Raw genomic sequence first — 115,343 nt, 5'->3', positions numbered from 1 at the left:
GAGGGGTCGGTCCCGCGGCCCGCGGCGGAGCCACTGTCAGATGCAGTCGAGGGCTCGACGACGCAGCGGATCGGCAGTTCGAAGGCGCGGGCGAAGGCGAAGTCGCGGCTGTCGTGCGCCGGGACGGCCATGATCGCGCCGGTGCCGTAGCCCATCAGCACGTAGTCGGCGATGAAGACCGGGATCTGCTCGCCGTTGACCGGGTTGGTCGCGTACGCACCCATGAAGACGCCGGTCTTGTCCTTGGCCTCGGCCTGCCGCTCCACGTCGGACTTGGCGGCGGCCTGCGCACGGTACGCGGCGACGGCGTCGGTCGGGGTCCGGTGGCCGCCGGTCCACATCTGGTGGGTGCCGTCGGGCCACTGGGCCGGGGTGAACTTCTCGACCAGCGGGTGCTCGGGTGCCAGCACCATGTAGGTCGCGCCGAACAGGGTGTCCGGGCGCGTGGTGAAGACCGTGATGTGCTCGCCGTCGATCGGGAAGTCGACGCGGGCGCCCTCGGAGCGGCCGATCCAGTTGCGCTGCTGCAGCTTGATGGCCTCGGGCCAGTCCAGCGCATCCAGGTCGTCCAGCAGCCGGTCGGCGTAGGCGGTGATCCGCATGTTCCACTGGCGCAGCTTGGCCTTGAAGACCGGGAAGTTGCCGCGCTCGGAGCGGCCGTCGGCGGTGACCTCCTCGTTGGCCAGGACGGTGCCCAGGCCGGGGCACCAGTTGACCGGCGCGTCCGAGGCGTACGCCAGGCGGTACTCGCCCAGCACGTCGGCGCGCTCGGCGGCGCTCAGCTCGCTCCAGGAGCGCCCGCCGGGCAGCGCGCGCTCACCGCTGACGAACTGGGCGATCAGGTCCGCGATCGGGCGGGCCTTGCGGGCCTCGTCGTCGTACCAGGAGTTGAAGATCTGCAGGAAGATCCACTGGGTCCACCGGTAGTAGTCCGGGTCGATCGTGGCGAACGACCGGCGCTTGTCGTGGCCCAGGCCCAGCCGGCGCAGCTGGACCTTCATGTTCTCGATGTTGGCCTCGGTGGACACGCGCGGGTGCGTGCCGGTCTGCACGGCGTACTGCTCGGCGGGCAGGCCGAAGGCGTCGAAGCCCAGGGTGTGCAGGACGTTGTGGCCGGTCATCCGGTGGAACCGGGCGTAGACGTCGGTGGCGATGTAGCCCAGGGGGTGGCCGACGTGCAGGCCCGCGCCGGAGGGGTACGGGAACATGTCCATGAAGAACTTCTTGGGCTTGGCGACCATCCCGGGTTCGCCCGCCAGGTCGCCCTTGGGGTTGGGTGCCGCGTAGGTGCCCTCGGCGTCCCAGAAGTCCTGCCAGCGTGCCTCGATCTGGGCTGCCATGGCGGCCGTGTAGCGGTGCGGCGCGGCATCCACCGACATGCCAGTGGCGGCTGCGGGGTTCGTCTCGCTCATGATCCTCAAAGCTCCATCGATCGTCTCTGCCAGCGGCTGTGATTCCTCGGAAACGAAAAATCCCCTCGCACAGGAGGGGACGCCGCGCCGACTCCGGCCACTCGACTCACCCGGTGGCCGGGACTGATCAGCGCGGCCCGCTAAGCAGAAGGCGTACGGCACGCATGGCGTCAGGGTACCGCAGCCGTCGACCGGGCCGCGACGGACTTGAACACCGGTCAACAATTACTTCGCGTAACAGCCACTATGGGGCATCACAGCGAGCACATTGTCGTTTGATAACAGCGCAATAACTCAAACCTCGTACCCATCGGTATGGGGCCACTTAGAGTGCGGCCCGGGACCGCTTTCCCGAACCGCTCGGAGTTGCCCCATGAAGTCTCCCCGCAGTACCCCACCGCTCGCGCAACGCGTCGCGCCGTGGGGAGGTGGGCCGTGCTGACCGCAGACGGCGTCGCGGACACGACCAACGACAGCACCGTGGACACCTCGATCGTGGTGTTCCTCGACTTCGGCGTGGGCGTCCTGGCGCTCGTCTGCCTCAGCTGCTCGGTGATCTGGGGACTGGTCGCCCAGGACCGGATCCTGCTCAACGCCCGCCAACGGATCCTGGCGCAGGCGGTGCACCGGACCACCGCCGTCGCCGCCGTCGTCTTCCTCCTGGTGCACATCGGGGTCAAGCTGGCGCTGGACCACACCACCTGGATCGCCGTGGTGATCCCTTTCGGGCTCCTCCTCACCAACAGTGACGAGCTCATGGGCCGGGGCGTCCTCATCGGCCTCGGCACCCTGGCCGGCCTGCTCATGATCTTCGTCAGCGTCACCGGCGTCCTGCGCAACCGATTCGCGTCCCCGGCACCCGTGGCCGCACGCTGGCGGGCCATGCACATGCTGGCCTACCCGGCCTGGTGTGCGGCCCTGGTCCACGGCCTCTACGCGGGTCGCACGGCGAAGCCGTTCTCCGTGGTCCTGTACGGGTTGTCCCTGGCCGGGGTCGCGGCGGTTCTGGCGCTGCGCGCCGCGCCCCGCCCCGTCAAGCGCCGGGTCGCCGACCGGATCACCGCACTGCTGGGCACCCGGAGGGCGCCGGACCGCGAGCAGCTGGAGGAGAGCCGGGCCCGGGCGGCGGGCGGGTCCGCGCTGCCGGGCTACGAGAACCAGCCGGGCAGCAGGCCGCGTACGGCTTCGCCCTCGGGGCCGCTGTACGAGACCGCCGAGCGTGCTGCCGCACCGGAGCCCGTGAGCGGTTTCTCGGCGGCCTACCGCGCCGTCTCGGCGCCCTCGCGCCCCCGGCAGCAGGCCCTCGCGGCCGAGCAGACCTCGCGCATGGAGCTGCCGGACTTCCAGTCCACGGAGGCCCTCCCGCGCGTGGAGAGCACGTCCGGCTCCTGGCCGATCCCGTCACCGCCGCCGGTCGGCGAGGCGCCCCCGTCGGCCTACGACCCGCTCCAGGACACGGGATACAACATCCCGGTCTATGACAATTCCGGCGCGTCCGGCTATGGGTCGAGTGATGTGTACGACACCGGTGAGATGAACGCCGCCTTCGGTACGTACTACCCGGATGACACGTACAACAACAGCGGTCCCGCCACTGCACCACAGCCCGGTGCGTCCTACGACTTCGACGCGCCGGGTTCGGGCGAACCTTGGAACACGCCTTCCGGAGGCAATAAGTGAACGAGGCCCTGCCCGACGTACCAGAAGTCCGCGTGGTCGGTCTTCCTCAGCTCACGTCGGGCTTCGACCTTGTCGAAAGACTCGACCTGCCCATGCACCTGAAGGTGCACGGGCCACTCGAACCCATGGGCGGCGAGCAGCTCGCGCAGCTCGCCGAACGCATCAACCTCAGGGGCCGCGGCGGCGCGGGTTTCCCCTTCCACAAGAAGCTGCGCTCGGTCGCCGAATCGGCGATCAAGCGCGGCGTCCGGCCGGTCGTCGTCGTCAACGGCAGCGAGGACGAACCGGCCTGCCGCAAGGACACGGTGCTGATCAACCGCGCTCCGCACCTGATCCTGGACGGCGCCCTGCTGTGCGCGGAGGCGCTGGGTGCCCGCACGCTCGTGGTGGGGGTCACCCGTGAGTCGACGCAGCGCTCCATGGAGGCCGCGCTCGCCGAACGCGGCCTCAGCAACGGCCGCCGATCGGCCCTCCGCGCGCGTGTGCAGCGCAACCCGGTCCGCATGGTCACCGGCGCCGCCGCCTCCCTGATCCGCTCGATCGACGGCGGCCCGGCGATCCCGCCCGGCCGCAAGATCAGCGCCTCGCAGAGCGGCGTCGGCGGCGCCCCCACCCTGCTGTCCAACGCCGAGACCTTCGCCCAGCTGGCCATCGCCGCCCGCATCGGCCCGGAGCGCTACGGCAACACCGGCCTGTACGACGAGCCGGGCACCGTCATGCTGACGGTCTCCGGCGCCGTCGCCCGCCCCATGGTCATCGAGGTGCCCACCGGCGTGCCCCTGCGTTACGTCCTCCAGCTCGCCGGCGCCCCGCCGGTCCCCCAGGGCGTGCTGACCGGCGGCTACCACGGCAAGTGGATCGACGCGGCGACGGTCAACGAGGCGATCGTCTCCCGCAACTCGCTGGACGCCGTGGGCGGTTCGCTGGGCGCCGGCGCGATCCTCCCGATCAGCCAGGAGACCTGCCCGCTGGGCGAGGCGTTGCAGGTGGCCAAGTGGCTGGCGGAGGAGAGCGCCGGACAGTGCGGCCCGTGCTACCTCGGCCTGCCGGCCGCCGCGCGCGGCCTGGAGGACATCCTCAACGGCGGTGGCCCGGCCGCCCTGGAGGCGCTCAAGCAGGTCGCCAAGAACGTGAAGCGGCGCGGCGCGTGCTCGCACCCCGACGGCTCCGCGATGTTCCTGGAATCGACCGTCAAGGCGTTCACGGACGACCTGGCGGCCCACGTCCTCGGAAACGGCTGCGGACGGCCCGTGCAGGGCGTGCTGCCGCTCTTCGAGGGCGGCAGGGCCCCCACGGGCATCCCGGGCGGCGGCGAGGCCGGGGAGAACGGCCCCAGCCGTCAGAAGATCTACGTCGACTGGACGCTGTGCCGGGGCCACGGCCTGTGCGCCGACATCCTCCCGGAGGTCTTCGAACTCGGCGCCGACGGCTTCCCGACCGTCGCCCAGGCCCCCGTCCCCCGCTTCGCCGAGGACAAGGCCATGCGCGCGGTGCGCCGCTGCCCGGCCCTCGCCCTGCGCATCGAGGAGCAGGCGGATCGGGCGCCGACCCGCAACAACCTCCCGGTCCTCTCCCAGGGCCGCGGCCGCCGTTCCCTCGGCCGCTGACACGAGAAAACGGGGCCATTCCCCTTGAGGGTGGCCCCGTCAACTCGCGTACACGCGGGTGCGGGTGGCAAGGCCCTCGCCACGCGCGGCGCAGCCGCGCAGAACACGACAAGGGCGACCCGGTCCGCGCTCTCCGCGGAACAGGTCGCCCTCGCACTTGTGGAGCTAAGGAGAATTGAACTCCTGACCTCCTGCATGCCATGCAGGCGCTCTACCAACTGAGCTATAGCCCCTTGTTGTGGTCCGCCGGGCTTCCCCGGCGGCGACGCCAACATTACACGGTCGAGCGGGTGCTCCACCAAATCGTTTCCCTTCTGCCCCGGTACGACCGCTATGGTCGGCCCTCGTGACCGTGATCACGTCCACCGCAGTCCACCGCCGGATGCCCGTCGCCCTGGGCGCGTGCCTGCTCTCCTTCGCGGCGTTCTGGATCGCCCAGCGGGCCGCGCACGTCTCGATGATCGACCTGCTGGTGTACCGGGCCGAGGGCGCCACCGTACGTGCGGGCGGCGACCTGTACGCCCTGCGCGCCACCGCCGCCCAACTGCCCGCGACCTACCCGCCCTTCGCCGCGCTGCTGTTCACCCCCCTCACGCTCCTCGACACGGGATCCCTGCGCACGCTGGCCACGGCCGGGAACCTCGCGCTCCTGGTGGTGTTCGTGCGGCTCTCCCTGCGGATCGTCGGGCACGCGCGCGTGGAGACCGCCTGGTGGGCCTCGGCGGTGGTCGTGTGGTGCGAGCCGGTGTGGACGACCCTGCGCTACGGCCAGGTCAACCTGCTGCTCGCCGTGCTCGTCCTGTGGGACCTCTCCCGGCGTCCGGGCGACCGCTGGGCGGGCGTGGGCATCGGCCTCGCGGCCGCCGTGAAACTGACCCCCGCGCTGTTCGCCGTCTTCCTGCTCGCCACCGGCGTCGTGGCGTACCGAAGGCACCGCAAGGGCCCTTGGCTGCGGCACGCGCGCGTGGCGGCCGGCAGCTTCGTCTGGGCGACGCTGCTCGCGGCGGCCGTCCTGCCGTACGACTCCTGGCGGTTCTGGACCGACGTGGTGTTCCGGACGGACCGCGCCGGGCACGCCGAGGAGACCGCCAACCAGGCGCTGCGCGGCGTCCTGGCCCGCCTGCTGCACACCCCCGACCCGGGCGCCCTCTGGACCGCCGTGGCGGCCCTGGTGACCGCCGTGGGGCTGGCGGTGGCGGTGCGGGCGGAGTTGCGCGGGGAGCGGGCCTGGGCGGTGGTCTGCTGCGCGGTCACGGCACTGCTCGTCAGCCCGGTGTCCTGGTCGCACCACTGGGTGTGGTGCGTGCCGCTCGTCCTGCTCCTGGCGGCGCGCGCCCGTCGCGCGGCCGCCGCCGGCACGCTCCTGGTGTTCTGCTCGTACGCCCTGTGGTGGGTGCCGCACGCCCCCGGCAGGCCCGAACTGCACCAGAACCCGATCGAGTTCGCGCTGTCGGGCCTCTACGCGGCCACCGGCTGCCTCGTCCTGGCGCTCGCCGCGGCCTCCGCGCGGGGGCGTCAGGCGGTCACGAACGAATAGAACCGCTTGAGCGTGCAGTGCTCTTCCAGGAGCCGGCCGTAGATCGGCTCACCCTCCAGCTCACGGTATGTCTCGATCGGGTCGCCCTTTATGATCAGCGCCCGTGCGCATTCCTCGCACCAGTACTGGTAGTCGGGGTTCACCGGTTCCATGTCGCGGACGATCGGCGTACCGCTGCCGCACCAGTCGCACTTCCGCCTGTGTGCACCCATCGATCAGCTCCAGCTGTGGCCGCAGGCCGTGCACACGTAGGAGATCCCGCCGTTGTCGCCGAGCACCTGGGCGACATGCGCGGAGCCGCAGGAAGGGCAGCTGAGCCGGGTGGTCGTGTCCCGTATCAACGCCGCTTCGCCAAGGAGGTGGCCGACCTCCCTGAGGATGCTCGCAGGCATCGCTACTCCCTCCCGTCGGGCCGCGCCCCCTTCCGGCCGTTTGATTCTGCCACGACCGGACCAATACGGTCAGCGACGCCTCGGTACCAGTCCGGACACGGCAGGCCTGGGCGTCTCCACAGAGGTATACGCCTGTCGGGCCACGAGTGCTCAAACGCGTGACGACGAAAAATCCCGCCCCCCTGAAGGGGACGGGATTCGTCCGTGGAGCTAAGGAGAATTGAACTCCTGACCTCCTGCATGCCATGCAGGCGCTCTACCAACTGAGCTATAGCCCCTGGTGCCACGCGGCGGGGCCGCATGGTGTTTCGCCCCGCTCGGCGGGGCGAACAAGAAGAACTTTAGCCTGCGACCTGCCGGAAAGTGAAATCCGGGGTACGGCCCCCGGGGCGGGTCTCAGTCGTCGTCGCCGAGCACCGGCTCCGGCAGGGTGCCGGCGTTGTGCTCCAGCAGCCGCCAGCCGCGGGCGCCCTCGCCGAGGACGGACCAGCAGCAGTTGGAAAGGCCGCCGAGGCTCTCCCAATGGCGGGCCTCCAGGCCGAGGAGGCGACCAATGGTGGTGCGGATGGTGCCGCCGTGACTGACGACGACCAGGGTGCCCTCCTCTGGCAGCTTCTCGGCGTGCCGCAGCACGATCGGGGCGGCGCGGTCGGCGACCTCGGACTCCAGCTCGCCACCGCCACGGCGCACCGGCTCCCCGCGCTTCCACGCGGCGTACTCCTCGCCGTACCGGGTGATGATCTCCTCGTGCGTCAGGCCCTGCCAGACGCCCGCGTACGTCTCCCGCAGGCCTTCGTCGCGGTTGACCTCCAGGCCGGTGAGCGCGGCCAGCTCGGCGGCCGTGTTGGCGGCCCGCCTGAGGTCGGAGGAGATGATCGCGTCGGGCTTGAGGGAGGCGAGCAGGCGGGCGGCGCGGCGGGCCTGGGCGACGCCGGTCTCGGTGAGCTCGACGTCCGTGGTGCCCTGGAAGCGACGCTCCACGTTCCAGGACGTCTGCCCGTGCCGCCACAGGATGACGCGGCGGCCGCGGCCCGCTTTGGCCGCGGTCACCTCACCGGTGGCGCTCACCGCCAGTCACCGCCCGTCTCGGCGGCCTCCTCGGCTGCCTGCAGCTTGGCGTGCTCCTCGGCCTTGCCGCGGGTGGCCTTGGCGTCGGCGGGCAGCTCGATCTCGGGGCAGTCCTTCCACAGCCGCTCCAGGGCGTAGAAGACCCGCTCCTCGCTGTGCTGCACGTGCACGACGATGTCGACGTAGTCGAGCAGGACCCAGCGGGCCTCGCGGTCGCCCTCGCGGCGCACCGGCTTGGCGCCGAACTCCTTCTGGAGCCGTTCCTCGATCTCGTCGACGATCGACTTGACCTGGCGGTCGTTGGGCGCGGACGCCAGCAGGAAGGCATCCGTGATCGACAGCACATCGCTCACGTCGTAGGCGATGACGTCGTGAGCGAGCTTGTCGGCGGCCGCCTGGGCCGCGGTGTTGATGAGCTCAAGAGAACGGTCGGTTGCGGTCACTACATGGCTTTCCGTCGGCGGTCACTTGTCTCCAAGGGTCTCACGGACCGCCGACGGCGCCCCACGCATTACCCGGCGGAGGCCGGCTCGTAGTCCTGGCCGAGGATCACGGAGACGTTGGCGTTGGCGGAGACCTCGCCCTTGGTGACCGCGCTCTCCGGCAGTCCCAGGGTCTTGGCGACCTCGGTGGCGTTCTCCTTGTCGGCGGCGTCCGCGTAGGTGACCTCGGACGCGGACCGGGGGCTGCTCGTGCCGCCCCCCAGGAAGGTGAACCCGCCGTTGAGGAGCACCACGCGTGCCTTCTCCGTGTTGTCCTTCACACCGCTGGCGTTCTGCACCGAGACCCGGACGGCCGCGCCCTGGTCGGGGCTCTTCGCGGTACCGCCGAGGACGTCCTTGACCACGCCGGCGCTCGCCTCGGCGCTGAGGGTGCCGTCGTCCTGGACGGGCAGCATGGCGGTCTTGTAGTCGCCGCTCTTGGCGAGGTCGGACAGCTTGGCGAGGAAGGTGCCGAGGTCCTTGTCGGTGAGCGACGGGTCGAGGATCTGCGCCAGCGTCTGCACGGTGGTGGCGGCGGCCTGCGCGTCGGACGACATCTTGCGCAGCACGCCCTGCATGACCTGCCCGAACCGCTCCAGCTGGGCGTTCTGGGCCTCTCCGGAGGCGCGGTACGTGGCGTAGGCGACCGCCATCTTGCCGCTGAGGGTCTGGCTCTTGCCCTTGTTGACCAGCGGCGCCTCGCCCTTCTTCTTGGTGTCCGGGTCGGGGACGTCGGCGTTGGTGTCGATCTCGATGTTGCCGACGAGGTCGACGAGGTTCTGCAGGTAGGGGGTGTCCAGGCGCCAGGTGCCCTGGATGGATGTGCCGAGGACGGTGTCCAGGGCCTCGCGGGTGCCGGAGGAGCCGTCGTCCTCGACCGACTTGGCCAGCGTCGTCGTACCGTCGTCGCCGGACATCGCGAGCGAGTTGGGCAGCAGGACGGTGGTGCCCTGCTTGGTGGTGGTGTTGTCGACGAGCAGCGCCGTGGAGGTGCCGCCCTTCTTGGTGTCGTGCAGGTGTACGACGATCACCTCCCGCTTCTGCGCGGCCGTGGACGTCGTACCGCCCTTGGTGTCCTCGGAGGAGGACAGACCCGGCAGTTTCCCGGCGTACCAGAGGTAACCCACCCCGCCGGCCGCGACCAGCGCCAGCACCACGACCAGGGCCATCAGGCGGCTGCGGGCGCGGCGCTTGGCCTCCTCGCGGCGCTCGGTGCGGTTCTCGGTGAACTTCAGCCAGTCGATCACGTCCTCGGAGTCCTGGTCGGGCTCCTCGACGAAGGCGAACTGTTCCGTCCGGTAGTCGCGGTCCTGGCGGCCGTCCCCGGCGTCGGGGGCCTGCCGTACGGGCTCCTGGCGCTGCTCGTGCTCGGCCGGGCGCGGCTGCTGCGGGATGTACGCGGTCTGCTCGGCGACACGCGGCTGCTGCCCGCTGGTGGCGGTCTGCCCGTAGGGGTCGTAGGCGTCGTACGAGGTCACCGGTGGCTGCTGACCGGTCCCGTAGGGGTCGTACGGGGGCACCGGCTGCTGCTGGCCGGTGGCGTACGGGTCGTACCCGTAGCCCTGCTGCTGCGCGTAGGGGTCGTACGGCTGCTGGGCCGGGATCTGCCGGTACACCGGCCGGCCGTACTCGTCGTAGCCGACGAGTTCGTACTGGTCGGCGCCGTATCCTGCGGCCTCCGCGTCGTATCGGTCGTTCACCGGTGCCCCTCTCGGCTCACTCGCCGCGGTACAGCTGTCGCTTGGCGATGTAGCGCACGACTCCGTCCGGCACCAGATACCAGACCGGGTCGCCCTTGGCGACTCTCGCACGGCAGTCCGTGGAGGAGATGGCGAGGGCGGGAACCTCGACCAGCGAGACACCGCCCTTCGGAAGCCCGGCGTCGCTGAGGTGGTGGCCGGGCCGGGTGACCCCGATGAAGTGCGCGAGGGAGAACAGTTCCTCGCTGTCCCGCCAGGTCAGGATCTGGGCGAGGGCGTCGGCGCCGGTGATGAAGAACAGGTCCGTGTCGGGGTTGAGGGCGCGCAGGTCACGCAGGGTGTCCACGGTGTAGGTGGGGCCGCCGCGGTCGATGTCGATACGGCTCACGGAGAACTGCGGGTTCTCGGCGGTCGCGATGACCGTCATCAGATACCGGTCCTCGGCCGGGGAGACCTGGCGGTGGGTCTTCTGCCACGGCTGCCCGGTCGGTACGAACACGACCTCGTCGAGGTGGAACTGCGCGGCGACCTCGCTGGCCGCCACCAGGTGCCCGTGATGGATCGGGTCGAACGTCCCGCCCATGACGCCGAGGCGGCGCTTGGCCGGCGTCGACGGGCCGGTAGGCATGTCCTGCTCTCCCATGCGTGCAGACCCTACCGGCCCGGCCTGTGGACCAGGACCTGCCCTAGCGGTCGCGGTTGAAGCGGGTGGTGATCCACAGCAGCAGCATCAGGGCGATGAACGCGCCACCGCCGGTGAGCAGGGGGCTGAGGCTCTCGTGGTTGCCGCCGTGCTCCTGGCCCTCGGCGGCGAGGGTGACCAACTGGGCGGCGCTGTGGAAGCTCATCTTCGGCAGGACCTATCGCGTGTGGGCGGGATAAAGACGTCGGCTCATCGTAAGCGGGCGCCTCGGCCGCGCTCACCCCGACTCCCGCCGTCGAGCAACCTTCCCGGGCCGTCAGTCGTCCTTCCGCCTGTAACCCCGAAGCAGGAACCAGGCGGTCAGCACACAACCCACCACCATCACGATCAGCACGACCCGCAGGAGATTCCCCGCCCCTTGCTGTTGAGCGGCGCTGAGCCAGTCGATCGCGGCGATGTGCTCCATGGCGCGGGACTCCTTCGTCGTACTGCCCGTCCACGGTATCTCCGCCTAGGCTGGGTCTTGCTTCGGGGGCGTACAAGAAAGCGCAAAGAGCACACCAGGGCACACCGACGCACATGGGGGACGACATGTCCGACGACGGCCACCAGCAGAGCGGGCACGAGAACGTGCCGAGCAGGCAGCGCAGGCGCTTCCCGGAGATCTCCTCGCGTGCGTACGAGCACCCGGCCGACCGCTCCGCCCTGGTCGCGCTGCGCAAGCTGAGCGGCTTCGACACGGTCTTCAAGGCCCTCAGCGGCCTGCTGCCCGAGCGCAGCCTGAGGCTGCTGTTCCTGTCCGACTCGGTGCGCGTCTCGGACCGGCAGTTCACCCACCTCAACGACATGCTGCGGGACGCCTGTTACATCCTGGACCTGGAGAAGGTCCCGCCGATGTACGTCAACCAGGACCCGCAGCCCAACGCGATGTGCGTCGGCCTGGACGAGCCGATCATCGTCGTGACCACGGGGCTCGTCGAGCTGCTCGACGAGGAGGAGATGCGGGCGGTGATCGGCCACGAGGTCGGCCACGCCCTGTCCGGCCACTCCGTGTACCGCACGATCCTGCTGTTCCTGACCAACCTGGCCCTGAGGGTCGCCTGGATACCGCTCGGCAATGTCGCGATCATGGCGATCGTGACCGCGCTGCGCGAGTGGTTCCGCAAGTCGGAGCTGTCCGCCGACCGCGCGGGCCTGCTGGTCGGGCAGGACCTCCAGGCCTCGATGCGCGGGCTGATGAAGATCGCCGGCGGCAACCATCTGCACGAGATGAACGTGGACGCGTTCCTGGAGCAGGCCGACGAGTACGAGGCCGGCGGCGATCTGCGCGACTCCGTGCTGAAGATCCTCAACGTGCTGCCCCGCTCCCACCCCTTCGCCACGATCCGCGCGGCCGAGCTGAAGAAGTGGGCGGCGTCGCGCGACTACCAGCGGATCATGGACGGCCACTACCCGCGGCGCGGCGAGGACAAGGAGACCTCGGTCACCGACTCCTTCCGCGAGTCGGCTTCGAGCTATGCGGGGCAGGTGCGCAGCAGCAAGGACCCGCTGATGAAGCTGGTGACGGACATAGCGGGTGGCGCGGGAGACCTGGGCAGCCGGGTGCGGCGGGGGTTCGGCAGCTTCGCGGGGGGTGGGGCGGGGTCCGCCGGTACGTCGGGGTCGGCAGGATCGGCAGGCTCGTCGCCCAAGGACCAGCCGCCGCGCGACGAGGACTGAAGCCGACCGGCGGGGGCCCGGCCCGCACACGACTTCGGCTGGGCGCTCACGCCTTCGGCTGGGCGTTGTCCGCCAGCGTCCCGCACAGTGCCGCCGTGCCCTGGGGTGCGTACGGGTCCGTGCCGGCGGGGCCGCCCGCCTTGGGGGTCTGACCGGCGAGCAGCGGGCGCAGCTGGTCGGTGGTGTCCTCGGCGCAGGACAGCGGTCCGGCCTGGAGGGACGAGGCGACCAGCTCGGCCTGGTGCAGCCGCAGGTCGTCGCGGTCGAAGCGGAAGTGCAGCTCGCGCCGGACGGTGAACAGGGACGCCTCGGCCGTCTCGTCGGCGCCGGCCGGTCGCAGCGCGTATACGAACGTGTGGTCGGTGGTGACCTCAAGAGTGGACGGGTCGGCCTCGGTGGGCTCCAGCGAGCCCTGCACCCGGATCGCGCGGTCGGCCAGCTCGACGCGGCTCGGGTCGAAGCGCACCAGCCAGCCGGTGGGGGCGTGCCGGCCGTCGGCGGTCGGCTGGTCGAAGCTCCGGTCGAACTGGTTGAGTTGCTGCGGGTCGAGCAGCACGCGCACCGGCCTGACCTGCCCGCCGGTGAGCACCTCGGGGTAGAGCGAGGAGCGGACGAGGTAGTCCTTGGCGGTGGTCAGGGCGGTGACGACCTGGGCGTCCGAGAAGTGCGGGGTGCGCCGGGCGGCCGGCAGCGGTATGCCCTCGGCGCCGATGCGGAACTGGGCGGCCGGGCTGCTGGCGTACAGCCGTTCGACGTCGGTGGCGCCAGGCACGTTGCCGTGCGGAGCGAGCGGGATGACGGTCATCCGCAGCGGTTCGACGGACCGGCCGGCCTGCGGGGTCTGGTACGGGTGCCGTACGCCCATGTAGATCGCGGTGCCGAAGGCGACGGCGATCAGCAGGACCAGGATCAGCGCCTGCCGGGGCAGGCCCCGGCGCATGGGCGGGCGGCGGCGTACGGCGGGCGCGTGGTCGGCCAGGCGCTCCTGCGCGGAGAACTCCTGGAGGCGGGCAGCGCGGACGAACGACTCGTCGAACACGACGGATCGGTATTCGTCGTCCGCACCGTTGGGGGCGCCGTCGGGTGTCCCCTCAGGTGGGTCTCCAGGCCCGCCCATATCTTCAGAGTAGGTCGCCGCAAGCTCCGGTAAACGCCCTGCTGCGCGACAACTTCTGACAGGTACTCACCAGGTTCGTGAGCCTCTGCCCGGGGGTGCGGAACCGGCCGTTCAAGGGGTGCGCGGGACCGCCGAGACGGCCGGCTGGGAGTAGTCGGCGGAGGCGGAGGGCGCCGCCGACGTACCGTGCTCCAGGCCGGTCGAGGCGGGCGGCGGGACCTGGTCCTGACGGCTGGACGAGGCGCCCCGGTAGACCGCGGCGAAGGCCAGCGCGACCATGCCGATGCCCATCACCAGGGCGAGCACCCAGGCGACCGGGCGGTGCCAGCGGACCTGTTTTCCGTACGGCCCCGGCCGGTCGCGGTCGTCGAGGACGTCGGAGTCGTCCAGGTCGTCGAGGTCCGGGTCGTGGCCGAAACCGCCCTGATCGTCGGGGCCGTATGCGTCGTCGTACCGCTCGCGCCTGCCGCGCGCCCGGCGGGCCTCCGCCTCGGAGGCCTCGGCTCTGGCCTGCGCGGCGGCCAGGAGGCGTTCGACGGCGGTCGGCTCGTGCACCACGGCCGCCCGTACGAAGGCCTCGTCGAAGACCACGGAGGCGAACTCTTCGTCCGACACCCCGCGGTCGTGGTCGTCGTCGGGCTCCCAGCCGTCAGGGAACGGCGTGCCCCCCACGTCCTCCGGCACCCGTCCAGAGTAGACCTGGGGGGTCAATTTGGGCAGACGGTATGGAAATTCATCCGCCTGCTCGCAACATCTCCCAGCGGCACGCGCCGGGGTCGTGCGCCTCAGCGCCGTACGTGCCCGTCCCCGGTGACGATGTACTTCGTGCTGGTCAGCTCGGGCAGCCCCATCGGGCCGCGGGCGTGCAGCTTCTGCGTGGAGATGCCGATCTCGGCGCCGAAGCCGAACTGGCCGCCGTCCGTGAAACGGGTCGAGGCGTTCACCGCGACCGTCGTGGAGTCCACCAGCTGGGTGAAGCGGCGGGCGGCCTGCTGGGAGGTCGTGACGATGGCCTCGGTGTGGCCGGAGGTCCACAGCCGGATGTGCTCGACGGCCTTGTCCAGCGAGTCCACCACCGCGGCGGCGATGTCGTACGACAGGTACTCCGTCTCCCAGTCCTCGGCGGTCGCCTCGACGACGGTCGCCTTGCTGTCCTTGGCGTACGCCATCACCCGCTCGTCGGCGTGCACGGTCACCCCGGCCTCCGCGAGGGCGTCCAGGGCGCGCGGCAGGAACCGGGCGGCGATGTCCTGGTGGACCAGCAGCGTCTCGGCGGCGTTGCAGACGCTGACCCGCTGGGCCTTGGAGTTGATCAGGATCTCGATCGCCGTGTCGAGGTCGGCGTGGGCGTCGACGTAGACATGGCAGTTGCCGGTGCCGGTCTCGATCACCGGGACCGTGGACTCCTGCACCACCGTCCGGATCAGCGAGGCCCCGCCGCGCGGAATCAGTACGTCGACCAGGCCCCGGGCGCGCATCAGCTCGCGCACGCTCTCGCGGCTCTCGCCGGGCACCAGCTGCACGGCGTCGGCGGGCAGCCCGGCGCCGCCGACGGCGTCGCGGATCACCCGGACGAGGGCGGTGTTCGACTCGTACGCGGAGGCCGAGCCGCGCAGCAGCACGGCGTTGCCGGACTTCAGGCAGAGCGCGGCGGCGTCGACGGTGACGTTCGGGCGGGCCTCGTAGATGATTCCGACGACGCCCAGCGGGACGCGGACCTGGCGCAGGTCGATGCCGTTGGGCAGGGTCGAGCCGCGCACGACCTCGCCGACCGGGTCGGGCAGCGCGACGACGTCACGCACGTCGGAGGCGATGGCCCGGACCCGCTCCGGGGTGAGGGTCAGCCGGTCGACGATGGCCTCGCTGGTGCCGGCCTCCCGCGCCCTGGCCACATCCTTGGCGTTGGCCTCGACGATTTCGCTCGCACGGACCTCCAGCGCGTCCGCGATGGCGAGCAGCGCGTCGTCCTTCACGGCCCGGGGCAGCGGCGCGAGGTCGGCGGCGGCGGCCTTGGCGCGGTAGGCGGCGCGGGTGACCGGGGTCATGGAGTCGTACGGCGAAAGCGTGGTCATGAGGGAAGGGTAGTGCGCCGCACGGGCCGGTCCGTCGGGCATCCCAAACCCCGAGACAAGCGCGCAAGGCCCTCAAAAGGGGTGGACGCCCACGGGGGACGCCGGCGGTGGGCCGTAGCCCTCGGAGATGCGCTGGTGGTAGGTGGCCCGGTCGATGACCTCCAGGCCGACGATCTCCCAGGGCGGGAGTCCGGCACTCTGCCGGTGCTCGCCCCACAGCCGCAGCGCGACGGCGGCCGCGTCGTGCAGGTCGCGGGCCTCCTCCCAGTACCGGATCTCCGCGTGGTCGTCGGCGTATCTGCTGGTCAGCAGGAAGGGGTGGTCGTGGGCGAGCTGTTCCAGGGCGCGCCGGACCTCCTTCAGCGGGGCCGCCTCGCCGGAGACGCTGAGGGTGATGTGCCACAGCCGGGGCAGGTCCTCGGGCTCCTCGCCCGTGTAGCGGTCACCGGCGGCGACGCTCGTGAGGGCGCGCTCGGTACCTGCCGCGCGGGACGCTGCCCCAGGGCGCACTCGTCTCACGGCGGCCTCCTTCATGCAGTGCCAGTGCGTGCCTCTGCACAAAGTTGAGCAGGCCCCCGGGGGATCGCGGGGCGGTTTTGCGGAACGTCCACCTCAGGGCGGGGGCTTTTGCGGGGCGTTCCCCCCGTTTTCGGCCGCCCGCCGGGTTCTCTCAGTGGTGCAGGATCACCAGATCGTCCCGGTGGACGACCTCGCGCTCGTACGCCGGGCCCAGATCCCGCGCCAGCTCCCGGGTGGAGCGGCCGATCAGCTGCGGGATCTCCTTGGCGTCGAAGTTGACCAGCCCGCGCGCCACGGCGTGCCCGCTGCCGTCGCGCAGTTCGACCGGGTCGCCCGCGCTGAACTCGCCCTCGACGGCGGCGATCCCGGCCGGCAGCAGCGACGTGCGGCGCTCCACGACCGCGCGCACGGCACCGTCGTCCAGCGTCAGCGCCCCCTGCGGCGCGGAGGCGTGCTGGAGCCACAGCAGCCGGTCGGCGGAGCGCTTGCCGGTGGCGTGGAAGTACGTGCCGGTGTCCTGGCCGGCGAGCGCGTCGGCGGCGTGGATCGCGCTGGTGAGGACGACGGGGATGCCCGCGGCGGCGGCGATCCGGGCGGCCTCGACCTTGGTGACCATGCCGCCGGTGCCGACGCCCGCCTTCCCGGCGCTGCCGATCTCGACACCGGAGAGATCCGCGGGCCCGCGCACCTCGGTGATCCGCGAGGTGCCGGGCCTGCTGGGGTCGCCGTCGTACACGCCGTCCACGTCGGAGAGCAGGACCAGCAGGTCGGCGCGGACGAGGTGGGCGACGAGCGCGGCGAGCCGGTCGTTGTCGCCGAAGCGGATCTCGTCGGTGGCGACGGTGTCGTTCTCGTTGACGACCGGGAGGGCGCCCATGGCCAGGAGCTTGTCCAGGGTGCGGGAGGCGTTGCGGTGGTGGGCGCGGCGGCTCATGTCGTCGGAGGTGAGCAGCACCTGGCCGACGCGGACGCCGTAGCGGGCGAAGGAGGCGGTGTAGCGGGCGACCAGCAGGCCCTGGCCGACGCTGGCGGCGGCCTGCTGGCGGGCGAGGTCCTTGGGGCGGCGGCGCAGGCCCAGCGGGGCGAGTCCGGCGGCGATGGCGCCCGAGGAGACCAGCACGATCTCCTTCTCTCCCCCGCCCGCCCGTCTCCCACCACCACCCTCAACCGAGGCCCTTCGGGCCGCCTCCATCTTTCGGGACTTGGCGAGTACGTCGACGAGCGCGTCCACCCGGTCCGCGTCCAGCCCGCCGGAGGCGGTGGTCAGCGACGAGGAACCCACCTTGACGACGATCCTGCGGGCCTCGCGCACGGCCTGCCTTGCCCCTGCCATCTTGCTGTCCACGTGCCGAATCTACGCGACGGGGGAGGGTCACCGCGCAGTCGTTCCAGTACGCGGACGAGCGGCGGAGCAGGTCCGGTACAGCGGGGTGGGCCGCACCGCTCCTCTGAACGGAAGCCGAGGACGACGGAAACGGCTTGCGTCCACGACGTAAACAAATGATCAGAACATGCGCACGCTGCATGCGCAACTGATCACTCGGGAGCATTCCGGCGAATGCGGCCATACCGACCGGTGTGGGTTTTCTCATGAGCTCCGTACACGCCTGACGACTGGTCAACTTCTCCTGGTCGTACATAGGTTCACGCAGGCATCGGGCGGATGCGTGCACCCCTGCTGACCGTTCGCACGCGCCCCGGATGCACCACGTTCGACCACAAGGGGGGATTCCTTGGACACCACGTACTGGAGCAGACGTCGCGTCCTCACCGCCGTCGGGGCGGCCACGGCGGCGACCGCGATCCCTCTCTCGGCGCCCTCCCGCGCCCTGGCCGCCACCGCGGCCACGACCACGGCCGGAACGGATCTGCCCAGGCTCCCCGAACTTCCCGACACCGCTCGGGCGAAGGCCGTCACCGCCTGGAAGATCGGCGGACGCACCGTCAAGAGAGTGGCCGCGCAGGCGCTGACCGGCACCGGCACCGACATCGACAGCTTCCTGTCCGGGGGACTGGCGCAGGCCACCGCCGAGGACAACCGCCTCGCCCTGCTCAAGGCACTGCCCGCCAGCGGCAAGGGCACGGCCCGCGACGCCTCCGCCGCGCTCGACGGCGGCGACGAGGCCATCGCCGACTTCCTGGCCGGTGGATACCGGACCGCCGAGCTGGAGGACCTCCGCGTCACCACCCTGGCCATCATGAACAGCGGTGGCAGGGCGATCCGGCGGGAGGCGCAGAAGGCGCTCACCGACGGCACCAGCGACGCCCTGTCGCTGTTCCTGCTGGACACCCAGGTCACCGCGCGCCAGGAGGACGAGCGGGCAGAGGTCTTCCGCATCCTCGCCACCGCCTCCCCCGAGGTGGAGAAGTACGCCGTGCGCGCCCTGGACGACGGTTCGCCGTCCGCGATCAGCTGGTTCCTGAACACCGGTCAGCACATCGCGCGGGCGCGGGACCACGAGAGCGCCACCATCGACCAGTTGGTGGCGATCGTGGAACGCGAGGGCAAGCGGGCCCAGCTGACCTCCGACCGCGCCGTCGCCGCCTCGGACAAGGCGCAGGAAGCAGCCGAGAAGGCGAAGGAAGCGGCAGAGAAGGCCGCCGCCGAGGCGGACGCGGCCCGCGACGACGTCGCCAAGTCCGGCGCGGCCGCCCGCAAGGCCGCCTCCGCCGCCCAGGGCGCCGCCTCCGCCGCCCGCACCGCCATCCAGGCCTCCTCCGCCGCGCACAACGCCGCTCGCCGCGCGGCGCTGGCCGCCACCGCCGCCGCCCAGGCCGCGGCGACCGCCGGACGAGCCGCCTCCGCCGCCTACTCGGCCGCCATCGCGGCAGCCAATGACGCCACCAAGGCCCAGGCCGCACGGAGCGCCGCGGAGGGCGCGCGCAACGCGGCCGCCAAGGCCCGGACGGCGGCCGCGGCGGCCGACGCGGCGGCGACCGCCTCCAGCCAGGCGGCAGCGGCCGGATCCGCCGCGGCGGGCGCGGCGCGCAACGCGGCCGCCGCGGCCAACTCCGCCGCCGTGGCCGCCCAGGCGGCGGGTGCCGCCCAGTCGGAGGCGGCCCGCGCCAAGGCCGCCGCCGCCGAGGCCGACGCGCAGGCGGCCCGCGCCACCAAGGCCGCGAACACCGCTCAGTCCCTGGCCAACACCGCCGCGCAGGCGGCGCGTTCCGCACGGGACGCGGCCAACTCCGCCGCCACGCACGCCGACAACGCGGCGAGGGCGGCCGACGAGGCCGCGGACGCCGCCGGACAGGCGGCCGACTACGCCAAGAAGGCCACCGCTTGGGCCGCCGAGTCGGTGCAGGCCGCCGAAGCGGCGGCGACGGCGGTCGAGGACGCCCAGGCCGTGGAGCAGGCGGCCCGCGACTCCGAGGCCCGGAAGCTGGCGGAGGAAACCGAGCAGTCACTCGCCGAGGCCCGGGAGCTGGCGCAGGCGGAGGCGGCGGACCGGCAGGCGGCCCGCACGGCAGCCACCCAGGCCGACGCCCTGGACGCCGCGACCAAGGACCTCATCGCCACGGCCGAGGCCGCGTACTCCTCCGGCGACACCGCCCAGGCCGTCACCGTCGGCCGCCGGGCCGCGATGAACCTGATCTCCACGACCATCGGCACCTGGAGCCGGAGCGCCGCCGAGTACGCCCTCGCCGGAGTCGACGAGGACGTGCTGGCCTGGGTCTCCACCGACCGGCAGATCGCGCAGACCCAGGACGACCGGGAAACCGTCCTCGCCCTGGCGAAGGTGTCCACCGAAGCCGTCGCCGACGCCGCCGGCACGGCGTTGGCCGCGGACGGCGCGAAGGCCGTGGGCGACTTCCTGACCACCGGCGTCCTGGAAGCCGCGGCGGCGGACAACCGGGTCGCCATCCTCCGCATCCTCGACGACAACCCCGGCAGCGCCGTCAGGGCCGCGGCACAGGCCGCCCTGGACGACGGCTCGGCCAAGGCCCTGCACGGCTTCTTCCTCGGCTACGCCGACAAGGTCGTCGAGGACGACCAGGTCGCCGTCCTGTCCATCCTCGACACCGCCGGTCCGTACACCAAGGCGGCCGCACAGGTGGCGCTGGAGGGGCCGTCGTGGCTGCGCCGTGACTTCGTCACCACCGTGCACCACCGCGCCGCGCAGCTCGACTACGACTGGAGCTCGCACGTCGCCGCCGTCCGCGCGTCCATCGCCCACGCGGCGAAGATCGCCCAGGAGGCGCAGAAGGACGCCTACGAGGCGTCCAAGGCCGCGGCCGAGGCACGCCAGGCGGCCGCCGAGGCGGCGCAGTGGGCGGACAAGGCCCAGGCCTCCGCCGACAGGGCCGCCGACTACGCCACGGAAGCCGACGCGAACGCGGACGCCGCCGAACGGTCCGCGCAGGACGCACAGGCGTCCGCGAACAAGGCGAAGACCGCGGCCGCCGCCGCGCGCGGCGCCGCACGGCGGGCGAACTACTCCGCCAACCAGGCCGTGGCCTCCGCCGCTGCCGCCGTGCAGTCGGCCGGCCAGGCGCAGGCGTCGGCGAACGCCGCACGCCAGTCCGCCTACGAGGCCGGGCAGGACGCGGCAGCCGCCGCACAGGCCGCCTCCGAGGCCCGCAGGACCGCCGCCGCCAAGCGGCAGGAGGAACTGGCCGCGGCCGCGCGCGCGGCCGCACAGGCGGCGAAGGAGAACCAGCAGAACGGGGTCGACCCGTCCGACACCAGCGACAACGACAAAGTCGACAACCCCGAGGGCTGGGGCAGCAAGGACGACTGGCGCGACGTCGCGCAGGCACTCAACGCGATCAGCGCCGTCTCCGGAACCGTCGCCGCGTTCAGCCTGCTCGTTCCGCCGCCCGCCGGTCAGGCCATCGCCGGAGTGGCGGGCACCATCTCGTGGGTGACGGGCATCGGTTCGGCCGTCATCACCGGGTTCACCGACGGATGGACGTCCGACGCGTTCTTCGGCTCCGTCGCCGGGCTCGCGGTCGGCGCTCTCACGGGCGGCTTCGCGCTCGGCAAGATCAAGCTCCCGGGCGTGTCCCAGGCCATCGAGTGGGGCGCCCAGGGCCTGAAGAGCGGCACCGTGATCGCCTCGCGGATCGGGCACGAAATGGTGGGTCCCGCGGTCACTTTCGCGACCACGTCGTGGGACAAGGCCGGTGACGTCGCATCCGGCATCGGAGGCGCCATCTCCGACGGGTGGGACTCCCTCTTCTAGACGCCGCACTCGGGGTCGGAACCGGATATGAAAGAATGACGAGGTTCCGACCGGGAGGCCCTGTATGTTTCTGTCACTGTCCACAGGTGCCTGGATTCTGATTGCGATTGGTGCCACCCTGGTCAATCTCGCCGCCATGCAGTGGATCATCCAGATACCCAAGTACCGCAAAAAGATGTTCTGGCTTCCGGTCATCGGCATCGCCGGTGTCGGAACGCGCGGCCTCGCCGAAAGCCAGATCCCGGCCGCCGCTCTCTTCCTCTACGCGGCGACCATGCTCATGTTCCCGGTCATGCTGGCCCCCGTCCGGGGCCGCATCACGCGCGACTACTACCGGTGGGTCGAGGATCCGGGGACAAAGAGCAGCCGGGTCGTGACCGTCTGGATCTGCAGCTCCATGACGGTCATGCTGGTGGTGATCGGTGCCGTCTGGGCGGTGGGCGTAAAGAACGGCGGCTGATCGGCACTCTTTTTCATCGCGTGACACAATCATTCCGGCTTTGATAAAAAGGAAACAAGGCCTGGGGGGGCAGTTTTATGGCCATGCGCATTTCTGAGAATTCTCATTCCATGCCGACTGCTGCCGTCCCCGGCGTTCATGGAATCGACTCATAGGAGTTCAATGAAGGCGCTCAGCGCAATCGCGGAAAAGCCGCAACGCAGAAGAATCACCGGCACCCTGCTGGCCGCGGCAGTGGCCGGCGTACTGACCTGGCTCGCCGTCCCGGCCGGTACCTCCGCCACCGGGGCCGCGGACGCACCGGCGGTCGCGCCCGTCGCGGGCGAAGCCCCCGGCTACGGCGTGGAGGACTTCAACTACCCGCAGGCGGACAAGATCCTCGCGGAGAAGAACATCGTCCTCAAGCGCGGCGACGGCCACATCACGCTCGCCGACTGCGTGAGCGGTACCGGACAGCTCGAGATCTGGGCGCGGAGCAAGGACAAGATCTGCTTCCAGGTGACCGGCTCTTCCGGCTGGCTGACCCTGGAGATCCCCTCCGTCTACGGCATCAGGGGCAACGACTACACCACGCAGGTGGACATGACCACCGGCACCGAGGAGAAGTCCTTCGACGTCGACAAGAACAGCTGGACCGCGGTCGGCGAGAGCGCCGACGAACAGGGCCGCGAGTTCATGCTCGTGGAGATCAGGACCTCCAAGTAGCGCTGGGCGCAACCCCGTCGGCATTTCCCAGGCTGCCCAGGGCCGCCGGCCCGGCAGACCTTCGAGTCCAAGGAATCACATCATGCGACACACCAGACACGTGCGCCTTGCGGCACTCGTCGCGGCCCTGGCCGTCGGCCCGGTCGCGCTGTGCGCCGCGCCCGCGTCAGCGGTGACCGGCACGCCGGCCACCGACACCTCCTTCAGCTACACCGCGCAGATCATCGTCGGTGACCACGATCGCGGCTGCTCCGGCGTGCTGGTCGCCTCCGACTGGCTGCTGACCGCGGCGAGCTGCTTCGCCGACGACCCGGCGACGAGCCTGTCGGTGCCCGCGGGCAAGCCCGCGAAGCGCACGACCGCCACCATCGGCCGTTCCGACCTGAGCGGTTCCGACGGAGCCGTGCGCGAGGTGGTGCAGCTCGTGCCGCGCGCCGACCGCGACGTCGTCCTGGCCCGTCTGAACCGGCCGGTCACCAACGTCGCCCCCGTCGCCGTGGCCGGCACCGCGCCCGCCGCGGGCGAGGAACTGAAGTTCGCCGGATACGGGCGCACCAAGACCGAGTGGGCGCCGCTGAAGCTGCACACCGGCGCGCTGACGGTGGACGCCGCCGACGCCACCACGGCCACCTTCACCGGCAAGGACGGCGCGGCCGCCTGCATGGGCGACACCGGCGGTCCGGTGGTGCGCACGACCAGCGGCACCCCGCAGCTGGTGGCCCTCAACAGCCGCTCGTACCAGGGCGGTTGCTTCGGCATCGACAGCACTGAGACCCGTACCGGCGGCATCGCCGCCCGCGTCGACGACCTGAGCTCCTGGGTGACGTCCACCGTCGGCGCCCTGCCCATCGCCGACTTCAACTGCGACGGCGTCGAGGACATCGCCATCTCCGACCCGAAGGCGAGCGTCGGCGGCGACGACGGAGCGGGTGTCGTCCGGGTGGTCTACGGCGGCGGGAAGGGCACCGCCGAGTTCCACCAGGACCTCGACTGGGTGCCGGGCGGCTCGGAGGCCGGCGACTGGTTCGGCGAGGCCGTCGACACCGTCGACTACAACGAGGACGGCTGCACCGACCTGGTCGTCGGCACGCCGTCCGAGGACCTGGGCAGCGTCGCCGACGCCGGCATGGTCGACATTCTGTACGGTGCGCGGGGCGGCGTCGGCACCGGGGCGGTCAAGAACACCCACTTCGAGCAGGGCGCCGGCAACGGCTCCTTCAAGAACTCCACTCCCGAGACCGGTGACCGCACCGGCCAGGCCGTCGCCGCGGGCACCACCGCCGCGGGCGCGCCGTTCGTGGTGATCGGCTCGCCGGGCGAGGCGATCGGCTCGACCGCGAAGGCGGGCATGGCCTTCTACGTGCACGGCGACACCAACATCGCCGTAAGCCAGGACAGCACGGGCGTGCCGGGCGGGGTGGAGGCGAACGACGGCTTCGGCGCCGTCGTCGCGGCCGACGCCAACCACATCGCCATCGGCGCCCCGAACGAGGCCATCGGCTCCGACGCGGGCGCCGGCAACCTGGCGGTCTTCAGCCACCGGCTCAACTCGGAGAAGCGGCCCACCCCGCTGTTCGGTCTCGACCAGGACCTGGACACCGTCGCCGGCGCAGCCGAGGCGGGCGACCAGTTCGGCAGGTCCCTGGCCCTGGTCCCCTACCGCCCGTCCGGAGCGGCGGCCGCCACCCACTCGATCCTCGCGGTCGGCGCTCCCGGTGAGGACCTGGACATCGACGGTGTCAACAAGACCGACGCCGGCAACGTCATCACGTTCGAGGTCACCGCTGCGGGGACGTACAAGCAGCTGAGCACGTACTACTCCGGCACCTCTTCCGACGCCGTCCCCGGCACCTCCGAGGCCGGTGACCGCTTCGGCCAGAACCTGGTCGCGGTGAACACGGCACCGCGTGCGGTGAGCACCACCGCGACGATGAAGCTGGCCGTCGGCATCACGGACGAGGCCGTCGGCACGACGGCGAAGGCCGGCGCGATCACCACCTTCTCGCTGCTCGGCTCGCGCGACACGAACAACCGCTGGATCGAGGCCGGCAACTCCGGCATCCCGGGCCCCGCGGGCGCCGACCAGCACCTCGGCCGGAGCATGCACTACACCGGCACCAAGCTGTACGTGGGCATGCCGTACGGTCCGGGCAGCTACGGCACGGTCTACGCCCTGCCGCTGTCCAACGTGACCGCCGGCGGTTCGAACGCCGCGATCACCACCTACCAGCCCGGCCAGGGTGGTCTGCCGGCCACCGGCGGCCGCTTCGGCTACGTGGTCCGCTAGCCGGACCCGACAGCAAAGGGGGGCTTCCCCGGCCTTCGGGCCGGGGAAGCCCCCCTTCGTCTCGTCGTGACGCGTCGTGCTCAGAGCTCGTACGGGCTCTTCACCGGGAAGTAGGCGCGCAGGAAGGCGTCGATGATGCGGGCCTGTTCCTGGTCCGGGACCTCGGCGTTCTGCGATTCGCCGAGGCAGAACACGTCGTGGCCCCGGATCGCCAGCAGACGCGTCAGCTCCGGGTGCCGTGCGTAGGTGCCCACGTCGATGTACGCGCACCGGATGCTGCTGGGCACCGCGCTACCCGTCAGGTAGCCGTAGTGGTGGTGCAGCGAGGAGACCATGGAGACGTCCTGCCAGCCGCGCAGGGGGTTCGCCGCGGTGCGGGCCACGCTCTCGGGGAACTCCGCCTCGATCTGCTCCAGGACGCTCTTGCGCAGCGGATGCGGGGCGTGCGCGAAGCTGTTCGCCACGGTCACCCCGAAGCGGTCCTGAAGCAGCCGGCGGTTGTTCTTCGCCGCGGCGAAGTAGCCCTCGTCCTCCTCGGTGGCTTCCCCGATCGGCACGGTCGTCGGCGTCCAGAAGAAGCGGCTCGTGCCGTTGGGCTGGAAGAACCGCTGCGCGCTGAGCGGCCTGCCGACGAAAACGTCGTCGTTCATGTAGAGGAAGTGCTCCGACAGCCCGTCGATGTGGTGCAGTTGGCTCTCGATGGCGTGGGAGTTGAACGTGGGAAGGCAGCTCGCGTCGGTGAAGATGTCCCGGTGCGAGACCACCTCGATACCCGGGTGCTCGGTGTTCAGCCACTCGGGCGTCTGGTCGTCGGTGACCAGGTAGATCTTCCGGACCCAGGGCGCGAACATCGCGAGCGAGCGCAGGGAGTAGCGCAGCTCGTCCCGGTTGCGGAAGCGCGCCGCCTCGTCCCCGGACGCCTCGGCGTCCAGGCCGAGGGCCGCGCGCCGCTGGGCCCGGCGCTCCTGCCATCGGGGGTCCGAGTCGTCGACCCAGGTGTAGACGGCGTCCACCGGGAACGTGATGTCGCTGACCAGCTTCTTGGTGAACGGCTCCAGCGTGGGGTACTCCCGGTCCCGCACGCGCAGGCGGGCGTCGGCGGTCAGCGACGGCAGCTTGGGGCCGACCGCGCTCGGCCGCAGCGGCGCGACGAACTGGCCGTCGCCGCCCTCCTCCTCCGGCACCAGGCGCCAGAACTCCACGTCGCAGCCGTAGGCGGGGCCGAAGCGCAGGGTACGGCTGGAGGTGACCACGGGGCGGAAGACCCGCAGCCCCGCCACCTCTCCGGCCCCTTCCAGGCGTTCGGCCAGGAGCACGCCCGGGGCGTGCGTGCGGGGCTTGAGCAGTTCGGCGTACACCGCCTTGCCCTCGTACTCGGTGGCCAGGGCCTTGCGCACCCGCGCCTGGTGGGTGCTGTCCACCGCCACCCGCTGCCGCGGGATGTCCTCCCGGTCCCGCAGCAGCACGTAGGGGATGTCGTGCTTGTCGAGTGCGGCGATGACCGTCTCGAAGTTCCGCTGCAGGATGTCCGAGCCCTGCAGGTCGTCGCGGACCTCGGAGAGCCGGCCCGCGGCCCGTACCAGGGAACGGTTGGCCGCGCCGATCACAAGCTCACGGGCCCGCTGGTCGCCCGACGACGGGGCGGTGCGGTCGGCGGCGACCGCGGCGTGGAAGCGGCCCGCGCCGCCGTGCGCCACGCGGTGGGCCATGCGGTCGGCCCGCTCCGCCATCCGCTGCGGGTCGTCGCGCCGCAGCACGAGCTCGGTGAACAGTTCCTCCCACTGCTTGACGATGACGTCCGCGGCGAAGCGCGCGGAGCCGTCGTAGGCGTTCTCCCCGTAGGAACGCAGGAGTTCCTCGTCGCCCATCAGCCGGGAGATCGCCTCGGCGAGACCGTCGATGTCGTTGGGCGGGACGAGCAGTCCGTCCACGCCGTGCCGGATGATCTCGGCAGGTCCGGTGACGATGTCGTACGCCACCGCCGGGACACCGGCGGCGAAGGCCTCCAGCAGCACCAGCGGGAAGGCCTCGCCGTCCTGGGACGGCAGCATGGTCAGGCTGGCCTTGGCCCACTCCTCCGTCATGTGCTGGCTCGGTCCGAGGATCTCCACGGCGTCGTGCAGGCCGAGGCCCTGGACCAGGTTGCGCAGCCGGGACATCTGCGGGCCGTCGCCGAAGATGCGCAGCCGCCAGCCCGGATGGTCGGGCAGGACCTTGGCGAAGGCCTGGATGGCGTGGTCGACCTGCTTGTCGGGCACCAGGCGGCGCGGCATCACGATGCTCTTGCCGGTCAGGCTGGAACGCGGCCGGAAGCCCTCGGGTATCGCGTTCGGGATGGCCGCCAGACGCGGGGCCGCCTTGCCGAGCGACTCCTCCAGCCACTGCTTCGTGCGCTCCGTCAGCACCACCAGGGCGTCGATCTCGGGAGCGCGCAGCAGCAGCGGCTCGCCGGTGGCGCCGCGCAGCTGCGAGGGCCGGTGCTCCTGCTGGATGGTGATCACCCGGGAGGGCACCAGGTCGGCGACGGCGGACATCAGGGCGGGCGAGGTGGTGATCAGGACGTCCGTGTCGATGGTCCGCAGGGCGCGGTTCATCTCGACGTCGGAGAGGGCGTCGAAGGTGGCCTCCCACTTGGGGCTGATCAGCTCGCTGGGCAGCCCGGCCAGGCGGCGGCACTCCTCGGCGCCGATGCCGCTGTCGCGCACCGGCCGCTCGGTCTTGCCGGTACGGTCCACCAGGTACCGCACCGAGACCCGCTCGTCCACGGAGAAGAAGGGGCGCTCACGCGTCTTGAAGACGCTCAGCACCTCGACGGTGTGCCGGGGCGCCAGGTGCGTCGCCTGGGTGTAGACGGCCTGCTCCGTGCCGCCCATCTCGTCGCCCCAGGTGAGCAGAAAAGTGATCTTCATTGTTGTCAGCATCCAGAAGGAAGGTGGGCCGCACGGAAGGCGAGGCTGCCGATGGGCGTGTAGTACGGGTTGAGTCTGAGCACGGTGCCGCCGTCCTCCCCGGTCAGCAACCGGTACGGCATCCGGAAGACGTCGCCGGGGCTGCGCACCTCGGTACGCCGCCGGGAGATCTTCAGCGACCGGCGACGCGGCCGCCGCAGACGTACGTCGAAGATCTGCTCCTTGGTGCCGAGGTCGCCGAAGTCGGCCGGCTTCAGCGAGCAGACGAAGGTGTCGCCCTGCCAGGTGGCCGGCACGACACGGGGCGCCTTGCCACCCCTGCGGACGAGTTCGACGTCGCCGCGGCACTCGTCGGCCGGAGCGTTGACGAGCCGGCCCTCCAGTGTCACCTCGGACCAGCCGATCTTCACGGACAGGATCTCGGCCTCGGCGTCGTCCCTGCCCACGGACACGTACGCCCGTCCGGTACCCGATGCGATCAGGCGGCAGTAGGTGCCGTCCTCGCGCACCGGCTCGGGAGTCGTGGGCCCGTCGGGCATCAGCCGGGGTGCCTTGGCGAGCGCGTACCGGCGTTCGGCCCCGGCGACGTCGGTGAAGACCACGGACAGCCGCCACTGCCCGGCGGCCAGCAGGAACCTGCGCATTCCCGCGGGCAGGTGCTGGTGCTGGTCGGTGTCCGCCTCCAGCAGGTCGAGGACGGCGGTGCCCTGTGCCTCGACGTGACCGTCGCCGCGCTGGACGAGGGCGAGCGGGATGACGACCGGGGACGAGGATCCGCCCAGCAGCAGGGCGGCCGACGAGGCCGTCACCTCGTCCGGCACACGGACGCAGAAGTTCAGGGTCCTGCCGTCGAGGAGGGACAGGTGCTCAGCGGTGACCCGCGGCCAGTCGTCGGCGCTCGGCGGTACCAGGACCAGATGGTTCAGGCGCGACCGGGTCGAGCGGACTACGGCATACCCCTTGCGCATCACCTTGTGCGGAGTGGGGAGTTGTCTCATCGGTTGTCTGCACCACGCTCGTAGGGGCTGGGGAAGGGGAAGTACTCGTCCAGGAAGCGCGTCATCAGGGCCTGCTGGCGGCTCAGCTCCGCTTCCGTCGAGGTCGTGTCGTTCAGGCAGAAGACGTGTGCGTCGCGGGTGGCCAGCAGTCGGCCCAGCACCCGTTCCACGCCGGGATTGCCGAGGTCGCAGTAGCGGTACACCAGGTCCTCGCCGGCGATGGAACGCTGGGTGTGGAAGGCGTAGTAGTGGTGCAGCGACGAGGTGACCGACACGTCGTCGGCGCTGCGGAACCTGCTGGCCGCCGTGCGCTGGTGCGCCTCGGGGAACTCCGCCTCGATCTCGTCCAGCACGCCGCGGTGCAGCGCGTGCGGAACGTGCTTCATCTTCCGGAAGATGGTGTCGCCGAAACGTTCGGCGATGAGCCTGCGGTTGTTCTTGCCGGCGGCCGCCACGGGCGGGTCGTCCGGGGACGGTTCACCGTAGGGAATCAGGGCGGGCGAGAGGTAGAACTTCCCGAGACCGTTGGGCAGGAAGAAGTGCCGCGGAAGGATCTCCTGGCCGAGCATCACGTCGTCGTTGAAGTACAGGAAGTGCTCGGACAGGCCGTCGATGTGGTGCAGCTGGCTCTCGATGGCGTGGGAGTTGAAGGTCGGCAGCGCCGCCGGGTTCTTGAATATCTCCTTGTGGCTGACCACTCTGATCCGCGGGTGGTCGGTGTTCAGCCACTCCGGCGTCTGGTCGGCGGTCACCAGGTAGATGTGGCGCACCCAGGGCGCGTAGAGGTGCAGCGAGCGCAGCGAGTAGCGCAGTTCGTCCCGGCTGAGGTAGCGCGCGGCGTTGGCCGCCTCCTCGTGGTACGGCCTGTCGGAGAAGGCGGCCCGCTCTTGCAGCCAGTGCGGATCGGAGCCGTCCACCCAGGTGTACACCACGTCGATGGGGAAGGTACGGCGCCCGACGGCGCCCGCGGCGAAGGCCGGCCGTGTCCGCACCCGCACCGGCTCGCGCTCCGCGGGCAGCGGCGTGAAGTCGGTGAACAGGCTCTCGTCCGCCTCGGCCGCGGGCTCGTCCACCGGCACCGCCTCGGCGATCCCGTTGCGCCGCGGGGAAACCAGCTCGCCGTCCTCCTGCCGCCAGAACTCGATGTCGCAGCCATAGCGCACCCCCAGCACCAGACGGCTGGTCTGGTCGGTGAGGTACCAGGTGCAGCGGACGACGTCCGCGCCGACGACGCGTCTCCACGAACCCGGTCCGTAGCCGGGCAGCGCGGAGTCCTCCTGCAGCTGCCTCCCGCGCACCGGGACGACGTAGCCCGGTTTGGACCGGCAGGCCCGGCGCAGCGCGGTGAGCACACGCTCCCGGTCCTCGGCGCGGACGGCGACCGAGGCCGCCGTGTCGGAGGCGGAGCGCACGCAGAAGTAGTCGACGCCGGCGTCGCGCAGCGCGGCGGTCACCTGCTCGAGATTGGCCCGGCGCGCCTGGAGCGGGGTGATGCCGGGCACGACATGGGCGATGCGCGGCGTCCCCGCGACGCTGACGACCGTCCTGTCGTACCGCGCCAGCAGCTCCCGGTGGCGGCGCGTCACCCGTAGCCGTATCGCCTGCTCCCGCAGCTCCGCCGCGGCGGCAATGCGGGCTTTCACCTGCTCCCGCAGATCCGTCCCCACGTGCTCCGCGATCATCCGTCGCGCGCCGACTGGAAGCGCGCGACGGTACACGCCGACCAAACGTGACGCCTCAGGGTTTCGCACTGTTGGGAACTCCCCCTCCGATGAGCTGCCGCCCGGTGAACGGCCGCCCGTCAACCACTGCTCAGAATACGGAAATATCAAGTATGCAGTGTGTTTACCTCACGTCTGCGTGGCCCCGCACGTCGGCAATCGGCCAAACATGGTGAAATAACGGGACAAACCGCAGCGAGCGTTGACATCATCACAGCAGACTGCGCGTGCACAGCCGCCGCTCAGAACCGCTGGAAATCACAACGGCCGCATCACGACGGCTGGAATCACAAACGGCCAGATCGGAACGGCTGGATCAGAACAGCCCGAGCAGAACGGCCCGATCAGAACGGCTCGAAGTCGTCGAACTCCCGCTGCAGCTCGTCCCGTTCGGCCTGCCGGTCCCGGCGTCGCTGCACCGCGGGGCGCTGCGCCTCCATGCGGTGGTCCTCGCCACGGCGGCCCAGCATCTCCGCACCGGCCATGACGGTCGGCTCCCAGTCGAAGACGACGGCGTTCTCCTCGGGCCCGATGGCCACGCCGTCCCCGGCCCGGGCGCCGGCCTTGACCAGCTCCTCCTCCACGCCGAGCCGGTTGAGCCGGTCCGCGAGATAGCCGACCGCCTCGTCGTTGTTGAAGTCGGTCTGCCGCACCCAGCGCTCCGGCTTCTCACCGCGCACCCGGAACAGCCCGTCGTCCTCCCGTACGACGGTGAAGCCCGCGTCGTCCACGGCCTTGGGCCGGATGACGATCCGCGTCGACTCCTCCTTCGGCCGGGCGGCCCGCGCCTGCGCCACCAGCTCGGCCAGCGCGTACGACAGCTCCCTCAGCCCGGTCCGCGCCACCGCCGACACCTCGAACACGCGGTAGCCCCGCGCTTCCAGGTCCGGCCGCACCATCTCGGCCAGGTCCAGGCCGTCCGGTACGTCGATCTTGTTCAGCACGACGATCCGCGGCCGGTTGTCGAGCCCGCCGTACTCCCGCAGCTCGGCCTCGATGACGTCCAGGTCGGAGACGGGGTCACGGTCGGACTCCAGCGTCGCCGTGTCCAGCACATGCACCAGCACACTGCACCGCTCCACGTGCCGCAGGAACTCCAGGCCCAGCCCCTTGCCCTGGCTGGCGCCCGGGATCAGCCCGGGCACGTCCGCGATGGTGTACACGGTCGAACCGGCGGTGACCACGCCGAGGTTCGGCACCAGCGTGGTGAAGGGGTAGTCGGCGATCTTCGGCCTGGCGGCGCTGAGCACGGAGATCAGCGACGACTTGCCCGCGCTCGGGTATCCCACGAGCGCCACGTCGGCGACGGTCTTGAGCTCCAGTACGACGTCCTGCACGTCCCCCGGCTCACCGAGCAGCGCGAACCCGGGCGCCTTGCGGCGGGCGGAGGCCAGCGCGGCGTTGCCGAGCCCGCCCCGGCCGCCCTGCGCGGCGACGTAGGAGGTGCCGTGCCCGACCAGGTCGGCGAGGACGTTGCCCGCCTTGTCCAGCACCACGGTGCCGTCCGGCACCGGCAGCACCAGGTCCTGACCGTCCTTGCCGGAGCGGTTGCCGCCCTCGCCGGGCTTGCCGTTGGTGGCCTTGCGGTGCGGGGAGTGGTGGTAGTCGAGCAGGGTGGTGATCGACTGGTCGACGGTGAGGATCACGTCCCCACCGCGCCCGCCGTTGCCGCCGTCGGGCCCGCCGAGCGGCTTGAACTTCTCACGGTGGACGGAGGCACAGCCGTGGCCTCCGTTACCCGCGGCGACATGCAGTTCGACGCGGTCCACGAAGGTGGTCATGGGATGTGCCTCCTGGGGGTCCCCCCGGCCGAAGGCTGGGGGGGAGTACGGGAATGTCTCTTGAGCAACACGCGAAAGGCGGACCCGCTTCCCCGCAGGGAAGTGAGGTCCGCCTCGCGAAAGCTTCCGGTCAGGCGACCGGAACGATGTTCACGACCTTGCGGCCACGGTGGGTACCGAACGCCACCGCACCGGCCTGCAGCGCGAACAGCGTGTCGTCGCCGCCACGGCCGACGCCGGCGCCCGGGTGGAAGTGGGTGCCGCGCTGACGGACCAGGATCTCGCCCGCGTTGACGACCTGACCGCCGAAGCGCTTCACGCCGAGGCGCTGAGCGTTGGAGTCACGACCGTTACGGGTGGACGATGCGCCCTTCTTGTGTGCCATCTCTCCTCAGTCCCTTACTTCGCAGCCGCGGGGATCTCAGTGACCTTGATCGCCGTGTACTGCTGGCGGTGGCCCTGACGACGGCGGTAGCCGGTCTTGTTCTTGTAGCGCAGAATGTCGATCTTCTGGCCCTTGTGGTGGTCCACGACCTCGGCCTGGACCTTGATGCCGGCCAGCACCCAAGGGTCGCTGGTCACAGCGTCGCCGTCGACAACGAGCAGGGTCGAGAGCTCGACCGTGTCGCCAACCTTGGCAGTGGAAATCTTGTCAACCTCAACGATGTCGCCGACAGCAACCTTGTGCTGACGACCACCGCTGCGCACGATGGCGTACACGCGGATCTCTCTTTCGCTCGGAGAACGGCACCCCCGCAGGCCAGCCACCCGAACACGGGCGGCCTCTCCCGGTGGTCCGGGAGGAAGAGGTTTACGGGGATGTGGCGGGTCAGTGGACACGCCGACGGTCAAGGTTACGGGGCCCGGCTTGAGGGGTCAAACCGGGCCCCGTCGGGTGCTCGCCCCGCCTGCCCACGCATGAGCGCGGGGCACCCAGTGGTACCGGGTGCCCCGCGCTCAACTGCCTTGTTGAAGGCCGGTCAGTCCTCCGTCGAGGCCGAGACGGACGGCACCTTCTGCTCGGCCGCCGCGGTCTTCTTCGACGTCGCCTTCTTGGCGGCGGCCGTCTTGGTGGCGGTGGACTTCGCCGCCTTCTTGGCCGTCGCCTTCTTCGCGGCCGTCTTCTTGGCCGCGGTCTTCTTGGTGGCGGCCTTCTTCGCCGTGGCCTTCTTGGCCGTCTTACGGGCCGTCTTCTTGGCCGGGGCGGCCTCGTCGGCCTCGGCCTCGGAAACGGCCTCGGCGGCGGCCTCCTTGGCCTCCACGAGAGCCTGCTCGGCCTCCTGGGCAGCCTGCTCCGCGACCGGCGCCTGCGTCTCCGCCGACGGCACGACCACCACGGCCGCCTCCGCCGGCGCGGTCGGCGCGGTGGCCTTGCGGACCGCACGGCGACGCGGACGGGCCGGGGCGGCGGCCTCGGCGGGCGCCTCGGCCTGCTCCGGCTCGACAGCCACCGGCGTCTCCGGGACCTCGGGTGCCACAGGCGCGGTCTCGGCGACCGTGACCACCGCCGCCTCCGCCGACGCCGCCGACGGCGAACCGGCCGGCGCGCTCACCTTGCGGGTCGCCCGGCGGCGCGTACGGCCCTTGGGCGCGGCCTCCTCGGCGGGAGCCTCCGCGGGCGCCGGGGCCTCGACGACCGGGTCCTCGACGGCCACGGGCTCGGCGTGCGCCTGAGCGGCCGACTCCGGCTGCACCGGACGCGCGGCCTCCTCCTCGGCCGTCACCTGCTGAGCCGTGGGCGCCGTCACGCCGGCCCCGTCGGCCCCGCTCTTCGGCGCGGGCGCGCCCGCCGGAGCCGACACCCGACGGCTCGCCCGGCGCCGCGAACGTCCGCGCGACACCGCGGCCTCGGCCTCGGCGACGCTGCTGTACAGCTCCTCGTCCGGCTGGAACTCCGGCGCGGGGAGCGCCACCGGCTCGGCGGCCTCGGCCGCGACCTCGGCCTCGGCCTCGGTCTCCGCCTCCTCCTCGGCGGTCGCGCCGGTCTCGACGATCTCGCCGGCGACGACCTCGTGCGTCTCCGGCTGCTCGGCACCGGCCCGCGCACGCTTCTTGCGCTTGCCGCCACCGGCGGCGGCCGCGTGGTCGAGGTGCACGATGACACCGCGGCCGTTGCAGTGGACGCAGGTCTCGGAGAACGACTCCAGCAGGCCCTGGCCGACCCGCTTGCGGGTCATCTGCACCAGGCCCAGCGAGGTCACCTCGGCGACCTGATGCTTCGTGCGGTCCCGGCCCAGGCACTCCAGCAGGCGCCGCAGCACCAGGTCCCGGTTGGACTCCAGCACCATGTCGATGAAGTCGATGACGATGATGCCGCCGAGGTCGCGCAGCCGCAGCTGACGGACGATCTCCTCGGCCGCCTCCAGGTTGTTCCTGGTGACCGTCTCCTCCAGGTTGCCGCCCTGGCCGGTGAACTTGCCGGTGTTGACGTCGACGACGACCATCGCCTCGGTCCGGTCGATCACCAGCGAACCGCCACTCGGCAGCCAGACCTTGCGGTCCAGCGCCTTGGCCAGCTGCTCGTCGATCCGGTACGTGGCGAAGACGTCGACCTCACTGGTCCACTTCTGCAGCCGCCCGGCGAGATCCGGCGCCACATGGGCGACGTACCCGTGGATGGTTTCCCACGCGTCCGGGCCGCTCACGACGACCTTGGAGAAGTCCTCGTTGAAGATGTCCCGCACGACACGGACGGTCATGTCCGGCTCGCCGTACAGCAGCGTCGGCGCGTTGCCGTTCTTGGACTTCTTCTGGATCTCCTCCCACTGCGCCTGCAGCCGCTCGACGTCGCGGCGCAGCTCGTCCTCGCTCGCGCCCTCGGCGGCGGTGCGCACGATGACGCCCGCGTCCTCGGGGACGATCTTCTTGAGGATGGTCTTCAGCCGCGCCCGCTCGGTGTCGGGCAGCTTGCGGCTGATGCCGGTCATCGAGCCCTCGGGCACGTACACGAGGTAGCGGCCCGGGAGGGAGACCTGGCTGGTCAGACGCGCACCCTTGTGCCCGATCGGGTCCTTGGTGACCTGCACGAGGACCGACTGGCCGGACTTCAGGGCGGACTCGATGCGGCGCGGCCCGTTGGCCATGCCCAGCGCCTCGAAGTTGACCTCACCCGCGTACAGGACGGCGTTGCGGCCCTTGCCGATGTCGATGAAGGCGGCCTCCATCGACGGCAGCACGTTCTGCACCTTGCCGAGGTAGACGTTGCCGACGTACGAGGTCGACTGCTCCTTGTTGACGTAGTGCTCGACGAGCACACCGTCCTCCAGGACGCCGATCTGCGTTCGGTCGCCGTTCTGCCGGACGACCATCACGCGCTCGACGGCCTCGCGGCGGGCCAGGAACTCGGCCTCGGTGATGATCGGAACACGGCGACGGCCCTGCTCACGGCCCTCACGGCGGCGCTGCTTCTTGGCCTCCAGACGCGTGGAGCCCTTGATGGACTGCACCTCGTCGGACGGCTCGGCCTTCGGACGGGGCTCGCGGACCTTGACGACCGTGCGCTCGGGGTCGTCGTCGGACGGCTCCGCGTCGGGGGTGGTGTCACCGGCCCGGCGGCGACGGCGACGGCGACGACGGCTGCTGGTGGACGAACCCCCGGTCTCCGCGGCGGCCCGGTCCTCCTCCTCCTCGACGTCCTCCTCGACCTGCTCGGCGGTGTCCTCGGCGTCCTGCGCGGCCTGCTCGGCGGCGAGTTCGTCGGTGTCACCCTCGGCGAAGTCGCCGGACTCGCCCCGGCGGCGACGCCGGCCACCCCGACGACGACGGCGACGCGAACCGGTCTCCTCGCCCTCCTCGTCCTCGGCGACGGGCTCGGCGGCCTCCTCGGCCTCCTCCGCCTCTTCGTCCACGGCGGTCTCGACGACCTGCGCCTCGGTCTCCTCCGCGGCTCCGGCCCCCCGGCGCCGGCGGCGACGCCGCGACCCGGTCGGCTCCTCGGGGTACTCCTCGACCTCGGGGGCCTCCTCCGCCGCTTCGGCGGCCGCCTCGGCGGCGGCCCGCTCGGGCGTCTGGAACTTCGGCTCGGTGAACACCGGCGGCTGGAACACCGCGACCGCGGGCCGCGCCGGCGGAACCGGCGCCTCGGCCCCGGCGGTCTCCGGCTGCGCGGGCGCGGCAAAACCGGTCGCCGCCTTCCGCACGACCCGGCGCCGCGCACGACGCGGGGCACCGCCCTGGTCCCCGGCGGCCTCGGCCACGGCGGGCTCCTGAGCCGGAGCGGGCTCGGCGCCCTCCTCGGTTACGGCGGGCTGCGCGGCCTCAGCGGGCTCGGCCACGGCGGACCGCTCGGCCCGCACGGGCTCGGCGGACTCGGCGGCCTCGGCAACGGCAGTCTCGGCGGGCGCCTCGGCCGCACCCCGGCGACGGCGCGTACGACGCGGGGCGGCACCCTCGTCGCCCTGCTCAGCGGCGGGCTCGACGGCCTCGCCCGCAGCGCCCTCGGTCGTCTCGGCAGGCGCCGACACCCGGCGCGTGGCCCGGCGGCGGGCCCGGCGCGGAGCGGCCTCCTCAGCGGCCTCCTCGACCTGCTCGGCAGCGGCGGCCTCGGCCCGCGGCTCAGCGGCGGGCACCTCGGCGGCGGCCTCCTGCTGCACGGCCGCGGTGACAGCCTGCTGCTGCACGGCCGCGGCGGCGGCCGGAGCCCCGGCGGGCGCGGACACCCGACGGGTCGCCCGCCGACGCGTACGCCCGGCAGGCGCGGCCTCCTCGACCGGCGCGGTCTCTTCAGTGGCCGCACCGGCGTCGGGCACCTCAGCGCTCACGGACACGGCAGCGGCGGGTACGACCGCCTCGGCGGCCTCGACGGACGCCGAGGACCCGGGGGACGGGGCCCCAGCAGGCGCCGACACCCGGCGTGTGGCCCGGCGGCGGCGCGGCGGAGCGGGCTCCTCGACGACATGGGCGACGGCGCTCTCGTCCACCGGCTCGGCGGTGGCCTGAGCGGCAGCAACCGGCACCACCGTCTCGACGGCCTCCGCGGACGCGGGCGACCCGGCAGGCGCGGACGCCCGGCGGGTCACACGTCGACGAGTACGCCCAGCAGGCGCGGGCTCCTCAATGGCCTCGCCACTCTCGGCAGCCTCTTCGGCCTCCGAAATCGCCTCGGTCTCAGAAACCTCAACAGCCTCATCAACCTCCCCGGCCTCCTCAGCAGCCGCAGAGGAGAGGTCGGCCGCGGCCAGGTCGGCGGCTTCGGCAGCTTCGGCAGAGGGCAGGTCGCCCGAGGCCAGCTCGGCGGCGTCAGCGGCCGGTATGGCCGGCGCGACGGTCTCCGCCGACGTCTCGGACGTGGTGGCGGGCGGACCCGCCGGTCGGGAAGCGGCACGGCGCCGCCGCGGCGGCAGGGTGTCGCTTGGTGTGTTCAGTTCGGAACCCTCGGTGGGTTCGATCGGCTCGAGCATGCGGGCGTTTCTCCCGTCAGGCTCCCGGGCGCCGCACCTGGTCCGGCGGTGATGCCGGTGACGTCCGCGGCTCGCGCGATGCGCGACTGCCGCCGTCCGGGGCGCGGGCGCCGCACGGGAACTCTCTGTTGTCCTGTCTCGCCGGTTCCGTACGCCGTGTTGCGAACGGCCTGGCGAAAGTCTTCTGGTCGGTGCGCTGCCCGACCCAGGTGGCTCCCGAGTACGAGGGCGGCGCTACGACGTCCGTCCTACGCGGGGACCGCCTCGCGGTCAGGCGCGAGCGGGTCTGTCACCGTGCCGGTCTCTTCATCGAACAGCCCCTGCGCCAGCCTGGTCACCGCTGCGGGGACCGGCGGCGCCAGGTCGGCCACGGCGCGGAGACCGGACAGGACGTCGTCGGGTCGTACGGCAGGCGTCACGTGCCGAACAACCAGCCGCAGTATCGCACAGGGCTGGTCGGTCGGCCTATCAGCCTGCGAAGTGTGCTCTTCGGTTGTCTGGAGTGTCTCCAGGCTCGCGACCGCCGGGCGGGCGTCGAAGGTGCGGACGCCGTTCTTGGTCAGTCGCTGCACCTCGACGGCCTCGGCCGCGTTGAACGCGGCCACGGCGCGCGCGGCGTCGGCCGGGTCCACGCCGTCCAGCCGCAGCTCCCAGACGGAGGCCGTCAGCCGGTCGGCGAGCCCCGAGGTGCGGGCCTCGACCGCCTCGACGATGTCGAGCCCGGCGGGCAGCGACTCGTCGAGCAGGATCCTGAGCTGCTCCGGATCGCGCGTTTCGGTGAGCGCGATCTCCAGGTACTCCGCCTCACTGCCCGTGCCGGTGGGTGCGGCATTGGCGTACGACACCTTCGGGTGCGGGGTGAACCCCGCCGAGTACGCCATGGGCACCTCGGCGCGGCGCAGCGCACGCTCGAAGGCGCGCTGGAAGTCACGGTGGCTGGTGAACCGGAGGCGGCCGCGCTTGGTGTAGCGCAGTCGGACGCGCTGCACCGTGGGTGCCGGCGGCGGGCCTTCGGGCTGTCGCTTGCCCAGTGTCGTTCAATCCTTCGTGAGTGCGGTCGTACTGCTACCAAGAGTACGTGTGTCGGCGGCCGCAGGTTCCCGCCGGACCGTCGCCCGCGGATGCCGGGGCTCACCGAAGAGCATCCGCCGCACGTCGGCCCGCGCCTGCCGCACGCTGTCCCGCGCGGACGCCAGCGCCTGCCGGGTGGCCCGCCCCGCGGCGCGCAGCGCCTCGCCCACCGGCCGCAGGACGGCGTCCCGGACCACATGCCCGACGGGCGTGAGCACGCGCGCGTACGCCCATCGCACCGGCTCCACGAAGATCCAGCGCAAGAGCGTCCCGAGGAACCGCCCGACGGCGAGCGAGATGTGCCCCGCCACCCGCCAGGCATGTCCGAGCGCGGCCCCGATCTCCCGTCCGACGACCGCGAGCACGTGTCCGACGGGCACCAGCACCCATCGCCACAGGGCGAGCGCGGGCAGCACGAAAAGGATCCGGCAGGTCCAGTACAGGGCCATGCCGATCCCCGTGATGATCATGCGCACGATCCACAGGAGCCCGTTCACGCACCACGCGATCGCGCACCCGACCGGCGCGAGGACCCACTCGTACAGCCAGGTGGCGGGTACGACGAGGAGGTACCGCACGAGCCAGGCCACGGCGGTGAACACCCCGGTCCCCGCGACGGCGAGGACCGCGCCGACGCCCTTCAGGACCCACATGATCCCGTGCCCCACGGGCGTGAGCACGCGCGCGTACACCCACGCCAGCCCGGCCGCGATCCCCCGCCCGACCCAGGCGATCGCATGGCCGACCGGCGTCAGGACGTACCGGTACAGCCACCCGCACGGCACGACGACCAGTACGTTCCCGAGCCAGGCCAGCGCCCGGCCCACCGGTACCAGCACCCACCGCCACAGCGCCACGAACGGCCACACGAACACCGCTTGCCCCAGCCACAGCAGTGCACGCCCGAGCGGCCTGAGCACCGTGTGGTCGAGGAACCGCCCGGCGACGACGAGCGCGTCCCACGCCATGCGCACCGGGAGGACGACGACGAGCGTGACGATCCGCACCGGAACACGGATCGCGACCACGAGGCACCCGTCAGGTGGCTGCTGAACAGGCGGCTTTTCCAGATCCATACCGGCGTAGACGCCACAGCCCCCGGTCTGGATCCACCCCCTCCTCCGGATCCCTCATCGCCCTCCTGACACCGTCACCCTCGGCCCGGGGCCTCCGGGCCCCCCTCCGAGTCCAGCGGGCCCGGGCCCGCCACGCTCGGGCGTTCCGCCCAGAACGCGGCCGAGGCCAGGCGCCGTACCAGCATCAGCACCAGGCCCGTCGCCGTCAGGCCGATGGCGATGACGAGTGGGGGGCCGAGGCCGAACCAGGAGACGCCGCTGTAGGAAGCCTCGGGGTCCGCCATGTCGCGGATGCTCTCCACGAACAGCCAGGTCAGCAGGGCAGCGCCGATGAGCGGGCCGACGCCGACCAGGAGCAGGCTGCGGAGGCTCTCGGCGAGGCGCCGACGGTGGTAGACCGCGCAAGCGACTCCGGTGAGGGCGTAGTAGAAGGCGATCAGCAGCGACAACGCGGTGAGGGAGTCGAAGAGGGCGTTGGTGCTGATCTGGTTGAGGACGAGGTACCACGCGATGGCGATGGCGGCCACCCACCACGTGCTCGTGTGCGGGGTGTGGAACCGCGGGTGGACAGCGGCGAACCGGGCGGGAAGCGCACGGCGGCGGGCCATGGAGAGCGCGGTGCGGGACGCGGGGATGATCGTCGTCTGGGTCGACGCCAGGGCCGACGTCGAGACCGCGAGCAGTACGACCCAGTCCCAGGCGCCCATGACCTCACCGGCGAGCAGGGCGAAGATCGCCTCCTCCTCGTTGGCGTTCTCCGCGAGATACGCGGTGCCGGCGTAGGCGACGACGGCGACCGCGACGGACACGTACGTCACCAGCAGCACGATCGTCGACCACACGCCCGCCTTCCCGGGGGCGGTGGCGGAGTTCTCGGTCTCCTCCGTGAGATTGACCGCCGATTCCCAGCCCCAGTAGCTGAACACGCCCAGCAGCAGTCCCCCGGTCAGCGCGGCCCCGCCGGCGCCCCACGGGCTGAGCCAGTCGAAGGACGGGGTGAGGGACCCGAGCGTGCCCGTGTCCGTCGCGACGCGGTACAGGGCCACCACCGCGAACACCAGGAGGAAGACGACCTGGGCGAGGATGAGCACGTTCTGCACGCGGGCAGAGACCTCGGTGCCCACGACGCACACGGCGGTCATCACCAGGATCACCAGCACGGTGAGCGCCTGGCGCACGACGTCGTTCGCCGCCCAGCCGTCCAGGCCCACGGTGTAGAGGCCGAAGGTCACCGCGACGTCGGCGAGGGACCCGACGACCAGGACACCGGTCATCATGATGGCCCAACCGCCGAGCCAGCCGGCCCAGGGCCCCATCGCCCGGGTCACCCACGAGAACGTGGTGCCGCAGTCCTGGTCGGCCTTGTTCAGGTAGAAGAAGGCCGACGCGATGAGCAGCATCGGCACGAAGGACGCGAGCAGGATGCCGGGGGCATGGACGCCGACGAGCGCCACGATCGGACCGATGACGGCGGCCAGCGAGTACGCCGGGGAGGTCGAGTTCAGGCCGATGACGAGCGCGTCGACGAAGCCGATCGCACCCGCCTGAAGGGAGGGGGGCGGGGTGGTGGCCCCAGCGGGACGGGTCATGTTCCCTCGCATCGATGGTGGGTCCGCGGACCCGGGAGCCGGGCCCGGCCGTCCCCGGCCGGCCCCGCCCGGTGGTGCCGTCACTGCTCACGCATTCCCCACGGGGAGCCGTAGTCGGTCAGCAGATCGAGGAACGGACGCGGCGGGAGGGCCTCCGGGCCCAGGACGCCGGTGCCGGACCAGGTGCCGTTCGCGACCAGTTCGAGGGCCACCACCGGGTTGACAGCGGTCTGCCACACCACGGCCTGAGAGCCGTACTCGGCCATGGACCACTGGTTGTCGACGACGTGGTAGAGGTACACCTCGCGCAGACGTCCGCCCTTGGTGCCCTTGACCCAGGTGCCGGCGCAGGTCTTGCCCCGCATGCGCTCCCCGAGCGTGGCGGGGTCCGGCAGGCAGGCCGCGACGACGTCGCGCGGGGAGACCTTGACGCTCACGCCGTTCTCGGCGGTGACCTGGACCGGCTCGGTGCGGTCCAGTCCGAGCAGGTGCAGAGTCCGCAGGGTCTGTATGAACTCCTCGCCGAGCCCGTACTTGAACGTCACCCGGCGGGTGTCCACCCAGCGGGGCACGAGCAGGACCTCCTCGTGCTCGACGTTGACGCACTCGACCGGCCCGATGCCTTCGGGAAAGTCGAACACCTCCGGCTCGCTGAAGGGCGGGGTGGTGAACCAACCCCGGCCCGCCTCGAAGACGACCGGCGGGTTGAGGCACTCCTCGATGGTGGTCCAGATGTTGAACGACGGCGCGAAGTCGTGCCCGTCGACGGTGAGGTTCGCGCCGTCGCGGATGCCGACCTCCTCGATCTCGTCGAAGAGCTCGTCGGCCGCGTACCGGGCGAACACGTCGGAGAGCCCCGGCTCCACGCCGATGCCGACCAGCGCGAGCCTGCCGGACTTCTCCCAGTCCGCGGCCCGCTCGAACTGGACGTCGCCCAGCTTCACACCGCACTCCTCGTACGGCCGCTCGGGATGGGGCCGGGACAGCGACATCGCCATGTCCAGATAGTGCGCTCCGGCGCCCAGCGCCGCCTGGAACAGCGGCATCACGAAGCGCGGGTCGGTGGCGTTGAGCAGCACGTCGCAGCGATGCTCCGCCAGCAGCGCCGCCACTGCCGCCTCGTCGCTCGCGTCGACCTGAGCGGCGCTGAAGCGGTCGGCCGCGTCGCCCAGCGCGCTCACCGCCGCCTCGGCGCGTGAGCGGTCGCAGTCGGAGACCACGATGTGGTCGAAGAAGGACCGGCGGGCCGCGATCCGGGTGATCGCCGTGCCCACACCCCCAGCACCCACGAGCAGAATGCGCATAACCGAAATCTCTCTTTCTTCGGGCATCAGCTGCCTCCCGGTCGATCCAACGACGCGCCCCTGCGCACGTCAATGGCGTTGGCATAAGCTCCGGGAGCGAGAGCGGGAAGAGAGAGCCCCATGCCCAAGCAGGTCGTACCGGAAGCGGCGCGCCGACGGCGCCGGCCCACGAAGAGCGGCACCGTCCTGTCCGAATCCCTGATCGTGGAGACCGCCCTGCGTATGCTGCGCCTGCACGGCCCGGCCGGCCTCACGGCGCGCCGCCTGGGAACGGCCCTGGGCGCGGACCCCACCACGCTCTACCGGTACTTCCGCAGCATGGACGACCTGACGCTTGCCCTGGGCGACGCCCTGATCGGCCGTGCGGTCGAGGGATGGCGGGACACCGGCGACTGGCGCGCCGACCTGCGGGACCTGGGCCTGCGCATCCACGCCGCCTACCTGGAGCACCCCCAGGCCGCCGTGCTGACCGCCAACCGGGTGAGCGGGCGGCGGCACGAGATCGCCGTGGACGAGCTGATCCTCGGACTCCTTCGGAACGCGGGCTTCCGGGACATCGACGCGGTCCGCGTCTACCACGCGTTCATCGACCAGACGCTGGCCTTCGCCGCCCTGGACGCGGCATCGTCCGCGCTGCCCGACGAGGCGCGCCGCGCGGACGAGGAGGTCTGGCAGGCCACCTACGCCCGCCTCTCGGCGGACACCCACCCCCACATCGCGGCGGTCGCGCCGCTGCTGGTCGCCGACATGAACCTCAGCGCCTACCCAGTGGCCCTGGACCTGCTCCTGGACAGCGCCGCGACCCGGCTCGACGGCAGCGGACCTGCCGGTACGGGCCCCACCCCGAGGTGACCGACGCCACCTGGGAATACGCGCGGTGCTCCGCCCGCCCGGTGTCCATCTGTGGGCACGCTGGAACCGCCCATGCGCGCCCCCGTGGCCCTACTCCACTTCGATGCCGTAGTCCTGGACGAGCTGCTCCAGTCCTCCGGTGTAGCCCTTACCACCCAGCACAAAGTCCCAGTCCCCGCTGGGCCGGTGCCTGAAGGAGCCGAGTACCAACGCCGTCTCGCCGGAGCGGCCGTCGGAGACCTCCAAGCGGCCAAGTTCGGTCATCGTCGGGTCCAGCAACCGGATACAGGCATCGGTGAACCCGGAGAGATCGGCGTCCGGGTTCACCTCCGGGTCGACGGCAGCCACCAACACGAACCGATCCGCGGCCTCTGGCAGCGCGTCGAACGAGACACGAACTGCTGCTTTGTCCGGTGCCGCAGCCGGCACGGCGCGTACCGAGCCGTCCGGAGTCTGTGGGTTGTTGAAGAAGACGAAGTGGTCTTCGCTGAGTACTCGGTTGCCGTGGCAGACGAGGGCGCAGACATCCAACGCCACGTTTCCGGACCACGTCATGCCCAGCACGTTGTAACCATCGGGCGGCGTCGCGGGCCCGGAGGACGCCGACTGTGCGGGGACCGGTCGCCCGCCGTCCCCCAAGCGTCCGCGAAGCCCGTGCCGGTGCAGCAGGTCGACGAGTTCGCTGCCCGAGATCAGCTCCAGAGGCTTGCCACGGGCGAAGGTGTGCGAGCCGGGTCCGAAGCCAGAAGTCGTCACCAGAACGCCCTTGTTGGCGCCCATGTCCTGGACCGTGCCGTACAGGTCACGCACCGCGGTGGGCGGCACGGTGTTGCGATAGCGCTTCACCTGCACGATGATCTTTCCGCCTCGGATGGGAGTGGGATCCAGCGCGTCGACATCGACTCCGCCATCGTTCGACCGCTGAGTCGTCACGGCCTGCATGCCCATGGCGCGGAACAGGTCCGCGACAAGGGACTCAAAGGCGATCGGGTCCATGCCGTACAGGTCCGGCTCGTCGTGGACGTTGCCATGGGTGACGACTTGATTTCCGACGTCCTGAGGCTGCCGACTCGGCCGAACGGAGGTGAGCTGATCGGGTCGGATCGTCAGCTGTCCCCGTAGCGCTTCCGTCAGGCAACTGGTCGCATCCACCTGCTCCAGGTGCAGGTCAGTGAACGCCGCTCGCTGGGCCATGACGGTAGCCAGGAAGATGCGAGCCTGCCTGCCTGTCGCGGGATCGGGCGCGTCTACAAAGCCGTTCAGCGCGACCGAGTCGAGGATGCCGTACTCGTCCGCCGTGAAGAGCTGGTGCAGGACCAGCAGCACGCTCTGTGCCAGCACCTCCCTGTACAGCGCCCGCCGCTGCGTCGCCGGACGCGCCGTCTCCTTGTCCTGGTTCTCGGACTGGACGTACCTCACCGACTTCGCTGCCGGGACAATGTCGTACCCCGGCAGCTCCCAGTCCAGTACCAACTGCCGAGCCGACGGGTCGAAGGCCGCCGCTACCTGCCGGGGAAACCCTTCGGGCCAGGCAGTCGACGAGTAGAGAGCAGCTGAGAAGTACTCGACCACGGACTCGGGATCTCCCCGCCTGACACCCGCGGTCGCCTCGGTGATGCCAGCGTTGTGCCGTCGCACCTCGGCGCGCTGTGCCTCTGCCCGCTGTGCGTAGTTCCGCTGAGCGGCGGCTAACTGCTGCTGCCGCTGTGCTTCCGCAGCCTGTGCCGCATGCCAGTCGCGCTCGAACCGGGACCGTGCCTCAGCCTGCGCTTGCGCACGCCGATTCGCTGTCCAACCGCCCTGGGCCTGGTACTGATTCGGATCCGGCATGCGCACCGGCAAGGCGAGCTGGCCGGGGTCGAACGGCGGAACCTCTTCCGCACGCATCAACGACGACGCCCTGAACGCCGGCGCCTGACAACCCGCGCTCAGGAGGCCCTGCAGGGTCGCGACCTGTGCATTCAGTTCTGCCGTCAGTCGTCGGGCCTCCGCCTGTCGGTACTCTCGGTACCCCTGAGCGACATGTGTCTGGTAGAGCCGCGCCTGACGCGCCTCCTCTCGGCGCCGCCTCTCCTCGGACTCGATCTGACGCTGATGCTGACGTTGCATCTCAGCCCAAGTACCGATGAAACCAGCAGAGCGACGACTCATGCGCTCAGGCCCTCCCCAGGACGTCGGCAGCGCCGACCGAACTCTGATCGCCCCCGCAATCAGGTGTGACAAACCGACTTTATCCAGCAATCGCCGTCCTGGATATCAACTTGCCAATGGCAACTGGAACGAACTGTCCACGCAGGTCACCAGCGTGTGCACCAGGAGACGAGACCACGTCCTGCCAGAGGTCAGAGCCCATTGGAGACACCACGGAGCCCCCTCCGAATCGAAGGGGGCTCCAATAGGCCTTCAGCAGGTCAGGTCCAAAGGGTCTGAGGGGTCAGACCCACTCCAACACAGCAGCTACCTCGTCCTCGCCCACCTCAGTGCGAGTGCCCGCTAGGCGTAGGCGCAGCGTTCTTGACCGTCAGAGGCAGCAGCTTCTTCCCGGTCGGGCAATCTGGATGTGGGTGTCCATCTGCGGCCAGAAGGAAACGAGGCCAAATCCATCCGGTAGTGTCCGCGCCCGTGAAGACGTACGACGTAGAGACCGAGTGGTCCGCCGCAGACCTCGCCCTACTGGAGGACCTGAAGAGGGCGGAGGCGCTGCTCCCCGAGGACGCTCCCCGAGCCCTGCTCTCCATCCGCCTGTCTGTACTTACGGACGACACTACGTCGCCAGTGCGGCAGGAACTCGACCTTCGCCTACTCGCCAGGGAGAAGGGGTACCGCGTCGTCGGTGTCGCCTCGGATCTCAACGTGTCGGCGACGAAGGTTCCGCCGTGGAAGCGGAAGGCACTCGGCGAGTGGCTCAACAACCGAGCCCCCGAGTTCGATGCCCTGCTCTTCTGGAAGCTCGACCGCTTCATCCGGCGCATGACGGACCTGTCCACCATGATCGAGTGGTGCGAGCGGTACGGGAAGAACCTCGTATCGAAGAACGACGCGATCGACCTCGGTACGACTGTCGGCCGCATCATGGTCACCCTCATCGGCGGTATCGCCGAGATCGAAGCGGCGAACACGTCCACCCGCGTTACGTCGCTGTGGGATTACACGCGTACCCAGGACGCATGGCTTGTCGGTAAGCCTGCGTACGGCTACGTCACGACGAGGATCAACGGAAAGCCTGCCCTTGCCATCGCGCCCGATGCACACAAGGCGCTGCACTGGGCTCGCCGCATGGCGCTGCGAGGGGTGTCCGCCAGGCGCATGGTTCTGTGCATCGTCCGCTCTGGGCTCATGTCCGCCGGGCTCACCCCGTCGACTCTCCTCCGGCGCCTTCGGAACCCGGCGCTCATGGGCTACCGGGTCGAAGAGAACAAGCAGGGAGGGAAGCGGCGAAGCAGGCTCGTCCTCGGCAACAACGGCAAGCCGATACGGGTCGCTCCCCCGATCTTCACCGAGGAGGAGTTCGAGACCCTGCAAGCAGCGCTCGACCGCCGGAGCAAGAATCAGCCTGCCCGGCAGGCAGGCGGAGCTACGCAGTTCCTTGGTGTGCTGATCTGCGTCGACTGCTCAACCAACATGACCGTCCAGAAGACGAGCCACAAGGGGCGGGACTACGCCTACCTGCGGTGCGGCGAGTGCAAGAGCGGAGGGCTCGGCGCACCGAACCCGCAGGGCGTGTACGACGTGCTGGTGAGCGATGTCCTCCGAGTCCTCGGGGACTTCCCCGTGCAGGTCCGGGAGTACGCGCGAGGGGCTGAGGCCCGCGCCGAAGTGAAGCGCCTCGAAGAAGCCCTCGCCTACTACATGACCGAGCTCGAACCGGGAGGCCGCTACACGAAGACGCGGTTTACCCGGGAGCAGGCGGAGAAGGCGCTCGACAAGCTCACGGACGAACTGAACGCCATCGACCCTGAGACCACGCAGGACCGATGGACTCTCGTCCACAACGGGAAGACGTTCCGCGAAGTGTGGGAAGCGGGCGGCATGGAAGCCATGGCGGAGGACCTGCGCCGAGTCGGCATCACGTGCGAGGTAACGCGGACGAAGATCAAGGGAGTGCGCGCCCCGTCCGTACACCTGCGGTTGAAGATCCCTCGCGACGTGCGCGAGCGCCTCGTCATCAAGAGCGACGACTTCGCCGCGAAGCTCTGACGGAGTGTTGCCCCTGTCCTGGCTCGCCTACCGCAACGCGAAGGGCAGGGGCTCGGCCGGCCAGCTTGACGACCGAGCGGCCTGCCGTGTAGGAAGATCCCTCCCGCTCCTTCGAGAGCGGACACCGTAGCTCCCGCCGCTTGACGGCGGTAGAGCTGGCCACCAGAGCCGGGGGCCGCCATCCAGAGGGCTGGCAGGGGAGGCAGGAGCACCCCGAGCGCGAACGGTACGCGCGACTTCCAATCACTCGCCGAGGCGTAGCTACGTGCTGCCCTGGGCCACTGCCAGGAGGTCGCCCCCCTTGATCATCACGAGCGAAATCATCTGGACCTGCGAGGCGTGCGCGTCACCCCTCATCGACGGGCAGGCACACGTCTGCGGCACCGCCGAGGCCACTGTCTGAACCAGTCCTGCTCACTCTGACCAACTCACAGAAAGAAGGGGGGCACATGCGCCCGCCATCCGGCGGGGGTTAGCGGCGCGCTGCGCCATGCAGAGAAGCAGGGAAGGGAGCCGCAACGGGTGGCGATCTACTTCGGTAACGGCAAGCCATGGGGCGCCGTTGCCCAACACGAGTTCCGCCGCATGGCGCGGGACGCGAGGAACATCAACCACTACCGCGTCCAGTACGCCGCCATCGGGTGGGCCGACCGCCACGGGCGCGCCAGCTTTCAGGCTGGCGAACTCGCGGCCATCCTCGCCGACAAGCACGGCAAGCCGCTCAGCAAGCAGAGCACGACCGGTGCGGTAAGTCGCGCGAAGGCGCTGGACCTCGTGTCGCCGCAGTCATCGGCCGCGTGCCTCGTCCTGCCTCGCTACCTGTTCCAGAAGGAGAAGGGGGCGCCTGTCCCCTGCCGGGCGCACAAGGACCGCCGGTAGCCAGTGGGGGTACGCCTCCCACGTGTACCAAGTACACGTCAGGCGCGTACCGGCATGGGCTCTGACCTGGGAAAACGTTCACGTCCTCTCTTTCTACTTTGCCCCCTTCGGGGGAGCAGCGGCGAAGAGAAGGAGGGGAGCAAGACCCAAGCCCAAGACGTAAGTCGCAAGCAGATGGGGCGGCCTTACGGCCGCCACCTGGAAGGAGACGATTCGCTTTTGAGCAAGACCAAGACAACGCCAGACCCTCGCCGTTGCACTCACTGCGGCGAAGCGCTGACGGGCAAGCGTCCGCAGGCTCGGTACTGCGGGGAGCATTGCCGAGATCAGGCGCGTCGCCGGAGGGACAGGGAAGCCGGGCGTTCCTCGCATGCCCGCAAGGGCTACCCGAAGACCCGGCCGAACCGGCAGCGCTACAAGCCGGGGCACCGCTTCGGCGGTCTCGTGCTTGTCGAGCGGCGCGGCGAGGTGAACGGTTCTCAGCGCGTCGTCTGCCGGTGCGACTGCGGCAGCGTGCGGGAGTACAGCCTGAGCAACCTCGTCAGTGGGGCAACGGTGCGGTGCTCGGACCGGAGCCAGCACCCCGACCCTCGGAGCAAGGGGGACGACATCACGTACGACGGCGCGCACAACCGCACGAAGGCGAAGCGGGGTAGCGCCAGCTCGTACCGATGCTGGAAGTGCGGAGGGCAGGCGCGGGACTGGGCGTACTCGCACACCGACTCGGACGAGAAGCGCATGGACAACGGCAGGGAAGCGGGCAGGCCCTACACCACGGACCCGATGCGAAGCCTGCCCCTGTGCCGTGCCTGTCACCGACTGTTCGACTCGACCACTGCGCCGCGCATGGTGGCCAGTGGGGTTGCGACCAGTAGCCCCGCGCTCGCCCTGGCCTGGGCGTACTGCGCGGATCGTCCCGGCATGAGGGACGACGACGCGTAGGCCGTTGCGGTATGCCCTCCCTGGCCCCGTTCCGGGGAGGGCGTACGACGACGCGTTGTTGCGCATCCGTCCGATGCCGGCCGAGGCGGCTCACCGGATCTGACCTGGGCTTTTCCTGGGGCTTGCGCCTTCACTGCCGCATGAATCGACCCTGGAACCGTGGCAGCGGAGAGGCCGCCAAGGTCTACCGGTGGTGCTCCTCCACCCGCCGCGCCTGATCGACCTTGAAATGGTGGCGCAATCTTTGCCGGGAAGACCCGGCGGTCAGGCAAGGACCCTTCAAGGGGTCATACCCCACCCCTTCCGCCGTCGCCTTCCCTCACCCGTCGCCAGCCGCAGGCCCCGACCGTGGCGCTGTGTGACCAGTAACGGGCGTCTCGAAAACCAAGGTTTGTGAGACGAGACCGGATGCACCCCGGAAGGGGGCGCAACACTGTTCAAAACCCGTCTCGAAACTTCCGTCTCAGGCTTGACGTATTGAGACGAGTTCTGAGACGGTCCCGGCCGTGACGACGAACACGATCACTGGTCAGCTCATCGGTTACGCCCGTGTCTCCACCGATGACCAGGAAGCGCAGCTCCAGCGCGACGCACTGACGGCCGCAGGCTGCGCCCGGATCTTCGAGGACAAGGCATCGGGCAAGAACACGAACAGACCGGAGCTCACGGCCGCACTGGACTACGCCAGACCCGGCGACACCCTGTGTGTCTGGAAGCTCGACCGCTTCGCCCGTTCCCTCATCGACCTTGTGACCATGGTCGACACCCTTCGAGAGCGGGGCATCGGGTTCAAGGTGCTCACGGGTGCACTGGCCAACATCGACCCCGGCACGGCGGACGGCCGTCTCATGCTTCAGGTGGTCGGGGCCATGGCGGAGTTTGAGCGCAGCCTCATCAAGGAGCGCACCCGCGCAGGACTGGACGCAGCCAAGGCACAGGGGCGTACCGGTGGACGGCCGTCCGTGGTCGATGAGGACGTACTCACGGTGGCCCGTGCAAGGAAGGCGAAGGGCGAGAGCGTGAGCGCCATCGCCAAGGCTCTCGGGATCTCCCGTGCCACCCTGTACCGCCACCTTGACGAGAGCGCCTGAGACAGACGCACAGGGGCGTATTCAGGCGCCCACCTCGGAGTGCACGGGAACGGGTGGGCGCACTCCCTCGAGCGCCTCCGCTCGGGCAACCAGGTGGGGCGCAAGGTCCGGGTACCAGCCACGGGCTACGGCTTGCAGCATCTCGGCCAGGGCTGCCAGTTCCCCGATTCGGCCGGCGGGGGTGTCGAGGACGGGCGCGAACTCCTTGCGGATGCGGGCGGCAACGTCGGGAACCAGCAGGCTGTTCGCGTGGAGAAGCCCCGCGTCGTAGCCGAAGGGCACCAAGCCCCACCGCTCCCAATCCAGCAGGGTTAGAGGCATGGCCGTGAGGTTGCCCCAGTGCAGGTCACCGTGACCGGTCACCCGCTCCACCTTGGCGGGGGCAGGGATGCCGAGGAACTGGGGGAAGGCTCGTTCGATCCACCCGTCCCGCACGGTTGCCTTCGCTCCCTCCGCTTCAGCGAGGAGGGCAAGGGCTTGGCGAAGGTCCGCCCACCACTCGTCAGGCAACCCCGGGTCGTGGTCGATGTCGGCCCGGTCGGGGGACACGATGGGTTGCGTGAGGTAGTCCAGTACTTCCGACTCGAAGGCCCACTCGCCGTCAGTCCAGTCATGCACCGCGTACAGGTGGGGGCGGGGCACGCCGTCAGGCACCAGCTCCGAGGCGCCGACGATGCCTTCCCCCGCCTTCCTGCCCGCGTTCCTCTTCGCCGTCCGGCTGACCCGTAGCCACCGGTCCCCCGCTCGGCGTCCGAGAGTGACACCGAGGAAGCCCCACGCCAGCGGCCCCGTGCAGGTGAGGCCCAGTGCCTTGGCCGCCCGGTCGTGGGCGGCCTCCATCAGGGCCTGCACCTCCTCATTCACCGGCGAGTTCATCCGTCACCCTCCTGAGTTCCTGGGCCGTCAGCGGCGCAGCCAGAGCCTTGGCCACATCGTCCCAGTGCTCGCGGGTGCTCGCGGAGGTGAGGACGACATCGAGGCCGGGGCACGAGCCAGCGGCCAGCAGGGCAGCGGCTGCGGCCGACAGGCCGGGGCGGATGAGGTTCACCAGTTCAGATGTCATGGCGTCGAGGAGTTCGCCCCCGTGCAGGGGAGCGGAGCCGAAGGTGATCAGCCCCGCGTCCTTCGCCTGCACCAGTGGTCCGCCGCCGTTCAGGGCCTGTGTAATCGGGGCATCCATGATCAGGCTGACGGGCACCTGCAAGGCCGTGAAGTGGTGCTCGGCGGAACCGGCCGCCTGCCGGGCGAGCGTGAGCAACTCGGGCACGCTGAGCGCTCCGGAGGTCAGGCCCGACCAGGTGGCGACGCCGTACCCGCCGATCCTGCCCGCATGGGCGAACTCTTCCAGCGCCGTGAAGGCTTCCCGTACACGCCCGTGCAGAACGGCACGGTCAAGGCCCTGCCCGTGGTGCTCGGGGTTGTGCACGAACACAAGGTCCACGCGCCCGAGCGCGGCCAAGGATCGCTCCGTCTGCCAGCGAACGAAGCCGCGTCCAAGGCTGTGCCTACCGGCCGCCTCTGCCCGGGTGAGCACGCCCTCAGTCAGGGCGGTGCGGCCTTGCTCCCCCGTGAAGAACCCCGTCTTCGTGGCTACCCGCACAGTTGGGTACTCCTGAAGAACCGGGCGCAGTTCCTCATGCGCCCGACCACGGGCGTAGTTGGGTGCCGTGTCCACCCAGGGGCTACCGGCGGCCAGGGCGGTGCGTGCCGCCTGACTGACGGCACGCACGCGGTATGTCCCCAGGCAGAGCGCGGCGGTCACAGCGCCGTCCCCACGACTGCGACGGCGTGGCCGTCGATGAGGACGGAGACCAGTTCGGCCACCTCCTTGACCTCCAGTCCGGCGGAGTCGGCGAGTTCGCCGAGCGTGGTCGGCTGGTTGGTCAGCAGCGTGCCCAGCGCGGGCGCGGCCGACTCGGCGAAGTCCCAAGCGGTACCAGCCGCCGAGAAGGTGACCGTGCCCTGTTCGCGGTTCGCCGTCAGGCGGCCCCTCGGAGTGGTGAGCTTGACCGTGATCTCCCCCCGCGCGGGGAGGCCGTCCACGTAGGGCAGGGACGGAATCGCGTGGCCCAGGTCCGTTGTGTCGATCGACTCCGCCCACCGCTCCACGAGGCGGGGGTCCGCCATCATGTCGGCCACCTCACGGCGTACAGCGTCGACGAAGTCCGCCTGTTCCGCCAGCGAGCCGAAGCGCGGGATGTCCCTGCGGAGCGCGAGGGACGCCCGAAGCTGGTCGACGACCCAGAGCATCAGGTCAGCGCCCGTGTGCGGGACCATCCCGAACGTGAGGTGAAGGGATTCTGTCCCCTGGTCAGCGGTGACCGAGTGCCACCAGCCGCGCGGCAGGTAGAGCACGTCACCCGGGGACAGAACGAGGTCCGCTACCGGGTCACCCTCCGGCTCCTCCGGCGACTCCACGTCTCGGAAGGTGGGCGCTTCACGGGTCATCCCCCACAGGCGCCACCGCTTCGAGCCGTGCAGTTGGACCACGACCACATCGTGGTCGTCCCAGTGCCGGCCGAAGCCCTCCCGCTCGGTCCACGAGGCGTACACGTTGGCCTGCACGGAAGTCCCGAGGAAGCGCTCAAGTCCCTCGGCAGCCACGCCTACGGGCGGGTGGATCTTCTCCACAGCGTCGAGGACCAGCGACGCCCCGTCTCTGAGCTGGGAGTGGAAGTCGGACGGTTGGATGCGGGACCAGGTGACCGCTCGGCGGTTCGTGGTCGGGATCGCGTAGCGGTGGAGCGGGACCATCTCGCCGTCGACCGACAGGCGCAGCCGGGGCGGCTCAAGCCGTTGTGTGGCGATGATTCGGTTCAGGTCGTCCCAGGAGAACAGGCCCGCCGTGTCGGCGGCTCCGGGGAAGTGCGCGTAGGAGCGGTGGTACGTCTGGGCGAGGAACGTGTCCCCGCCCAGACGCCCCGCCCACGAGGCTGCATCAAGCACCGTGGGCGCTCCCGTCAGTCGTTGCCGTCGGAACGGCCACTGCTGACGTCAGACTCCTGCTCGGCGCGGGTGCGCGCGGCCACGATCTTCCGCTTCGCGACGAGCAGTCCACCCCCCTCGGGGGCGGCCGACGTGGTGTTCTCTTCCACCATCGGACTTACCTCTCTCTTCTCGGGGACTCCCACCGGGATTCCGGCAGGAAGCCAAGGGACAGCGACGAGCGCGGCGGACGCCGACCTCGGCGACGACGGGCGCCCCGTGCACTCAGGGCACCCGCACGGCGGGTATTTGGTCGGGGAACCCAAGATCACTGCGTTGCGCGGGTTCACCTGCACCCTGCGCACCGGGCCGTACGTCCGGCCGCCGTCGTATGACACCCGGAGAGTCATGCGCCCGGTCGTCATGAGCGCACACCGGCGTCAGGGCCGAACCTCCGCCGGTACCCCAGCCGCCACCCCACGCCGTAGCGGACCCACTTTTCGTTTCGCTCGGTCGCTGCCATGGGGGAAATCATTGACCTGGAAAACGGCCGCTGTGTAGTTCTTTCCCGTCATGGACTAAAGATCATGAACGGCAGGCAGCGGACCATGACGCCAAAAGGGCCCTGGCCTCCTCACCGAAAAGCGCGTAGCTCTCCAGCGTGGAGAACAGTTCCAGATGCATTTCGATGTCTCTTGAATCTCTCAGGATTACGACACCCGTCGTGTTCTCCACAGTGGCCAGGGTGTTGCCGTAGACGGTAAACGTATCCATCGGAGCCATCGGCTTGTATCCCGCAATCGGGATTACGCCGAGCTTCACATTCTCCAGATGGGTCAGCGAAGCCAGCCGGTCAATCTGCAAAGCCATCGCAGCCGGTGGCAGAAGTGGCCACCGCACAGCCTACTCAGTGAGAATGAAAGTAAACCGCTTCGTCGTATCGTAAAGAACCTCCTGCCGCTCCAACTTCCTCGCGATCGTCTTGGTGACATCGGCGGGAGAGTGGGCAAGGCTGGCTCGGATGTACTCAGGCGTGGACAGGAGTCCGGTAATCATCGACAACAGAAAGAAGCGGAACTCCGTAGATGAGGACTCCAGGGCGGCAAGCTCAGTCTGTTTCTTCTCCAAGCCCTTCCGGCGAAGCGAGCGCAGGTCTTGCCATTCGGTATTGGCCAACCTCGCGAGAGCGATGACCTCCTCGATGACCTCGGGCGGAGCGACAACGGCCCGGAGGATTCTCTCCAGGTCGAGCAGGCTCGGTTGGGCTTTGCCGTTCTCGATCCGGCTGATCTTTGATTGGGACATGTTGCAACGCCGAGCGAGCCGGTCCCCAGTGAGGCCGGCTCGCTTGCGCAGTTCTTTCAGTAGGGCTGCCAGCTCCTGCTTGGGCTGCCCCAACTGTTCAGGGTCGAACGTCACCCGCTCACGTACTCCAGGAATGGAACCGACTCGGTTACGGCAATCCGCTTCCACTGCCGGTACGGCTCCGGATCACCCTCGTACAGTTCACGACTGATCTGCGTTCCGTCCGTCCGGTAGTTCATCAGGACGACTTTGGATTCGTCGAACATCCAGAAATCCTGATCCGGAAGTCCCGGGTTCTCCCGGTCGGTGAGATCGAGGATGCGGATCTCCTCGCCCACCTTCACGTGATGCCGGTAGTAGTACTCAAACTCGAACCGAAGGTAGTCCGAAAGCGGACGGGTCACGACATGCACCCGACCAACGCTCTTTCCTTCAGAGGTCCATTGCCGAACCTCATCCATCCACGCCGAGGTGTAATCGTCCGGCGACTTCTCCCCCGCGAGAAAGCGTTTCAGCTTCTCTGCTTCCTGCGGCATGGTGTAGACGGGCAGCGTCTCCAGTCGCCACGCCTCCCGCTCCATGGAATCGAAGCAGTCATTCCACGCGTCACCATCCAAGAGCACGGAACGCCTCCCTGAGAACCGACTCCGGGATTTCCACGAGCCCCTCCCCGGCGGGCGGGGTGAAGGCTTCCGACACGTCACCCTGGACGACGAACGATCCCGACTCCGTGCGGTACACGTTCGGGCAGTCCTTCTCTCCGCATTCACCGTTGCCATTGCCCGTCAGCCGGGTAAGCGCCGCACGCTCAGACATGCCAAACCCCCTTGGTCCTGACCCTTGTTGAGCCACCTGCCCAACGACGGTAGAGGGGGTGAGGCACCGCGTCCATGCATGAACGCGGGTATGCGCGTTGTTGCATGAACCCGTGCCCCGCGACGGACGCCTACCCGTCGCCGCTCTGTACGGGCGCGTGGCGGGCGAGTGTGGCCCGAGGGTGGCAGGGGCCGCAGCGCGGGCGTACGGACCGCCATGCGGGCGCTGAGCCCCTACTCGACGCGTCCACCAGGAAAGCCGAGAGGCGCCCGGACTGGACTGCCCGAGCGCCTCTCCTGACCTACACCCACTCGACCGCAGAGACGATGCTCGGGTCTCGCCGAGGGGCAGGGAGCGGTGTACGTCGTGAGGGGCTGGAAGCCTGCTCCCGTTCCCTCGTACCGAGCCCCCGGAGGATCTCGGCGCGCTCCGCCTCGGTCATTCCGGCGAGCGTCTCAGCCATCCGATGGACGGCATCGCCGCTGGTCACGACCCCTTCTTGACCGTGAGCGGAAGCAGCTTCTTACCGCTGTCGCTCAGTTGTGGCCATGTATCAAATTGGGGACACACCCCACAATCGAAGCACGGCGTCCACCGGCAGTCCTCGACCTCCGTCTCGTCGAGGGCGTCCTGCCAGTCCTCCCAGAGCCAGTCCTTGTCGAGGCCGGAGTCGAGGTGGTCCCAGGGCAGGACCTCCTCGTAGGTCCGCTCGCGGGTGGTGTACCAGTCGACGTCGACGCCGAACTGGGCCAGCTCCTTCTCCGCGCAGCTCATCCAGCGGTCGTAGGAGAAGTGCTCGCGCCAGCCGTCGAAGCGGCCGCCGTCCTCGTACACCGCGCGGATGACCGCGCCGATCCGGCGGTCACCGCGGGAGAGCAGGCCCTCGACGATGCCGGGCTTGCCGTCGTGGTAGCGGAAGCCGATGGAGCGGCCGTACTTCTTGTCGCCGCGGATCTTGTCCCGGAGCTTGGCGAGACGCGCGTCCGTCTCCTCGGCGGACAGCTGCGGGGCCCACTGGAACGGGGTGTGGGGCTTCGGGACGAAGCCGCCGATCGAGACCGTGCAGCGGATGTCGTTGGAGCCGGAGACCTCGCGGCCCTTCTGGATGACACGCGTCGCCATGTCGGCGATCTGGAGCACGTCGTCGTCGGTCTCGGTCGGCAGACCGCACATGAAGTACAGCTTCACCTGCCGCCAGCCGTTGCCGTACGCCGTCGCGACGGTCCGGATCAGGTCCTCTTCCGAGACCATCTTGTTGATGACCTTGCGGATGCGCTCCGAGCCGCCCTCGGGGGCGAAGGTCAGGCCCGAGCGACGGCCGTTGCGCGTCAGCTCGTTGGCCAGGTCGATGTTGAAGGCGTCCACGCGGGTGGAGGGGAGCGAGAGGCCGATCTTGTCGTCCTCGTAGCGGTCCGCCAGGCCCTTGGCGATGTCGCCGATCTCGCTGTGGTCGGCGCTCGACAGGGACAGCAGGCCGACCTCCTCGAAGCCCGTCGCCTTCAGGCCCTTGTCGACCATGTCGCCGATGCCGGTGATGGAGCGTTCACGGACCGGGCGGGTGATCATGCCGGCCTGGCAGAAGCGGCAGCCGCGCGTGCAGCCGCGGAAGATCTCGACCGACATGCGCTCGTGGACCGTCTCGGCCAGGGGGACCAGCGGCTGCTTGGGGTAAGGCCACTCGTCCAGGTCCATGACCGTGTGCTTCGACACGCGCCACGGGACACCCGACTTGTTCGGTACGACGCGGCCGATCCGGCCGTCCGGCAAGTACTCCACGTCGTAGAAGCCGGGGACGTACACCCCGCCGGTCCTGGCCAGCCGGAACAGCAGCTCCTCGCGGCCGCCCGGGCGGCCCTCCGCCTTCCAGGCGCGGATGATGTCGGTGATCTCCAGGACGGCCTGCTCGCCGTCGCCGATCACCGCGCAATCGATGAAGTCGGCGATCGGCTCGGGGTTGAAGGCAGCGTGGCCGCCGGCCAGGACGATCGGGTCGTCGACGGTGCGGTCCTTGGCCTGAAGCGGGATGCCGGACAGGTCCAGCGCCGTCAGCAGGTTCGTGTAGCCCAGCTCCGTGGAGAAGCTGACGCCGAGCACGTCGAACGCCTTCACCGGGCGGTGGCTGTCCACGGTGAACTGCGGGACGCCGTGCTCACGCATCAGCGCCTCCAGGTCCGGCCACACGCTGTACGTCCGCTCGGCGAGAACGCCCGCACGCTCGTTGAGGACCTCGTAGAGGATCATGACGCCCTGGTTGGGCAGCCCCACCTCGTACGCGTCCGGGTACATGAGCGCCCAGCGGACATCACAGGCGTCCCAGTCCTTGACGGTGGAGTTGAGCTCTCCACCGACGTACTGGATCGGCTTCTGCACATGCGGGAGCAGGGCTTCGAGATGCGGAAACACCGACTCAGCAGACTCGACAGACATCGCGGGACTTTCGTGAGCTGACAGGGGTGACCATCAAGCGTAACGCGGCCGGGACCCCTGTCCGTACGCTCAGCTCCCGGCCGGGATCTTCATCACCTGCCACACTCCCGGCAGCTCCCCCTCCACCGCGGCCGCCCGCTGCTCCTCCCTCCCGTACAGCAGGCCGTAGGTGAACGCGTTCTCCCCGGCGGCGTGCGCCTGCTCGGCCAGTTCCCGCAGCGCCTCCCGGCTCATCACGCTGTCCTGGTGCTCGCCGAGCAGGCCCTGGAGGTCCTTCATCGACGCCACCAGCTGCGACGCGGGCTTGCCGAGCGCGGGGGCCGCGGCCTCGGCCGCGTACCGTGCCCGCTTGGCCTTCTTGCGCGCCTCGTGGATCGCCACGTCACGGTCGCGCCCGGGCGGGGTGCCGAGGGCCTGCTCGACCAGCCCGGCCAGCATGTCGTAGGCCTCGTCGACGGCCTTGGAGAGCAGCGTCGCCGGCTTCCCGGCGGCCGCCCGGCGCAGCGGCGGGTCGGCGAGCAGGGCGTCGAGCGAGGTCAGCAGCGCGAGATAGCGCTCACCGTTCAGTACGTCGATGATCTGCCGTCGTGAGTCGCCGCCCCGCGCCTTCGACCAGGTACGCAGCCGGCCTCGGACGGGCTCGGTGACCAGGCCGGGCGGCAGTTCCTCGACGACGGCGCCGATCCGCTCGGCCAGCACCTCCTGGTCGCGGCCCGCGCCCAGCTCGCCCGCCAGCCACTTCAGCTCGTCACCGATCGGGTCGGTGACGGTCCGGTCGAGGATCTTGCGGTACGTCTTGAAGGTGCTGCGCATCCGGCGGGTGGCGACCCGCATGCGGTGCACCGAGTCCTCCACGTCCCGGCGCACGGCCGGATCGAGCTCGACGATCGCGTCCCGCTGGGCCCGCACATACGCCAGCACGTGGTCACCGGCGGTGACCGGCTCGGCCCGGTCCTTCTTCCGGGGCTGCTGCCTCTTCCCGCCGGTCTCGGCCAGCGCCCGGGCCAGCTTCGAGGGGGACTCGGCGGGCCGCACTCCGGCCTTGCGCAACCGCTTGTCGACCTTGTCGAGGAATGCCGGATCGCCGCCGTCGGCGAGTTCCACCTCGATCTCGGTCCACTCGGCCTTCCTCCCGCCGCCGCTGAGCCGCTCGGCCCGCACGGCGTCCACGCTGACCTCGGCGAGCAGGTTCCCGTCGACGTCCACCAGATGGCGTATGTCGCGCGTCGACCGCAGCCGCACCACGGGCGCCAGCTCCTCGTCGCGCACCCGGGAGCGGACCAGCGCGCCCAGCGCGGACGGCAGCTTGTCGGTCAGCGGGGCGTGGATCTCGTCCCGCACTCCGGTCGCCACCGGGAACTTCAGGTGCCATCCGGCGTCCGTGCCGCCGGTGCGGCGGCGCAGGGTGATCGAGGAGGCTGCCAGGCGCTCGTCGGCGGTGTCGTAGTAGGTGGCGTCCAGTTCGGCGACGCCCTGGTCGAGGACGGCCGCCACTCCGGCGACGCCGGTCAGGTCGGGCAGCCCACTGTCGTCGGACTCGTACTTGCGCTCGATCTCACGCTTCGTATCCGCCATGAACCGAATCTAGTGGGAGTCGGGATACGGCGGCAGGGTGACCAAGAGGTTAATGCGGGAGAAACCTCGCATTACCAGAGACCTCGCGCCGCCGGAAACCTCACGCCGACATGGGTCTCTGCACCCGGATCGACTGCAACAGCCCGACCGCCACCCAGACCGCGAACATCGACGACCCTCCGTAGGAGACGAACGGCAGCGGCAGACCGGTGACCGGCATGATCCCCAGGGTCATCCCGATGTTCTCGAAGGACTGGAAGGCGAACCAGGCCACGATCCCGGCCGCGACGATCGTGCCGTACAGCTCGGTCGTCTCCAGCGCGATCCGGCAGGCCCGCCACAGCACCACGCCCAGCAGCAGGATGATCAGCCCGCCGCCGACGAAGCCGAGTTCCTCGCCCGCCACGGTGAACACGAAGTCCGTCTGCTGCTCCGGCACGAACTGGCCGGTGGTCTGCGAGCCCTGGAACAAGCCCGACCCGGTCAGCCCGCCCGAACCGATGGCGATGCGGGCCTGGTTGGTGTTGTAGCCGACGCCCGCCGGGTCGAGGTCCGGGTTGGCGAACGCGGCGAAGCGGTTGATCTGGTAGTCGTCGAGGATGTGCAGCTGCCAGACGGCGACGGCTCCTATGGCGCCCGCGCTCAGCAGCCCGAACACCCAGCGGTTCGACGCGCCGGACGCGAGCAGCACGCCCAGCACGATCACCACCATTACCATGACCGACCCGAGGTCGGGCATGAGCATCACGATCAGCATCGGAACCGTGGCGAGGCCGAGTGCCTGCACGACCGTGCGATGGTCGGGGTACTGCTTGTCGCCCGCGTCCACCCGCGCCGCCAGCAGCATCGCCATGCCGAGGATGATCGTGACCTTCACGAACTCCGACGGCTGCAGCGAGAACCCGCCGCCCACCGCGATCCACGAGTGGGCGCCGTTGACCGTGGTGCCGAGCGGCGTCAGCACCAGCAGCACCAGGAAGACCGACGCCCCGTACAGGATCGGCACCGCGCCGCGCAGGGTGCGGTGGCCGAGCCAGACGGTACCGATCATCAGCGCGAAGCCGATGCCGGTGTTCAGCAGGTGCCGCACCAGGAAGTAGTACGGGTCGCCCTGGTTGATCTCAGTGCGGTTGCGGGTCGCCGAGTACACCAGCACCGCGCCCATCAGGGACAGCACCAGGGCCGACAGCAGTATCGGCCAGTCGAGCCGCCGGGCCATCGAGTCACGGGCGAACAGCCGGGTCCAGCCCGCGCGTTCGGGACCGTATCCGGAGACCTGGAAGCTGTTCGCGCCCGTCATGTGAGCATCCTTCGGCTGAGAGTCCCTCGGCCGAGCGTTCCCCGGCAACCCCGGCGGCCCCGGCGTCGCTGCCGCCGGCGCGTGTCCCGATTGCTCCCGGTCGGCGTCTGCGCGGTCGCCGCAGTCTGCACCTGCGCGCCCTCGTCCTCCGGGCCCTTCTGGCTGGCCTGCTGGTCCTTCGCCGGGTCCTTGGAGATCTTCGGCGCGGTGATCGAGCCGTCGGCCTGGATCTTCGGCAGGCTCTTCTGCGGGGTGGGCAGCAGGGCGTTCTTCTTGTTGATGGTGCCGTCGTCGGAGACGCCGTACAGCGCGTCGTAGATGTTGCGCACGGCCGGACCCGAGGCGCCCGAACCCGTACCACCCTGCGAGATCGTCATCACGATCGCGTAGTCGTCGGTGTAGGTCGCGAACCACGAGGTCGTCTGCTTGCCGTAGACCTCCGCCGTACCGGTCTTGGCGTGCATCGGGATCTTGTCCTGCGGCCAGCCGGTGAACCGCCACGCCGCCGTGCCCCGGGTGGCGACGCCCTCCAGCGCCTCGTCCATCTGGGCCAGCGTCTTCCGCGTGACCGGCAGCCTGCCGTGCGCCTCGGGCTTGATCTCCGTGACCTGCTTGCCGTCGGGGCTGATGATCGCCTTGCCGACCGTCGGGTCGTAGAGCGTGCCGCCGTTGGCGATGGCCGCGTAGATCGTCGCCATCTGAATCGGCGTCACCAGCGTGTCGCCCTGGCCGATGGAGTAGTTGATCTCGTCACCGGCACGCATCTTGTTGCCTTCGAGGCAGTTCTCGTAGGCGATCCTCTGGACGTAGTCCCCGTCCTTCTTGCCGGTCTTGCACCAGGCGTCCTTGTTGGCCTCCCAGTACTCCTGCTTCCACTGGCGGTCGGGGATACGGCCGGCGACCTCGTTGGGCAGGTCGATGCCGGTCTCCTTGCCGAGGCCGAACTGGTGGGCGGTCTTGAAGAAGTGGTCCTTCGGCTTGCCCTTGGGATTGATGCCGCCGTCCTTCTTCCACTCGTTGTGCGCGAGCGCGTAGTAGACGGTGTCGCAGGAGACCTCCAGGGCGCGGCCGAGGCTGATCGGGCCGTGGTTCTGGGACTCGAAGTTCTTGAAGACCTGACCGCCTACCGAGTACGCGCTGGAGCAGTTGTACCGGCCGTCGAAGTCGTAGCCCGCCTGGACCGCGGCGGCGGTGGAGACCACCTTGAAGATCGAGCCGGGGGCCGCCTGACCCTGTATGGCGCGGTTGAGCAGCGGGTAGTTGGACGTCTTACCGGTGAGCCGGGCGTAGTCCTTGGCGGAGATGCCGCCGACCCAGGCGTTCGGGTCGTAGGTCGGGTTGGACGCCATGGCGACGATCCGGCCCGTCTTGGCCTCCATCACCACCACCGCGCCGGAGTCGGCCTTGTACCGCTCGTTGGTGTTGCGGTCCCACTGCTTGCGGGCTTCCTTCATCGCCTCGTTCAGCTCGAACTCGGCGACCCGCTGCACGCGCGCGTCGATGCTGGTGACGAGGTTGGAGCCGGGTTCGGCGGCGTCCGATTCGGCCTGGCCCATGACCCGGCCGAGGTTGTCCACCTCGTAGCGGGTGACGCCGGCCTTGCCGCGCAGCTCCTTGTCGTACTCGCGCTCCAGGCCGCTGCGGCCGACCATGTCGGAGCGCAGATAGGGCGAGTTGGTGTCCTGGGCCTGCTGGATCTCCTGGTCGGTGACCGGGGAGAGATAGCCCAGCACCTGGGCGGTGTTGGCCGCGCCGGGGCTCGGATAGCGGCGGACGGCCTGCGGCTCGGCGGTGATGCCGGGGAAGTCCTCGGCGCGCTCGCGGATCTGCAGGGCCTGGCGCGGGGTGGCCTCGTCGGTGATGGGGATCGGCTGGTACGGCGAGCCGTTCCAGCACGGCTGCGGCGTCTCGGCGTCGCACAGCCGCACCTTCTCCATGACCTCCTTGGGCGTCATGCCCAGCACACCCGCGAGCTTGGTGAGGACGCCCTTGCCGTCGTCCTTCATCTTCAGCAGGTCGGTCCGGGAGGCGGACACCACCAGGCGTGTCTCGTTGTCGGCGAGGGCCACTCCGCGCGCGTCCAGGATCGAGCCGCGCACGGCGGGCTGGACGACCTGCTGGACGTGGTTGCCGGAAGCTTCACTGGCGTAGGCGTCGCCCTCGCGGATCTGGAGGTACCACAGGCGGCCGCCGAGGGTGGCCAGGAGGGAGAGGACGAGGACCTGGATGACGACGAGCCTGGTCTGGACCCGTGGGGTCCGTCCGGTCTCGGGAATATTGGTCACTGCGGCTGCCTCCCCCTCTCAGAGCGCGTACGAATGTGCGGGTACGAGTGATGAACGGCCGACCGCCGAGGCCGGGTTCCGCCCGAGCTCCCCCGTTCGGGTGAACTGCCCTGCGTTCACAGCCGCTTGACCCCCTTGATGCGCCCGGCCCGGGCCCCTCGTGCCCTGGCCGCCTTCACCTTCAGCCCGCCGAGCCCGCCCCGCTGGCCGCCGATGCGCAGTCCGGTGCCGGAGGAGAGCCAGCCGGAGGAGATGTCCGTCGCCTTGGCCGAGGAGTTCGCCTCCAGCGGGTTGTTGTCCGCGCGCCGGGCGAGCGCCATCAGGCCGGGGACGACGAACGGGGCGAGCAGCAGGTCGTACAGGGCGGCCGTGAACAGCAGGCCGGACAGGCCGACATGACGGGCGGCGGTGTCACCGACGAGGGCGCCGACCCCGGCGTACAGCAGGGTGCTGCCGATCGCGGCGGCGACCACCACGGCCATCGGTCCGGTGGCCGACTTCACCTGGCCGTTCTCCGGCTTGAACAGGCCCGCGAGATAACCGATGACGCACAGCACCAGCGCGTAGCGGCCGGCGGCGTGGTCGGCGGGCGGGGCGAGGTCGGCGAGGAGTCCGGCGCCGAAGCCGATCAGGGCGCCGCCGACATGGCCGTAGACCAGTGCGAAGGCCAGCACGGTGAGCAGCAGCAGGTCGGGGACGGCGCCCGGGAGATGCAGCCGGGCCAGGACGCTCACCTGGAGCACCAGGGCAACCACGACCAGGGTGGAGGAGAGCAGGATCCGGTTGAAGCGCATGGGTACAGCTCCCCTTACTGGTCTTCCTCTTGCCGGGACTCGCCGTCAGTGGGCGCCCCGGAGTTCTCCGCGTTCTCCGCGCTTTCCGCGTTCTCCGTGCTTTCCGCGTTCCCCGCGCTTTCCGCGTTCTCCGCGCCCGGCGTCACGGTCACCGTCACGGTGGGCGTCGGAGTCGGCTTGGGCTTGGCCGGCAGCACCGTGTCGCGCGGGTCCTTCTCAGGCGTCTGGACGACCACACCGACGATGTCGAGCTTGCTGAAGCCGACGAACGGTGTGACGTACAGCGTCCGGGTCAGGTCGCCGCCGGAGGGGTCGACGCGGGAGACCACGCCGACCGGGACGCCGGGCACGAACGGCTTGTCGGCCTGCGAGCCGAAGGTGACCAGACGGTCGCCCTTCTTGATCTGGGCCTTGCCGTTGAGGAGTTCGACGCGCAGCGGGCGGTCGCCCTGGCCGGAGGCGAAGCCGAGTTCGTCGCTGCCTTCCATCCGGGTGCCGACGGTGAAGTCGGGGTCGGTGGCGAGCAGCACGGTCGCGGTGTTCGGGCCGACGGTGGTGACGCGGCCGACCAGGCCGTCGCCGTTGAGGACGGTCATGTCGCGCTGGACGCCGTCGTTGGCGCCGATGTCGATGGTGATGGTCCAGGAGAAGCCCTGGGCCGCTCCTATGGCGATGACCTCGGCGCCCTTGATGCCGTACTGGCCCTCGCCGGCGATCTTCAGCATCTTGTTGAGCTGGTTCAGGCGGCTGCGGTTGCGGTCGTCGCTGCCGAGCTTCGCCTTCAGCGCCGCGTTCTGCCGCTCCAACTCGGCCATCCGGTCGTGCCGCTCGCCGGAGTCACGGATCGCGGCGATCGCGTTGCCCACCGGGTCGACCGCCGAGGACACACCGTTCTCGACCGGGCCGAAGACCGCGGCCGCGGCCCCGCGGGCACCGTCGACCGGTGAGTCCTCCCCGCCGCGGATGTCCACCGTGATCAACGCGAACGCGATGGCGACCAGCAGCACAAGAAGCAGCCGGCTCTCTCGTGTGTCCCTCACGTGCGGCGGCCGTGCCCTTCCTCATAGGAATCCGGGAAATCGGGTCGGCCCGAAGGAAACCGGACGACGGAATCCCACGGGCTGTTTGTGGCAGCTTATGCCTCGATATCAACGATCCGCCGTACGAGAGGCGATGGTCTCGTACGGCGGAATCGAAGCGTTACGTCATCTGCGCGGCTGGGCGTCCAGCACCTGCTGGAGCGCCTCGAACTCCTCGACGCACTTGCCGGACCCGAGCGCCACGCTGTCCAGCGGGTCCTCGGCGATGTGGATCGGCATACCGGTCTCGCGGCGCAGCCGCTCGTCCAGCCCGCGCAGCAGCGCACCGCCGCCGGTCAGAACGATTCCGCGGTCCATGATGTCGCCGGACAGCTCTGGCGGGCACTTGTCGAGCGTCGTCTTCACCGCGTCCACGATCGCGTTGACGGGCTCCTCGATCGCCTTGCGTACTTCGGCGGCCGAGATGACGACGGTCTTGGGCAGCCCGGAGACCAGGTCCCGGCCGCGGATTTCGGTGTGCTCGTCGGTGTCGAGGTCGTACGCCGAACCGATCGTGATCTTGATCTGCTCGGCCGTGCGCTCACCCAGCAGGAGCGAGTACTCCTTCTTGATGTGCTGGATGATCGCGTTGTCCAGCTCGTCGCCCGCGACGCGGATGGACTGGGCGGTGACGATGCCGCCGAGGGAGATGACCGCGACCTCCGTGGTGCCGCCGCCGATGTCCACCACCATGTTGCCCGTGGCCTCGTGGACCGGCAGGCCGGAGCCGATGGCGGCCGCCATGGGCTCCTCGATGATGTGCACCTGACGGGCGCCGGCCTGGGACGACGCCTCGATGACGGCACGGCGCTCGACGCCCGTGATGCCCGAGGGCACACAGACGACGACCCGCGGACGAGCCAGATACCGCCGCTTGTGGATCTTCAGGATGAAGTAGCGGAGCATCCGCTCGGTGATCTCGAAGTCGGCGATCACGCCGTCCTTCAGCGGACGTACGGCAACGATGTTGCCGGGCGTGCGCCCGATCATCTTCTTGGCTTCGGCACCGACCGCGAGGATGCCACCGGTGTTGGTGTTGATCGCGACGACGGACGGCTCGTTGAGTACGATCCCGCGACCCCTGACGTACACCAGCGTGTTGGCGGTCCCGAGGTCGACAGCCATGTCACGGCCGATGAACGACATTGAGTTCCCCATCAGGATTCGTCTGGCCTTCCCATGGAGCTTTTGAGGGCTTTTCAGGTCGGCGAAGGTGGGTGCTGTGACGTGAAGGCTTCCATCGTAGACGCGCCTTCCCGAACACTGCGCGAGGGTCTTCGCCATTGTCATCAGATGGCGCACCGCCTCGCTTGCAGAGACGGTCCATCGGGGGCACTCGTTCCCCCGATCGGCACGGATATGCCGGGGGACGGCCGCACATGCGCGGCCGTCCCAGGTCAGGCGGTTGAAAAAGGTGACGGCCCCTCAGAAGGACGCGCGGTGAACTCGTTCCACTTCTTCGGCGACGCGTCAGGCGCGGCCGGGGAAGAAGATCTTCACCTCGCGTTCGGCCGACTCCTCGGAGTCGGAGGCGTGGATCAGGTTCTCGCGCACGATCACGCCGTAGTCACCGCGGATGGAACCGGGCGCGGCGGCGATCGGGTCGGTCGGGCCGGCCAGCGCGCGCAGCCCCTCGATGACCCGCTCGCCCTCGACGATCATCGCCACGACCGGGCCGGAGGCCATGAACTCCACCAGCGGCTCGTAGAAGGGCTTGCCCTTGTGCTCGCCGTAGTGCTGCTCCAGGGTGTCCTGGTCCAGGGTGCGCAGCTCCAGCGCGGTGATCTGCCAGCCGGCCTTGCGCTCGATACGGCTGATGATCTCGCCGGTCAGGCCGCGACGGACGGCGTCGGGCTTGAGGAGGACGAGGGTGCGCTGGGTCACGACGGGGCTCCTTCTTGGGTAACGCGGGTCACGCGGTGTGCGGGGTGATGAGGCTACAGGGCCCTTCCGGGCGCCCGTTACGCAGTGTCAGCCTGCGCGGCGAATCTGGCCTTCGCCTCGTCGATCTTCCTGCCGTAGTGGACGGAGGCCCACCACAGCGCGGCGAACATCGCCCCCAGGAAGAACATCGTGGGGATGACGAAACCGGACGCGATGAGTCCGATCTGCAGCGCCCAACCCAGGGCCACCCCGCCTGGCCGGGTCACCAGGCCGCACAGCACCAGGCACAGGAACATCGCGATGCCGCTGACCGTCCAGACCGTCGACGTCGACAGATCCGGGTCCTTCATCGCGACCAGACCGGCGAAGCCGATGACGAAGACCTCGCCGATCAGGGTGGAAGCACAGAGCGTACGCATGGTGGGATTCAGCCCCTCCCCAGGAGCAGTCGGGCCTCGCCGACGGTGATGACGGATCCGGTGACGAGTACACCGCCGCCCGCGAACTCGCCCTCCTCCTCGGCCAGCGTGATCGCCGCCTCCAGCGCGTCCGGCAGCCGCGGCTCCACCTGGACCCGCTCCTCGCCGAACACCTCGACGGCGATGCCCGCCAGTTCGTCGGCGTCCATCGCGCGATGGCTGGAGTTCTGCGTGACGACGACCTCCGCGAACACCGGTTCGAAGGCCTCCAGCAGTCCGCGTACGTTCTTGTCGCCGCTGGCGCCGACGACCCCGATGAGCCGGCTGAACTGGAAGGCCTCGCCGATCGCCTCGGCGGCGGCACGGGCGCCCGCCGGGTTGTGCGCGGCGTCGAGGACGACGGTGGGCGAGCGCCGTACGACCTCCAGCCGGCCCGGCGAGGCGACGGCGGCGAACGCCTTGCGCACGGTGTCGATGTCGAGCGGCTCGGGCCGCTGCGCGCCGACGCCGAAGAACGCCTCCACGGCGGCGAGCGCGACGGCCGCGTTGTGCGCCTGGTGGGCGCCGTGCAGCGGGAGATACACCTCGGTGTACTCACCGCCGAGCCCGCGCAGCGTCAGCAACTGCCCGCCGACGGCGACCTGCCGTGCCACGACCCCGAACTCCAGCCCCTCCCGGGCCACGGTCGCGTCGACGTCCACGGCCTTCTTCAGCAGCACCTGAGCGGCGTCCACGGGCTGCTGGGCCATGATCACGGTGGCGTCGGCCTTGATGATCCCGGCCTTCTCACCGGCGATCTCGCCGGGGGTCCCGCCGAGCCGGTCGGTGTGATCGAGGTCGATGGGCGTCACGACGGCGACATCACCGTCGATGACGTTGGTGGCGTCCCAGCTGCCGCCCATGCCCACCTCGACGACGGCGACGTCGACCGGCGCGTCGGCGAAGGCGGCGTACGCCATCCCGGTCAGCACCTCGAAGAACGACAGCCGGTACTCCTGCCGGTCGTCGACCATCTCCACGTACGGCTTGATGTCCTGGTACGTCTCGATGAACCGCTCGGCCGAGATCGGCGCCCCGTCGAGGCTGATCCGCTCGGTGATGGACTGCACGTGGGGCGAGGTGTACCGCCCGGTCCGCAGCTCGAAGGCACCCAGCAGGGCCTCGATCATGCGGGCGGTGGAGGTCTTGCCGTTCGTGCCCGTGATGTGGATCGAGGGGTACGACCGCTGCGGCTCGCCCAGCACGTCCATCAGCGCGGCGATACGTGTGACGGACGGCTCCAGCTTGGTCTCGCCCCAGCGGGTCGCGAGCTCCGCCTCGACCTCTCGCAGCGCCTTGTCGACCTCGGGGTCCTCGGGGCGCGCCGGAGCCTCGGCCTGGGGCCCGCCGCCCTGGGTGCGCAGGGTGCGGCTGCCGGCCTCGATCACCGCGAGGTCGGGGTCGCGGTCGGTCTCGGCGGCGATGATCTCGTCGAACGACTCGCCGGGGTCGGAGGGGTCGCTGGTGTCACGCGGGGGGAGCTCACTCACGGGGCCAGTCTACGGAGGGGCGCTGACAAAGGTCGTGGGTGGCTTGTCCTGTCGTTCGGCCGCCGCGCCGTGGGGGCTGGTCGCGCAGTTCCCCGCGCCCCTAACGGCGTGAAGGCCCCCGGCGCCTACAAGGCACCGGGGGCCTTCATCCGCGTGCCAGCGCTACGCCTCCGGCAGGCGCTCCAGCTGGGCCTGGATCCGGGCGATGTCCTCCTCCGCCTTGGCCAGCCGCCCGCGGATCTTCTCCACCACCGGCTCCGGCGCCTTGGCGAGGAACGCCTCGTTGCCGAGCTTCGCCGTGGCCTGGGACTTCTCCTTCTCCGCGGCGGCGAGGTCCTTGGCGAGGCGCTTGCGCTCGGCCGCGACGTCGATCACGCCGGAGAGGTCCAGCGCGACCTCGACGCCCGCCACCGGCAGCGTCGCCGTCGCCGCGAAGTTCTCGCCCTCGGGCTGGAGGCGCAGCAGCTGGCGGATGGCGGCCTCGTGCGACGCGAGGGCCGTGCTGTCCAGGGTCAGCCGGGCGGGGACCCGCTGGCCGGGCTGGAGGCCCTGGTCGGCGCGGAAGCGGCGGACCTCGGTGATGACGGACTGGAGCGTCTCGATCTCCCGCTCGGCGTCCGCGTCCCGGAAGCCGCTGTCCTTCGGCCACTCGGCGATGACGACGGACTCGCCGCCCGTCAGCGTCGTCCAGAGCGTCTCCGTGACGAAGGGGACCACCGGGTGCAGCAGGCGCAGGGTGACGTCCAGGACCTCGCCCAGGACCCGCTTGCTGACCTCGGCCGCCTCGCCGCCCGCCTGGAAGGTGGTCTTGGACAGCTCGACGTACCAGTCGAACACCTCGTCCCACGCGAAGTGGAACAGCGCGTCGGACAGCTTCGCGAACTGGTAGTCGTCGTAGTGCGCGTCGACCTCGGCGACCACCGAGTTCAGACGGGAGAGGATCCAGCGGTCCGTCGAGGACATCGTCGACGGGTCCGGCAGCGGGCCGTCCACCGTCGCGCCGTTCATCAGCGCGAAGCGCGTGGCGTTCCAGATCTTGTTGGCGAAGTTGCGGGAGCCCTGGACCCAGTCCTCGCCGATCGGGACGTCGACGCCCGGGTTGGCGCCGCGCGCGAGGGTGAAGCGGAGCGCGTCGGAGCCGTACTTGTCCATCCAGTCCAGCGGGTTGACGACGTTCCCGAAGGACTTCGACATCTTCTTGCCGTTCTGGTCACGGACCATGCCGTGCAGCGCGATGGTGTGGAACGGCGGGGTGCCGTCCATCGCGTACAGCCCGAACATCATCATCCGGGCGACCCAGAAGAAGAGGATGTCGTAGCCGGTGACCAGGACGGAGTTCGGGTAGAACTTCGCGAGCGACTCGGTCTGCTCGGGCCAGCCGAGCGTGGAGAAGGGCCACAGGCCGGACGAGAACCAGGTGTCCAGGACGTCGGAGTCCTGGCGCCAGCCGGCACCGCTCGGCGGCTCCTCGTCGGGGCCGACGCAGACGACCTCGCCGTCCGGGCCGTACCAGACCGGGATCCGGTGGCCCCACCACAACTGCCGCGAGATGCACCAGTCGTGGAGGTTGTCGACCCAGTCGAAGTACCGCTTCTCCATCTCCTGCGGGTGGATGGTGACCTTGCCCTCGCGGACCGCGTCACCGGCGGCCTTGGCGAGCGGGCCGACCTTGACCCACCACTGCATCGACAGGCGCGGCTCGATGGTGGTCTTGCAGCGCGAGCAGTGGCCGACGGAGTGGACGTAGGGCCGCTTCTCGGCGACGATCCGGCCCTCGGCGCGCAGCGCGGCGACGATGGCGGAGCGGGCCTCCAGCCGGTCCAGGCCCTGGAAGGGGCCGTGGGCGGTGATGACGGCGTGCTCGTCCATGACCGTGATGGCGGGCAGGTCGTGCCGCTGGCCGATCTCGAAGTCGTTCGGGTCGTGCGCAGGGGTGACCTTGACGGCGCCGGTGCCGAACTCGGGGTCGACGTGCTCGTCCGCGACGACCGGGATGGAACGGTCGGTCAGCGGCAGCTTGATGAGCTTGCCGATCAGGTGCCGGTACCGCTCGTCCTCGGGGTGAACGGCGACGGCGGTGTCACCGAGCATGGTCTCGGCGCGGGTGGTGGCGACGACGATGGTGTCGTCCCCGTCGCCGTACTTCATGGAGACGAGCTCGCCGTCGTCGTCCTGGTACTCGACCTCGATGTCGGAGATGGCGGTGAGGCAGCGCGGGCACCAGTTGATGATGCGCTCGGCGCGGTAGATCAGCTCGTCGTCGTAGAGCCGCTTGAAGATGGTCTGGACGGCCTTGGACAGCCCCTCGTCCATGGTGAACCGCTCGCGCGACCACGCGACGCCGTCCCCGAGCCGCCGCATCTGGCCGGAGATCTGGCCGCCGGACTCGGCCTTCCACTGCCAGACGCGCTCGACGAAGGCCTCACGGCCCAGGTCGTGCCGGGACTTGCCCTCCTTCGCGAGTTCCCGCTCGACGACGTTCTGGGTGGCGATCCCGGCGTGGTCCATGCCGGGCTGCCACAGCGTCTCGTAGCCCTGCATCCGCTTGCGGCGGGTGAGGACGTCGATGAGGGTGTGCTCGAAGGCGTGCCCCAGGTGGAGCGAGCCCGTGACGTTCGGCGGCGGGATGACGATGGTGTACGGCGGCTTGTCGCTCTTGGCGTCCGCCTCGAAGTAACCCCGCTCCACCCAGCGCTCGTACAGCGGCCCCTCTACGTCGGCCGGCGCGTACTGGGTCGGCAGTTCGGTGTTGGGCGCTGGTGGCTGCTGCTGAGCGTTCTCGGTCACGGGCTCAGTTTAGGGGTGTCACCGGGTGGTCCCGAAACGCGATTCTTCTGTAACGGTGGTGACCCCGATGCAGTGCGTTGCCGGTGCCTGCGCCAGGATGTCGGGAACACGTAAACATCTGGAGGGGAACCCAGGAATGAGCTACAACCAGCCGGGCCCGTACGGCGGGCAGCCCCAGCAGCCCGGTCCGTACGGCCAGCCGGGTCCGTACGGCCAGCAGCCGCAGGCTCCGCAGCCCGGCTACGGCTACCCCCAGCAGCCCGCCCAGCCGCAGCCGGGGTACGGCTACCCGCAGCAGGCTCCGCAGGGCGTGCCCCCGCAGACGCCGCCGTACGGCCAGCAGCCTCCGTACGGACAGCAGCCCCCGTACGGCCAGCAGCCGCCCCACGGCCAGGCCCCGTACGGCGCCCCGATGCCGCCGGCCCCGGGCGGCGGCAAGAAGAAGACCGGTCTCATCATCGGCGCGGTGGCCGTCGTGGCGGCGATCGCGGTGGGCGCGTACTTCGTGCTCGGCGGGAGCGGCGGCTCGGACGTCGCGGACGACGGTCCGCACAAGCTGACGACGCCGGCGACCGTGCTCACCGAGTACAAGAAGGGCGACGGCGACAGCTCGGACGCCGCCATGTCCGAGTCGGACCTGAAGGAAGCCGAGAAGTGGGGCGTCAAGAACCCCAAGGACGTCAGCGCGAATTACGAGGCAGGGCAGGACGGCGACAATCCGCTGGCCGGGAAGCTCATCTCGTTCGGCGGCGTCTACGGCGAGATCGAGGACCCCGAGAAGGTGGTCGACGCGCTCTTCGCCTACATGAAGAAGGACGCCGAGGGCGATGACGTCACGTTCGAGGGCGAGCCGAAGGCGTACACGCCGGAGGGCCTCGACGGCGCGATCCTGAAGTGCCAGCTGGCCAAGATGGCGAACGCCGAGGCCTCGGCGGGTGAACCGTCCGAGGTGAACATGACGTACTGCGTCTGGGGCGACTACAGCACCATCGGGTTCGTGCTGCCGATGGAGTTCGCCGACATCGCGGCCGGCAAGGAGGGCGACCCGGAGAAGGCGGCCGAGCTGACCGCGAAGTTCCGCAAGGAGGTCCGCGTCCCCGCCTGACGGCCCCTCAGTCATGAAGAGGCCCCGGTCACTTGCCGACCGGGGCCCCTTTTGGCTGTCGTACGGGCCGTTACGCCGTCTTCTGCTCCCCCGTTCCCCGCCCCCGCGCATCCCGCGGGATGAGGGTCGGGTTGACGTTGGAGTGGACGACGTCCGCGGTGATGACGACCCGCGCCACGTCCTTGCGGGACGGGACCTCGTACATCACGGACATCAGGACCTCTTCCATGATGGCCCTGAGGCCCCGCGCGCCGGTCTGGCGGAGGATGGCCTGGTCGGCGATGGCTTCCAGCGCCTCGAGCTCGAAGTCCAGTTCCACGCCGTCGAGTTCGAAGAGGCGCTGGTACTGCTTCACCAGGGCGTTGCGCGGCTCGACGAGGATCTTGAGCAGGGCCTCGCGGTCGAGGTTGTGGACGGAGGTGATGACCGGCAGGCGGCCGATGAACTCCGGGATCATGCCGAACTTGACCAGGTCCTCCGGCATGACGTCCTCGAACTGGTCCTTGGCCTCCAGCTCACGCTTGGAGCGGATCGTCGCGCCGAAGCCGATGCCCTTCGCGCCCGCCCGGGACTCGATGATCTTCTCCAGCCCGGCGAAGGCACCGCCCACGATGAACAGCACGTTCGTCGTGTCGATCTGGATGAACTCCTGGTGCGGGTGCTTGCGGCCGCCCTGCGGCGGGACCGAGGCCGTGGTGCCTTCGAGGATCTTGAGCAGGGCCTGCTGGACGCCCTCGCCGCTCACGTCCCGTGTGATGGACGGGTTTTCACTCTTGCGCGCGACCTTGTCGATCTCGTCGATGTAGATGATCCCGGTCTCGGCCTTCTTGACGTCGTAGTCGGCCGCCTGGATCAGCTTCAGCAGGATGTTCTCGACGTCCTCGCCGACGTAGCCCGCCTCCGTCAGCGCCGTCGCGTCGGCGATGGCGAACGGGACGTTCAGCATGCGCGCCAGGGTCTGCGCCAGGAGGGTCTTGCCGGAGCCCGTGGGGCCCAGCAGCAGGATGTTGGACTTCGCCAACTCGATGGCGTCGTCGCGGCCTTGGGCGCCGCCGTTCTCCCCGGCCTGGACGCGTTTGTAGTGGTTGTAGACGGCGACGGAGAGGGCCTTCTTCGCCGCCTCCTGGCCGACCACGTACCCCTCGAGGAACTCGTAGATCTCGCGCGGCTTGGGCAGTTCCTCCCAGCGCACCTCGCTGGTCTCCGCGAGCTCTTCCTCGATGATCTCGTTGCAGAGATCGATGCACTCGTCGCAGATGTACACACCGGGGCCTGCGATGAGCTTCTTGACCTGCTTCTGGCTCTTGCCGCAGAACGAGCACTTGAGCAGATCGCCGCCGTCACCGATGCGTGCCACGGTGTGCTTCCCCTTCGCCTGGGAGACGACTGGACACCTGTGTCCAGCGGCTCCTGGTGCTGCCTTATGTCCGACGGTACCTTGCCGAGCCCCCCGTTCGGGCCCCCCTTGGCACGGTTCACTTTGACGTGCACCTTGCGACGCTCGGCGTCACACCGTGCCAAGGAGCGGCGTACATTACCGGATCCGCGGTCAGCGGACCGACTCGTTGTTCATCTTGCGCGTGGAGATGATCTGGTCGATCAGACCGTACGCCAGCGCGTCCTCGGCGGTGAGGATCTTGTCGCGCTCGATGTCCTCACGGATCTTGTCGATCGACTGGGTGGAGTGCTTGGCCAGCATCTCCTCCAGCTGCGAGCGCATCCGCAGGATCTCGTTCGCGGCGATCTCCAGGTCGGAGACCTGGCCGCGGCCCGTCTCGCTGTACGGCTGGTGGATCAGGACACGCGCGTTCGGCAGCGCCATGCGCTTGCCGGGCGTGCCGGCGGCCAGCAGCACGGCCGCGGCGGAGGCCGCCTGGCCCATGCAGACCGTCTGGATGTCCGGCTTGACGAACTGCATCGTGTCGTAGATCGCCGTCAGCGCGGTGAAGGAGCCGCCGGGGCTGTTGATGTAGACCGAGATGTCCCGGTCGGGGTCCATCGACTCAAGGCACAGCAGCTGCGCCATGACGTCGTTGGCGGAGGCGTCGTCGATCTGGACGCCCAGGAAGATCACGCGCTCCTCGAAGAGCTTCGCGTACGGGTCGTACTCGCGGATGCCCTGGGAGGTGCGCTCGACGAAGCGCGGGATGACGTAGCGGGACTCGGCCTGCGGGCCGGTGTACTGGGCCTGCGGGGCCCGCATGTCCTGGACGGCGCGCATACGGTCGTAGATGCCGCTGCCGGGGAAGTCGTTCACGGTGTCTCCTGAAAGGGGCTGGGGCGGTGGCTGGGGGCTGGAGCCGGGGTACGGGCCCGCAGGGGCCCGTACGGCCGTCAGGCTCCCGTGCCGCCGCCGCCCGGCATGCCGGCGGCCGTGGGGATGACGTCGTCGATGAGGCCGTACTCCTTGGCCTCGAAGGCGTCGAACCAGCGGTCGCGGTCCGAGTCGCGGGTGATCTGCTCGACCGACTGCCCGGTGTGCTGGGCCGTGAGCTCGGCCATGCGCTTCTTGGTGTGCAGCAGCCGCTCGGCGTGGATCTTGATGTCCGAGGCCGAACCGGCGAGGCCGGCGGACGGCTGATGGATCAGGATCTCGGCGTTCGGCAGCGCGAAGCGCTTGCCGGGCGTGCCCGCGCTGAGCAGGAACTGGCCCATCGAAGCCGCGAGGCCCATGGCGATGGTCACCACGTCGTTCTTGATGAACTGCATGGTGTCGTAGATCGCCATACCGGCCGTGATCGAACCGCCGGGGCTGTTGATGTACAGGTAGATGTCCTTGTCCGGGTCGGCGGCAAGGAGCAGCAGCTGTGCGGTGATCTTGTTCGCGATGTCGTCGTCGACCGGCTGGCCGAGGAAGATGATCCGCTCGTTGAGCAGCCGGTTGTAGACCTGGTCGCCGAGGCCACCACCGATGGAAGGCTCGCCGGCGGCGGAGGGCATCAGATTCGTCACGTATCCACCTGCTCGTCTTGCGACGGCGCCGGGCCGTCTTACGTTCTTCCGTATTCATGGACCCTAACGCGCGGGTCCCTTCGGGGAATCCCGGAGGCGGGAGTGTTCGCCGGGGGCGTAGCGGTTCAGGGACGTCGCTCAGCCGTATGCCAAAGGGCCCCGGGCGTGATCTTGCTGCCCGGGGCCCTTCTTAAGGCTGTTTACGCCTGGTCGTCCTTCTTGTCACCCTCGGTGACCTCGGCGGACTGCTCGGCTTCGGTCTCCGCCTCGGCCTCGTCCTCGTCCTCCAGGTCGACGATCTCGCCGTTGGTGTCCTTGACCGTGGCGGCCTCGACGACGACCGCGAGGGCCTTGCCGCGGGCGACCTCGCCGACCAGGAGCGGGACCTGGCCCTGCTCGACGACGGCCTGGGCGAACTGGTCGGGGGACATGCCGGAGGACGCGGCGCGGCGCATCAGGTGCTCGGTCAGCTCGTCCTGGTTGACGTTGAGCTTCTCCTGCTTGACCAGCTCGTCGAGGACGAACTGGGTCTTGATGCCCTTGATCGCCGCCTCGCGGGTCTCGGTCTCGAACTCCTCGGCGGTCTTGCCCTGGATCTCCAGGTACTTGTCGAGGGTGAGGCCCATCTGGCCGAGCTGGTGGTGCTCAAGGTTGTGCTTGCGGGTGTTGATCTCGTCCTCGAGGAGCTTCTCGGGGACGGGCACCTCGACGAGCTCCAGCAGCTTCTCCAGGACGCGCTCCTGGGCCTGCGTGGCCTGGTCGAACTGCTTCATGTTCGCCAGGCGCTTGCGGCTGTCGGCCTTCAGCTCGTCCAGCGTGTCGAACTCGGAGGCGAGCTGCGCGAAGTCGTCGTCCAGCTCGGGCAGTTCGCGCGCGGCGACCTGGGTGACCTTGACGGTGACCTCGGCCTCACGGCCGGCCGCGGAGCCGCCCTTGAGCTCGGAGGTGAAGGTGGCCTCCTCGCCGGCCGACAGGCCCTTCACGGCGTCGTCGATGCCGTCCAGCAGCTCGCCGGAGCCGATGGTGTAGGAGACGCCGTTCGCGATGCCGTCCTCGAGGACCTCGCCGTCGACCTTGGCCTCCAGGTCGATCGTGACGACGTCGCCGTCCTCGGCGGCGCGCTCGACCGGCGTGGTGGAGGCGAAGCGCTCGCGCAGCTGCTCGACCGACTTCTCGATGTCCTCGTCGGTGACCTCGACGGCGTCGACCTCGACCTCGATGCCGGAGTAGTCCGGGATCTCGATGGCCGGGCGGATGTCGACCTCGGCGGTGAAGTTCAGCGTCTCGCCGTCCTTCAGCTCGGTGATGTCGACCTCGGGCTGGCCCAGGACGCTGAGCTCGGCCTCGTTGACCGCCTCCGTGTAGAACTTCGGGAGCGCGTCGTTGACGGCCTCCTCCAGCACGGCGCCACGGCCGAACCGCTGGTCGATGACCCGGGCGGGGATCTTGCCCTTGCGGAAGCCCTTCACCGTGACCTGCTGGTTGATCTTCTTGTACGCCGCGTCGAGGCTGTCCTTGAGCTCCTCGAAGGGCACCTCGACAGTGAGCCGAACCCGGGTCGGGTTCAGGTTCTCCACGGCGCTCTTCACGGTTCGGTCTCCTTGTGGCTGACTTCTCGGGTTCTGCCGGGACCCGACGGGCCCCTGCGGATGTGGCCGCCCGGAGGACTTCAGTGATGAGACACACGGGCGTGCAGCTTGCATAGTAACGGCAGCGGCTACACGGCCCAAAAGACGATCACGCGTGGTGATCGGGTGAGTGGTCGGGGTGGCGGGATTTGAACCCACGGCCTTCCGCTCCCAAAGCGGACGCGCTACCAAGCTGCGCCACACCCCGTCTGGTGCGACACGTAGGGTACATGCCCGCAGGCAGCGAGGTTGCCGCATTTCCCGAGGGCGGTGCGATCTCGTGCGCCGACGGCGTCCGGGCGGATCGGGGTGTGCGGTGAGGGGGGCCGACCCGGTACGATGCGTGCAGTGCCGCGGGCGACTGGTCTGCGGCGCGTTGTGTGCGGGCGTAGCTCAATGGTAGAGCCCCAGTCTTCCAAACTGGCTACGCGGGTTCGATTCCCGTCGCCCGCTCTGTCGGCTCAGGGCCCGGCCAGGAGGTTCGTCCTCCCGGTCGGGCCCTGAGGCGTTCCCGGACCGTGCCGGGGCCGTGCCGGGACCGGCAGAGGCTGTCAGAAGCTGATCGAGTTGATCGTGTCCGCTATCGAGTCGAGAAAGCGGTTGATCGACGGGGCCATGCCGGTCGAGGCGAGGAAGAAGCCGAAGAGGATCGCCACGATGGCGGGACCCGCCTTGATCGAGCCCCCTCGCATCATCACCACCAGGATGATCGCCAACAGCAGCACCACTGACAGTGAAATGGCCACAACTGATCACACCCTCGGTCGGTCCGCTCTCCCGGCCGGGGGATACGAGACCGCGCACCCCCGCCAGAACCATCGTGCCACCAACAGGCCCGCCGTATGCGGCGCGTGACGTAACGCCGACCACACCCGCGCCGCACCCCGGCGTGTTCGGCCACGCCCCGCACGCCCACCGCGCGCGCCCTGCACGACAATTGACGACCTGTCGTCGCGGGAATGCAACCCAATCGTTCCCAGATCCACACAACGGCGTACGCAACCCGCATGCGGTTCTTGGCGATTGCCGCGTGGACGGGCCGGTGATGGCGCTCGTGCTCAGGACGTCAGGACGCGCCCTTCAGGTGCCGCACGAGGCGTTCGAAGTCCTGCCAGCCCGACAGGTCCGACGGGTCGCCGGGCAGCGGGTAGTACAGCGCGGGGCGGGTGCGCGGGCCGAGTTCGCGCGGGGGCTCGGACAGCGGGGTGCGCCGGGCCCGGTCGCCGGGCATCGTGCGGACCTCCTCGGCGCCCAGGACGAAGGCGTACGGCACACCCGGGCCCTCGAAGCGGGGCGGCACGGACAGGTCGCGGCGCGCCCGGCGGATCTGGACCAGCATGGACTGCAGGTCGTGCCGGGTGGCGAGGGCCTCCGCCGCGGCGGGCACGGCCCCGGACGGCAGCTCCTCCCCCGGGCCGTAGCCGAACGCCATGGTGACGTCCTCCTCCACGCCGCCCTTGGTCCGGGTGATGCGCACCGTCGCGAGCCCGGGGCGTTCGGGAGTGCCGACGACCACCAGCCAGGTCGGCTCGGGCGTCCGCTCGTGGGCCACGTCGGTCAGCTGCCGCAGCGACCAGGGAAGGTTGGCGGGCTCCTCGGTGCCCCAGCCGGCCGGGGGTTCGCCGGTGATCTCCCGCCATACGGCTTCCACGGCGCCGCCGAGCACCAGGCGGTCGTCGGCCGGGTGGACGGTGCGGAAGGAGATCGCGAGCTGGCGTTCGCCGGTGTCGGCGATGTCCTCGCCGAAGGTGCGGGCGACCGGCGTGCGCGGGTCCTCCGGGGACTCGACGGTCACGAAGAGGCCGTTGTCCCAGCGCAGTACGGCGCCGGACAGGCCGTCGTAGTAGCCGTCCCGCTCGTCCTGCACCACCCAGCGCGAGGGCCAGCCCGGCAGGGCGTTACGGACGGCCGGGGACATGCGGGTGCCCGCGGGGGTGACGATCTGCAGGCCGCGTCCGGCCGCCGCGGTGGCGCGGAAGGCGTCCGCGAGCCACGCGGTCATGGCGACGACGGGGCGGTCCTGGATGACGACGGCGACCTTGTCGGTGAGGACGTCGACGGCGGGCTGTGCGGCGGCGGGGGCCGGTACGGGGCTGACGCCGTCCGTCTTGACCACGGCCATGGAGCGGGCCGCCTCGCGCGGCCAGGCGGTGCCGCCGACGAGGGTGGCCAGCCGGGCGGCGAACGTCCCGGCGAGTTCCTCGGCCTCCTTGACGCCGGTCGTGGCGCGGGCCTCGGTCCACCAGTACGGCGTCTGAGGCTCACGCGCCCCGAGCAGCCGCTGGGCCTCGCCCCGGACCTGCACGAGCAGCGGGGCCTCGATGGAGACGAGGGGGCGGCCCTGTTCGTCGCACAGCCGCACCACGGCTCCGTCGCCCTCGGCGCCCACCAGCTTGTCGGGGCCGCCGGAGAGCAGGCCCGCGAGCACGCTCAGCGGGTCGGGCATCTTCTTCGTGAGGGCGATGACGTCCTTGGTCATGGGTTCACCTGGTCCCCGCGCGTAGCCGGTCTGTGGTCATGCATTACTTGGTCCCCGCGTACACGGTCTGGATCAGCCGGGTGGCCTCGCCCCGGCGCAGCAGGGTGCCCCGGCCGGGCGGCTGCTGCTTCGCGTACACGCCGGGGAAGAGCTGGCCCTCGCTGCGGTCGCCGGCCATCACCAGCGCCGAGGCGCCGGACTCGCGCAGGCCCTGCAGCAGCGGCTCGTACAGGCCGCGGGAGGCGCCCGCGACGCGGCGGGTGAGGACGAAGTGCAGGCCGATGTCGACGGCGGAGGGGATGTACGGCACGAACGGCGCGAGCGGCTGCTGGCCGGCGGTGGTCAGGACGTCGTAGTCGTCGACGAGGATGACGATCCGCGGGCCGGAGAAGCTGCCGGGCTCCAGGTCGGCGCCGTCGGCGCCGTCGTCGGGCAGCCGCTTCTCCAGCTCGGAGGCGATACCGGCGGCGAGGCCCGCGCACAGCTTGGCGTTGTAGGCGTAGCCGCCCCGGTACTCCTCGGGGATGGTGCCGCGCAGGCCGCGGCGCGGGTCGAAGACGCCGAAGACGAGTTCGTCGTCGCCGTAGCGCTCGATCAGACCCTGGGTGATCACCTTGAGCAGGTTGGTCTTGCCGCACTCGCTGTCGCCCATGATCAGCAGGTGCTGGTCGTGGTGGAACAGGTCGAGCAGGACGGGCGCGAGCTGGGTCTGGTCCAGGCCGATGGGGACGCGGCGCGGCTCGGTGGCCGGGGTCGGCAGCTGCTGCGGTTCGAGGACGTGCGGCAGCACCCGCACCGGCTGGGCGACGTCGCCGGTCCAGGTGGCGCGGACCGTGCGGGCGGTGCGCTCCAGGACGGCGCCGAGGTCGGTGATCTCGGCGAGGCCGTCGGTGCGGGGCAGGGCGACCTGGGCGAAGAGCTTGCCGTCGGTGAGGACGCGGCCCTTCTCCTCGGGGGAGAGGGTCTGGGCGAGCTTGCGTTCGATGCTGGACTCGCTGGGGTCGTTCAGGCGCAGCTCGACGCGGGTGCCGAACTGGGACTGGGTGGCGATGCGCACGTCGTTCCAGCGGAGCATGCCGGCGACGACGTGGATGCCGTAGCCGCTGCCGCGCTTGAGGATGTCGGCGACCGCGTCGTCCAGTTCCTCGAAGTCGTCGCGCAGCGCGCCGAAGCCGTCGATGAGCAGCACGATCTCCGTGGACGCCAGCTCGGTGACGCGGCCCGCGGCGCGCAGGGTGCGCAGTTGTTCCAGTGAGTCGATGGAGTGGATGCGGAAGAGCTCCTCGCGCTGGTCGAGCATGGCGCGCACCGAGTCGATGGTGCGTGCGGCGCGCTCCCGGTCGGCGCGGCCGGCGACGCCGCCGACGTGCGGCAGCCCGGACAGCGCCTGCAGGCCGCCGCCGACGAGGTCGAGGCCGTAGATGCCGACCTCCTGCGGGGTGTGCGTCAGCGCCAGCGACAGGGCGAGGGTGCGCAGCAGGGTCGTCTTGCCGGACTGGGGGCCGCCGATGACGGCCGCGTGGCCGCCGGCCAGCGTGAGGTCCAGGTACCACTGGCCCTGCCACTGCTTGGTGGGGTCGTCGAGGACCCCGAGCGGCACCCGCAGCGGGCCGCTCCGCTTGGCCAGCTGCATGCCGCGCGGGCCGACCTCCACGGGGCCCGCGACCTTGTCGAGGGGGACGGCGGCGGGCAGCGGGGGCAGCCAGATCTGCCGTACCGGCCGGGCGCCGAAGCCCTCGATCTGCTCGATCATCACGCCGAGTTCGGTCGGCCCGGTCTCCCGGCGCCGCATCTGCGGCTGCTCCTCGGGCGCCGCGCCGGACTCCTCGCCGAGCGAGTTGTACGCCTCGTAGGCCAGGGCGAGCGGGCCGGTGTCCTCCGTCTCGCGCTGTACGGGGCCGCTGTAGGCGCCGGAGACGTAGCTCGCCTTGAACCGCTCGTAGTGGCTGGTGTCGACCTTGAGGTAGCCGAAGCCGGGCAGCGGCGGCAGATGGAAGGCGTCGGTGGTGTCCAGCACGGTGCGGGACTCGTCGGCGGAGAAGGTGCGCAGGCCCAGCCGGTACGACAGGTAGGTGTCCAGTCCCTTGAGCTTGCCGCCCTCGATGCGCTGGCTGGACAGCAGCAGGTGCACGCCGATGGACCGGCCGATCCGGCCGATGGACAGGAACAGGTCGATGAAGTCGGGCTTGGCGGTGAGGAGTTCACCGAACTCGTCGATCACCACGAACAGATGCGGCAGCGGCTCCAGGTCGGGGCGCTTCTCGGCGCGCAGCGCGGCGTAGTGGCCGATGTCGGCGACGTTCCCGGCGTCCTTGAGGACCTGCTGGCGGCGTTTGACCTCGCCGGCCAGCGAGGAGTGGACGCGTTCGACGAGGCCCGCCTGGTTCTCCAGGTTGGTGATGACTCCGGCGACGTGCGGCAGGTCGGCGAAGGGCGCGAAGGTGGCGCCGCCCTTGTAGTCGACGAGGACGAGGGCGAGGTCCTCCGGCGGGTGGGTGGCGACCAGGGCGAGGACGAGGGTGCGCAGCAGCTCGGACTTGCCGGAGCCGGTGGCGCCGACGCACAGGCCGTGCGGGCCCATGCCCAGCTCGGAGGACTCCTTCAGGTCGAGCAGGACGGCCTCGCGGGAGTCGCTGATGCCGATCGGGACGCGCAGGAACGCCCGCTCGCCGCGCGGCGCCCACAGCCGGTCCAGGTCCAGGCGGGCCACGTCGTCGATGCCGAGCAGCTCGGCGAAGTCGACCGGGCCGGTCAGCGGGGCGTCGGCGCCCATGGAGTCGGCGGACAGCCTGAGCGGGGCCAGCATCCGGGCGAGGCCCTCGGCGAAGGCGGGGCCGACCTCGTCGACGGTGCCGTGGGCGCCGATCGGCTCGCTCTCGCGCAGGTCCTCGATGACGACCCGTTCGCCGTCGACGGTGATACGGACGCCGACATGGCCCGGTTCCTGGACCCGCTCGTCGAGCAGGTGGAGCACGCTGACGCCCATGTCGCGCAGGCCGACCGCGTCGTCGGGGCGGGGCAGGTCCACGGCGTCGTCGCCGTGCGCGTCGGCGACGACGATCAGCCGGGAGGACATCGCGAGGGCGTCCCGGCCGGACAGGCCGCGCCGCACCTCGGCCGCGTAGGAGGCGCGGCGGCGCAGCTCGGGGCCTATCTGCCGGGCCAGTTGGGGCACGGAGGGGGCGATACGGCGGGCGGCGACGGGCCCGTCGAACTGCTCGCCGTCGAGCAGGTGGGGCAGCCACTTGGCCCACTCCCAGTCGGCGATCCGGTCGCCGGGCGCGGCCAGCGCCATCGCCACGTCGTCCGGGGCGTGGGTGGCGGCGGCCTGCACCAGCAGGGCGCGGGCGACGCGGAGGGTGTCCTCGCGGCGGCCGATGACGCTGACGTTGCCGACCCGGTCCAGCGGGACGGTGAGCGGCAGTTCGGTGCCGGTGCCGAAGCGGGCGACCAGCGCGGAGGCCTCGTTCAGCATGAACTGGTCGGGCGGGGTGAGCACGGAGGAGCCCTGGTCGCCGACCTTCAGGTCGCGTACCCGCATCTCGCCGGTGCCGACGCGCACCCGCAGGAAGTCGCCGTCCACACGGCGCCGCTCCCACAGCCGGGCGGGGTCGCGCACGATGTCGTACAGCGCGTCCGGCGGCGGGTTGAGCACCTGGGCCCGCTCCCGGCGCTCCCGTTCCTCCTTGGACAGCTCCTCCCGCAGGTCCTCCAGGTAGGCGAGATAGGCCTCGCGCTGGGTGCGGCGGGTGCGCTGGGCCTTGCCGCGCTGGGAGAAGACCAGGATCAGCGAGCCGACGATGGTGACGACGAGGATGATCGCGCCCAGCGCCGCGAACTGGCTGTTGCGCACGACCGTCATCATCACGACGGACGACATCACACCGGCGACGGGCAGCAGCGAGGTCGCGATCGAACCCGTCTTGCCGTCGGGCAGGTTGGGCGGGGCCTCGATGGTGCGCGGCTCGGGAGCGGCCGGGGGACGGGTGGTCCGGGCCGGGCGGTGGATCAGTCGGGTGCTCATCGTCCTTGCCTCTGGGGGTTCCCTTCCGGGGAGCTCAACGGCGCTGCTGGGAGAGCTGGAAGACCTCCGCGGCCAGGCCTGCGGCGGCCTGCCGGGTGGCCCGCGCGAGCAGGTCGGTACGGATGGTGCCGCCGGCCGCGAGATGCCGGTCGTACGGCAGGACCCGCACGCTCGCCCCGGTCGCCTTCAGCGGCTCGGCGGCCTTGTCGAGGTCGACGCCGGTGTGCGGCACCGTCTCGGTGAGCACGACGACCGTCGAGGTCGTGATGTCCCGGGGCAGTCCGCGCATCCACTGCAGCACCGCGTGCGTGCTGGCGACGCCCTCCAGCGTGGCGGGCACGGTCAGCACCCGCGCCTGGGCGGCCGACAGCGCGGTACGGGCCACCTCGGCGGGCAGCGTCTCGCAGTCGACGACGGTCACCCCGAAGTAGCGGCGCAGCGAGACCATGACGCGCTCGTAGGCCTTGGTGTCGAGCATGGCCCCGACCTGGCCCTGGCTGCCGGGCAGCAGCCAGGCGTTGTCGGGCAGTTGGACCAGGTATCCGGTGATGTCGAGCAGCGACATCTGCGGCTCGACGACGTCGGCGAGGTCGCCGGTGGTCCAGCGCAGGTTCTCCGCGCCGAGCCGCAGCGGCAGGGAGCCGAGCGCCGGGTCGGCCTCGACGGCCAGCACCGGGTCCTGCCGGTAGTGGGCGTAGGTGGTGCTCAGCAGGGCGGCGACCGTGGTCTTGCCGGAGCCGCCGCGGATGGACGTCACGGCGATCTGCCGGCCGGTGGTGACGGCCTGCTGGAGCACCTCGGCGGTGGCGGTGGTCTCGGCGACCTCGCGGGCGGCCGAGGAGGAGACGGTGCGGCGTACGGCGCGCAGGGCACGGGTGGCGAACGGCTCGCCCCGGCGGGGCTTGAGTCCGGCGTCCGCGATCCGCTTGTCGACGGCCGGGCGGGAGTCGGGGGTGGCGCGGGAGGTTGGGGCGCGGCGGGTGGGGGCGGGCTGCGGGGCGGGTGCGGGGGTGGGGGCCGCCTGCTGGTGGGGCTGGGGCTGGGCGGCGTGGGGCTGGGCCTGGTGGGCGTACGGCTGCGGCTGCGGCTGGGGCTGCGTGGCGTACGGCTGGCCGCCCTGATCGGCGTACCCCTGCTGCGGGTAGCCGTAAGGGGCCTGCTGCTGCGGGAGGTTGGGGGCGGGCTGCTGCCCCTGCGGGTAGCCGTAGGCGGGCCCGGTCTGCTGGGCCTGCGGGTAGCCGTATCCGGGGCCGGGCTGGTGGGCCTGCGGGTAGCCGTACGCCGGGTCAGGGCCCTGCGGGGGCACGTGCTGCTGCCCCTGCTGCCCCGCCGTCTGCTGCCCCGCCGTCTGCTGCGGCGGCTGCTGATCCTGCTGTGGAGGCGCCTGTTCCGGCTGCGCGCCGGACTGTTCCCCGGCCCCGGCGCGCGCCTGCGCGGCACGCTGTCCGGCCGCGCCGGCCCTCAGGTCGCGCAGCACATCGCCCTGCCAGTTGTCCCCGCTCGGCATGTCGCCCTTTCTCTCCCGCCACGCTCCTGCCTCGTCGTCCCGCCCGGAGCGACGCGCGTCGGCGTCTGGTAGTTCGAAACCTCAGAACTTGTTGAGCAGTTGCCCGTAGATGCCGAACACCCCGACGGCGAGCGGGAAGAGCCCGATCACACCGAGGGACTCGATCAGGTCGGCCAGGCGCCGCAGCCGCACCCGGACGTGTTCCGGCGGCTCGATCGCGAGGACCAGCAGCGGCAGCAGCGCCGCCCCGGCCAGCAGGACGAGCGCACCGACACCGCCGGCGTGGTCCAGCCACAGCACCGCGAGCCGTACGACGAGCAGGGCCGCCGCCCCGAACAGCGCCACGACCTCGGCGACCAGCGGGAAGGCCCGCGCCCGGGACAGCAGGACGACAGCGGTGAGCGAGGCCAGCACCACCGACCACCAGGCCGGATCCTCGCCCGTGGTCAGCAGCCAGCCGCCGGCCGCGGCCGAGACGGCGGTGACCACGGTGGCGAGGGCGAGGCCGCGGTGAGTGGCGGCGAGCGCGTTGCCGACCTCGTGCCGGCTCACCGAGGTGCCCGAGGAGCGCCGGTCGTCGAGCCCGGTGAGGCCGGAGGCCATCAGCGCGAACCTGGGCAGCAGCCCGAGCAGTACCACGGAGAACACCGCCATCACGGCGCCGAGCCGCTCCGGGTCGTCCTGTACGGCGGCCACGGCCTCCCACACGACGGTGATGACGGCGGCCGCCCCGGCCCCGATGAGCCCGCCGCGGCCCAGTGGTGAGAAGAAGGCGAGCAGTACGAGGGTGACGACCAGCGCGGCGACGACACCGGCCAGCCGGGCGGTGCCGGACCAGTCGTAGGCGTCGGCCGTGGTCCACGCGGCGAGCACGCCGAGTCCGCCGGAGGCGAGCAGCAGTGCGGTGGCGAGCCCCAGGTTGCCGCCGCCGGTCTTCGCCACCACGGCACCGGCGATCAGGAACACGACGGTCGCGACCAGCAGCGCGGTCGCGACGGACTCCAGCGCGAACTCCCGCCGGGCCAGCACGGCCGCGGCGACGGCGAAGGCGAAGGTGGCGACACCGGCGCTGATCCGGCGCGCGGCCGGACGCCAGCGCCAGGCGCGCAGGTCGAGGTCGTCGGCGACCTGGTCGGTGACGTCGTGCACGACCGGCGCGGGCGGTGCGGCGTGGGCGCGCACCAGGCGCAGTACGGCGCCGTCGGGCACCTCGGCCGAGGACAGCGTGGCCTCGTGCGGGAGCACCGAGCCGTCGGTGCTGATGAGTTGCCGGGTGGTCGGCCGGGTGGCGGCCCGGTCGTCGAGCAACTGCAGTATGTCGGGGAGCAGTTGGCCGATCGGCGTGTCCGAGGGCAGAACGATGTCGGCGCGTCGTCGCTCACCGACCAGGGTGACCCGGCTCAGTTGAGTACGGGACGTCGTTGATGTGCTCACCACTCACCGGAACCTATCATCGCGTCGTTTCGGCCATCGGCGTCGGACGACATGCTCACGTCAGTCACGCACACCCCGTTCACTGCTTCTCCCCACCGTCGGCGGACTTGCTCGGCGACGGGTTGTACAACTGCTCCTGCTGCTGGCGCTGCTTCTCCTCCTCGGCCCGCTGCTTGGCGAGCGTGGACTGGACGAAGGACCAGCCGATGCAGCCGGCGCACAGTACGGCGGCGATCGCGATACCCGCGAACATCTTGCCGAGCCGCTCGTCGGCCGTACGCCGGGCCCGCTGCGCGCCGAACAGCAGCGCGTCGCGCATCCGGCGCCGGCGCACCGCCACCGACTCCAGCAGTTGGCTGTCGTAGTCCCGTGCCATTCAGTCGTCGTCCTGTGCCGTAGAGGTCGTCAGTCGTCAGTCGTCAGTCGTTGTCGATCGTCGGTCTGCGCAGGTCATCAGTCGTCGGGGGTGAGGCCGAGGAGGCCGCGCATGGTGGTGTACTTCTGGGTCAGCCGCCGGGCCGTGGGCTCGTCGAGTACGGCGAGGCGGTCCGGATCGGCGTTGTGCGCGAGGTCGGCGGCTTTCACCAGCCGGGCCCCCGGCGTGGCCAGGATCCGGCGCGCGTACGCCTCCGGCTCCTCACCCGCCCGCTTGGTCACGGCCCGTACGACGTCCTTGGTGCGCTGCGACAGGGCGGCCCCCGCCAGCCACTCCTCGCTCAGCACCCCGTCCTCGACGGCGTCGTGCAACCAGGCGGCGGCGATGAGGTCCTCTTCCCCGCCCCGGGCACGCACCCCCTCGGCGACGGCCGACAGATGCTCGGCGTACGGCCGCCCGGCCTTGTCCGTCTGCCCGGCGTGCGCGGCGCGGGCGACGGCCTCCACCTCGGCGAGACTCATCTCCTGCGGCATGCGGATCCCCCTGACTTCGCTTCCGCAACATAAGACATGGACGCGCCATGCGTACAGCCGGGGTGCGGCGGCCCCTCGCGGCTTTTCACACCGCTCCCGACAGTCCCGTCACGATCATGAAGAGCACCCACAGCACGGGGACGAGGGCGACGTAGGCGCGCGGCCGCCGGTGCACGGGCACGCCGGGGTCGTACCGCGGCCCGAGCGTCCCCGGCCCCGGCGCCGGGAGCCGCTTCACCCGGCGCACGGCGAGGACGTTGCGGACCAGCGTCAACGGCGCGAAGACGAAGAGGGAGAGGGGGCTCCACCAGCCCACGCAGAGGGTGTGGGTCGTATAGGCCCGGTACACGGCCAGCCCACAGGTGAAGCACATGGGCCCGTCCGTCTTCCTGAACCCCATGAGGATCACGAGCCCGCGGTGGGCGCGGAAGGTGACGTCGGCGGCGGGGGAACCTCCGCAGAACCTGCACATGTCGCCGGGACCGACGGAAGGCTGCTCGGCGTACCAGGCACGGAGTGAGGTTACGACGGCGTCGAGGAGGCCGCTCTTCACGGCATCGGCGATCATCCCGTCGCAGACACGCTCCCCGCGCACGGTCGTGGTGGCGGCGCGGATGGCGTCGGCCGGGGACAGCCGCCCGTCAACTGGCAGTTCCGGCATCGGATTGCCCATCCACCGGTACTCGTCGCTGACGGCGCCCACGCCCGCCAGGGCGGAGACGACGCGCCGCAACCCCTCGCTGTAGAGCGGGTACGCCACATGCTGCACCCCGTCCGCCCGCTTCTGCCCTCCGCCCCACTCAATGTCCCGGTCCTCGTCCGTGAGCGCGTCGAAGGCGTCGGCGAGCTCACGCCAGGCGTCCGCGTTGTCCCGGTCGAGCCCGTTCAGCAGGCGCCGGTCGTCGTCCGGGGTGACGACACGGGCCAGTTCCTCGATCGCGGCGACGTCAGGGGCCTCGGTGACGGGGCCGACGCCGGGTTCCCGGCTGAGCATGCTGAGTAAGCCGCGCGGGGCGAGGCCACGTCCGTGCAGCTCGCGGGCCCGGTCGTGCCACTCCTCCCCCGCCTTGTAGGCGCCGCTGCTGCCCGCCGGCCGGTGAACCCAGCCGACGGCGGTGGCGTCGGCCCAGAGGTATGCGGCGAGTTCGCCGTCGGGGGCGGTGACGGTCACGTAGTGCACGGGGCTGGGGCTGGACATACTGCTCAGTGACTCATCCCCCGGCGACCAGTTCCTTGAGGGCGGCAAGGGTCGGGGCATCGGTGAGGGAGCCCGGCAGGGCCCGGCCGCGGTTGCCCTCCGGGTTGGCCAAAATCTCCGCGAGGGCCTGGGACGGCGGGATGCCCCGCCCCTTGGCCTCCTGCAGCCGGGCATGCCAGTGACCGCCCTCGGCGAGGGCCCGGCCTCCGGCGGCCGCGCGCGGTACCCACGCGGCGGCGTCGTCCTCGTCGTTCGCCCAGACATACCCGAGGACCGCGCCGCTCTCCTTGTCGACCACCGTGAGGTACCGCACCGGCTTGTCGGTCCGGGTCCGGTACCTCGACGGACCCGGCGTGACGAGGTTGAAGTGCACGTCCTCGTCGAAGCGCGGGTGAGATCGTTGGTGACTGTTCATGCTCGCGCTCTCCACAACGGACGTCCGTGCACGGACGACTCAGCCGTTCGCCGCCAGCTCCTTGAGCGTCTCCAGAGTGGGAGCGCTCTTGAGAGAGCCGGGGAGGATGTGGCTCGGATCCTCAGGGCCGTAGTCGCGCGTCATCTTCGCGAGCGCCTCCGACGGGGCAAGGCCCTGTTCCTTGGCCTCGTGGAACTCGGTGGCCCACAGGGCACCCATGTTGAAGGCTTCGTCGCCACCCGCCCTGCGATACTGCCATCCGGCCGCATCGTCCTCGTCGTTCACCCAGACGTACCCGAGGACCGTGCCTTTCCGGTCCACCACTGTCGCGTACTCCACCGGCTTGTCCGTGCTGTTGGCATAGCGCGGAGGGCTGTCGACTTCTTCCCACTGCAGGGGTTCGGTCACCCGGGGAGGCACACGCGGATCCCGGCTCATGGTCATGCCTTTCCTCTGCTACTTCCTGGGCAGGACTTCGCCGTAGACCTGCACTTGCCCATTCTCCATGAACACCCGGGTCACCCGGTATTCCGTGCCCCGCCCCAGCAGGAGCTCCCGTTCACCCTGGCCGAACTTGCCGACGTTCTCGACCCAGAGGGCCGGCGTTCCCTTGGGAACCCGCAGGTGCAGAATGGCCTCCTCGCCCGCAAAGGCACCGACCGGGTGATTACCGAGCGAAGTCGACATATAACCCTTGTCGTCGTAAGTCTTGCCCAGCATGTCGAACGGGCTGTCCAGCTTGAGGTGCCCGATACCGGTGCCACGGACCACCATCAGGTCCTCCGGAACGGCGTGGCCGGCGAGAGCGCTGTCGACCTCGTCGATGTTGTGCTGGACATAGGGGCTCCACTTCGAAGCGTCGCCCCGCAGGTAGCCGTTCATCTCCTTGTACGTGGCCCACCCATCGGGGTGCGGGGCCGGAAGGCTGTAGTTCGGCTCGTCGGTGTAGTCCCAGACAGCCTGCTTCCGCTCTGCCGGCATGTTGTCCGCGTAGTCGTTCCAGTAGGCCTGGCCGTACGCGATGGCATCGGTGTCTCTCGGGAAGGGAACCGTGCCTTCCGAAATCTCCGCATAGGCGACCCGATGCTTCTCCGCGGTCGATAGCTGCGCCCACTCCTTGTTCGACACGTGCGGCTTGTACTCGAACGGCTCCCCGGCGCCGCCGGGCACATCCGTGCCCTGGTGTCCGGGAGCGACCGGAGCGTCGGTGCCGTGGTGTGCGGCGGCATCCACAGCGGCGTTCCCGACGCCCGCGTGGTCACCCACGTCCACGTGGTCACCGGTGTGCGCCACGTCGTCCGTGTGCCCGGCGCCGTGTGAGGCGTCGTCGGCGTGACCGCCGCCGGGCGCGTCGTGACCCGTGCTGTGCGGGGTGTCCGGGGTTCCGTGGGCGCCGGTGCCCGGAACGTCGGGGCCGCCGGTGTGCGGCGTGGTCGGGACGTCGTGCGCCGGGTGAGCGTCCGCGGTCTGGTGATACCAGGGGGTACCGCCGGGGTGACCGCCGCCCGTGTGGGGCGCGGTGGTCGGCGTCTGGTCGTAGGCGGACGGCGACGGCGCATGATCGTACGAGGACGGCGACGGCGCGTGGCCGTACGGCGCCGAAGTCGACGTCGGGTCGAAGTGCCCGCCCGGGACGGGACCACCGGTGTGCGCCGGGGGTGAGTTGTACTGCCCGGCGCCGCCGACGTTGTCGGCTGTGTGCGTCATGCCGTCGCCCGCATGCACCCCCGCGTGCACCGGCTGCTGGCCGCCCTGGATCGTCCAGTGGGCCGGAAGCGTCGGGCCGGTCGGGGCGCCGGTCTCGTGGGGAACCGGCGTCGTGTCAATGGCGCCGTTGGGCGCGATGAGGTTGCCGTTCGTGTCCATCAGACGGCCGTCGGGCAGGTGGACGGAGCCGTCCGGAAGGGTGGGGATGTCGATGTTGCCGACGCCCTTGAGGCTGGTGGCGATGTCGCCGATCTTCGACAGACCGGCCCCCGCGCCCTTGGCGATGTACGTCATCGGGTCGATGGCCCTCGCCGTCGTCCCCAAAACCCGCGCCACCGCACCGGCCTTGCCCGCACCCGCCACACCGGCGCCCGCACCACCCGTGAAGACGGTCGTGAGCACGTTGAAGGTGACCGCACCGGCCGCCCGGGCGGGGTTCTTGCCCCACTCATCCCACGCCACCAGCGCCTTGCCCGTCTCCTTCATCGCGGTGCGCGAATCACGGATCCAGGACGGCAACTTGTCGTCCGGCAACGCCCAGAACAGGGTGCCCACCCCGGGGATCGAGGAAAGCGCCAGACCGGTCGCCAGCTGCGCCAGGCCCTTCCAGGCCTGGCCCATCGCCTCCCAGCCGCCGAAGCCGACCAGCGTGCCCAGACCCTTGATCGTGCCCCAGATACCGTCGACGATCAGGCCGTCCCACACGAACGACTTCACCCAGTGGCCGACCTCGTACCAGTGATGCTTCTCCTCCACCGGGTCACCCCAGGGAAGCTTCGCATTCTTCATGTCCTCCGCGGAGAACCCGTACTGATCCGCACGCTCCGAACCATCACCGGCCACCATCTGCGTCCCGCCCCACAACGCGGTGATCTTGTTGTGACACGTCCGCTCCGCCGCCCAAAACGCGGCCACCGTCGCGGTGATGTCATCACGCAGCTGGTTGTGCTCGCCGACCTTGTCCTCGTCGTACTCCCACTCGTCATCGTCCCTCACCGAGTCGACGAACGTCTGCGCCTTGGTCTTCAGCTCCTTCAGCCTGTCCCTCAGCGGCCGGATCTCGGTGGCATAAGCCGACAGCGCACCGGAGACGGTCTCCAGATCGTCCGCGAACGCGTCCGCCTTGTCCTTGACCGGCTTGGTCGTGGCGAACAGCTGCTCGGCTTCCGGCGCCTGGTAATACGCCGACAAGCCCTGAAACTGGGAATGCACATCCCTGCCGGCGTCACGGACGTTCCCCGCGTCCGTCTTCAGGGCTGCATAGTCGGTCTCCAACTGCTCCAGGTCACCGGTGAACTGCGGGATCTGCGACGGATTGATCACGCCTCGCCCACCCCCGGCATATCCAGCTTCGGCGCCTTCAACGTATTGCGCTGCGCCTCCGCCGCCATCTCCATGTCACCGTTCAGATACGCCGTCGTCGCATCCACCACACCCTGCAACGACTTACCCGCACGCGCCGCCACGAACTGCAGATCCTTCGACGCACGCTCCGCGTACTGCGACAAGGCCAGAGCCACCAGACCGCCCTGCGCCTTCTCCCCGCCCTCACCGCCACCCTCGGCGGAAATGGTGCCCGCACTCGAAGCCGCCGACGTCAGATGCTCACCGAACGACTTGCCGTACTTCTCGAAGCCCGACGCCGTCTCACCCGTCGTCTTCAGCACACCCGAAATACCCTGCGGCTTCAGATCCCACCCGGGCACCACAAACCCCCGTACCGTCTACAGATCCAGCAACCCGACCGGCCCGCTCAGCCGATGTTGTCCACCGCCGCCTTCGCCCGCGACAACGTCGACTGCGCCGTCGCATCGTTCTTCTCCAGCGTCGTCTTCAGCAACTGAATGATGTTCCGCACCTCCTGCGAAGCACGGTTCCACCGCTGCTCCTTGCCGTGGTACTCATCCGCCACACCATCCGCCGTGAAGTCCGCCATCGCAGCCTTCACCTGACGGTCCCGCTGACCGATGACCTCCTCCAGCCGGCCGATCACCGCCTGAATGTTCGCCTGAGCATCCGTCGACGCACCCGTGTCATACGACCGACGATCCGCACCAGCACCCGCCATCACACACCACTCCCCGAGAAAGAAGACCGAACGAACCGAGCCGAACCGAACCCACAGCCTCAGCGGAACCGCGCCGCATCGAAGTTCGCAGCCCCCATCTGCTGCCGCGCATTGTCACCCTGCTCCTGATCACCCGAGCTGAACGCCGACTCCATACCCGACTGACCACCCAGAATCGCCGACAACGACCCGTTCAGCTCCGCCGTGATCTCATCCGCCCGCGCCTTGAACTGGTCGAACATCGCCCGACCCGTACCGTTGAACTTCCCCTCCAACGGCTGCGCCGCCTGCACCAACTGCCGGATCAGCGTCCCGAGATCATCACTCGACCCCCGCGAATCACGCATCAGCGACGACAGCGTCTGCGCACCCATGTCGAACTTCATACCGAACCCGCCTCCCCCATACGCACATTGGTCTCGCTGAACATTTGTGTCTCCACCATGTTCACAGCCGACCATCGCACCCGCAACCACTCAACTTCACAGCTGCGCTACAGAAGTTCCGCAGGAAGGGTCCCCGCACGGCTCAGCGTGCCGCAGCCGCCGTCGGGCCTTCGCGGCAGATCAGGAGGAGGGCGCGGTCGTCGTTGACGTCCTTCGCGACCGCCTCGATGAGGTGCCAGGCGGCGCCCTGGAAACCGCCGGTGACATAGCGGTCGGCCTCGCCGGTGAGGCGGTCGATGCCCTCGACGATGTCTCGGTCGGAGGTCTCCACCAGACCGTCCGTGAAGAGCATCAATACGTCACCGGGGCGCAAAGAGCCCTTGACGGGGTCGAACTGGGCGCCGTCGTACACGCCCAGGAGCGGCCCCTCGGCCGCCTTCTCCTCCCAGCGGCCGCTGCCCGCGCTGAGCTGGAGCCCTGGCGGATGCCCGGCGGAGTACAGCTCGTAGTCGCCGGAGTCCAGGTCGAGGACGAGGTGGATGGACGTCGCGAAGCCCTCGTCCCAGTCCTGGCGGAGCAGATAGCCGTTGGCGGCCGGGAGGAAGGCGTGCGGGGGCAGGCTGCCCAGCAGGCCGCCGAACGCACCCGACAGCAACAGCGCCCGGGAACCCGCGTCCATGCCCTTGCCGGAGACGTCCGTGAGGACGACCTCCAGGGTGCGGCCGCCGTTCGTACGCGCCGCGACCACGAAGTCGCCCGAGAAGGACTGGCCGCCCGCCGGGCGCAGCGCCATCTCGCGGTGCCAGCCCTGCGGCAGCTTCGGCAGCTTGCTCTGCACCCGGATGCGTTCGCGCAGGTCGAACAGCATCGTGCCGCCGCGCCGCCAGGGCACGCCGACGCGGCTGCGGAACTGGGCGATCAGCAGACCGAAGAAGCCGCACGCGGCGACGACCAGGACGACGCCCGGCGTCACCCGCGACGGGCCCTCCGTGTAGGGGCCGAGCTGTATCGACTCCACGATCAGTGCCGTGGCGGCCGCCGCGTACAGACCGAGCAGGCTGGCCGGGCGCAGCAGCAGGCCGCCCGCGACGATCGGCAGGACCAGCACGGCCGGGGAGCACCACACCGAGTTGGCGAGCGTGCCGGCGGCGATCAGGGGAATGGTGAGGAGCAGACCGGCCAGCGCGACCCAGTCGGAGCCGTCGCCGCGGAAGTAGTCGACGGCGCTTCTGCGCAGGCCGACGCGGGCCCGGTGCCACTTCATCTTCAACCGGGCCGTGAACGTCTCGGCCGCCGCGCGCCGCTCTCGTCCTGCTGCCATTAGTTCGGGACCCTATCCATCGGACCAGTTGCTTGGCACGGGAGGTCCCACTTGTCCCCCGTCCGAGGTTCGACTTCACAGTCATCTTCTCGGCCGTGAACGGCCGAGCTTGTGCGCTCGATCCGTTCACACCTCGTCGCACTCCCGACTGCCCCCTACGACAGGACGGTCACGGGTCGCATCTCCCACCCTCCGGCTAGGCCGGTAGCGGGACGGGCATGGTGACGAATACCCACGCCGAGCGTGCGCGATCACGCACGTTGACCCCGGCGACGACATCGGCCGGACCAGCGAGCCCGCACCGACGACAGCAGAAATGATCACGAGTCGGCCGGTTGGCCCGCTCGGTGTGCCCGCAGCGCGGACAACGCTGCGAGGTGTAGGCCGCATCCACCTCCACAAACGGCACCCTGGCCCACCTGGCCTTGTAGGCCAGGTGCTGCCCGAGCTGATGGAAGGGCCAGGAGGAGAGCGCGCCCCGCTGGTCGCCGCGTAGCCGTACCCGCTCACGGATCCCGCCGAGTTCCTCGACGGCGATCCCGCGACCGGTGCGTTGAGCGACGGACACGATCTCCTTGCTGATCTTGTGGTTCACATGGGTGGCATGACGGCGCTCCTTCTGTGCGCGGCGGGCGAGACGGCGGGTGGCCGAGCGGGTCTGCTTGGCCTGGAGTTCGGCGCGTTTGCGGGCCTGCCAGCGCCGGTAGCGGCCCAGACGACGCCCCTGGTGATTGGTGCCGTCGGAGGTGGTGGCCAGGTTCACGATGCCCCGGTCCACGGCGATCCAGCCGACCGGCTCGTACTCCTCGGGATCCGGAATGTCGCAGGTGGCGACCAGGAACCACTTCCCGCCACGCCGGACGAGATCGCTCTCGCCCTTGCGGTGCGCTACGAGCGTCTTCAGCTGGTCGGGCGAGCAGGCGAAGCGGATGCCCCTCATCCGCCCGTCCACGGTCCAGATGGAGACGGTGCGTGCGTCGTGCTGCCAGGACAGGCAACGGTCGTCGAACGGCTGGGCCGCCTCCGGGCGGAAGACGACCGGCGTGCTGACTGCCTTGCGGTGCCGTCTGGAGGTGGGCGGGCCGAGGTTCCCGGCCCGCAGGTTGGCCTTCAGGGTCGTGTAGGCGTCGACGACCTTCTTCACGACCCGTACCGTCGGCTGCGCGGACAGCCCGAACGTCGCCTTCAGGTCCGCGTACACCTCCTTCTGCAGGCCGTTGCGCTCCTTGAGGTCCTGGGCGAAGGCGACCTGCGAAGCGTAGGTGGCCGCCCGGTTACAGGCACGCAGGGTCGTCTCCAGAGCCGACGCCTGCTCAGGCGTCGGCAGCAGCTTCACCTGCACCACCAGCTTCACGACATCGGACCGTAGTCCGACAACCGCACACGCGATCGCCATTCGCACGACGATCACCACAGCCGGTGACCTGTAGGGCAGTTGTTCGCATTCCCTGGCTCCGCCGGGCAGCCATAGGAACGCTCCGCGCCGGGCAGCAAGCAAACGCGGCGACGTTCCACGTCGCAGGACATCAGAGGAGTCAGTCGGAGTCAGTCAGAGGAGTCGGTCAGAGAGGTGCGGGGGAAATTCCCTCGCTCGTCCCGCAATGCCCTGATAGGCATGGGCCCATGGCAACTGACTTCCTGACCCGCCCGGGTACCGAGCTGCGGGTGCTGCGACCGGACGACTTCGATCCGTGGTACGACACCCTGATCCGCGCCTTCGGCGGGGTGCCGGAGTCCGTCGAGGAGCGGGAGCTGTGGAACGCGCTCACCGAGTTCGACCGTTCGCTGGGGGCGTGGGACGGGGACGCGTGCGTGGGGACGGCAGGGGCGTTCAGTTTCCGGCTGACCGTGCCCGGCGGCGCCTCGGTGCCGGCCGCGGGCATCACCATGGTGAGTGTGGCCGCCACGCACCGCAGGCGCGGCGTGCTGACGTCCATGATGCGGCGGCAGTTGGACGACGTACGTTCCTGGGGCGAGCCGCTGGCCGTCCTGACGGCGTCCGAGCCGCCGATCTACGGTCGCTTCGGCTACGGTGCCGCGACCTTCCATCTGGGCGCCGAGATCGATACGAACCGTGTACGGCTGTCCGTCCCGACCGGTACCGACGACGTACGGCTGCGGTACGCGGCGCCCGCCGACGTCCTCGACGCGTGTGAGGCGGTGTACGCACGGCTGGTGCCGGAGCGGCCCGGGATGCTGTCCCGGCGGCCCGGCTGGGAGCGACTGGGGCTGCTCGATCCGGAGAGCGGGCGGGACGGGGCGTCGCCGCTGCAGTGCGTGGTCGCCGAGCGGGGCGGGGAGACGGTCGGGTACGCGCGCTACCGCGTCAAGGTGGACTGGGAAGTCACCGGGCACAACGGCAGGGTGATCCTGCAGGACCTCGCCGCGCTCGACCCGGCGGCGGACGCGGCGCTGTGGCGTTTCCTGTTCGACATCGACCTCACGTCGACGCTGGTCGTGCGGGGTCGGCCGGTCGACGACGCCTGGCAGTACCTGGTGTCCGACATTCGGCGCTGTCAGCCACGGATGCGGGACTCCTTGTACGTACGGCTGGTTGACGTGAGGGCGGCGCTGGAGGCGCGGACCTACCAGGCGCCCGTGGATGTGGTGTTCGAGGTGGAGGATGCCTTCTGTCCCTGGAACGCGGGGCGGTGGCGGCTTACCGGGGACGCGAAATGGGCGTCCTGTGCGCGTACCTCCGATGCGGCGGATCTCGCGCTGTCCGTACGGGAGTTGGGGGCGGCGTATCTGGGCGGGGTGAGCCTGGTGGCGCTGGCGGCGGCCGGGCGGGTGCGGGAGCTGCGGCGCGGGGCGCTGGCGGAGGCGGCGGTGGGGTTCGGGGCGGCGGCGGTGGCGCCCTGGCTGCCGCATGGCTTCTGATGCGCAGTCAGATTCGCTGGCAGGCCGGGCACCAGAAGAGGTTGCGGGCGGCGAGGCCGGCGGTGCGGATCTCGCCGCCGCAGATGTGGCAGGGCTGGTTCGCCCGGCGGTAGACGTAGACCTCGCCGCCGTGGTCGTCGACGCGGGGTGGGCGGCCCATGGCCTCGGGGGTGTGTTCGGGGCGGACGGTGTCGATGCGGTTGTGCCGTACGCCCTGGCGCATGAGGTCGACGAGGTCGGTCCAGAGCGCGTCCCACTCGGTGGGCGTGATGTCCTTCCCCGGACGGTATGGGTCGATGTGATGACGGAAGAGGACTTCCGCACGGTAGACGTTGCCGACGCCGGCGATGACCTTCTGGTCCATGAGGAGGGCGGCGATCGTGCTGCGGCTGCGGGAGATCCGCCGGTACGCGGCGTCGGGGGCGGCGTCGTCGCGGAGCGGGTCGGGGCCGAGGCGGTCGTGTATCGCCCGCTTCTCCTGCTCGGGGATCAGGGCGCAGGTGGTCGGCCCGCGCAGGTCGACGTAGGCGGTGTCGTTGGCGAGGCGCAGGCGAACGGTGTCGGTGGGCGGCGGGGCGGGGGCGTCACCGAAGGCGACCTTGCCGAACAGGCCCAGGTGGATGTGGACCCAGTCGGCGTCGCGGAAGCGCAGGAAGAGGTGCTTGCCGTGGGCCTCGGTCGTGGTCAGGACGGCCCCGTCCAGGAGGTCCGCGGCGTCGGAGAACTTGCCCTGGGGGCTGGTGACCCGGGGGGCCGTGCCGGAGAAGCGGGCGGCGTAGTCGTGCGCCAGCCGGTGAATCGTGTGCCCCTCTGGCACGGTTCCTGGTCCCTTCCAGCCCCCCGGGGGCAGCAGTCTTAATCCCTGCCGCCCAGCCACGCCTAGCCCGCAGGGGCAGGCTCAATCCTGCTGCCCAGCCTCGCAGGGCCGGTCTCAGTCCTGCTGCGGGTGGTGCGCCGGGATCGGCGGCAGCTCACCCTTCGTCTCGTACGCCGACAGCATCTCGATGCGTCGGACGTGACGCTCCTCGTTCGTGAACGGCGTGTTCAGGAACGTCTCGACGAACTTCGTCGCCTCGTCCAGCGTGTGCATCCGGGCGCCGACCGCGACCACGTTGGCGTTGTTGTGCTGCCGGCCGAGCGACGCCGTCTCCTCGCTCCAGGCCAGCGCCGCGCGGACGCCCTTGACCTTGTTCGCGGCGATCTGCTCGCCGTTGCCGGAGCCGCCGATCACGATGCCCAGGGACTCCGGGTCGGCAGCCGTGCGCTCCGCGGCGCGGAGGCAGAAGGGCGGGTAGTCGTCCTGGGCGTCGTAGATGTGAGGGCCGCAGTCGACGGGGTCGTGACCGGCCGCCCTGAGCCACTCGACGAGGTGGTTCTTCAGTTCGTAGCCGGCATGGTCGGAGCCGAGGTACACGCGCATGGGACGAGTGTGACATGCGCCCGGCGGGGCGGCAGGGCCGGGTGGCCGCCGCCGAAATGTGACCGAAAAGCGTGAGCAACACCACTGAACCTCAGGAAAATCTCAAGTAACGATCTGGAATCAAAGGTTCAAGAATCCATTCACCTCGGATTCACTGGTCCAACTCGTACACCGCTCGTACGGGAAACAGCTCACCCGGCGCAAAGGAAATCCGTCCATGACTTCGCAGCCGACCCTGACGAAGGCCGGAAGCGGCCCCGGGGGCCACGGTGGAACCGGCGATCCCGGTTCCGGAACCGGTCTCCAGGCAGGGCTCAAGAACCGCCATCTGTCGATGATCGCCATCGGCGGTGTCATCGGTGCCGGACTCTTCGTGGGGTCCTCCTCCGGCATCGCCACCGCGGGACCCGGCATCCTCCTCTCGTACGCTCTCGTCGGCACGCTCGTGGTGCTGGTGATGCGCATGCTCGGTGAGATGTCCGCCGCCAACCCGACCTCGGGTTCGTTCTCGGCGCACGCCGACCGGGCGCTCGGGCCCTGGGCCGGGTTCACCATCGGCTGGCTGTACTGGTTCTTCTGGGTCGTGGTGCTGGCCGTGGAGGCGACCGCGGGTGCCGTGATCCTCAACGGGTGGATTCCGGCCGTACCCCAGTGGGGGTGGGCCCTGATCGTGATGGTGGTGCTCACCGCCACCAACCTCGTCTCCGTCGGCTCCTACGGCGAGTTCGAGTTCTGGTTCGCCGGGATCAAGGTCGTGGCGATCGGCGCGTTCATCGTCATCGGCGGTCTGGCCGTCTTCGGGCTGCTGCCCGGCGTCGACAGCGAGCAGGCCGGGCTGGCCAACCTCACCGAGCACGGCGGCTTCCTGCCCAACGGCGCCGGAGCGATCCTGACCGGTGTGCTGCTCGTCGTGTTCTCCTTCATGGGCAGCGAGATCGCCACCCTGGCCGCCGGTGAGTCCGAGGACCCGCAGCGGGCCGTCACCAAGGCCACCAACAGCATCATCTGGCGCGTCGCCGTCTTCTACCTCGGCTCGATCTTCGTCGTCGTGTCCCTGCTGCCGTGGAACGCCCCGTCGATCGAGAAGGACGGCTCGTACGTCGCTGCCCTGGACTCCCTCGGTATCCCGCACGCCGGTCAGATCATGAACTTCATCGTGCTGACCTCGGTGCTGTCCTGTCTCAACTCCGGGCTCTACACCGCCTCCCGCATGGCCTTCTCGCTCGGCCAGCGCGGTGACGCGCCGAGGTCCTTCGCGCGGACCACCGGTCAGGGTGTGCCGCGGACGGCGATCCTCGTGTCCGTCGTCTTCGGCTTCGTGGCCGTCTTCTTCAACTACAAGTTCCCGGACTCCGTCTTCCTGTTCCTGGTGAACTCCAGCGGTGCCGTGGCGCTGTTCGTCTGGCTCGTCATCTGCTTCTCGCAGCTGCGGATGCGGAAGATCATCCAGCGGGAGGCGCCGGAGAAGCTGGTCGTGCGGATGTGGCTGTACCCGTATCTGACCTGGGCCACCGCCGCGTTGATCGTCTTCGTGCTCGGCTACATGCTGACCGACACCGAGCACGACGGACGCAAGACCGTGCTGCTGTCGCTGCTCGTCGCGGCCGTGGTGCTCGCCATCGCCGTGGTCCGGCAGCGGACCTCGAAGAGGGACGCCCTCCAGGCCGAGCTGCAGACCACCAAGGTGCGGGGCTAGGCAGCGCCCGGGGAGAGCTTCACGCCGCTGCACCCTCATAGCAGCGTGAAGCTCTCCTTCACGTCCTCGTAGATCGCCAGTGCTGTGTCCTCCCCGGCCGGCTGGTACCACGTATTGATCTGGTACGACTTCCCCCTCGCGTCGAAGCCCAGCAGCCGGGCGTGCCACGGGACGCCGTCCAGCGTGAAGGTGTACTCCCAGACCACCGCCGGGTAGCCGCGGAACGTCGTCTCCGCCAGGCGGATCTTGCGATAGTCCCGCCCCTGGTGGGCATTGCGTTCCGAGGTGCGCCAGCTGTCCATCAGGTCGCCCCGGGCCAGCGAGGACTTGGCGACCAGTTCCTGGGTGCCGTCGGGAGAGGTGTAGTGCACCTCCGAACCCGTCTTCACATCCCGCCGCCAGCCCTCGGGTGTCACCCACGCATAGCCCCCGGCCTCCTCACGCGCCCCCGGCGGCAGGCTCGGCGGCCGGGACGTGCCCGCGACCGTGGGCGAGGCGGAAGCCCTCGTGGACGCCGCCGGTGGTGTGCCGTCCGCCCGGGTGCCGTCCGGCGCCCTGGATGTCGCCGCCCAGACGATCCCGGCCACCGCGGCAGCCGTCAGCACGCCCGCCACGGCGGCTACCGCCGTCCGACGGGACCGAGGCGACGGCCCGGACGGAACCGCGGGACCGGGCAGTTCGCTCCCCGGCGGTATCTCCCCGGCTCCATGCACTCCCTGAGCCCGCGCCAGGGAAACTCCAGCCTCCGCCCCGGCCCGCCCCACCGGCGGAGGCGTCACCAGAACCGGCGTCGGCGCCTCAGCCGGAGCCGGGGTCGGCGTCGGCGTCGGCGTCGGCAAGGGAACGGACCCCGGCGCCGAACCCGGAACGGGCCATCCCCCGGGCCCTGCCGCCGAACCCGCACCCGCCCCCGACCCCGACGCAGAACCAGAACCCGCCCCCGGCACCGACGGCCCGGCCCCCAGCCCCGGCACCGTCTCGGTCTCCGCCCCCCGCACCGACGGCCCCGCCCCCGGACCCGAACCTGAACCCGGAACGGGCCATACCCCCGGCCCCGACGCAGAACCCGCCCCCGCCCCCGGCACCAACGGCCCGGCCCCCGGCCCCGTCTCAGCCCCGCGCACCGACGGCCCCGCCCCCGGCACCAAACCTGAACCCGGAACGGGCCATACCCCCGGCCCCGGCGCCGAACCCGACCCCGCCCCGGGCACCGACGGCCCGGCCCCCAGCCCCGTCTCAGCCCCCGGCACCGTCTCCGCCCCCGCCCCCACCCCCGGCTCAACCACAACAACCGTCGGCGAAGGCGTGGCCCTCGGTTCCGGAAACGCCACCCCCCGCAGTACCGCCTCCACCTCCCCCACCCCCGGCCGTCCCCCGGGGTCCTTCCGCAGCAGCGCCCCCAGCAGCCCCCTCAACGGACCCGCTGACGGCGGCAGTTCGGGCTCCTCGTACAGCACCGCGTGCAAGGTCGCCAGCGTTGTGTCCCGGGAGAAGGGGGACTGCCCGGCCAGTGCCGCCGACAGCGTCGCCCCGAGCGACCACATGTCCGACGGCGGCCCTTGCGGTCGCCCGGAGATCCGCTCGGGGGCCATGTAATCGGGCGAACCGACCAGCATCCCGGCCATCGTCAGCGCCTTGGCGTCCTGGATCGCCGCGATGCCGAAGTCGGTGAGCACGACCCGCCGTCCGGCCCCCTCGACCAACACGTTCCCCGGCTTGATGTCCCGGTGCAGTACCCCGCGCGCATGCACCTCGCGCAGCGCCTCCACCAGCCCCAGCCCGATCCGGGCGGCCTCGCCCGGCCCGAGCGGCCCGTCCTCGGCCATGATCCGTTCCAGGGAGCGCCCGGCCACCAACTCCATGACGATCCACAGGCGCTCGCCCTCGTCCACCACGTCGTAGACGCGGACGACGTGGGGATGGTCGATCCGCGCCGTGGCCCGCGCCTCGCGCAGGGTGCGTTCGCGGCGAGTGCGGGCGTCCTCGGCGTCCAGACCGTCGATGCGCATTTCCTTGACGGCGACCGGCCGGTCCAGCATTTCGTCGGCGGCTCGCCACACCCGCCCCATTCCCCCCTGCCCAATGCTTTCGACCAACCGATAGCGCCCTGCCACCAGTAACCCTGGAACACCGGAACTTCGCGCATTCCCCGTATTCCCTGTATTCCCCGTATTCCCCGGCAATTCGCTGCACCCCCTCAACGACGCCTCGTATGCAGCGCATTGAAGCACAATGGCCACGCGCCAGGCCGTACCAGCATAGTGCGGAGAAATCTTGTGGTACCTCTTCAAGTACTGCGAATTCAGGCGCAGGCAAGGGGGGCGAACATGAGTTCTCATTCGAAGAGGGGCCGTACTACGGCCATCACCGGATCGCTGGTAGCGGCATCTTTCTCGGCCGCACTGATCCTCTCCGGCACCGCCGGGGCGGACGACCAGGGACCGGGCAGCGACAAGGGGGGAAAGGCCGTCGACAAGGCACCGGCGGGCGTGGAACTGACCACGCTCCTGCCCGAGAAGATCTCGGTCGACAATGATGCGGAGAAAACGGCGGTGACCGCCACGGTGAAGAACGAGGGGGCGCAGGACAGCGGTCCGGTCAAACTCCTGGTCGTCGGTTTCGACGGACTGACGGTCACGAATGTCGAGGGCTGCTCCGCCATACCGGAAAGTGATCTGCCGGAGGGTTCGAACAGCGGTTTCGCCTGCCCGCTGGACAACCTGGCGGCGGGTGCGTCGAAGTCGTACGACGTCGACGCGACCTACGACCTGAGCAAGACCGGAAAGATCTGTCTGCCCGTCCAGAACAGCGACGGGACCAAGACGTTCTGGCAGCAGGGCCCGGTCCCGTTCGGTACGACGAACCCGTCACCGAACGCCCCGGCCACGCCCCTGCTGCTCGGCACCGACAACAAGCCGGTGGCACCGGGCGGCGACGAGCTGCCCAGGACCGGTCCCGTCCGTGACGTCCTGCCGCTGGGCGCGGCCGGCGCGGCGCTGGTCGCGGCGGGGGCGGCGGGACTGTGGTGGTCCCGACGGCAACCGGCGTAAGAGAGCGGCAAGCAGAAAAACACGGAGGGCCGGGAAGCGGCTGATGCGCCGCCCCGGCCCTCCGCAACACCCACCGGGCAATCAGCGCTTGCCGACGAGCTTCCACGCCGCGGGCAGCAGCCCCATCGCCAGCGCCGCCTTCACCGCGTCCCCGATCAGGAACGGCGTGAGCCCGGCCGCGATCGCGGCTGAGGCGGACATGCCGGTGGCGAGGGCCAGGTACGGGACGCCGACGGCGTAGATGATCGCCTCGCCCAGGAGCATCGCGCCCGCCATCCGCCACGGCGAGCGGTCGGCGCCCCGGCGGGCCAGTGCGCCGACGGCGGTGGCGGCCAGCAGCAGGCCGATGATGTAGCCGAAGGACGGGGCGGCCGCGCCCGAGCCGCCGTCCGCGAACCACGGCACACCGGCGACACCGGCGAGCGCGTACAGCGCGAGCGAGAGGAAGCCGCGCCCGGCGCCGAGGGCGGTGCCGACGAGCAGCGCGGCGAAGGTCTGGCCGGTCACCGGCACCGGGGTGCCCGGGATCGGCACGGCGAGCTGGGCCGCGAGGCCGGTGAGCACGGCGCCACCCAGGACGAGCGCGACATCGCGGACGCGGGAGGCGGGGAGCAGGTCGGCGAGGACCTGGCCCGGGCGGGCGGGGAGGGCGGCAGCGGTGCTCATGGGGACTCCGCGAGTGAGGGCGGTTCAGGACACCGTGACGCTAACCCAGGGCCCCGGGGCCGACCACCGTCACCGCCCGACAAAGGCGCCGGCGCGGCTGTGGTGGGCTCCTTACAAAGAGTGGTGGTTACACGTGAACGGGCGTGATACCGGTCACTGAGGTGGCGACGTATGGCTCACTCGGGAGGGGTGGGACGGGGTCTGTAGGGTCTCGCCAAATGGGCGGGCGCGGGGGCACGCCACCCCGGCCTCTACACTTCGTCCGGTTGTCCCCATTGTCCCCTGTCCCCTCACGTACTGGACGAGCCGCACCCCATGTCCCGCACCACCCCCGTAGAGGCCCCGCCCGAGGCGGACGCGTCCCTGTCCCACGGACTCAAGCAGCGCCATCTGTCGATGATCGCCCTCGGGGGCGTGATCGGCGCCGGGCTGTTCGTCGGCTCCGGCGCGGGGATCGCCGCCGCCGGGCCGTCGATCGTCGTCGCCTACATCCTCTCCGGCCTCCTGGTGATGCTGGTGATGCGGATGCTGGGCGAGATGTCGGCCGCGTATCCGTCGTCGGGGTCGTTCTCCGCGCATGCCGAGCGGGCGATCGGGCCGTGGGCCGGGTTCACCGCGGGCTGGGCGTTCTGGGTGCTGCTGTGCACGGCCGTCGGGCTGGAGGGCATCGGCGCCGCGAAGATCGCCGCCGGCTGGCTGCCGGGCACGCCGGAGTGGGCGTGGGTGGCGCTGTTCATGCTGGTGTTCTGCGGGACGAACCTCGCCGCCGTGAGGAACTTCGGTGAGTTCGAGTTCTGGTTCGCCGCACTGAAGGTCGGCGCGATCACGCTGTTCCTGGCGCTGGGCGTGCTGGCGATCGCGGGTGTGCTGCCCGGTACGGACTCCCCCGGCGCGAGCAATCTGACGGACTTCCTGCCGGGCGGCGGCGAGGGGCTGGTGATCGGCCTGCTCGCCTCGGTGTTCGCCTACGGCGGTCTGGAGACCGTCACCATCGCGGCGGCCGAGTCGGAGGACCCGGTGCGGGGTGTGGCGAGCGCGGTCCGTACGGCGATGTGGCGCATCGCGCTGTTCTACATCGGCTCGATGGCGGTCGTCGTCACTCTCGTCCCGTGGGACTCGAAGGCCGTCGTCGAGGACGGCCCGTACGTCGCCACGCTCGACCACCTGGGCATCCCGGGCGCCGGGCAGCTGATGAACGTGGTGGTGCTGGTCGCGCTGCTGAGCGCGATGAACGCCAACATCTACGGCGCCTCGCGCATCGCCTACTCGCTGGTGCGGCGCGACCAGGGACCGAAGGCGCTGGGGCGGGTGTCGGGCGGGGTGCCGCGGATCGCGGTGCTCGCGTCCTGCTTCTTCGGTTTCGTGTGTGTGGCGCTCAGCTACTGGCGGCCGGACGACGTCTTCCCCTGGCTGCTGAACATGATCGGCGCGGTCATCCTGGTCGTCTGGATCTTCATCGCCGTCTCGCAGCTGCGGCTGCGCCGCCGGCTGGAGCGGGAGGCGCCGGAGAAGCTGGTCGTGCGGATGTGGGCGTTCCCGGTGCTGACCTGGGTGGCGCTGGCGGGCATGGTGGCGATCTTCGTACTGATGGCCCGGGAGCCGGGCACGCGGGTGCAGTTGTACTCGACGGGCGGGATGACCCTGTTCCTGGCGGCGGTCGGCTACGCCTGGCAGCGGGCGCGCGCCCGGCGCTGACGCCACTCGACCGTCCGAAAGGGCCCCCACGTGCATACGTGGAGGCCTTCTTCTTGCTAGGTTGTAGTTGCAAGTTAGTTGCAATAAGAGCTCGGAGGGGACCCTTCATGCCCGTCTACACGCTGCCTGACCTGCCGTACGACTACTCCGCACTCGCCCCCGTGATCAGCCCCGAGATCATCGAGCTGCACCACGACAAGCACCACGCGGCCTATGTGAAGGGGGCGAACGACACGCTGGAGCAGCTCGCCGAGGCGCGGGACAAGGAGCAGTGGGGCTCGATCAACGGCCTGGAGAAGAACCTGGCCTTCCACCTCTCCGGGCACATCCTGCACTCCATCTACTGGCACAACATGACCGGCGACGGCGGCGGCGAGCCCCTGGAGAAGGACGGCGTGGGCGAGCTGGCGGGCGCGATCGCCGAGTCCTTCGGGTCCTTCGCGAACTTCAAGGCGCAGCTGTCCAAGGCCGCGGCCACCACGCAGGGCTCCGGGTGGGGCGTACTGGCGTACGAGCCGCTGAGCGGTCGCCTCATCGTCGAGCAGGTGTACGACCACCAGGGCAATGTCGGACAGGGTGCCACGCCGATCCTGGTCTTCGACGCCTGGGAGCACGCCTTCTACCTGCAGTACAGGAACCAGAAGGTCGACTTCATCGAGGCCATGTGGCAGGTCGTCAACTGGCAGGACGTCGCGAGGCGTTACGAGGCCGCCAAGTCCCGCACGGACGTGCTGCTCCTGGCGCCCTGAGCGCGCCGCCCTGATCGCCCTGCCTCGTGATCGTCCTGCCTCGTGATCGTCCTGCCTCGTGATCGTCTTCTCACCCTTCACGCGGGCAGGCGGAAAGAAGAAGGCCCCCGCGAGGACGTGACTCGCGGGGGCCTTCCGGTGCTCAGAGGTTGCTGAAGTCCGGGCCCTTGGTACGGGTGCGCTTGATTTCGTAGAAGCCGGGGACCGAGGCCACCGCGAGGGTGCCGTCCCACAGGCGGGCGGCCTCCTCGCCCTTGGGGGCCGGGGTGACGACCGGGCCGAAGAAGGCGACCTCCTGGCCGTCGGGGCCGGGGACCGAGATGACCGGCGTGCCAACCTCCTGGCCGACCTTGTCGATGCCCTCCTTGTGGGAGGCGCGCAGCTCGGGCTCGTAAGGGGTGGAGTCCCAGTGGTCCATGAGGGACTCGGGCAGGCCCACGTCCTTCAGGGCGGCGGCGACCGTCTCCTTCTCCGCGCCCTGGCCCTCGTTGTGGATGCGGGTGCCGAGCGCGGTGTAGAGGTCGCCGAGCACCTCGGCGCCGTGCTCCTGCTGCGCCGCGATGACGACCCGTACCGGGCCCCACGCCTTGGTGGCGAGCATCTCGCGGTACTCCTCGGGGAGTTCGTCCAGCTTGTCCTCGTTCAGCACGGCAAGGCTCATCAGATGCCAGCGGACCTCGACGTCACGGACCTTCTCCACCTCCAGCACCCATCGGGAGGTCATCCAGGCCCAAGGGCACAGCGGGTCGAACCAGAAGTCGACAGGGGTCTTGTCCGACATTTCTCTCCTCATGAGGAAGCGATTCTCCCGGGGAATGTCCGCACAACACCGCCACCCGTCCCACCATTCCCGGCTGCCCCGGATCAGCAGCGCATGGCAGGATCGGTGCTGTCCGCATACTGAACACCACCCGAGGGAGTGCCGCCCGTGCCCGGTGAGAATCTGTCCCGCGACGAGGCCCGGGAGCGGGCCGCCCTGCTGGCCGTCGACGGGTACGACGTGTTCCTCGACGTGCGTTCCGCCGTCGGCGACGGGAACGGCGAGCCGCGCACCTTCCGCTCGGTCACCACGATCCGGTTCCGCTGTGCCGAGCCGGGCGCGGCGAGCTTCGCCGACCTGATCGCGCCGAGCGTCACCGCCCTCTCCCTCAACGGCCGCGACCTCGACCCCAGCGAGGTCTTCGACGGCTCCCGGATCCTGCTGGAGGACCTCGCCGCCGACAACGAGCTGACCGTCGACGCCCAGTGCGCCTACTCCCGCACCGGCGAGGGCCTGCACCGCTTCGTCGACCCCGAGGACGGCGAGGTCTACCTGTACACGCAGTACGAGCCGGCCGACGCGCGGCGGGTCTTCGCGGGCTTCGAGCAGCCGGACCTGAAGGCGCCCTTCCGCTTCGAGGTGCGGGCGCCGGAGGGCTGGACGGTGTGGAGCAACGGCGTCGGCGAGCGCACCGACGGGGTGTGGCGGTTCGCCGAGACGAAGCCCATCTCGACGTACATCACCTGCGTGGTGGCGGGCCCGTACCACTACGTCACGGACTCCTACACCCGTACGTTCGACGACGGTACGAAGCTGGAGATCCCGCTCGGCGCGATGTGCCGCAAGGGCCTCGCGCCCTACTTCGACGCCGACGACGTCTTCCTGGTCACCAAGCAGGGCCTGGACTTCTTCCACGACCACTTCGACTACCCGTACCCGTTCGGCAAGTACGACCAGGCGTTCGTGCCCGAGTACAACCTCGGCGCGATGGAGAACCCGGGGCTGGTGACCTTCAGGGAGGAGTTCATCTTCCGCGGGAAGGTCACGCAGGCGTCGTACGAGAACCGGGCGAACGTCGTCCTGCACGAGATGGCCCACATGTGGTTCGGCGACCTGGTCACCATGGAGTGGTGGGACGACCTGTGGCTGAAGGAGTCCTTCGCGGACTTCATGGGCGCCTTCTCCCTGGTCGGCGCCACCCGCTTCAAGGACGGCTGGATCACCTTCGCCAACCGCCGCAAGGCGTGGGCCTACCGCGCCGACCAACTCCCCTCCACCCACCCCATCACCGCCGACATCCGCGACCTGCAGGACGCCAAGCTCAACTTCGACGGCATCACGTACGCCAAGGGCGCCTCCGTGCTCAAGCAACTGGTGGCGTACGTCGGTCAGGACGCGTTCCTGGAGGGCGCGCGGCGCTACTTCAAGCGGCACGCGTACGGCAACACCCGCCTCGCCGACCTGCTGTCGGTACTGGAGGAGACCAGCGGCCGGGACATGGCGGCGTGGGCGCGGTCCTGGTTGCAGCAGGCCGGGGTCAACTCGCTCACCCCGCAGGTCCTGCTGGACGCGCAGGGCCGGATCGACGAACTGGCCGTGGTGCAGGAGGCCGCGGAGTCGCACCCGGAGCTGCGGCCGCACCGGGTGGCGATCGGCCTGTACCGGCGTACGGACGCGGGGGCGCTGCAGCGGTACGCGCGCGCCGAGGTGGACGTGCACGGCGCGCGCACGGTCGTGGCGGAGCTGGCCGGAGCCGACGCGCCCGAGCTGGTGCTGGTCAACGATGACGACCTGACGTACTGCAAGATCCGCCTGGACGAGACGTCCCTCGACACGCTGCGACAGCACCTGGGCGCGCTGACCGACCCGCTGGCGCGCGCCCTGTGCTGGTCGGCGCTGTGGAACATGACCCGGGACGCGCTGCTGCCGGCGCGGGACTTCGTGGACCTGGTGCTGCGGTTCGCGGGGCGCGAGTCCGAGATCGGGGTGCTGCAGATGCTGCACGCCTGGGCCGAGTCGGCGCTTCAGCACTACGCGGCGCCCGACTGGCGCGAGACCGGCGGCCGGCTGCTCGCCGAGGGCGCGCGGCGCGAGCTGTACGACGCCGAGCCGGGCAGCGAGCACCAGCTGGCGTGGGCCCGTTTCTACGCGCGCGTGGCCGAGGATCCGGTCGGCCTGAAGCTGCTGCGGGATCTGCTGGACGGCGCGGCGGCCATCGCGGGCCTCGACGTCGACCAGGAGCTGCGGTGGGCGTTCCTGGAGCCGCTCGCCGCGCACGGGGTCGCCGACGAGAAGGTGCTGGCCGCGGAGTTGGCCCGGGACGACACCGCCTCCGGCAAGCGCCACCAGGTGCGCTGCCTGGCCGCCCGCCCGTCGCAGGCCGTCAAGGCGCAGGCGTGGGCGCAGGTCGTGGAGTCCGACGCGCTGTCCAACGCGCTGGTCGAGGCGACGATCGCGGGCTTCGCGCAGGCCTCGCAGCGGGAGCTGCTGGCGCCGTACGCCGAGAAGTACTTCGCCGCGATCGAGCGGGTGTGGACCGAGCGGTCGATCCAGATCGGCATGGACGTGGTGCGCGGGCTGTTCCCGGCGCTGCAGGACTCGCCGGAGACGCTGGCGGCGACGGACGCGTGGCTGGCGGCGCACGAGGGAGCCGCCCCGGCCCTGCGCCGACTGGTCCTGGAGGCCCGGGACGATCTGGCGCGGGCGCTGCGGGGGCAGGCGTGTGACGCGGCAGCGGACAGCTGACCAGCAGCTTTGGCCTGAGCTTTGGCCGTTGGTCACCGTTACGAAATTCAGGCAACAGTAGCCGTAACCCCTGGTCCGCACCCGAACGGACCAGGGGTTTTGGCTGCCCACTCGGCATCCGAACACGCGTCCTTTAGGGCGAGCTTGTCCCGTTTTGTCGACGGCCGTGTAACAACGGTTAAAGGGCCGATCGGCCGCGGGAATCCCCGGGTCATGAACCACGACACCCCGCTCTCCCCCCGCCCCCTGCACCACCTGTCCGACGGCCGGCGTCGGGTCATGACGGCCGCCCAGCTGCGGGCGCACGGTGTCTCGGCCGCCGAGACCAACGACCACTGCAAGCCCGGCGGCCCCTGGCAGCAGCTGCTCCCGGGCGTCTACCTGCTCCACCCCGGCCCGCCGACCAGCGAGGAACGGCTGCACGCGGTGCTGATGTACGCGGCCCGGCAGCCCTCCCCCGCGGTTCCGGCGCAGCCCGGCGCCGAGGAGCAGCGCCCGCCGTACCCGGAGGCGATGATCACCGGCCTCGCCGCGCTCAACCTGCACGGCTTCGCCGCCGTCCCCCCACTGCCCTCCCTGGACCGCATCGACGTCCTGGTCCCCCGGCTGCGCCGGCTCCGCTCGACGGGCTGCGTCCGCGTGCTGCGCACCACCGCGCTGCCCACGCCGCAAGTGCGCACGGGCCTGCCGGTCGCGCCGGTGCCGCGCGCCCTGGCGGACGCGGTGGCCGACCTCGCGGACGCCGGGGCGGTGCGGCGGCTGCTCACCGAGGCGGTGCGCGGCGGGCACTGCGAACCGGCGGCGGTCGTCCGGGCGTTGAACCAGGCCAGGCTGCTGAGCCGTCCGCATGTGGTGGACGCCGTGGACTCGCTGCTGGCGGAAGGGCGGGCGATCGCGGAGGACCGCCTCTACACCATGGTCCGGGAGTACGGCCTGCCCGACCCGGTGTGGAACGTCGACCTTCGCCTGCCCGGCGGCCCGCACCTCGGCGGCCTGGACGCCTACTGGCCGGAGCACGCGGTGGCGCTGGAACTGGACACCCGCGCCCCCCGCCCGGGCCATCAGCAGGAGGACGACGCCCTGTGGTCCGAGTACGCCCGCAAGCGTGAGCACCTGGAGCGGCTGGGCATCACGGTCGTACACATCACGCCGAAGAAGCTGCGGGACGCGATGGAACAGCAGGCGACGGTCGTACGCACGGCACTGATGGCGTCGGCGGAACGGGATCCGGCGGCGTATGTGGTGGTGCTGCCCCGGTAGTGACGGACCGGGACCGCATCAGGAGGGGAGAGGAGGGGCCGCCCGGGCCGATACCGGGCGGCCCCTCCTCATGTCCGGCTACTGGTCCACGCCGGACAGAGCATTGGCGATCAGGCGGGCGGCGAAGTCACGGTCGTCGGTGATCCGGTTGATGTGCTCGGCGAGCAGCAGGGCGGTGGCTTCCAGCGCGTTCATCTCGTCATCGGTCCAGTCCCCGTACTGCATGCGCCACAGGCTGGGGCTCAGGCCTGTACCTGCCGCGATGACCAGGCCGGCCATGGTGGGGATGGCCTCGGGGCGAACGCTCTTGCGCATCATGCGCATCGAGGCCACGAGGCTCGGCACCACGTACTCGATGACGTCCCTGTCGTGGTCCTCGTGCGCCCTGCGCAGCCACTGCATGAACATGTAGATGAGCGTGCACACGCCGTCCAGCAGGTCATCGACTCCGCCGGGACCCAAGGAAGCGACGGCCTGCTCGGTCAGCGCTTGTTGTTCGGTGTCGGTCTGAGTCTTGTCGTCGTAGATGGCTTTGAGCCGAGAGTCGACCATCATGAGCGCCGCGCCCACATCGCCGACGGGAGCGTGCTCGGGGTCGCAGGGCGATGACACAGGATTCCTCCTCGGGTGACCGTGGGCAACGCGGCGTTTTCGTACGGTAGCCCGTCGGTGATGCGAGGGTCCGACGAATCCCGAAGGTCCATCTCGCGGACGCGGTCGCCGGTCGAGCGCCTGATCAACAAGCTCAAGGGGTGGCGGGGCATCGCGACCCGCTACGACAAGACCCCGGAAAGCTACCGCCGGGCTTCACCTGTGCGCCTCGGTGATCTGGATCAAAGACCTCACCTGAACCAGAGCCGAGAGCCGCGCAGGTCATCGAGGGAATGTCGGGAGTCGGCCCGCAGGGTCAGATGAGGGCGGCGACCAGCAGGGCGAAGGCGGCGATGATGACGGCGACGCGGACGTAGTGGAAGCGGTCCCAGCGGTTCATCTGCTCCTTCCAGTCCTCGGGCCGGTTCTCGGGGGTCCACGTCTTGCCCCGGTTGTTGATCGGGACGAGCAGCAGAAGCGACATGATCACGCTGAGGATCAGCAGCGCGCCGGCGGTGACGACGAGGCCGGTGCCGTGGTGGTGCCATCCGGCGATGGCCCAGACCACGACGAGGACGAGCGAGGTGATGTACCAGACCGGCATCACGGCGCCGAGCATCCGCCCCCCGTGGGCGCGGCCGAGTTGGCCACTGTCCTCGGGGAGTGCGTTGAGGATCGGGTTGATGACGAAGGCGACGGAGAACTCCACCCCCACCATCACGCCGACGACCACGGTGGTGAAGACCTCGAGTGCGTTGAGCATGATGACCCCTCCTGGGATCTAGCGTCGCTAGCTGATGAGGCAACGCTAGTGCTGCCGTCGCTCGCTTGTCTAGCGATGCTAGGATCGGGTCATGTCGGTACAGGAACGCAAGCAGCGCGAACGGGCGGACCGCGAACGCCTCATCGTGGCGACGGCCCGCGAACTCGCCGAGCAGCAGGGCTGGGACGCGGTCACCACCCGCCGGCTCGCCGAGCGCATCGAGTACAGCCAGCCCGTCCTCTACAGCCACTTCCGCGGCAAGCGCGAGATCATCGGCGCCGTCGCGCTCGAGGGCGCCGCCGAGATGGCCGCTGCGGTGCGGGCCGCGGCCTCCGCCGCGGACGACCCCCGCACCCGGGTCGCCGCCCTCGCCCGCACCTACCTCGACTTCGCCGCACGCAACCCGGCGGTCTACGACGCCATGTTCCAGCTCGACGGCGGCCTGGCGTTCGCGAACGAGGACACCCCACTACCTCTGAAGGACGCCTTCGCCGCCCTGCTGGAGACTCTCGGCGAGGTCGCCGGCGACGGCGTCCACCCGGCACTGTTCACCGAGCTGTTCTGGGCAGCCCTGCACGGGCTGGCCACCCTGACCCGGGCGGGACGGCTGCCGCCTGGAGACGCCGAGCGGAGGGTGGAACTGCTGGTGGACCGGCTCGCCATGGTCTGACACACCGTCCCGGCAGGCACGCAGTCGGGGTCCTCGGGCCCCGTTGCCTGCCTCCGGCATCGCTTCGACGGCCCCGTCGCGGGTGAACGACCGAATCGTGTCCACGGTGTCCGTACGGCTCGTGACCACCCTCGCCGGAACCGGACCGATCGTCACCGCGGACAAGACCGACGACGGCGGCGCCGTCGGCAGCGCAGGGCATGAGAAGGGGCGGGCGCCCGTACGGACGCCCGCCCCCGCTGCCGTACCGGTGACTTACGGCACGACCTTCTCGATCTTCACACTGCCGATGCCCGCGTCCGTCCCGCGCGCGTTGACCAGCCGTACCTGGCCGAAGAACTCACGTCCCTCGGGCGCGGCCGCGGCGGCCGTGACGCTGGCGGAGACCGTCGCCGAGTCGCCCGTGCCGAGCTTCACCGCCGCCGAGCCGTCGACGCTCACGCTGCCGAGGGCAGCGGAGAAGAAGACGTCCCGGTAGTCGTACGCGGTGGAGCCGGCCGGCACGCCGTAGCCGTAGACCTCGATGGTGTAGGTGCCGGCCTTCGGGGAGGCGACCGTCACCTGCTCCTCGGAGTCGCCGTCGGCGGACTGCCCGACCTGCTTGCCGCTCGCGTCGTAGACCGTCAGGTCAAGGTCGGCCGCCGCGTCCGAGACGTTGCCGATGACGACGTCGAGCGAGGCGGCGCCCTCGGGCACCTCGACCGTGCTGGTCTGGGTCTCACCCTGCTGGATCGTCGGGCGCGTGGTCTTCGACGAGCCGAGCGGCCCGCCGACCAGCTTGCCGTCGATCGCGGCGTAGCCGTTGGTCACCTTCCAGGAGGCGGCGGCCGGGGTGCCGACCTTGGCCTCGGGCACGGTCACGGTCTCCGGGTCGAAGGCCGCGCCGAGGACGGTGACGTCCAGCTTGTACGGGTTGTCCAGCAGCGGCGACGTACGGCGCGACTCGACCTCGATCTCCCAGACGCCGGGCTGCGGGTCGGCGTACGAACGCACGTCGGGGCGGCAGGTGTTGGCCGGGTTGTCGTAGTTCGGGTAGCAGTTGATCGTCGACGTCGGGTCGAACGGGACGCCGTAGGGGTGGATGGCGATGAACCGGGTCTGGCTCTTGCCCTTCAGCCCGCCGAGCGCGACCTCCAGCGACTTGGCGCCCTCGGGCACGGTCACGAAGTACGACTTGGTGCTGTTGCGCTGCACCGAACCGGACGCCGAGTAGGTGTACTTCAGCGGCTGCGAGACGACGACCGTGTTCAGGATCTGCTTGTCGATGCCCTCGGTGCGCGGGTCGTCGACCTCCAGGATCGCGCTCTTCAGCCCGGCGGACCTCGGCGCGGCCTGCACCTTGACGGTGACCGGCTCGTTCAGCGGGAGCCGCACCCAGTCGGAGCCGACGATCCGGAAGGTCCGGCCCGCGTTGTTCTCGAAGTCCAGCTTGTGCCAGATGGCGCGGTCGGCGCCGGACGTACGGGTGATCGTGATCTCGTACGTCTTCTTCTGACCGGCCTTCAGGCCGCCCTCACGGTCGTACAGGCCGGTGCCGTAGCCCGGGGTCTTCAGGAACTGGTCGATCGCGGTGTCGACCGGCGCCTTCACCGCGTACGTGTGCGCGCTCGCCCCGTCGCGGATCGCGTCCCAGGCGTCCTCGATGTCGACCAGGCCCGCGCCCTCCTCGTACGCCTGCACACCCTTGATGTGGTCGGCGGTCGAGGTCAGCGCCGTGCGCAGGGTGGCCGGGGTGAGCTCGATGC

93 protein-coding genes, 4 tRNA genes and 2 pseudogenes (2 of these 99 only partly in view) are annotated in these 115,343 nt (G+C 70.3%); 24 read left to right on the top strand and 75 right to left on the bottom strand.

All coding sequences use genetic code 11. From position 1 onward, the window contains the following. A protein-coding gene (leuS, locus tag HJD23_RS28260; protein WP_171112401.1) for a leucine--tRNA ligase crosses the window boundary here: on the bottom strand, positions 1-1,412 show its beginning. The gene continues 1,501 nt to the left of window position 1, outside the view; 1,412 of the gene's 2,913 nt are visible here — the first part of the coding sequence; it begins with the start codon at positions 1,410-1,412; its stop codon lies off the left edge, out of view. A gap of 435 nt (positions 1,413-1,847) precedes the next feature. On the opposite strand from leuS, the gene HJD23_RS28255 reads away from it, so the two are divergent. Further along, complete coding sequence (locus HJD23_RS28255) at positions 1,848-3,092, top strand: ferric reductase-like transmembrane domain-containing protein (RefSeq protein WP_240980835.1); 1,245 nt, start codon at positions 1,848-1,850, stop codon at positions 3,090-3,092. After that, the gene (locus tag HJD23_RS28250; protein WP_171112405.1) at positions 3,089-4,699 is read left to right on the top strand and encodes an NADH-quinone oxidoreductase subunit NuoF family protein; all 1,611 of its coding nucleotides are present in this window, start codon (positions 3,089-3,091) and stop codon (positions 4,697-4,699) included. Before HJD23_RS28255 ends, HJD23_RS28250 begins: the two co-directional genes overlap by 4 nt. A gap of 160 nt (positions 4,700-4,859) precedes the next feature. On the opposite strand, the gene HJD23_RS28245 is transcribed toward HJD23_RS28250, so the two are convergent. Continuing rightward, positions 4,860-4,932 (bottom strand) — tRNA-Ala (locus HJD23_RS28245). Between the two features lie 149 nt (positions 4,933-5,081). On the opposite strand from HJD23_RS28245, the gene HJD23_RS28240 reads away from it, so the two are divergent. Further along, the gene (locus HJD23_RS28240; RefSeq protein ID WP_171118574.1) at positions 5,082-6,236 is read left to right on the top strand and encodes a glycosyltransferase 87 family protein; all 1,155 of its coding nucleotides are present in this window, start codon (positions 5,082-5,084) and stop codon (positions 6,234-6,236) included. On the opposite strand, the gene HJD23_RS28235 is transcribed toward HJD23_RS28240, so the two are convergent. From HJD23_RS28235 to HJD23_RS28195, 9 genes are all read right to left on the bottom strand, one after another. Beyond that, the gene (locus HJD23_RS28235) at positions 6,215-6,448 is read right to left on the bottom strand and encodes a hypothetical protein (protein ID WP_003976229.1); all 234 of its coding nucleotides are present in this window, start codon (positions 6,446-6,448) and stop codon (positions 6,215-6,217) included. The genes HJD23_RS28240 and HJD23_RS28235 overlap by 22 nt on opposite strands. 3 nt (positions 6,449-6,451) lie before the next feature. Continuing rightward, positions 6,452-6,628, bottom strand: a complete 177-nt coding sequence (locus HJD23_RS28230) for a hypothetical protein (RefSeq protein ID WP_141310671.1) — start codon at positions 6,626-6,628, stop codon at positions 6,452-6,454. 205 nt (positions 6,629-6,833) lie between these two features. Then, positions 6,834-6,906 (bottom strand) — tRNA-Ala (locus HJD23_RS28225). 118 nt (positions 6,907-7,024) lie between these two features. Further along, on the bottom strand, positions 7,025-7,702 hold the full coding sequence (locus HJD23_RS28220) for a histidine phosphatase family protein (protein WP_171118576.1): 678 nt from the start codon (positions 7,700-7,702) through the stop codon (positions 7,025-7,027). Next, positions 7,693-8,139, bottom strand: coding sequence for a ribosome silencing factor (rsfS, locus tag HJD23_RS28215; RefSeq protein ID WP_171112407.1), 447 nt, complete (start codon positions 8,137-8,139; stop codon positions 7,693-7,695). The genes HJD23_RS28220 and rsfS overlap by 10 nt, the downstream gene beginning before the upstream one ends. Before the next feature lie 68 nt (positions 8,140-8,207). Further along, positions 8,208-9,878 (bottom strand): LCP family protein, encoded by a 1,671-nt coding sequence (locus HJD23_RS28210; RefSeq protein WP_171112409.1) that lies wholly within the window; start codon positions 9,876-9,878, stop codon positions 8,208-8,210. Between the two features lie 16 nt (positions 9,879-9,894). Beyond that, entirely contained in the window at positions 9,895-10,521 is a 627-nt protein-coding gene (gene nadD, locus HJD23_RS28205) for a nicotinate-nucleotide adenylyltransferase (protein ID WP_171112411.1), read from the bottom strand. Between the two features lie 43 nt (positions 10,522-10,564). Beyond that, on the bottom strand, positions 10,565-10,726 hold the full coding sequence (locus HJD23_RS28200; RefSeq protein WP_171112413.1) for a hypothetical protein: 162 nt from the start codon (positions 10,724-10,726) through the stop codon (positions 10,565-10,567). Between the two features lie 111 nt (positions 10,727-10,837). Beyond that, positions 10,838-10,987 carry a hypothetical protein gene (locus HJD23_RS28195; protein ID WP_167529619.1) on the bottom strand — a complete coding sequence of 50 codons (150 nt, stop codon included), beginning with the start codon at positions 10,985-10,987 and terminating at the stop codon, positions 10,838-10,840. Positions 10,988-11,112: 125 nt separating this feature from the next. Between HJD23_RS28195 and HJD23_RS28190 the strand changes: the two genes are divergently transcribed. After that, on the top strand, positions 11,113-12,240 hold the full coding sequence (locus HJD23_RS28190) for a M48 family metallopeptidase (RefSeq protein WP_171118578.1): 1,128 nt from the start codon (positions 11,113-11,115) through the stop codon (positions 12,238-12,240). 46 nt (positions 12,241-12,286) lie between these two features. Here the strand turns inward: HJD23_RS28190 and HJD23_RS28185 are convergent, their stop codons facing one another. The 5 genes from HJD23_RS28185 to proB form a co-directional block, all read right to left on the bottom strand. Continuing rightward, positions 12,287-13,357, bottom strand: a complete 1,071-nt coding sequence (locus HJD23_RS28185; RefSeq protein WP_171112415.1) for a hypothetical protein — start codon at positions 13,355-13,357, stop codon at positions 12,287-12,289. A 111-nt stretch (positions 13,358-13,468) separates the two neighbouring features. Beyond that, positions 13,469-14,068: a hypothetical protein gene (locus HJD23_RS28180; protein ID WP_171112416.1), complete on the bottom strand. Its 600-nt coding sequence runs from the start codon at positions 14,066-14,068 to the stop codon at positions 13,469-13,471. A gap of 74 nt (positions 14,069-14,142) precedes the next feature. Continuing rightward, positions 14,143-15,429 (bottom strand): glutamate-5-semialdehyde dehydrogenase, encoded by a 1,287-nt coding sequence (locus tag HJD23_RS28175; RefSeq protein ID WP_171112418.1) that lies wholly within the window; start codon positions 15,427-15,429, stop codon positions 14,143-14,145. Between the two features lie 72 nt (positions 15,430-15,501). Beyond that, positions 15,502-15,963, bottom strand: a complete 462-nt coding sequence (locus HJD23_RS28170) for a hypothetical protein (RefSeq protein WP_171112420.1) — start codon at positions 15,961-15,963, stop codon at positions 15,502-15,504. Between the two features lie 136 nt (positions 15,964-16,099). Continuing rightward, positions 16,100-17,260: a glutamate 5-kinase gene (proB, locus tag HJD23_RS28165; RefSeq protein ID WP_171118580.1), complete on the bottom strand. Its 1,161-nt coding sequence runs from the start codon at positions 17,258-17,260 to the stop codon at positions 16,100-16,102. Between the two features lie 421 nt (positions 17,261-17,681). Between proB and HJD23_RS28160 the strand changes: the two genes are divergently transcribed. From HJD23_RS28160 to HJD23_RS28145, 4 genes are all read left to right on the top strand, one after another. Next, complete coding sequence (locus HJD23_RS28160; RefSeq protein WP_171134086.1) at positions 17,682-21,134, top strand: ALF repeat-containing protein; 3,453 nt, start codon at positions 17,682-17,684, stop codon at positions 21,132-21,134. A gap of 64 nt (positions 21,135-21,198) precedes the next feature. Next, positions 21,199-21,594 carry a hypothetical protein gene (locus HJD23_RS28155; protein WP_171107445.1) on the top strand — a complete coding sequence of 132 codons (396 nt, stop codon included), beginning with the start codon at positions 21,199-21,201 and terminating at the stop codon, positions 21,592-21,594. A gap of 162 nt (positions 21,595-21,756) precedes the next feature. Further along, positions 21,757-22,299: a hypothetical protein gene (locus tag HJD23_RS28150; protein ID WP_197973509.1), complete on the top strand. Its 543-nt coding sequence runs from the start codon at positions 21,757-21,759 to the stop codon at positions 22,297-22,299. Positions 22,300-22,381: 82 nt separating this feature from the next. After that, positions 22,382-24,586: a trypsin-like serine protease gene (locus tag HJD23_RS28145; RefSeq protein WP_171107443.1), complete on the top strand. Its 2,205-nt coding sequence runs from the start codon at positions 22,382-22,384 to the stop codon at positions 24,584-24,586. Between the two features lie 80 nt (positions 24,587-24,666). Here HJD23_RS28145 and HJD23_RS28140 read toward each other — a convergent pair whose 3' ends face one another. The 11 genes from HJD23_RS28140 to HJD23_RS28090 all read right to left on the bottom strand — a co-directional run bounded on the left by HJD23_RS28140 (position 24,667) and on the right by HJD23_RS28090 (position 42,434). Beyond that, positions 24,667-27,495, bottom strand: a complete 2,829-nt coding sequence (locus tag HJD23_RS28140) for a stealth conserved region 3 domain-containing protein (RefSeq protein WP_171107441.1) — start codon at positions 27,493-27,495, stop codon at positions 24,667-24,669. Positions 27,496-27,500: 5 nt separating this feature from the next. After that, on the bottom strand, positions 27,501-28,493 hold the full coding sequence (locus tag HJD23_RS28135; RefSeq protein ID WP_240980834.1) for a hypothetical protein: 993 nt from the start codon (positions 28,491-28,493) through the stop codon (positions 27,501-27,503). After that, positions 28,490-30,244 (bottom strand): stealth family protein, encoded by a 1,755-nt coding sequence (locus HJD23_RS28130; RefSeq protein WP_171107439.1) that lies wholly within the window; start codon positions 30,242-30,244, stop codon positions 28,490-28,492. Before HJD23_RS28130 ends, HJD23_RS28135 begins: the two co-directional genes overlap by 4 nt. 314 nt (positions 30,245-30,558) lie before the next feature. Then, positions 30,559-31,995: a GTPase ObgE gene (gene obgE, locus HJD23_RS28125; RefSeq protein WP_171107437.1), complete on the bottom strand. Its 1,437-nt coding sequence runs from the start codon at positions 31,993-31,995 to the stop codon at positions 30,559-30,561. Positions 31,996-32,125: 130 nt separating this feature from the next. Next, a complete protein-coding gene (gene rpmA, locus HJD23_RS28120; protein WP_171107435.1) occupies positions 32,126-32,380 on the bottom strand; it encodes a 50S ribosomal protein L27 in 255 nt (84 codons plus the stop codon). A 14-nt stretch (positions 32,381-32,394) separates the two neighbouring features. Beyond that, positions 32,395-32,715, bottom strand: a complete 321-nt coding sequence (rplU, locus tag HJD23_RS28115; RefSeq protein WP_004931419.1) for a 50S ribosomal protein L21 — start codon at positions 32,713-32,715, stop codon at positions 32,395-32,397. Positions 32,716-32,975: 260 nt separating this feature from the next. Beyond that, positions 32,976-37,394 (bottom strand): Rne/Rng family ribonuclease, encoded by a 4,419-nt coding sequence (locus tag HJD23_RS28110; RefSeq protein WP_171134085.1) that lies wholly within the window; start codon positions 37,392-37,394, stop codon positions 32,976-32,978. Between the two features lie 248 nt (positions 37,395-37,642). Beyond that, a complete protein-coding gene (locus tag HJD23_RS28105) occupies positions 37,643-38,383 on the bottom strand; it encodes a TIGR03936 family radical SAM-associated protein (RefSeq protein ID WP_171107433.1) in 741 nt (246 codons plus the stop codon). 48 nt (positions 38,384-38,431) lie between these two features. Beyond that, the gene (locus HJD23_RS28100; protein WP_171107431.1) at positions 38,432-39,541 is read right to left on the bottom strand and encodes a hypothetical protein; all 1,110 of its coding nucleotides are present in this window, start codon (positions 39,539-39,541) and stop codon (positions 38,432-38,434) included. A gap of 74 nt (positions 39,542-39,615) precedes the next feature. After that, a complete protein-coding gene (locus HJD23_RS28095) occupies positions 39,616-41,130 on the bottom strand; it encodes an APC family permease (RefSeq protein WP_171107429.1) in 1,515 nt (504 codons plus the stop codon). A gap of 80 nt (positions 41,131-41,210) precedes the next feature. Then, a complete protein-coding gene (locus tag HJD23_RS28090) occupies positions 41,211-42,434 on the bottom strand; it encodes a saccharopine dehydrogenase C-terminal domain-containing protein (protein WP_171107428.1) in 1,224 nt (407 codons plus the stop codon). Positions 42,435-42,554: 120 nt separating this feature from the next. Here HJD23_RS28090 and HJD23_RS28085 point away from each other — a divergent pair, with 120 nt between their 5' ends. Continuing rightward, the gene (locus HJD23_RS28085) at positions 42,555-43,286 is read left to right on the top strand and encodes a TetR/AcrR family transcriptional regulator (protein WP_171107426.1); all 732 of its coding nucleotides are present in this window, start codon (positions 42,555-42,557) and stop codon (positions 43,284-43,286) included. Between the two features lie 90 nt (positions 43,287-43,376). Here HJD23_RS28085 and HJD23_RS28080 read toward each other — a convergent pair whose 3' ends face one another. Continuing rightward, the gene (locus tag HJD23_RS28080; RefSeq protein WP_171107424.1) at positions 43,377-45,437 is read right to left on the bottom strand and encodes a restriction endonuclease; all 2,061 of its coding nucleotides are present in this window, start codon (positions 45,435-45,437) and stop codon (positions 43,377-43,379) included. Between the two features lie 471 nt (positions 45,438-45,908). Between HJD23_RS28080 and HJD23_RS28075 the strand changes: the two genes are divergently transcribed. The 4 genes from HJD23_RS28075 (at position 45,909) to HJD23_RS28060 (ending at position 50,395) form a co-directional block, all read left to right on the top strand. Beyond that, the gene (locus HJD23_RS28075) at positions 45,909-47,483 is read left to right on the top strand and encodes a recombinase family protein (protein ID WP_240980833.1); all 1,575 of its coding nucleotides are present in this window, start codon (positions 45,909-45,911) and stop codon (positions 47,481-47,483) included. 522 nt (positions 47,484-48,005) lie between these two features. Beyond that, positions 48,006-48,362 (top strand): hypothetical protein, encoded by a 357-nt coding sequence (locus HJD23_RS28070; protein WP_171107084.1) that lies wholly within the window; start codon positions 48,006-48,008, stop codon positions 48,360-48,362. 513 nt (positions 48,363-48,875) lie between these two features. Beyond that, positions 48,876-49,304 (top strand): hypothetical protein, encoded by a 429-nt coding sequence (locus tag HJD23_RS28065; protein WP_171107420.1) that lies wholly within the window; start codon positions 48,876-48,878, stop codon positions 49,302-49,304. Between the two features lie 506 nt (positions 49,305-49,810). Then, positions 49,811-50,395: a recombinase family protein gene (locus HJD23_RS28060; RefSeq protein WP_171107418.1), complete on the top strand. Its 585-nt coding sequence runs from the start codon at positions 49,811-49,813 to the stop codon at positions 50,393-50,395. Positions 50,396-50,416: 21 nt separating this feature from the next. Here HJD23_RS28060 and HJD23_RS28055 read toward each other — a convergent pair whose 3' ends face one another. The 18 genes and pseudogenes from HJD23_RS28055 to HJD23_RS27970 form a co-directional block, all read right to left on the bottom strand. Further along, positions 50,417-51,271 carry a hypothetical protein gene (locus HJD23_RS28055; RefSeq protein WP_171107416.1) on the bottom strand — a complete coding sequence of 285 codons (855 nt, stop codon included), beginning with the start codon at positions 51,269-51,271 and terminating at the stop codon, positions 50,417-50,419. Then, positions 51,252-52,124: an aldo/keto reductase gene (locus tag HJD23_RS28050; protein WP_277347781.1), complete on the bottom strand. Its 873-nt coding sequence runs from the start codon at positions 52,122-52,124 to the stop codon at positions 51,252-51,254. The genes HJD23_RS28055 and HJD23_RS28050 overlap by 20 nt, the downstream gene beginning before the upstream one ends. Before the next feature lie 29 nt (positions 52,125-52,153). After that, complete coding sequence (locus HJD23_RS28045; protein WP_171107412.1) at positions 52,154-53,341, bottom strand: cupin domain-containing protein; 1,188 nt, start codon at positions 53,339-53,341, stop codon at positions 52,154-52,156. A 14-nt stretch (positions 53,342-53,355) separates the two neighbouring features. Further along, a complete protein-coding gene (locus tag HJD23_RS28040; protein ID WP_006143122.1) occupies positions 53,356-53,493 on the bottom strand; it encodes a hypothetical protein in 138 nt (45 codons plus the stop codon). Positions 53,494-53,905: 412 nt separating this feature from the next. Continuing rightward, positions 53,906-54,739 (bottom strand): annotated as a pseudogene (locus HJD23_RS28035) (helix-turn-helix transcriptional regulator). Continuing rightward, the gene (locus tag HJD23_RS28030) at positions 54,736-55,248 is read right to left on the bottom strand and encodes a DUF6879 family protein (RefSeq protein WP_171107410.1); all 513 of its coding nucleotides are present in this window, start codon (positions 55,246-55,248) and stop codon (positions 54,736-54,738) included. The pseudogene HJD23_RS28035 and the gene HJD23_RS28030 overlap by 4 nt, the downstream one beginning before the upstream one ends. Continuing rightward, a complete protein-coding gene (locus HJD23_RS28025) occupies positions 55,232-55,441 on the bottom strand; it encodes a hypothetical protein (RefSeq protein WP_093548122.1) in 210 nt (69 codons plus the stop codon). Before HJD23_RS28025 ends, HJD23_RS28030 begins: the two co-directional genes overlap by 17 nt. A 486-nt stretch (positions 55,442-55,927) precedes the next feature. Continuing rightward, positions 55,928-57,868 carry a TIGR03960 family B12-binding radical SAM protein gene (locus tag HJD23_RS28020; RefSeq protein ID WP_171107407.1) on the bottom strand — a complete coding sequence of 647 codons (1,941 nt, stop codon included), beginning with the start codon at positions 57,866-57,868 and terminating at the stop codon, positions 55,928-55,930. Between the two features lie 69 nt (positions 57,869-57,937). Further along, a complete protein-coding gene (locus HJD23_RS28015; RefSeq protein WP_171107406.1) occupies positions 57,938-59,443 on the bottom strand; it encodes a CYTH and CHAD domain-containing protein in 1,506 nt (501 codons plus the stop codon). Between the two features lie 100 nt (positions 59,444-59,543). Then, positions 59,544-60,743: a rod shape-determining protein RodA gene (gene rodA, locus HJD23_RS28010; RefSeq protein WP_171107404.1), complete on the bottom strand. Its 1,200-nt coding sequence runs from the start codon at positions 60,741-60,743 to the stop codon at positions 59,544-59,546. Next, complete coding sequence (gene mrdA / locus HJD23_RS28005; protein WP_171107402.1) at positions 60,740-63,028, bottom strand: penicillin-binding protein 2; 2,289 nt, start codon at positions 63,026-63,028, stop codon at positions 60,740-60,742. The genes rodA and mrdA overlap by 4 nt, the downstream gene beginning before the upstream one ends. A 116-nt stretch (positions 63,029-63,144) precedes the next feature. Further along, the gene (gene mreD, locus HJD23_RS28000) at positions 63,145-63,822 is read right to left on the bottom strand and encodes a rod shape-determining protein MreD (protein ID WP_171107399.1); all 678 of its coding nucleotides are present in this window, start codon (positions 63,820-63,822) and stop codon (positions 63,145-63,147) included. Between the two features lie 14 nt (positions 63,823-63,836). Then, positions 63,837-64,862: a rod shape-determining protein MreC gene (gene mreC / locus HJD23_RS27995; protein WP_171107396.1), complete on the bottom strand. Its 1,026-nt coding sequence runs from the start codon at positions 64,860-64,862 to the stop codon at positions 63,837-63,839. Between the two features lie 165 nt (positions 64,863-65,027). Next, on the bottom strand, positions 65,028-66,047 hold the full coding sequence (locus tag HJD23_RS27990; RefSeq protein WP_006133575.1) for a rod shape-determining protein: 1,020 nt from the start codon (positions 66,045-66,047) through the stop codon (positions 65,028-65,030). 324 nt (positions 66,048-66,371) lie between these two features. Beyond that, positions 66,372-66,785, bottom strand: a complete 414-nt coding sequence (gene ndk / locus HJD23_RS27985) for a nucleoside-diphosphate kinase (protein WP_141314311.1) — start codon at positions 66,783-66,785, stop codon at positions 66,372-66,374. A 77-nt stretch (positions 66,786-66,862) separates the two neighbouring features. Beyond that, positions 66,863-67,204 (bottom strand): DUF4233 domain-containing protein, encoded by a 342-nt coding sequence (locus tag HJD23_RS27980; protein ID WP_171107394.1) that lies wholly within the window; start codon positions 67,202-67,204, stop codon positions 66,863-66,865. A gap of 8 nt (positions 67,205-67,212) precedes the next feature. Next, positions 67,213-68,733, bottom strand: coding sequence for a folylpolyglutamate synthase/dihydrofolate synthase family protein (locus HJD23_RS27975; protein ID WP_171107392.1), 1,521 nt, complete (start codon positions 68,731-68,733; stop codon positions 67,213-67,215). A 162-nt stretch (positions 68,734-68,895) separates the two neighbouring features. Next, positions 68,896-71,520, bottom strand: coding sequence for a valine--tRNA ligase (locus tag HJD23_RS27970; RefSeq protein WP_171107390.1), 2,625 nt, complete (start codon positions 71,518-71,520; stop codon positions 68,896-68,898). A gap of 136 nt (positions 71,521-71,656) precedes the next feature. Between HJD23_RS27970 and HJD23_RS27965 the strand changes: the two genes are divergently transcribed. Further along, positions 71,657-72,625: a hypothetical protein gene (locus HJD23_RS27965; RefSeq protein WP_171107387.1), complete on the top strand. Its 969-nt coding sequence runs from the start codon at positions 71,657-71,659 to the stop codon at positions 72,623-72,625. Between the two features lie 70 nt (positions 72,626-72,695). Here the strand turns inward: HJD23_RS27965 and clpX are convergent, their stop codons facing one another. The 5 genes from clpX to HJD23_RS27940 all read right to left on the bottom strand — a co-directional run bounded on the left by clpX (position 72,696) and on the right by HJD23_RS27940 (position 77,413). After that, on the bottom strand, positions 72,696-73,982 hold the full coding sequence (gene clpX / locus HJD23_RS27960; RefSeq protein WP_171107385.1) for an ATP-dependent Clp protease ATP-binding subunit ClpX: 1,287 nt from the start codon (positions 73,980-73,982) through the stop codon (positions 72,696-72,698). A gap of 192 nt (positions 73,983-74,174) precedes the next feature. After that, a complete protein-coding gene (locus HJD23_RS27955) occupies positions 74,175-74,882 on the bottom strand; it encodes an ATP-dependent Clp protease proteolytic subunit (RefSeq protein WP_277347780.1) in 708 nt (235 codons plus the stop codon). 77 nt (positions 74,883-74,959) lie between these two features. Further along, complete coding sequence (locus HJD23_RS27950; protein ID WP_086603934.1) at positions 74,960-75,565, bottom strand: ATP-dependent Clp protease proteolytic subunit; 606 nt, start codon at positions 75,563-75,565, stop codon at positions 74,960-74,962. 212 nt (positions 75,566-75,777) lie between these two features. Further along, entirely contained in the window at positions 75,778-77,166 is a 1,389-nt protein-coding gene (gene tig, locus HJD23_RS27945; RefSeq protein WP_171107383.1) for a trigger factor, read from the bottom strand. 170 nt (positions 77,167-77,336) lie between these two features. Next, positions 77,337-77,413: transfer RNA gene (locus HJD23_RS27940), tRNA-Pro, on the bottom strand. Between the two features lie 174 nt (positions 77,414-77,587). Here HJD23_RS27940 and HJD23_RS27935 point away from each other — a divergent pair. Further along, positions 77,588-77,658 (top strand) — tRNA-Gly (locus tag HJD23_RS27935). Positions 77,659-77,756: 98 nt separating this feature from the next. Here HJD23_RS27935 and HJD23_RS27930 read toward each other — a convergent pair. The 16 genes from HJD23_RS27930 to HJD23_RS27855 all read right to left on the bottom strand — a co-directional run bounded on the left by HJD23_RS27930 (position 77,757) and on the right by HJD23_RS27855 (position 96,007). Continuing rightward, a complete protein-coding gene (locus tag HJD23_RS27930) occupies positions 77,757-77,951 on the bottom strand; it encodes a hypothetical protein (RefSeq protein ID WP_141314327.1) in 195 nt (64 codons plus the stop codon). Positions 77,952-78,271: 320 nt separating this feature from the next. Next, on the bottom strand, positions 78,272-79,684 hold the full coding sequence (locus tag HJD23_RS27925) for a DUF6177 family protein (protein WP_171107380.1): 1,413 nt from the start codon (positions 79,682-79,684) through the stop codon (positions 78,272-78,274). Between the two features lie 43 nt (positions 79,685-79,727). Continuing rightward, positions 79,728-83,708 (bottom strand): type VII secretion protein EccCa, encoded by a 3,981-nt coding sequence (eccCa, locus tag HJD23_RS27920; RefSeq protein WP_171107378.1) that lies wholly within the window; start codon positions 83,706-83,708, stop codon positions 79,728-79,730. A gap of 34 nt (positions 83,709-83,742) precedes the next feature. Next, on the bottom strand, positions 83,743-85,215 hold the full coding sequence (locus HJD23_RS44155) for a MinD/ParA family protein (RefSeq protein WP_240980832.1): 1,473 nt from the start codon (positions 85,213-85,215) through the stop codon (positions 83,743-83,745). Positions 85,216-85,296: 81 nt separating this feature from the next. Then, positions 85,297-86,652 (bottom strand): type VII secretion integral membrane protein EccD, encoded by a 1,356-nt coding sequence (gene eccD, locus HJD23_RS27910; RefSeq protein ID WP_171107376.1) that lies wholly within the window; start codon positions 86,650-86,652, stop codon positions 85,297-85,299. A gap of 76 nt (positions 86,653-86,728) precedes the next feature. Next, the gene (locus HJD23_RS27905) at positions 86,729-87,025 is read right to left on the bottom strand and encodes a hypothetical protein (RefSeq protein ID WP_171107374.1); all 297 of its coding nucleotides are present in this window, start codon (positions 87,023-87,025) and stop codon (positions 86,729-86,731) included. Between the two features lie 77 nt (positions 87,026-87,102). Further along, the gene (locus HJD23_RS27900) at positions 87,103-87,558 is read right to left on the bottom strand and encodes an HD domain-containing protein (protein ID WP_171107373.1); all 456 of its coding nucleotides are present in this window, start codon (positions 87,556-87,558) and stop codon (positions 87,103-87,105) included. An 85-nt stretch (positions 87,559-87,643) separates the two neighbouring features. Next, positions 87,644-88,756 carry a DUF6508 domain-containing protein gene (locus tag HJD23_RS27895; RefSeq protein ID WP_171107371.1) on the bottom strand — a complete coding sequence of 371 codons (1,113 nt, stop codon included), beginning with the start codon at positions 88,754-88,756 and terminating at the stop codon, positions 87,644-87,646. 13 nt (positions 88,757-88,769) lie between these two features. Further along, positions 88,770-89,171 (bottom strand): hypothetical protein, encoded by a 402-nt coding sequence (locus HJD23_RS27890; protein ID WP_171107369.1) that lies wholly within the window; start codon positions 89,169-89,171, stop codon positions 88,770-88,772. Between the two features lie 39 nt (positions 89,172-89,210). Beyond that, the gene (locus HJD23_RS27885; RefSeq protein ID WP_171107367.1) at positions 89,211-89,579 is read right to left on the bottom strand and encodes a hypothetical protein; all 369 of its coding nucleotides are present in this window, start codon (positions 89,577-89,579) and stop codon (positions 89,211-89,213) included. Positions 89,580-89,627: 48 nt separating this feature from the next. Next, positions 89,628-92,201 carry an ADP-ribosyltransferase gene (locus HJD23_RS27880; RefSeq protein ID WP_171134084.1) on the bottom strand — a complete coding sequence of 858 codons (2,574 nt, stop codon included), beginning with the start codon at positions 92,199-92,201 and terminating at the stop codon, positions 89,628-89,630. Beyond that, a complete protein-coding gene (locus tag HJD23_RS27875) occupies positions 92,198-92,587 on the bottom strand; it encodes a DUF6507 family protein (protein ID WP_171134081.1) in 390 nt (129 codons plus the stop codon). The genes HJD23_RS27880 and HJD23_RS27875 overlap by 4 nt, the downstream gene beginning before the upstream one ends. 44 nt (positions 92,588-92,631) lie before the next feature. Beyond that, positions 92,632-92,946, bottom strand: coding sequence for a pore-forming ESAT-6 family protein (locus tag HJD23_RS27870; protein WP_171134147.1), 315 nt, complete (start codon positions 92,944-92,946; stop codon positions 92,632-92,634). Between the two features lie 59 nt (positions 92,947-93,005). Then, positions 93,006-93,332 (bottom strand): hypothetical protein, encoded by a 327-nt coding sequence (locus HJD23_RS27865; RefSeq protein ID WP_171108878.1) that lies wholly within the window; start codon positions 93,330-93,332, stop codon positions 93,006-93,008. A gap of 142 nt (positions 93,333-93,474) precedes the next feature. After that, on the bottom strand, positions 93,475-94,653 hold the full coding sequence (locus HJD23_RS27860; protein WP_171108880.1) for a PP2C family protein-serine/threonine phosphatase: 1,179 nt from the start codon (positions 94,651-94,653) through the stop codon (positions 93,475-93,477). Positions 94,654-94,849: 196 nt separating this feature from the next. Then, positions 94,850-96,007: a transposase gene (locus HJD23_RS27855; protein WP_240980831.1), complete on the bottom strand. Its 1,158-nt coding sequence runs from the start codon at positions 96,005-96,007 to the stop codon at positions 94,850-94,852. Between the two features lie 269 nt (positions 96,008-96,276). Here HJD23_RS27855 and HJD23_RS27850 point away from each other — a divergent pair, with 269 nt between their 5' ends. Beyond that, a complete protein-coding gene (locus HJD23_RS27850; RefSeq protein WP_171108883.1) occupies positions 96,277-97,533 on the top strand; it encodes a GNAT family N-acetyltransferase in 1,257 nt (418 codons plus the stop codon). Positions 97,534-97,540: 7 nt separating this feature from the next. Here the strand turns inward: HJD23_RS27850 and HJD23_RS27845 are convergent, their stop codons facing one another. Then, the gene (locus tag HJD23_RS27845) at positions 97,541-98,350 is read right to left on the bottom strand and encodes an Fpg/Nei family DNA glycosylase (protein ID WP_171108885.1); all 810 of its coding nucleotides are present in this window, start codon (positions 98,348-98,350) and stop codon (positions 97,541-97,543) included. A gap of 114 nt (positions 98,351-98,464) precedes the next feature. Further along, positions 98,465-98,953, bottom strand: coding sequence for a ribose-5-phosphate isomerase (locus tag HJD23_RS27840; protein ID WP_171108888.1), 489 nt, complete (start codon positions 98,951-98,953; stop codon positions 98,465-98,467). Between the two features lie 217 nt (positions 98,954-99,170). On the opposite strand from HJD23_RS27840, the gene HJD23_RS27835 reads away from it, so the two are divergent. Then, positions 99,171-100,649, top strand: coding sequence for an amino acid permease (locus tag HJD23_RS27835; protein WP_171108890.1), 1,479 nt, complete (start codon positions 99,171-99,173; stop codon positions 100,647-100,649). A gap of 35 nt (positions 100,650-100,684) precedes the next feature. On the opposite strand, the gene HJD23_RS27830 is transcribed toward HJD23_RS27835, so the two are convergent. Continuing rightward, entirely contained in the window at positions 100,685-102,718 is a 2,034-nt protein-coding gene (locus tag HJD23_RS27830; RefSeq protein ID WP_240980830.1) for a serine/threonine protein kinase, read from the bottom strand. A 258-nt stretch (positions 102,719-102,976) separates the two neighbouring features. Between HJD23_RS27830 and HJD23_RS27825 the strand changes: the two genes are divergently transcribed. Beyond that, complete coding sequence (locus tag HJD23_RS27825; RefSeq protein WP_171116365.1) at positions 102,977-103,699, top strand: hypothetical protein; 723 nt, start codon at positions 102,977-102,979, stop codon at positions 103,697-103,699. Between the two features lie 81 nt (positions 103,700-103,780). Here the strand turns inward: HJD23_RS27825 and HJD23_RS27820 are convergent, their stop codons facing one another. Next, on the bottom strand, positions 103,781-104,365 hold the full coding sequence (locus HJD23_RS27820) for a biotin transporter BioY (protein WP_171116366.1): 585 nt from the start codon (positions 104,363-104,365) through the stop codon (positions 103,781-103,783). 315 nt (positions 104,366-104,680) lie between these two features. On the opposite strand from HJD23_RS27820, the gene HJD23_RS27815 reads away from it, so the two are divergent. Together HJD23_RS27815 and HJD23_RS27810 are read left to right on the top strand one after the other, a co-directional pair. Beyond that, positions 104,681-106,060: an amino acid permease gene (locus tag HJD23_RS27815; RefSeq protein WP_171116368.1), complete on the top strand. Its 1,380-nt coding sequence runs from the start codon at positions 104,681-104,683 to the stop codon at positions 106,058-106,060. Between the two features lie 107 nt (positions 106,061-106,167). Then, positions 106,168-106,809, top strand: a complete 642-nt coding sequence (locus tag HJD23_RS27810) for a superoxide dismutase (RefSeq protein WP_171116370.1) — start codon at positions 106,168-106,170, stop codon at positions 106,807-106,809. Between the two features lie 142 nt (positions 106,810-106,951). On the opposite strand, the gene HJD23_RS27805 is transcribed toward HJD23_RS27810, so the two are convergent. After that, positions 106,952-107,590, bottom strand: a complete 639-nt coding sequence (locus tag HJD23_RS27805) for a DsbA family protein (protein ID WP_171116371.1) — start codon at positions 107,588-107,590, stop codon at positions 106,952-106,954. Between the two features lie 147 nt (positions 107,591-107,737). Between HJD23_RS27805 and pepN the strand changes: the two genes are divergently transcribed. Both pepN and HJD23_RS27795 read left to right on the top strand, forming a co-directional pair. Beyond that, positions 107,738-110,314: an aminopeptidase N gene (gene pepN / locus HJD23_RS27800; RefSeq protein ID WP_171116374.1), complete on the top strand. Its 2,577-nt coding sequence runs from the start codon at positions 107,738-107,740 to the stop codon at positions 110,312-110,314. 213 nt (positions 110,315-110,527) lie between these two features. After that, positions 110,528-111,574 (top strand): hypothetical protein, encoded by a 1,047-nt coding sequence (locus HJD23_RS27795; protein WP_171116376.1) that lies wholly within the window; start codon positions 110,528-110,530, stop codon positions 111,572-111,574. Positions 111,575-111,652: 78 nt separating this feature from the next. Here the strand turns inward: HJD23_RS27795 and HJD23_RS27790 are convergent, their stop codons facing one another. Then, positions 111,653-112,186, bottom strand: coding sequence for a hypothetical protein (locus HJD23_RS27790; protein ID WP_171116378.1), 534 nt, complete (start codon positions 112,184-112,186; stop codon positions 111,653-111,655). Positions 112,187-112,276: 90 nt separating this feature from the next. Here HJD23_RS27790 and HJD23_RS27785 point away from each other — a divergent pair. Beyond that, a pseudogene (locus HJD23_RS27785) lies at positions 112,277-112,424 on the top strand (IS5/IS1182 family transposase); the annotation flags it as partial. A 57-nt stretch (positions 112,425-112,481) separates the two neighbouring features. On the opposite strand, the gene HJD23_RS27780 reads toward HJD23_RS27785, so the two are convergent. Continuing rightward, a complete protein-coding gene (locus tag HJD23_RS27780) occupies positions 112,482-112,928 on the bottom strand; it encodes a DUF1772 domain-containing protein (protein WP_171116380.1) in 447 nt (148 codons plus the stop codon). 91 nt (positions 112,929-113,019) lie between these two features. On the opposite strand from HJD23_RS27780, the gene HJD23_RS27775 reads away from it, so the two are divergent. Further along, positions 113,020-113,598: a TetR/AcrR family transcriptional regulator gene (locus tag HJD23_RS27775; protein WP_171116382.1), complete on the top strand. Its 579-nt coding sequence runs from the start codon at positions 113,020-113,022 to the stop codon at positions 113,596-113,598. Between the two features lie 255 nt (positions 113,599-113,853). Here HJD23_RS27775 and HJD23_RS27770 read toward each other — a convergent pair whose 3' ends face one another. Then, positions 113,854-115,343, bottom strand: partial view of a S8 family serine peptidase gene (locus tag HJD23_RS27770; protein WP_171116384.1) — the final stretch only. It continues 1,813 nt past the right edge of the window; only the last 1,490 of its 3,303 coding nucleotides appear in the window; its start codon lies off the right edge, out of view — the gene reads right to left on this strand; it ends in the stop codon at positions 113,854-113,856.

Origin of the sequence: Streptomyces sp. Z423-1 (assembly GCF_013009255.1) — a bacterium.
In the GTDB taxonomy this organism is placed as follows: domain Bacteria; phylum Actinomycetota; class Actinomycetes; order Streptomycetales; family Streptomycetaceae; genus Streptomyces; species Streptomyces gossypiisoli.
Note: the sequence above shows the minus strand (reverse complement) of the source record. Positions and strands in the feature narration are given on the sequence as shown.

Excerpts from the sequence above, each read along its gene's own strand:
- HJD23_RS28240 (WP_171118574.1), top strand. The coding sequence starts at position 5,082 with ATGCCCGTCGCCCTGGGCGCGTGCCTGCTCTCCTTCGCGGCGTTCTGG.
- HJD23_RS28235 (WP_003976229.1), bottom strand. The coding sequence starts at position 6,448 with ATGGGTGCACACAGGCGGAAGTGCGACTGGTGCGGCAGCGGTACGCCG.
- HJD23_RS28230 (WP_141310671.1), bottom strand. The coding sequence starts at position 6,628 with ATGCCTGCGAGCATCCTCAGGGAGGTCGGCCACCTCCTTGGCGAAGCG.
- nadD (WP_171112411.1), bottom strand. The coding sequence starts at position 10,521 with ATGGGAGAGCAGGACATGCCTACCGGCCCGTCGACGCCGGCCAAGCGC.
- HJD23_RS28200 (WP_171112413.1), bottom strand. The coding sequence starts at position 10,726 with ATGAGCTTCCACAGCGCCGCCCAGTTGGTCACCCTCGCCGCCGAGGGC.
- HJD23_RS28195 (WP_167529619.1), bottom strand. The coding sequence starts at position 10,987 with ATGGAGCACATCGCCGCGATCGACTGGCTCAGCGCCGCTCAACAGCAA.
- HJD23_RS28190 (WP_171118578.1), top strand. The coding sequence starts at position 11,113 with ATGTCCGACGACGGCCACCAGCAGAGCGGGCACGAGAACGTGCCGAGC.
- HJD23_RS28185 (WP_171112415.1), bottom strand. The coding sequence starts at position 13,357 with ATGGGCGGGCCTGGAGACCCACCTGAGGGGACACCCGACGGCGCCCCC.
- HJD23_RS28175 (WP_171112418.1), bottom strand. The coding sequence starts at position 15,429 with ATGACCACGCTTTCGCCGTACGACTCCATGACCCCGGTCACCCGCGCC.
- HJD23_RS28170 (WP_171112420.1), bottom strand. The coding sequence starts at position 15,963 with ATGAAGGAGGCCGCCGTGAGACGAGTGCGCCCTGGGGCAGCGTCCCGC.
- HJD23_RS28155 (WP_171107445.1), top strand. The coding sequence starts at position 21,199 with ATGTTTCTGTCACTGTCCACAGGTGCCTGGATTCTGATTGCGATTGGT.
- HJD23_RS28150 (WP_197973509.1), top strand. The coding sequence starts at position 21,757 with ATGAAGGCGCTCAGCGCAATCGCGGAAAAGCCGCAACGCAGAAGAATC.
- HJD23_RS28145 (WP_171107443.1), top strand. The coding sequence starts at position 22,382 with ATGCGACACACCAGACACGTGCGCCTTGCGGCACTCGTCGCGGCCCTG.
- HJD23_RS28140 (WP_171107441.1), bottom strand. The coding sequence starts at position 27,495 with ATGAAGATCACTTTTCTGCTCACCTGGGGCGACGAGATGGGCGGCACG.
- HJD23_RS28135 (WP_240980834.1), bottom strand. The coding sequence starts at position 28,493 with ATGAGACAACTCCCCACTCCGCACAAGGTGATGCGCAAGGGGTATGCC.
- obgE (WP_171107437.1), bottom strand. The coding sequence starts at position 31,995 with ATGACCACCTTCGTGGACCGCGTCGAACTGCATGTCGCCGCGGGTAAC.
- rpmA (WP_171107435.1), bottom strand. The coding sequence starts at position 32,380 with ATGGCACACAAGAAGGGCGCATCGTCCACCCGTAACGGTCGTGACTCC.
- HJD23_RS28110 (WP_171134085.1), bottom strand. The coding sequence starts at position 37,394 with ATGCTCGAGCCGATCGAACCCACCGAGGGTTCCGAACTGAACACACCA.
- HJD23_RS28100 (WP_171107431.1), bottom strand. The coding sequence starts at position 39,541 with ATGGATCTGGAAAAGCCGCCTGTTCAGCAGCCACCTGACGGGTGCCTC.
- HJD23_RS28095 (WP_171107429.1), bottom strand. The coding sequence starts at position 41,130 with ATGACCCGTCCCGCTGGGGCCACCACCCCGCCCCCCTCCCTTCAGGCG.
- HJD23_RS28090 (WP_171107428.1), bottom strand. The coding sequence starts at position 42,434 with ATGCGCATTCTGCTCGTGGGTGCTGGGGGTGTGGGCACGGCGATCACC.
- HJD23_RS28085 (WP_171107426.1), top strand. The coding sequence starts at position 42,555 with ATGCCCAAGCAGGTCGTACCGGAAGCGGCGCGCCGACGGCGCCGGCCC.
- HJD23_RS28080 (WP_171107424.1), bottom strand. The coding sequence starts at position 45,437 with ATGAGTCGTCGCTCTGCTGGTTTCATCGGTACTTGGGCTGAGATGCAA.
- HJD23_RS28055 (WP_171107416.1), bottom strand. The coding sequence starts at position 51,271 with ATGAACTCGCCGGTGAATGAGGAGGTGCAGGCCCTGATGGAGGCCGCC.
- HJD23_RS28040 (WP_006143122.1), bottom strand. The coding sequence starts at position 53,493 with ATGGTGGAAGAGAACACCACGTCGGCCGCCCCCGAGGGGGGTGGACTG.
- HJD23_RS28025 (WP_093548122.1), bottom strand. The coding sequence starts at position 55,441 with ATGTCTGAGCGTGCGGCGCTTACCCGGCTGACGGGCAATGGCAACGGT.
- HJD23_RS28020 (WP_171107407.1), bottom strand. The coding sequence starts at position 57,868 with ATGTCTGTCGAGTCTGCTGAGTCGGTGTTTCCGCATCTCGAAGCCCTG.
- HJD23_RS28015 (WP_171107406.1), bottom strand. The coding sequence starts at position 59,443 with ATGGCGGATACGAAGCGTGAGATCGAGCGCAAGTACGAGTCCGACGAC.
- rodA (WP_171107404.1), bottom strand. The coding sequence starts at position 60,743 with ATGACGGGCGCGAACAGCTTCCAGGTCTCCGGATACGGTCCCGAACGC.
- mreD (WP_171107399.1), bottom strand. The coding sequence starts at position 63,822 with ATGCGCTTCAACCGGATCCTGCTCTCCTCCACCCTGGTCGTGGTTGCC.
- HJD23_RS27990 (WP_006133575.1), bottom strand. The coding sequence starts at position 66,047 with ATGTCGTTCATCGGCCGTGACATGGCTGTCGACCTCGGGACCGCCAAC.
- HJD23_RS27980 (WP_171107394.1), bottom strand. The coding sequence starts at position 67,204 with ATGCGTACGCTCTGTGCTTCCACCCTGATCGGCGAGGTCTTCGTCATC.
- HJD23_RS27965 (WP_171107387.1), top strand. The coding sequence starts at position 71,657 with ATGAGCTACAACCAGCCGGGCCCGTACGGCGGGCAGCCCCAGCAGCCC.
- HJD23_RS27950 (WP_086603934.1), bottom strand. The coding sequence starts at position 75,565 with ATGCCCTCCGCCGCCGGCGAGCCTTCCATCGGTGGTGGCCTCGGCGAC.
- HJD23_RS27925 (WP_171107380.1), bottom strand. The coding sequence starts at position 79,684 with ATGACCAAGGACGTCATCGCCCTCACGAAGAAGATGCCCGACCCGCTG.
- eccCa (WP_171107378.1), bottom strand. The coding sequence starts at position 83,708 with ATGAGCACCCGACTGATCCACCGCCCGGCCCGGACCACCCGTCCCCCG.
- HJD23_RS44155 (WP_240980832.1), bottom strand. The coding sequence starts at position 85,215 with ATGCCGAGCGGGGACAACTGGCAGGGCGATGTGCTGCGCGACCTGAGG.
- HJD23_RS27905 (WP_171107374.1), bottom strand. The coding sequence starts at position 87,025 with ATGGCACGGGACTACGACAGCCAACTGCTGGAGTCGGTGGCGGTGCGC.
- HJD23_RS27900 (WP_171107373.1), bottom strand. The coding sequence starts at position 87,558 with ATGCCGCAGGAGATGAGTCTCGCCGAGGTGGAGGCCGTCGCCCGCGCC.
- HJD23_RS27895 (WP_171107371.1), bottom strand. The coding sequence starts at position 88,756 with ATGTCCAGCCCCAGCCCCGTGCACTACGTGACCGTCACCGCCCCCGAC.
- HJD23_RS27890 (WP_171107369.1), bottom strand. The coding sequence starts at position 89,171 with ATGAACAGTCACCAACGATCTCACCCGCGCTTCGACGAGGACGTGCAC.
- HJD23_RS27870 (WP_171134147.1), bottom strand. The coding sequence starts at position 92,946 with ATGGCGGGTGCTGGTGCGGATCGTCGGTCGTATGACACGGGTGCGTCG.
- HJD23_RS27865 (WP_171108878.1), bottom strand. The coding sequence starts at position 93,332 with ATGAAGTTCGACATGGGTGCGCAGACGCTGTCGTCGCTGATGCGTGAT.
- HJD23_RS27860 (WP_171108880.1), bottom strand. The coding sequence starts at position 94,653 with ATGGCAGCAGGACGAGAGCGGCGCGCGGCGGCCGAGACGTTCACGGCC.
- HJD23_RS27850 (WP_171108883.1), top strand. The coding sequence starts at position 96,277 with ATGGCAACTGACTTCCTGACCCGCCCGGGTACCGAGCTGCGGGTGCTG.
- HJD23_RS27840 (WP_171108888.1), bottom strand. The coding sequence starts at position 98,953 with ATGCGCGTGTACCTCGGCTCCGACCATGCCGGCTACGAACTGAAGAAC.
- HJD23_RS27835 (WP_171108890.1), top strand. The coding sequence starts at position 99,171 with ATGACTTCGCAGCCGACCCTGACGAAGGCCGGAAGCGGCCCCGGGGGC.
- HJD23_RS27830 (WP_240980830.1), bottom strand. The coding sequence starts at position 102,718 with ATGGGGCGGGTGTGGCGAGCCGCCGACGAAATGCTGGACCGGCCGGTC.
- HJD23_RS27825 (WP_171116365.1), top strand. The coding sequence starts at position 102,977 with ATGAGTTCTCATTCGAAGAGGGGCCGTACTACGGCCATCACCGGATCG.
- HJD23_RS27820 (WP_171116366.1), bottom strand. The coding sequence starts at position 104,365 with ATGAGCACCGCTGCCGCCCTCCCCGCCCGCCCGGGCCAGGTCCTCGCC.
- HJD23_RS27815 (WP_171116368.1), top strand. The coding sequence starts at position 104,681 with ATGTCCCGCACCACCCCCGTAGAGGCCCCGCCCGAGGCGGACGCGTCC.
- HJD23_RS27810 (WP_171116370.1), top strand. The coding sequence starts at position 106,168 with ATGCCCGTCTACACGCTGCCTGACCTGCCGTACGACTACTCCGCACTC.
- HJD23_RS27805 (WP_171116371.1), bottom strand. The coding sequence starts at position 107,590 with ATGTCGGACAAGACCCCTGTCGACTTCTGGTTCGACCCGCTGTGCCCT.
- HJD23_RS27795 (WP_171116376.1), top strand. The coding sequence starts at position 110,528 with ATGAACCACGACACCCCGCTCTCCCCCCGCCCCCTGCACCACCTGTCC.
- HJD23_RS27780 (WP_171116380.1), bottom strand. The coding sequence starts at position 112,928 with ATGCTCAACGCACTCGAGGTCTTCACCACCGTGGTCGTCGGCGTGATG.
- HJD23_RS27775 (WP_171116382.1), top strand. The coding sequence starts at position 113,020 with ATGTCGGTACAGGAACGCAAGCAGCGCGAACGGGCGGACCGCGAACGC.